Genomic DNA, 115,343 nt, shown 5'->3' on the forward strand with positions numbered 1-115,343 from the left:
CACATGACTCCATGACAACTTTACAACAAGGAGAAGTGGTGAGTATGGTCAATAGCTCTTTTCTGCTCACCGCTTTATTACTTTGTAGTTTTTGATGAAGAAACTTACCGACTTGAAAAACATTTTTTGCCAAGTCGATGCTAATTAGGTTAAATTTTGACATGTATGGATTCCTTATTGGTAAAAGTAATTGTCCAATTTCTTTATACCGTACTCACCCTATTTGGGGGAGGAGTCCATACATCTCCTACACGCATCTCCCACCAACAACACCGTTCGGCTTAAAGCTTACAGCTCAAACCTCTGCTTTACCTTTTCGATAATCTCAACATTCGCAGCTGGAAAGCTGTAATCATCAAGCTCGCTCAGTGCAACCCACTTACCTTGTTGGCCTTCTGCACCATGGGCAGTGCCTGTGAAATCATCAACAATGTGCACATCTAAGCGCACGCATTTATCGCCGTAGTCATGCTCGATAACCATTAGCTCTTCGCTGCCGTTTACGGTTAGGTTTACTTCTTCTAACAGCTCACGCTGAAGTGCTGCAAACACACTTTCGCCTTGCTCTACTTTACCGCCAGGGAATTCCCACAAGCCGCCTTGGTGTTTATCGTCTGGGCGCTTACAAATAAATAACTGCTGATCTTTATAAATAACGCCAACAGCAACATGCACTACATTTTTTGTCATTTGTTATTCCTCAATCATAAAAAAAGCGACGCAAGCGTCGCTTTTTATCAGCGTATTATGGTTACTTTAATTTACCGCAACACTGTTTAAATTTATTACCTGAACCACATGGGCAAGGTTCGTTACGGCCAACTTTTGGCTCTGCACGGTGAGTTACTGTAGCACCTTCTGGTGTTTCGCCACCAATGTGCTCAGCTTCTTCGTGTTGGTATTCACGTGGTGCATTTTCGCTACGACGATGTTGCTCTTCAACTTTCTCAACATCTTCTTCTGCGCGAACTTGCACTTTACTTAAAATACCAACAACGTCGATTTTTAAGTTCTCAAGCATTTCAGAGAATAGCTCGAATGACTCACGCTTGTACTCTTGCTTTGGATTCTTCTGTGCGTAACCACGTAAGTGGATACCTTGACGAAGGTGGTCCATCGCTGCCAAGTGATCTTTCCAGTGTTGGTCTAGGCTTTGTAGCATAATCGCTTTTTCGAATTGACGTAGTACAGACTCACCTACCATCTCTTCTTTTTGCTTGTATGCTTGCTCAACCGCTTCTTCGATACGCTCACGAAGTTTTTCTTCGTATAGTTTGCTATCGTCAGCTAACCATTGTGAAATTGGCAGCTCAATTAAGAAGTCCAGTTTTAAGCGCTCTTCAAGACCTGGAATATCCCACATTTCAGCTAAGCTTTGCGGTGCAATATATTGGTCAATCGTACTGTTAAGAACGTCGCTACGAATTGCAGTGATAGTTTCTGAAATATCGCCTTCTTCAAGTAGCTCGTTACGCTGTGAGTAAACAACACGACGTTGGTCGTTTGCTACATCATCGTACTCAAGTAGTTGCTTACGAACGTCGAAGTTGCGTGCTTCAACTTTACGTTGTGCGTTTTCGATTGCGCGGTTAACCCAAGGGTGCTCAATCGCTTCGCCACGTTGCATACCAAGTTTACGCATCATGTTAGTCATGCGCTCACCAGCGAAGATACGCATTAGCGCGTCGTCCATTGATAAATAGAAACGGCTTGAACCCGCATCACCTTGACGACCAGAACGACCACGTAACTGGTTATCGATACGACGAGACTCGTGACGCTCAGTACCAATGATGTGTAAGCCTCCCGCTTCGATTACTGCATCGTGACGTTTTTGCCACTCATCTTTAATCGCTTTGATTTGTTCATCAGTCGGGTTTTCTAGCTTTTCAACTTCGCTGTGCCAGTTACCACCTAACACGATATCGGTACCACGACCGGCCATGTTAGTTGCAATGGTTACTGTGCCAGGTAAACCTGCATCAGCAACAATGTCTGCTTCTTGCGCGTGGAACTTAGCATTAAGTACGTTGTGCTTAATTTTTTCTTTACGTAAGAACTGCGATAAGTACTCAGAGCTTTCGATAGAAATCGTACCCACAAGTACCGGTTGACCGCGTTCTTGACAATCTTTGATATCAGCAAGAATTGCTTCGTACTTCTCTTCTTGTGTTAAGTACACAAGGTCAGCACGATCGTCACGGATCATCGGTTTGTTAGTTGGCATTACTACGGTGTCTAGACCATAGATAGACTGGAACTCAAACGCTTCGGTGTCTGCTGTACCTGTCATACCCGCTAATGTGTCGTATAAACGGAAGTAGTTTTGGAATGTGATTGATGCCAATGTTTGGTTTTCGTTTTGAATGCGCACACCTTCTTTTGCTTCAACAGCTTGGTGTAAACCTTCTGACCAACGACGACCTTCCATTGTACGGCCTGTATGCTCATCAACGATGATAACTTCGTTTTCTTTAACAACGTAATCAACGTCTTTTTGATACAACTTGTGAGCTCGTAGCGCCGCATACACATGACTTAATAATGTGATGCTAGAAGCTGAGTAAAGTGAATCACCTTCTTCGATTAAGCCACGCTCAATTAATAGTTCTTCAACTTTAATTTGGCCACGCTCAGTTAAGTGAACTTGCTTAGATTTTTCGTCGATAGTGAAGTCGCCGTCACCTTCAACGCCTTCTTCATCTTCTTTTTCTTGTAGCTCAAGTTCTGGCACAATTTTGTTGATTTCGATGTAAAGCTCAGAGCTGTCTTCTGCAGGGCCTGAGATAATAAGCGGCGTACGCGCTTCATCGATTAGGATTGAATCCACCTCATCCACTACTGCGTAGTAAAGTGGGCGTTGCACACGCTCCTCAATGCTAAATGCCATGTTATCGCGAAGATAATCAAAGCCAAATTCGTTATTCGTACCGTAAGTAATGTCGGCAGCATAAGCGATTTTCTTTTGCTGTGGCATCATGCCTGGTACGTTGCAGCCTACTGTTAGGCCTAAGAATTCAAATAATGGACGGTTAGTTTCGGCGTCACGTTTTGCAAGGTAGTCATTCACTGTAATAACGTGAACACCTTTACCTGTTAAACCACGAAGGTATGCAGGTAATGTTGCAGTAAGTGTTTTACCTTCACCGGTACGCATCTCTGCGATACGACCTTGATGTAACACCATACCACCTAGTAGCTGTACGTCGAAGTGACGCATGCCATTTACACGCTTAGATGCTTCACGTACCACAGCAAATGCTTCTGGTAAGATATCATCTAGGCTTTGTCCGTTATCGTAACGCTCTCTAAATTCAGCTGTTTTTGCTTTTAAATCTTCATCAGAAAGCGCTTCTAATTGCTTTTCAAGCGCATTAATTAGAGCGACCGTCTTTCTTAGGTTTTTAATAGTGCGGTCATTGCGACTACCAAAAATCTTGGTAAATAAATTAGATATCATGATAAAACCGTTACAATATATTCTTTGTTAGCTAGTCATTAGCTAACCCACTTTCTTCAATTGATAATTAATATGCGCTTATGCTCATGATGTAGGGCATATTAATTAACAATTTATCAGTACGCTGTTCAAAACACCGCTTATTTCGTGCGCTATCATACCAGAGTCTGCGCAACATCAAACCTTCTGTGTGTGAAGATATGGAATTTCGGCAAGAAAATTTAAAAATCAGCCATAATCTTTGATCTAACCCCATAAAAAAGGTGAAAACAAGACCACTGAGTAGATATGGCGACAATTGAAATAAAATCAAGATCAGGGATGAAAAAAGGAGCTCAATTGTAGGCGCGATTTTATATCGCGAAACCAGCGAAAGTGAAAAATAATATTCACAAAGAGGTTATTGTCTCTCCTTCTCTTTCTCTGTGCTCTCTGTGTCCTCTGTGGTTAGAAAAAAGATATTTAACTCACAAAGAGGTTATGAGGCGCTACGCTTTAGAGGAAAACAAAAACATAATTATCACTTTCTCATTCACTTCTCTTTGTGCAAATTTTTTAAAACATATTGAACCACAGAGTACACAGAGGCGCTTCGCGCTACACAGAGAAACCAATATTTACAAAGAGATTATTGTCTCGCTTTCTCTTCCTCTGTGCTCTCTGTGACCTCTGTGGTTAGAAAAAAGATATTTAACTCACAAAGAGGTTATGAGGCGCTACGCTTTAGAGGAAAAAAATTAAGTAAGTTATTGGTTTACCTCATTCTCTTCTCATTCACTTCTCTTTGTGCAAATCTTGTAAAAACAATATTTGAACCACAGAGAACACCGAGGCGCTTCGCGCTACACAGAGAAACCAAATAATCACTAAGAGATTATGGGCACTCCGCGCTTCAGTGAATAACGATTTACAATCTACTATTCTCTTCCTCTGTGCTCTCTATGTCCTCTGTGGTTAGAAAAAAGATATTTAACTCACAAAGAGGTTATGAGGCGCTACGCTTTAGAGGAAAACAAATTAAGTAAGTTATTGGTTTACCTCACTCTCTTCTCATTCACTTCTCTTTGTGCAAATCATGTAAAAACAATATTTGAACCACAGAGAACATAGAGGCGCTTTGCGCTACACAGAGAAACCACTATCAACAAAGAGATTATGGTCTCGCTTTCTCTTCCTCTGTGCTCTCTGTGACCTCTGTGGTTAGAAAAAAAGATCTTTAACTCACAAAGAGGATTAGAGGCGCTACGCTTTAGAGGAAAACAAATTAAGTAAGTTATTGGTTTACCTCATTCTCTTCTCATTCACTTCTCTTTGTGCAAATCTTGTAAAAACAATATTTGAACCACAGAGAACACCGAGGCGCTTCGCGCTACACAGAGAAAATAAATATCACAAAGAGATTATGAGGCGCTGCGCTTTAGAGAAAGTAAAAAAATGAACCTGTGGTTCTCTCATTTCTTTCTCATTCACTTCTCTTTGTGAGAAAGATCTGACGCGCGAAATAAATTTCACGCCTACATAAAACGTAGGTGTCACGCTTGCTTGGCGCGCATGCCATACAACGCTAATCATGCACATCAACACATAACCAACAGGCAATACTGGACAACTCAAAACTGACGGCTGAAAGCTGATGGCTTTACTTATTTTTTCCGCCCGTGTTGGGCTAAGCGCTCTAATTTTTCTTTTAACGATGGAGGAGCGTCAGCAGCGATAGCTGTTAAATAGTCCGCCGTTTGTTCACTCATATGGCGCTTTGCTTGCGGTTTTTTTTCAGCTTCTTTTGATATAGATAAGCGCTGAGTAGCTTGTGGGTTGGCGGTAATTTTAATTTGTCCAAGCTCTACCATGCCAGCGGCACGAAAATGCGAGAGCATATCCATTTTTAAATAATTTAAACGCAGTGCAATCGGTGCAGAAACCGCTTCAATCATCAAAGTACCATCGCGGTAATTACTTACCCGGCATTTTTTGGAAAGCGTTTCACCTAAAAACTCGTCTAAAATCGTTTGTTGACTCGACAGGCCTTGGGTTTTACCAGCATAAGACGCTAAACGACCACTCAAGCCCGCCATAATATCGCCAAGAGCCTTTGGCGCATATCTATCTTTTGCCATTAAATCTTCTACCTAAAGGGGTTAATCACCACATAGGGAATATACCACCTACGTAAATATGAAGCTATTAGGTTTAAGGCACAAGGTGCGAGATGCGATTTTGTTAATGTAAGTCGTCATTTATGGCAACAAGATATTACGTACGTTTCATCAATGACGCGCTAAAGCACGACCTACAAAAAAGCGCGAAATAAATTTCACGCCTACATCAAAGACATCTAATCGCACAAAGAGGGTAAGAGGCGCTGCGCTTTAGAGGAAACAAAAACGTAATTATTACTTCCTCATTCACTTCTCTTTGTGTAAAAAATATTTGAACCACAGAGAACACCGAGGCGCTTCGCGCTACACAGAGAAGCCACTATCAACAAAGAGATTATGGTCTCGCTTTCTCTTCCTCTGTGCTCTCTATGTCCTCTGTGGTCAGAAAAAGATCTTTAGCTCACAAAGAGGATAAAAACCGCTTCGCTTTGAAGTAAAAATTAAGTAAGTTCTTGGTTTACCTCTTTCTCTTCTCATTCTTTTCTCTTTGTGCACATCGTATAAAAACATGTTTAACCACAGATCTCATTGTAAAAATATTTTCGGCACTAAAGCACCTCCTACCTGCATCACCCATTCCGCTGAAAGCTTCTTGAACTCTTTAATCGTTTAAAAATAATTCTTTGCGATTGCTAGCTCCAATAATATTTTTCCTTTGGGGTTTCTGGTACTCTTTTCCTTTATTTTTTAACTTATTCACACAATGACACAACACTCTCTTACTTTAATCGTATTAGCCGGTGGGCTTGGTAGTCGTTTTGGCGGAAACAAACAAATAGCAGAGATCCCAGGGTTGGGCTGCACCATAATGGAATTAAGCATTCGTGATGCGATAAAAGCGGGTGTAAGCCAAGCTGTTATTATCATAAATAAAAAAATCCGCGCCGAACTTGAAGCAACCATACTACCTCGCTTACCTAAATCACTTGAGGTTGTGCTTGTTGAACAAGAAATTAGTATGGTACCTGAGCAGTACAGCCATTTAGCGAAAGATCGTATTAAGCCTTGGGGAACTGGGCATGCTCTGTTATGTGCAAAGCCCTATGTAAAGAACCCCGCTATTGTCATCACCGCTGATGATTATTATGGGGCATCCTCTTTTGAAATAATGGCTAAACACTTTAAAAATAATAACGATTGGGCCATGGTTGGTTTTCCAATCAAAAACACACTTTCTGAACAAGGTGGTGTAAATCGTGGTGTTTGTGAAGTGAATGAACAGCAACAACTTACTAATGTGATTGAGTATTTAAATATAAAACTTGAAGATAAGACCTTGTATGGTGACAACCCTCAGGGTAAGCGCGAAGTAATTTCGAACGAAGCTCTAGGCTCTATGAGTTTTTGGGGAGTAACGCCAAACATATTCAACGAGTTAGAATTAGGCTTTGCGCAATTCCTAGAACATAATGACAACGGTGTCACAAAAGAGTATTATTTACCGGATCAAATCCAAACTGCTGTTAAAAACAATCAACAATCTGTCATGGTCTATCAAGCGCAATCAGCCTGGTATGGCGTCACTTACAGAGAAGAGCTAGAAAAGGTTTCGAAAAAGCTTTATGAATTACATCATGGACGAACAACCAGCAACCACAGCTGTTCAAACGCATTTTAAAAGTGAACTTTCTATGAAGTCTAACCCTGTTGCAGAACACTTATCAGAGTGTTTTGGCCTAAATAAAGTGGATATTAGCCTAAAACCGATTGGCAATGGCCATATAAATACCACCATGCTATTAAAAGCAGATGATCAAGCACTTGTGGTTCAAAAATTAAATACAACTGTTTTCCCGAATCCTGAACAACTTGTTGAAAATGCTCGCTTAATTGAACAGCATTTAACTGAAAAGCACGACAATGGTGAATATAACCTCGACATTATTCGTCATGTACCGACCATTCAAAATGACTTTTTAGTGGAATGTGATCAAGGCGTGTGGCGCGCACTCGAATTTATTGGCGGCAGCTACAGTGAAGATGTGGTAGCAACCATATCGCAAGCACAAACTGCAGCCAATGCATTTGGACAATTTGCTTTAGCCTTACAAGATTTTCAGGCTGATCAGTTGCATCATGTTATCCCTGATTTTCATAATTTAGCAATGCGTTTTGACGCGTTCAAAAACGTGTTAGCAAAAGATCCAGCAAGCAGAGTAGCGCTATGCCAAGACGATATTGACTTTTGTTTAGCACAACAAGGTTTAGTAACTGAACTTAAAGAGCTTGAGGGTAAGATCCCACTTAGACCTTGCCATAATGACACTAAAATCAACAACATGCTGTTTTGCACACAATCTGACGATGCAAAAGCAGTGATTGACCTAGACACCTGTATGCCGGGTTATTGGTTATTTGATTTTGGCGATATGGTGCGCACCTTCTGCTCACCTGAGCAAGAAGATTCTACTAATTTGAGCAATGTTCGTGTTCGTGAAGAGATATTTGCAGCGATTGTAAAAGGTTATGTTGAGCCTTTAAAAGATGTGATCACCGACACTGAAAAAGAAAGCTTTTGGTTAGGCACAAAAGTAATGACCTTTATGATCGGCCTACGCTTTTTAACAGACTTTATTGATGGCGATAATTACTTTGCTACCAAGCATGCAAACCATAACCTAGAGCGTGCCCGTAATCAGTTTGCTCTTTACCGTGATATTCTTGAAAAAGAACATACTTTAAAAGCGATTTTAGAGATAAATAAAGGTTAGAGTTGCTGGTTGCTAGTTGCTAGTTGCTAGTTGCTAGTTGCTAGTTATCGTAGGCGCGATTTTATATCGCGCATAAACCGTAGGCGTCACGCTTGCTTGGCGCGTCTTACATTAAACTCCCAAGCAACAAAACATTTTGAACCACAGAGAAACCAATATTTACAAAGAGATTTAGTCTCTTCCACTGTGTTCTCTGTGACCTCTATGGTTAGAAAAAAGATCTTTAATTCACAAAGAGGACAAGAGGCGCTGCGCTATAGAGGAAAACAAATTAAGTAAGTTATTGGTTTACCTCATTCTCTTCTCATTCACTTCTCTTTGTGTAAAACAATATTTGAACCACAGAGTACACAGAGGTGCTTCGCGCTACACAGAGAAACCAATATTTTCAAAGAGGTTATTATCTCTCCTTCTCTTCCTCTGTGCTCTCAGTGTCCTCAGTGGTTAGAAAAAAGATATTTAACTCACAAAGAGGATAAGAGACGCTGCGCTTTAGAGGAACAAAAATTAGCTAAGTTCTCGGTTTACCTCATTCTCTTCTCATTCACTTCTCTTTGTGCAAATCTTGTAAAAACAATATTTGAACCACAGAGAACACCGAGGCGCTTCGCGCTACACAGAGAAACCAATAATTACAAAGAGATTTGGTCTCTTTCTCTGTGCTCTCTGTGGTTAGAAAAAAGATATTTAACTCACAAAGAGGATAAGAGACGCTGCGCTTTAGAGGAAAACAAATAAAGTAAGTTATTGGTTTACCTCATTCTCTTCTCATTCACTTCTCTTTGTGTAAAACAATATTTGAACCACAGAGAAACCAAATAATTACAAAAAGATTATATTCACTGATGCTCTTAACGCGCGTAGTGAAAACAATAGTGCCAACAGTAGGCTTTCATGGCACAGATCATCAGAGTAAGCTCAAGATGGGCTAAAAGTTCTTAAAAAGCAGACAAAAAAAAGCCGCTTAAAGCGGCTTTTTTCATGGCAGGGCTATTAAGCCCTAGGTATTACTAACAAATCTATTAGTTAGCACTTGTAGTTACATCACAAGTGATTGCACGGTTGATAGTAACATCTGAACCGGCTTCAACTTGCTCAACAACGCCACCATTAGCATTAAGAGAAGCTAGCGCACCAGAGTACTTAACACTAACAAAATAAGTTTCACCTTCGATCATGTTAGTTAGAGTATATACACCACCACCATTAGATGTTGCTTTCTCTCTAGCTTTATTTTGATCTAAGTAGTATTTAACGTTTGAACCAGTAGCTGTAACTGGTGCTGCACTTTCGTCATTGCTACAAGTTGTAGTTAAAGTAACTACTGAATCAACAAGAGTAACTTCAGCAGGTGCAGTTACAGAAGCATTAATTGTAGTACCACAGATAGCTTCCTCACTAACTGAGTCATACCAAACATCATTAGTCTTCTTGTCTACTAACGTGATTCTAGCAGTACCATCTGCTGCAAACTTTTTACCAGAAATAGTTACTGAATCAACTTCACTAGCTTTAAGTACTTTAGTTAATGAATCAGTCTCAGATTCAAATTTTAACTGTAAGCCTTTAGCAACAGATTCACTGAAGTTAATAGTAACTTGGTCATTTGCACAAATAGCAGTTTCAGTAGTTGCAGCAAAGAAAGTTAAGTGATCAGTCATGAAGCTAGCATTGTAGAAGCTGCCATCTGCCATTAGATCTTTAACTTCAACTTGCTGAGTTTCAGTTGTCCATACACCAGTGTCTTCGTTTTGAGAAACAAGTGTTAACATATCACCAGTTGAAACACCTTTGTCAGCTGGGATAGCCATTGAAACTGTAATTGGTTGAGAGAACTTCTTAATTTTAACGCCGTTGCTGTCAACCATTTCAACACTTGCAACACCTACAGGTTGTTTAACTGTAGTTGTAGAACCAGCATTTAAACCTTCAGGAGTAATAGCAGCGCCTGCAGATGAGCTTGTATCAGCAGCTGTTACGCTAAGAGTTACAGAGTCACCTTCTACTGGGTTACCGTCTGCATCTTGTAAAACTGTACCACCAGGAACAGTTACTGCAGCTGTAGCTTTACCATTTGCAACACCACCAGTGATAGGATCTGCAGAGCTACCGCCAGAAACTGTAGAACTAGTTTCTTCAACAGCTAGACCTTCCGTTTCTTCAGATACTACTGGTAGTAATACTTCTAAGTCACCTTCGCTTAATTCTGAAAGGTCGATTACAAATGTTTTTTGTACATAAGAATCAGCCATAACAACAGCAGTTACTGAATTTACGTCTGCGCCATCTTTAAGTAAGAAAGAGAAGTTACCATCTTCAGTTGTAACAGAAGTAACTGCATTACCTTCTTCGTCAACAAGACTAGTAGAAGCAACACCGTTTTCGAAAAACATTACAGTTGAAGGAACAACATTTAATGTAGCACTGTCAACAATGTTACCGTTTACAACTGCACCAAGTTCAGCTGGCGCTTCAGGTGGAACAACTACTTCTGTAGGTGGATCAATCGGATCTGGCACGACCTCATTTTTGTCGTCATCACTCGAACAGCCTGAAAGAGCAAAAACAGATGCTACAGACATTGCTAGTAGCGTTTTTTTGTTAGTAAACATAGGGAGTCCTTTTATTCCTTTTTAAAATAAACGTATCAAATAAGGTCGAGATATAAGGGAAATCACTAGCTAAACCCATAGCTAAAAGTATTATATAGAATGATTTCCCACTGCTACCTAATAGGTTAAATAACAATCACAACATTTGCAACTATCATTTTACACAAAGAGCCTTTATTTTACTAAAAAAGGCTCAATAAAAATTATAGATAATATTTACAATCCAGCAATTAGAATTACAAAAAATAAATTGTTGTGACGAATTTAATTTTTTTGTTCCAAAAACAACACCAGCCACTATTTATATTCTAAATAAACATCTCTCAAGCGACTAAAGTTAGCGTATAAATATGCTTTAGATAACCTACCTTGGTTCAGATACTTACGATCAAGACTAACTGCGTTAGAAGGTAAGTATGCTTTATTAAATGCTAAGTTATTCAGAGATTCGCCAACTTGAGTACTAATTGAGTGTCGCCAAGCCTCTGAGCCCTTAACTTGTCCGTAACGTGTCACCGACATATCTTTACGTGGTGAAAGTGGAATACTAAAAGCAAAACCAATTTTTCTTACGTTCGTATCTTGTGCATATACAGCAAGGTAACTATCGCCAAACCAAAAACGACTTTCTACTTTAAAGCCAGAGTCATCATAAAAGTAGTTACCTGCTTCGGCATGTAACGTAATATCGCGCTCAACCCAATTATATTGATAAGACACAACTTGAGTATCTTTATTCGCATCAAAATCTTGATAATCAAAATAACCAATATTGGCACTCACTTTATGGCGGCCTTCAGGGCTTAGCCAAGCTGTTTCGTTTTGAATACCCATATAGTCTTGGTAATCTTTAAAATAACCAACCTGAGTTTGATTATAAATGCCATAAGGTAATGCAAATGTTTGGTAAAGTGTTGCTCTATCAAATTCAGACTCTTCTCGGAAATACCTAAATGGCGCATCTTCATCAAAGTCGTCACTATTTGCTACATTAATTTGACCACCAAGGTTAATACCGCCGCCTTGCCATAGAGGTATGTCTACATCAGCACGAACTGCTAATGAAAAGTCATACAACCCTAGCTCAGTAGCATAGCCATTTGTAAGTGCTGGGCTAAAGGTTACACGAGGTTTAAAATAAGGCGAGTTAGTATTCATTAAACCAACCCAAGTAAGCGCTCTTGGCAGTGGCATAGTACCTTGATAAACAACTACTTCAGGATGCTTTTGCGAAAGAATAAACTCGCGATACTCGTCTACATTACCTTTTAGGCTAAGTTGAGGAATATCTTGCTTAGACATAAAAACATTAAACTCAATGCCTTCACTGCTTACATATTGCGAAATTCGGCCAAGCACTAAACCAATTGCATCAAGGTCATTACGATTAAAAGTAGAGTTTTCAAACTTAACAACAATTTGCTTATCGTTATTAAAGCCCACTTGTACACTTTCGAAACCATCTTTAACTAAAGCATGCTTTAACGTTGCAGCTTGCCTTGTCATTTCTTTATTGCTTTCGAAATAACGGTGCGCGTTAGGATCTTTTATAGTTACAGGTTCTTTATTAGCGTTAAGTTTAAAGTAGGCTAATTCATCACTTTCAGATACCACAGGTTCTGGCGCACTCTCTATAGCCTCATACTCAGGTTTTGAGAATAATGGCATTTTAAAGTTAACACCCCATGAAGTGTCTTCTTCGCTGTGCTCTGTATTACTGTAAAAACGGCTAGTGAATGTTAACTCGCCGATATTGTATAGCCATTTTTTAGGCACTGTGACTTTTGCGGCTGCATTAAATGCATCGGCGTCATGCTCTGCTTGCAGTGCAAACCAGTCAAATGGTTGCCATTCAATACCAGCAAAAGGGCCATCCATTTGGCCTGTTAAACGGTCACTTACTGCGTAACCTGCTGAAAATCTAAAATCCCATAGCTCTTTAGAGGCAACTGCGTAGTAAGTTTCGTAGTTATTTGCTGCACCGCCGATATCTTTTGCACCAATAGCCACTGTAAACCAATCTTTAGGTATGTACGGCAATTGGTACTTAGCGTTAAAAGACAAATCTCTTAACTGTCCCTTACCCTCAGCATAAAAAAGGTTATCATCAATAGACTCAGTTGCTATTTGGCCACTAACCTCGAAGCCGTCAAATAAACCAGCAGAAAAAATAAAGTTATGGCCATCAATATACTCCCGCCCTCTTAGATCAAGCATATTGTTGTAACCAAGGTCGATATGACCAACCTCAATTACATTTGCATTAGGAGTGTTTATTAGACCAGTATAGCCAGTAAAAGATTGATAGTTATTAATTTTTTCTGAAGCTAGCACAGGAGCGCAAAGGGTTGCTAACCCGCTAATGAGTAAAGTGTTCGCCTTTAGCATAACTCGAATCCATGAAGAATTATTAGAATTTTTTGTTAACGCCAATATAGCATTAATTAACTAAATTAGTTAGTTGTTCATGTTTAAAAAGTTAATACAAAAATGAAATTTAAATGATAGAGAAAACTAAATAATCACTCAGAGATTATCAGAATAACTATTTAGAATCTGTCGCTCTCTTCCTTTGTACTCTGTGACCTCTGTGGTTAAAAAAAGATCTTTAACTCACAAAGAGAATAAGAGGCGCAACGCTTTAGAGAAAGTAAAAAATAATCTTGTGGTTTCCTCATTCACTTTTCATTGTGTTTAAACAATATTTGAACCACAGAGCGCACCGAGGCGCTGCGCGCTACACAGAGAAACCAATATTTAAAAAGTTTGGTCTCTCCTTCTCTTCCTCTATGCTCTCTGTGACCTCTGTGGTTAGAAAAAAATCTTTAACTCACAAAGGCGTTACGCTTTAGAGAAAGTAAAAATAATCTTGTGGTTTACCTTATTCTCTCCTCATTCACATTTCTTTGTGTAAATTGTTCAAAAAACATATTGAACCACAGAGAACACAGAGGCGCTTCGCGCTACACAGAGAAAACAAATGATCACAAAGAGTTTATGAGGCGCTGCGCTTAAGAGGAACACAAATTAGCTAAGTTCCTGGTTTACCTCATTCTCTTCTCATTCACTTCTCATTGTGCAAAAACAATATTTGAACCACAGAGCACACCAAGGCGCTGCGCGCTACACAGAGAAACCAATATTTAAAAAGTTTGGTCTCTCCTTCTCTTCCTCTATGCTCTCTGTGACCTCTGTGGTTAGAAAAAGATCTTTAGCTCACAAAGGCGTTACGCTTTAGAGAAAGTAAAAATAATCTTGTGGTTTACCTCATTCCCTTCTCATTCACTTCTCATTGTGTAAAAATAATATTTGAACCACAGAGCGCACCGAGGCGCTTCGCGCTGCATAGAGAAAACAAATGATCACAAAGAGTTTATGAGGCGCGGCGCTTAAGAGGAACACAAATTAGCTAAGTTCTTGGTTTACCTCATTCCCTTCTCATTCACTTCTCATTGTGCAAAAACAATATTTGAACCACAGAGCACACCGAGGCGCTGCGCTACACAGAGAAACCAATATTTAAAAAAGTTTGGTCTCTCCTTCTCTTCCTCTATGCTCTCTGTGACCTCTGTTGTTAGAAAAAAAGATCTTTAACTCACAAAGGCGTTACGCTTTAGAGAAAGTAAAAATAATCTTGTGGTTTACCTCATTCCCTTCTCATTCACTTCTCTTTGTGCAAATTGTACAAAAAAATCTCACGCGCGAAACTAAATTTCACGCCTACAGTATCGTATTCGACTTTAAAAGAGTTTGCTCATCCAACTTAAAACTCAATACCTACAGCTTATGAACATTCCAACAATACATGTAGAATTTTGCTCGTTGCCGTTATAGTCAATAACCTCTATGCTGAACATATGCTTCAAAAATAAGGATATTAATATGCAAATAAAACACCACGGAGCAGTTAACGGTGTTACAGGGTCTTGCCACCAGCTTATTATTAACGACAACAACTCAATACTCATCGATTGCGGGCTGTTTCAGGGCGAAGACAGCCACGAAGATCTCAATATCGACTTTGACATATCAACCGTAAAAGCGCTTATTGTTACCCACTGCCATATTGATCACGTAGGCCGCATACCCTACCTTTTTGTAGCAGGGTTTAAAGGACCAATATACACATCTAAAGCAACCGCAAAACTACTACCACTCGTTATTGAAGACGCCTTAAAACTGGGTGTAACGCGTGATGAAGCCATAATAAACACCTGTATAAGAAGACTAAAACAGCAAATAGTGAGTCTAGATTTTAATAAATGGTACTCCATACCTGTAGGAGTGGGCTTTAGCCACGAAAAAGCAGCCTTGAGCCCCCAAAGCCAAGAAACTTTATTTAAAATCCGCCTACAACGCGCCGGCCATATTCTTGGCTCTGCCTATGTAGAAATTGAACTTGGCAAAAAGCCAAGTAATCACAGAGTGGTATTTTCGGGAGATTTAGGAGCCCCATATACACCCTTATTGCCCTCACCTAAACCGCCATACCGTGCCGATACCTTAGTAATAGAATCTACCTATGGTGATAAAAACCATGATGGCCGAAAAACGCGTGTAAAAGGTTTAAAAAATATTATAGAACGAGCCGTTACGGATAACGGTGTGGTACTTATTCCTGCGTTTAGTATTGGCCGAACACAAGAGCTACTTTATGAGCTAGAACAAATAATTCACTCAGCTCGTAAAAATTCAATGTGGCATAAACTACAAGTAATTGTAGACTCGCCCATGGCCGCCAACTTTACTGCACAGTACCAACACTTTAAAACCCTGTGGGATAACGAAGCAAAGAAGCGAGTTAACCAAGGGCGTCACCCGTTAGATTTTGACCAACTGCATACAATTGATACACACCAAGAACACAAGGCATTAATTAACTTTTTAAGTTCTAAGCGACAGCCAGCGATTATTATAGCTGCCAGCGGTATGTGCACAGGGGGGCGAATTGTTAATTACCTTGAGCAGTTTTTACCTGACAAAACAACCGATATTATTTTTGTTGGCTACCAGGGCAAAGGCACGCTAGGCAGAGATATTCAAACCTACGGCCCAAAAGGCGGTTATGTATATATTAATAATCAAAGGGTTTATATAAACGCAGAAGTTCATACCATCAGTGGCTACAGCGCCCACGCAGATCAAAAAGGGCTAATTAGGTTTGTAACAGGTATGAAAAAGAAACCGAAGTTAATCAAAATTGTACACGGCGATGATGAAGCCAAAGCAACCTTGGCTAAAAAATACCAAGCCCTACTGGGCGATAAAACTAAGGTTGAAATAGCTTCTGGCTAGTAACTATGACTGCCATTAAAGAAAATTTATATCCACAAAGAGGATAAGAGGCGCAGCGCTCAAGAGGTAAAACAAAGTAACTCTTTGATTCATTCTTTGTCTTCTCATAAACTTCTCTTTGTGCAAAAAGATCTTAGGTAATATTCACAAAGAGGCCAAGAGGCGCTGCGCTTAAGAGGTAAAACTAAGTAATTCTTAGATTCTCTCTTTACGATATTAGTTATTATCACAAAGAGACACGGAAGAAAAAATTAATATAAAAGGTGTAAGTATGGATACTGATCTGCTGACAAAAAAAGTTATTGGGTGCGCAATTGAAGTACATAAAGAACTGGGGCCTGGGTTATTAGAGTCGAGCTATGAGGCATGCCTTGCTTATGAACTTAATAAAGAGAAGCTTTTCACTGAAAGACAAATTGACCTCCCAATTAAATATAAAGATACGTTTATTGAAACTGGATACAGGCTAGATCTAATAATAGAAAAAAGACTCATAGTTGAGTTAAAGTCCGTTGAAAAACTGCTTCCAATTCATAGCGCTCAGTTATTAACATACTTGAAACTAACAAATATAAGCGCAGGCTTACTTATTAATTTTAACTCTCAGAAATTAATCAACGGGATAAAAAGGCTCAACTTGCATCTCTAAAAATGCACATCTTAATAATACTCACAAAGAAGCTAAGAGATGCTGCACTTTAGAAAAATCAGCTTAAAAGATATATTGGTTTCCTCTTTCTCTTCTCATTCATTTCTCTTTGTGCAAAAAAATCCTAAGTAATATTCACATAGAGGTTAAGAGACGTTTCGCTAAAGAGGAAGTATCTGTTGGTTTCCTCTTTCTCTTCTCGTTCACTTCTCTTTGTGCAAAAAGATCTTAGGTAATATTCACAAAGAAGCTAAGAGATGCTGCACTTTAGAAAAAATCAAAAATAATCTTGTGGTTTCCTCTTTATCTTCTCATTCATTTCTCTTTGTGCAAAAAAAATCCTAAGTAATATTCACATAGAGGTTAAGAGACGCTTCGCTTTAGAGAAACCAACTTAAAAGACATATTGCTTTTCTCATTCACTTCTCTTTGTGTAAAAAAGTTCTTATTCCAAAGGAGTTACTAAACAAAAACGCCTACACAAGGTAGGCGTTTAGATATTTCAGAAACTAACAAAGAGATTAAACCGCTTTTAAGTGACTCACTTTAGGCGCAACAATATCGTTTAAAAACTCAGAGAACTCATCGCCTAGTTTTTCGTCACGGATACCATATTCAATGATCGCTTTTAAATAACCTAGCTTGTCGCCACAGTCGTGAGCGCGGCCACTCATGTGGAACGCCTCAACGACCTCAGTTTTCATCAGCTCGTCAATCGCATCTGTTAACTGAATTTCGCCACCCGCGCCAGCAGGTGTTTTAGCTAGTAATGGCCAAATAGCTTTTGATAACACATAACGGCCAACAACCGCTAAGTTAGATGGTGCTTCTTCAGCTTTTGGCTTTTCAACCATCGTTTTAATTGGTGCGCTTTCGCCGGCTTTAATTTTAACGCCACCGATATCAGCAATTCCGTACTTGTGAACACTTTCTTGTGGTACAGGTTCAAGCATAATCTGACTTGCTTTAACATCGTTAAAACGCTCGATCATCGCGGCAATGTTTTCAGTTTTTTGGTCTGCGGTGTAACCATCTAAAATAACATCTGGCAGTACCACTACAAAGTCGTCATCACCTACAATTGGTTTTGCGCATAATACCGCATGGCCCAAGCCTTTCGCTTCGCCTTGGCGAACATGCATAATGGTTACATCTGGTGGGCAAATTGAGCGCACTTCTTCAAGCAACGTACGTTTAACACGCTTTTCTAATGTTGCCTCAAGCTCAAAGCTGGTATCAAAGTGGTTTTCAATAGCATTTTTAGAGCTGTGCGTAACTAGCACAATTTCTTTTATACCAGCTAAAACACATTCATTAACAATGTATTGAATAAGCGGTTTATCAACTAAAGGTAACATTTCCTTTGGAATTGCTTTAGTCATTGGGAGCATACGGGTACCAAGGCCCGCAACTGGAATCACTGCTTTCATAATTAGTCCCTTATTTAATAGTTTAATCTACAATAACTCCAAATTAACAGTAACAAAGTAGATACAAGCTGAATGATTTTTAATTTTATTTTTCATGAATACTGATGTTTACAAAGAGTAAAAGAGATACGACTAACCAAAGAAAAATTTCACAAAGAGAGTATAAGGCGCTTCGCTTTAGAGAAAACAAAAAGCATTATTATCATTTCCTCATTCACTTCTCTTTATGCAAAAAGAGCTTTGGTCATATTCACAAAAAGACCAATAGACGATGCGTTTAAGAGAGACTCTATTTAAAACATCTCCCTCTATACACTCTGTAATCTCAGTGGTTTCAACCAAGCTCTTTACAGCTCCACTAGAGTTTATTGTTTGTTATAAAACTCTTTATACCAACTGATAAGTTCTGCTACACCTTGCTCAACACCTACAGCAGGTTTGTAACCTGTAGCTTCAAATAAGTCTTGGGTATCTGCATAGGTTTTATAAACGTCACCAGCTTGCATTTCACGAAAGTTCTTTTTAGCTTCTATGTCTAACTCACTTTCAATAGCACTAATAAAGTCCATTAAGTTAATTGGGCTGCCGTGGCCAATGTTATACACCTTAAATGGGGCAGAGCTTGTTGCCGGTGAACCCGTTTCGACTTTCCAGTTATCATCTCGTTCAGGCACTACCTCTGCTGCGCGCACTACACCTTCAACAATATCGTCAATGTAGGTGAAGTCACGCCACATATCGCCATTGTTATTAATATCGATAGTATCGCCATCGAGAATTTTTTTAGTAAAAATATAAGGCGCCATATCTGGGCGCCCCCATGGGCCATAAACTGTAAAAAAGCGTAAGCCTGTTGTAGGCAAGTTATACAAGTGCGAATAACTATGAGCCATAAGCTCATTGGCTTTTTTAGTCGCAGCATAAAACGAAACAGGGTGGTCAACACTGTCGGTTGTTTCAAATGGTGTTTTTTCGTTTAAGCCATATACCGAACTAGACGAAGCATAAACTAAATGCGCAACCTTATTGTGACGACACCCTTCTAGTACATTTAAATGACCAACAAGGTTTGAGTCTGCATAAGCATCTGGGTTTTCAATTGAGTAACGCACGCCTGCTTGTGCTGCTAAATGAATTACACGCTCAAACTGCTCATTTTTAAATAGTTCAGCCATTGCAGTTCGCTCTGCAATATCAAGTTTAACAAAACTAAAATTACTATTGTCTTTAATTAGCTCAAGACGGGCTCGTTTTAAATTTACATCGTAATAGTCGTTTAGGTTATCAATACCAACTACTGTATGCCCTTGCGCTAATAATTTTTGGCAAGTAGCTGCGCCAATAAAACCCGCAGCTCCGGTTACTAAATATTTCATTTTATTCCTATAAACTATCAACCTTACGGCCGCCAATTCATTTGGCTATTTTAGAATATCTACCTGATGAAGGCTTATCTATAAACCCTCATTCTCTTCTCGTCACTTCTCTGTATGCAAATATTTTCGCGCGAAATAAATTTCACGTCTACGATACCGCCTTTTCCTTAATCACTTCCGAACAAATCGCGGGTATAAACCTTGCCTGCTACATCTTGCAGCTCTTCGGCCATACGGTTCGATACAATTACATCAGATATTTTTTTAAGTTCATCAAGATTTTTAATTACACGCGAATTAAAAAATGCTTCGCCCTCAAAGGTTGGTTCGTAAACGACTACCTCAATACCTTTAGCTTTAATGCGTTTCATAATGCCTTGAATGGCAGACGCTCTAAAGTTATCAGAGCCCGACTTCATCACTAAACGGTAAATGCCAACCACCTTAGGTTTGCGATTAATAATTGAGTTGGCAATAAAATCTTTGCGGGTCGTGTTGGCATCTACAATCGCAGCAATCATATTGTTTGGTACATCTTGGTAGTTAGCTAATAGTTGCTTAGTATCTTTAGGCAAACAGTAACCGCCATAGCCAAACGATGGGTTGTTATAGTGCTTACCTATGCGTGGGTCTAACCCTACACCTTCAATAATTTGCTTTGCATCTAAGCCATGGCTTTCGGCGTAGCTGTCTAGCTCGTTAAAGTAAGCTACACGCATTGCTAAATAAGTATTCGAAAATAACTTAATCGCCTCAGCTTCGGTTGAGTCAGTAAATAAAATCTCAATATCAGTTTTTACGGCCCCCTCAGCAAGTAAATTTGCAAATGTTTTTGCACGCTCACTTTGTTCACCCACAATAATACGTGACGGATGTAAGTTATCGTGAAGTGCCTTGCCTTCACGTAAAAACTCAGGTGAGAAAATAATGTTATCTGTACCAAACTGCTCTTTAACCGACTTAGTGTAACCAACAGGCACGGTTGATTTAATCACCATGGTTGCAGTTGGGTTAGTTGCTAATACATCACTAATTACTGACTCAACCGAGCGAGTGTTAAAGTAATTAGTGTCTGGGTCGTAGTCTGTCGGAGTGGCAATTACAACAAACTCAGCATTTAAAAGGGCTGACTCTTTGTTGGTGGTAGCAGTGAAGTTAAGCGGTTTATTTACTAAAAAATCGCTAATTTCGGTATCAACAATCGGTGATTGCTTGTCTTGTAATAAAGCAACTTTTTGTTCGTCTATATCTAAGGCGACTACTTCGTTATGCTGCGCAAGCAACATTGCGTTTGATAAGCCCACATAACCAGTACCCACTACTGCTATTTTCATTTATAAATCATCCTTTCAAAAACTTTATAGCCTAGCTTAAAGCCACTAACTTGAGATAAGTAAAGCCAAGCATAAACAATAAATACTATCATTTGTTATAAATATTCAAAACTAATCCGTTACACAAGACCTAGCCTTTAAAGTTAACTACTATATTTTCTAGAGGCTCGCTTGTAGTAAGTTGTTCTTTGTTTTGTTTAGCAGTCCATACTAAATCGCAAATACCATCGGTAGGGTTAAAACCAGTAGGCGCGTCTAATAGTAGCTGGCGAATTGTTTCGTGATCAAAATTATGGCAAGCAATATCAAAGGCTTCTAAAAATACGTTAATTTCGGCAAGTGGCAGCATTACTTCGTTAGCAGTCATAATTCGCTCATGGCAAGTCTCGCCAACGTTATCGCCAATTAATAGCTCTTCGTAGAGCTTTTCACCCGGGCGTAAGCCTGTGCACTCTATTGCAATATCGCCATGTGGGTTGGCACTGCTTTTGACCTCAAAACCCGATAGGCGAATCATTTTTGTAGCAAGATCTTTAATTTTTACAGGTTCGCCCATGTCGAGCACAAATACATCGCCACCTTTACCCATAGCACCGGCTTGTATAACTAACTGTGCAGCCTCTGGGATGGTCATAAAAAAGCGTGTTATATCTGGGTGAGTTAAGGTTATTGGCCCGCCCTCTTTAATTTGCCTACGGAACAATGGTACTACAGAGCCGCTAGAGCCAAGCACGTTACCAAAACGCACCATACAAAAACGGGTATTATGTTGCTTACCTTTATTCTGCGCTAACCCTTGTAAACATAACTCAGCCATGCGCTTAGTAGCCCCCATAACATTGGTTGGGCGTACAGCTTTATCGGTAGATATAAGCACAAAGGTTTCAACTTTAGCATTCATTGCTGCTTTAGCTGCGTAATAGGTACCAAATACGTTATTACGTACACCTTCAACCACATTGTGCTCAACTAAAGGCACATGTTTATAAGCGGCAGCATGGTAAACAGTTTGCACACCAAAGGTGATCATCACAGTCTCAATACGGTTTATACGCTGCACAGAGCCCATAATTGGCACAAGCTCAATATTAAGCTCATTCGCTTGAATATATTCACACAACTCTTTTTCGATTGAGTATAAGCCAAACTCGTTTACCTCAAACAAAATAAGCTTTTTAGGTTGCTGCTTAATAATTTGCCTACATAACTCAGAGCCTATAGAACCACCAGCCCCAGTAACCATAACGACTTTATTTGTTATATTAGCAGCCATTAGATCTGGTTTAGGCTCTACCGAATCGCGGCCTAATAGGTCTTCTATTTCTACTTCTCTAAATTCAGAAAGCTTAGCTTTACCACCTACAATATCGGCCATACCTGGGATCGATAGTATTTGTATTGCTAACGGCTCTAATTGCGCAAGTACCTCTTTACGGCGTGAACGACTCTCGCTTGGCATAGCCAGCAATATTTTACCAATGTTGCGTTTATCAATTAGGGTATGTATATCGTTAAATGCATATACAGGTACACCTTGAATAATTGAACCTTGCTTTGTTACATCGTCGTCTATAAAAGCGCGTACATGGTACTCAGGGCCCGCCTCTAGCGCCGTTGCTAATTGCCTGCCTGATGACCCAGCGCCGTAAATAATAACTTGCTCTTTATGTGATGTGGACATTTTGCCGATCATGGCGCGCACTACAATACGAGAGCCACCCACTGTTAATAAACAAAGCCAAGCAAAAATAAAAGGCATAGAACGGGGCATCATCACCCCTAAAAAAAACGAGAATATAACCAGTGCTACAGTGGCAATTAAAGTGCCAATAACAATCGCCCAAAGCGCTTGGGCATTCATATAACGCAGCACTGCACGGTATAAACCAAGGTTAACAAAAGTAATTAATGAGGTAGGCAACAATAAGCCAAGTACAAACCAGTACTCAAGCACATATAAAGGAGCCATGCTGTCGAGCCGTACAACTAAGGCTAGCCAAAAGGCTGAAAAAATAAAAAAAGAATCAACAACGAGAGTTATAGCACGCTTTTTAGATCGAGGCGCGTTAAAGATAGAGTCTATTATTTTGTCCACTTGAAATCCCTTTTGTATTAAGCTTGGATTATCAGTTGTCCTAACTGAGCAAAAGCTTAATGATTGTTATACATCCCTATAATATAGCTAGTGAGAAAAAAAATCACTAAAAACTAATACATTTTCACTAATTATTGATTTTTAAAGAAAATCAAAGGTCAAAGGTCAAAGGTAGCATACTAACCTAACCCCATGACTCAATTGATTTCATTAATCCTGATAACATTTTGGAGAGCTGCTTTGTCTCTTCAATCCAAAGTTCAGATGTTTTTATGTCAATTTCGTCAATTTTAACTGCAATGTAAATTTGAGAACGTAGTTCACCGCAACTACCTTTGGAGTATGATAGAAAACGCGCATAATCTTTAGAGGTTTTCCTCTCATACCCCTCAGCTATATTTGATGAAATAGATAAAGCTGAACGTGTTATTTGATCTTTCAGTCCAAACTCTTTACTTGCTTTAAAGTGTTTATAGATATCACATGCTAAGTCAGCAGATCGCTGCCATACTGCTAAATCTTCAAATTGCATAAAATCCCTTTTACCTAGCTTAAGCCCTTTAACTTTAGAGTTTTAGTTTTGCCAATAGCTTTTCCATTGATAGCCTGAACTCGTGTCACTTTAATCTTTAATCTTTAATCTTTAATCTTTTATCTATTTAACCCTATCCCCACTACCACTACCGGTAACTGTCATGAGTATATACTTAAAGTAGTTACTCAGGTTAAGAGAATCTATCATCTCACGATCTGTTTTTGCTAATAACTCTGGGGTCGACATGTCAATCTCATTCACTTGTGCAAGGCCTGTAATACCTGGGCGCACTGCAAAAACATTTTTAGCATCGCGTGCTGCTGTTAGCTCTTCTTGGTTAAATAAACCAGGGCGCGGGCCGACCAAACTCATTTCGCCTTTTAGTACATTCCAAAGCTGTGGTAGCTCATCTAACTTAGTTTTACGTAAAAAGCTACCAAAAGGCGTGATAGATGCTGTACTTGCTAAGTGACTAGCTACCGATGCAGTATCAACCTTCATGGTTCTAAACTTAACTAAAGTAAAAGGCTTTTTATTACGGCCAACACGCTGTTGAGTAAAAATAGGTGAGCCAGTATCAAACAAGCCAATAATGTATAAAACAACCAAAAATGGTAAAGCAAATAATAAACCAAATAAGGCAAATAGAAAATCGAGTAAGCGAATCATTAAAAGTTCCATATTTTATTTTTTGGCAGCTGATTTAAAACCATGTTCAACAGAGTATGGTGGCGTCCAGTTTAAGGTATTTTTAGTGTGAGTAATATCTAGTTGTAGTGAGCCAGTTAGTCTATCAATTACGTCTTTCTTGCCAAATAATTTGCCAGCCAAGTTAAAGACCAAAACAGGTACAGGCAATGCTAAATTACGTTTATTCTGCACTTTTGACATTAGCGCTACCATTTCAGCGGTAGATAAGTCATGATCATCGCTTACCAAAAATATTTGATCAGCTGCATTTGGGTGGTCAATACACACTTTAATTAAATCAACCAAGTTATAAACAGAAACTAAACTTCGTTTATTGTTTTTAATTAGCCTAAATGGGAGCGGAAAACCTTTCCCGACCAAGTTCAGTAATGAGGCAAAGTTAGCTTTAACCCCTTCACCATATACAAGTGGAGGGCGGATTATAACTATCTCCATACCGGTTTGTTTACCAAGCTCTAACAATTGCTGCTCAGCTTCTGCTTTTGATATGCCGTAAGGATCTTCTGGTGCATACTGGTCGGTAGCTTTAAATGACAATTTATCTGTAGTGCTCTCACCATTTACTTTTATTGAGCTAACAAAAATAAATCTTTTAACTCCCGCTTTTGCAGCTTGTTTTGCTAAATTAAGAGTTCCTAATGTATTTACAGCTCTAAAGACTGCTAAGGGATCAGCTGAATAGTCATTCATTATATGAACACGTGCAGCTGTGTGTATAAGCACACCAACTGAGCTCAAACTATCTTGCAGTTCAAGATTTTCAGTATCAGCCAAATCAAAATAGCTAAAATTAGGGTATTCAGGTAAATTATTTCGGCCTAATAGTAAAACTTTATTAGGTTCAAACTTTTTCAATAAAATACTACCGACAAAACCCGTATACCCCGTCAAAGCGATCATTGTCTACTCCTTGCTAATAATGAACTATAAATTGCTAAGTGTTTATCAACAACACTGTTAACATCAAACGCTTGCTCCGCGAATTTACGAGCTTCTTGCCCCATTCTTAGTCTAAGTTGAGTTTTTTCTATTAGATGAGATAGTGCTTCAGCCAGCTTGATAGAGTCACGCACTGGTACGGTTAATCCTGTTTCACCTACGATAACAGCATCTCTGCAACCTGGATTATCGGTTGTTACAATGGCCCTACCGCAGGCTGCAGCTTCAATTAAAACTTTTGGCACACCTTCACCATAAAAAGAGGGTAAGCAAACAATATTGGAATTAGAAAAAATATCTGGAATGTCATTTCTATGACCAAGATAATTTATGATGCCTTCGTTTACCCAATTATCAATTTCAGCTTGTTTTACTGTATTTGGGTTTTCTAAATCTGGTGTGCCTACCAATAAAAACTCAGTACTTGGGTAAGTTGCTTTAACAATTCTCGCAGCCTCAATAAATTGGTAAACACCTTTCTCTTTTAACAAACGACAGGCCATTACAATCTTAGGACTTTGATCTAAATTTTCGGGTTTAAAGTCGTAAACTGATAAATCAGCCCCAGACCCCTTAATCAAAACTTTATCCGAACTATTTAACTTAGCAACATGACTCAATATTGATTCATCTGATGTATTTTGAAAAATAACTGTTTTAAGTCTTTGTGAAAGAGCAACTTTATAGAAAGCTGAAGCAATAAACTTTGTTAATTTGGCTCGTAAAGTTTTAGCAGTGAAAACATAACCTAGCCCAGAAATAGCAGCGACAAACGGAACATCAGCATTAACTGTTTTTAAAGCTAAACCGCTATACAAGACAGGTTTTATAGTAATAGCATGTAAAACATCCGGTTTAACCTTTTCAACTACCTCCTTAATTGCTCGAATTGTTTTTATCTCTGAGGTTATTCCACCACCACTACGACTAAAAGGTATATCGATAAGGTTAAATCCCAAATCTTCTAAATATTTCCGGTGTTCTGTAAACTTACAGGCAATAGTAACTTTATAACCTTCATTCAATACTTTTAGTGCTATAGGCAAACGATGTGAGATGAAGAACCAATCAACATTAACAATAAATAAAATGCTATTTTTCATAACTATCTTTAATGAAGCTCTTACTTTTTAGTAAGCAAAGTGAAGAATACAGCAATTTGTGTGCTTGCTCTAAACTGGAAGACTCTGAGTAGCACCTTAATTCTGGAGCATTACCAGACATTCTTATATGTATAATATCATCATTCTCAATTAATATTCTAACACCATCTGTTAAATCTATTTTGTGTTTATGTTCTATACACAATGTGGATAAAAAGTTACTAGCCCCCTTTTTTAGATCATTAATTATTTTAATGCTTTTTTCTTGTGCAAAATTTTCCAATCTATCACTAGCTGTAATACGCTGAGGTAACTTAGAAAGTTGCCCGAATATTGTTTCATTATCGGCTAGCACCACTAGTACAGGTAATAATGCATCTCTTGTAGGCAAAGCTGTAAGTAACTTGCCATTATATTCAATATTTGAACCTAATAAATAACCACCATTCGCTTCAAAGCCTGCAACGGATGTATAGCTCTCAGCTAAACTTGCAAACTCTGCGATTACATAGGGTGAACCAATTTTAGTACGCTTTACTTGTTTAAAACTAGCGGATTTTTCGATAGCAGTATTGCAACTTACTGGTACAGCAAGCGCTTCGATATTTAATAACTGGCTACATAACAAACCTAAAATGTCACCCCGTAACCAATTGCCATTTTCATCCGCAACTAGTGGACGATCGCCATCACCATCCGTTGAGAAAATAGCATCAAAGTTATATTCTTTTGACCAATCTCGTGCTCTTTGTTTGTCCTCATCTGATACTGCCTCAGTATCGATTGGTACAAACTCATTGCTGCGGCCTAAGCTAACAACCTCTGCCCCTAATTGCTCAAATAGAGATTTATAAATATCACGCCCTGCACTTGAATGCTCATAAATACCAATTTTCTTGCCCTTAAGCGTATCAGCACTAAAAAGTGAGGTGTAACGCTGAATGTAAGATTCACTAACAGCAGTATCCAATGTAAGCTCTGCAAGGTTTTCTGGTAAAACGGTGAATACAGCATTGCTTGCGAGAATAGTTAGCTCATCAACTTTTGTGATCTCACCATCGGGGCGGTAAAACTTTAAGCCGTTGCGATCAAATGGAATATGGCTACCTGTAACCATAATACATGGCATATTATCTTGCATTGCCTTGTAAGCAAGTGCTGGAGTCGGTACTACACCATAATAAACAACATTCAAGCCATGCTGTTTTAGTGCCTCAGCACATGCCTGTGCAATTGCATAACTACTTGGGCGGTTATCGATAGCAATTGCAACTGTGTCAAAATTAAATTCATTGTCTATCGCTGAAATAAAGGCTAAAGCAAACGCAGCATTTACATTAGGGGTAAAATCTTTAACAAGGCCTCGCGCACCACTGGTACCAAAAACAATACCACTCTTTGCAATGACTTCAGAGCAAACTAACTGGCTATCCATAAAAAACCTATCTAATTAATTCTTCAATGAGTACACAGCTAGTGCAAAGTAAATTGTACTAGCTGTAAAGCTGACGACTGACGACTAAAAACCTGATAACAGCCATCTATTATGTTTATCTACATCTAATATCTCGAGTTTGGCTTATTTCACTCGACCATAACGATCTTCAAAACGTACGATATCATCTTCGCCTAAGTACGAGCCCGATTGTACTTCGATTAATTCTAAGTCAACTTTACCTGGGTTTTCTAAAGCATGAACAGCTGTGATTGGAATATACACAGACTCGTTTTCTGTTACATATTGCTCAGTATCATCAATTTGTACTTTTGCTGTACCTGATACCACAATCCAATGCTCTGCGCGGTGGTGATGCATTTGTACCGACAACTTAGCACCAGGTTTTACGGTAATACGTTTTACTTGGAAGCGCTCACCATTATCAACTGAGTCATATTTTCCCCATGGTCGATACACTTCACGATGGAAAGTAACTTCAGAGCGCCCTTCAGCTTTTAGCTGGTTTACAATCGCTTTAACTTCTTGTGATTTGTCTTTATGGGCAACTAAAACAGCATCTTTAGTGTTTACAATAACTAAATCTTCAACACCTACCGTTGCTACAAGTTTGTCTTCACTAAATACAAGTGTATTTTTCGTATCTACCGCTCTTACATCACCTTTAAAGGCATTACGATTTTCATCTTGTGAAGACACCTCCCAAAGAGCTGCAAAACCACCAACATCACTCCAACCTGCGTCCATAGGCACAACAACAGCATCTTTAGTGTGCTCCATTACTGCATAGTCAATTGACTCATCAGGGCAGGCCTCAAAAGCAGCTGCATCTACACGAATAAAGTCCATATCAGTGTTTTGTACTGCAATAGCTTTTTCGCAAGCTGCATATATATCTGGGCGAAATGCTTTTAACTCTTCTAAATAGCGGCTTGCTTTAAACAAAAACATACCGCTATTCCAATAATACTGACCACTTTCAATATATTGCTTAGCGGTTTCTAGATTTGGCTTTTCAACAAAGCTATCAACTACATAACCATGCTCTACAGCATCGCCCCGTTTAATGTAGCCATAACCTGTTTCAGGGCTATTACCTACAATCCCAAAAGTCACTAATTTATCTTGGTTTGCTAATTCTGCAGCCTTATTTACACTTGCCTGGAATGCTGCAGAATTATCAATTACATGGTCTGCTGCCAGAACAAGTAATAGTGGATCTTGCTCATTTTCAATTGCTTTAAAAGCAGCTAAGGCTATTGCAGGTGCTGTATTACGACCTAAAGGCTCTAAGAATATACCACCATGAACTACATTTAACTGGCGAATTTGTTCTGCCGCAATAAAACGGTGCTCTTCATTACAAATTAACATCGCTGGTGAGTGCGCTAAACCCGTTAATCGAGTTAGCGTATCTTGAAGCATGGTTTGCTCGCCGTTAAGCTTTAAAAATTGTTTTGGGTAGTTGCCACGTGATAGTGGCCATAACCTTGTGCCGGAACCACCGGCCATAATAACTGGTAAAATCATTTATAAACCTATTTCCGATATGATGCACTAATAGTTCTTTTTATTCTAAAAGCTTTTGCTATAAAAAAAGTAGCGAGCCTGTAGGTGAAGAAATACAACACAAAAACCACATATTCATTTAATAAAAAAGTAAAAGCTATCAATAAAATTAAATAGTACACCACTCTTAAAAGATCTAAATTATTGAATACAAGTCTATTAAAAGGAACTGCGTACTTTGGCTTTGAAGAGTGCTCTATGGTTCTCAAAACAGGGAATAATAGAGCAAGAATAAATATATCAAGACTATTAAAGCAACCCTCAAAAAATAAAATTGCAACTGGTAATGAATAGCGTAAAAATGCCAATGAAAAATAAGTAGCTATGTTAACTCTATTTCTTACGCTGTTATGTAAATAAAAGCAGAATCTTGTTATAAAAAAATAAAAAACAAAAAAACAAAATGCAAAAAAACCTAAATCATTTATAACACAATATATTGAAACACAAAGAAAAGACACTATATAACGTGATACTTTTAGATGTAAGTAATGCCCCAAAAAAAAACTTTTCTCATCACCCAACCTATCTGTTGGTAGCTTTTCATTCTGAACTGTAATCAAATCGTTTTCAAGGTAGCCTATTTCATAAATTGAGAAAAAACCCATAAAAATCAATAAAAAATTAAAGAATGCAAGCTCTAAATTACTACTATTTAATAATGTAAAAAACAATAGAAATAGTGGGTAGATAATGAACCAAGAAAAAAGATCCGACCACCCCTTGAGCCTTGAAAACTTATAATAAGTAAATGGTATATAATATTTCACTATTTAGTCCAAATATAAGAAATTGACATTTTTACTTCTTAGATATAATGCAATAACATTATCCCACTTTTTTTTATGCTTTCGTTTTGTATAAATAAAAATATAATCAAATTTAAAGCAAAGATTAAAATCATCTAAGTTATCAGTAAATACTTTATTTAGCCTCATGCCATTATTAACAATAAAGCTCTCCTTCCGCCCTTTTGTATCAAACTCTTTATCAAGCTTTCCTGTACAAACTCCCCTTTTAAAACAAAGTTTAGTGGATACATAGCTATCAGCTTTCAACAATTTACAAAACTCCTTTACAATAGGCTCTATAGAAGCTGAAGCTATTTGTATATACTCTCCACTACTTTGTATTTGATGAAATTGCTCGATAGCATGTTTATTTGGAGACGAAAATAAGGTTTTTTTTGCATATAACTCAGCTATGATTTTTATTGAGTCTTCACTGTAACCTTTTAATAAATAAATAAAGCAATCCCTTAGAGAGAAACCAAATGGGCGGGCTATTATGTATAGAGCCTTACCAATAAAACTAGAAAGTATTTTAGCTAGAAAATATCTGAAGTAATTCCTTTTTTCTTTTGCCATAAAGGTTATGAAGTCAAATGTAGTATTTTTGTGGACTATGGTGCCACACAAATCAAAAACCGTTATTCTATTAGTGCTCATATAGTTCTGTATACTGATGTGTAATATTTTCTAGGGAATGTGCGGAGTGCACATTTGAGTGTTTAATATTAATACGAAGCTCATCTCCACCACTAAACGTCAATGCAACTTTATTAGCTAAATCAATATAATCTGCAACAGGTGAAAGATAACCGTTAACACCATTAATTATAATCTCAGAATTACCACCTGGCGAATCAGTTGCAACCACAGGCACACCAAGACACAAGCTTTCCAATATTACATTCGAATACCCTTCATAAATAGAAGTTAAAAGTAAAGCATCTGAATGTGCCAAATAATTCTGAGGGTTAGACTCAAAACCAAAGAAAGTTACAAACTCAGATACCCCCAGTTCTATTGCGAATGATTCGAGTTCAGACAACAAACTGCCCTCTCCGAAAACGCAAAGTTCAACATCATACCCATTGGTTACTAACTCTTTCACAACTTTTAAACTAGTATGGTAATCTTTTTGCTTCTCCAGCCGCCCAATTGCAACCAGACGGTAATGCCTATTCTTTTTTGGTAAAAAAGTTACCAACAACTTATTATTATTAATTGGATTTTTTATAACTTTAACTTTTTTTCTAGGTAAATAAGGTAACAAAGAGAATAAGTCATTTTTCATATATTGACTTTGACAAATAACATTATCTGAACACAAAAGTGTATGGTAATAAAGCCGATTGATGAATCGCTTTAAGACTCCCATTTGTTTTATATCGCTTGAAAGGGTGTTACCTATCCTAGCTACTGTGTAAACATTACGAAGCATAAGTCCTACTAGGGGTACTACAAATGCCATCGAAAGAGTACCACATAAATATGTAACTTTTTTTTCTTTTACCGAAAGGTATAGTGGTTATAGATTTTTAAACCCTGAATTACTTTTTGATAATTCAATAACATTGACATTCGAAGAAACTGCATATTCAAGCTTTCCTTTGGCAACCCCAACGAACAAATAAACAGTATTATTTTCCGCAATAAAGTTAGCCAAATTTATTAAAACCTGCTCTGCGCCCCCCCCCCTAAAATCAGGAATCACGAAACCATAAACCATTAGTTTTGACCTTTATTTTCGGTTAATATTTTTAACTCTTCCAATCCATTAACGATGAGTTTTCTGAATTTTTTCAAAACTATCTTATTTTCATTTAGGTAAAATTTAACCAAGCTATGAGTAATATTGTTTGAGATTAAGTCCTCAATCGTGAAGCTTTTTAATCCTAAATATTTAAAATCCCCCACCTTATCAGTCTTTATTACAGGTACAACACCATTCTCCATATACTCGACAATCTTAGTTGGGCATGCAACATTGTTAACCACATTATCATCCCTTAAAACAAACCCTAAATCAGAAGTTTTGTATGCGTTAAGTACATCCAAATTAGTTCCAGAGTTAAAAGTAATATTACTTACCGATGATAAATTTTCATCATGAACATAATGCTCTTTATCTTTATTTGGCAACCAATATTCAAAGTGAAACTCACTACATGACAAACTAAGCTCCAACATTCTAGTTACATTCTGCCAGACCTGAGTACCGCCAGCATATATAACTTTTAACTTAGCATTCACAACATCTTTATCTCCAACTTGGGAAAAATCAACTGAAGAAAATATTGGCAAAATTACACTTCTAAAATTGATACTTTTATATTTTCCCTCAAAATGCAACAGCATTGCTTTTGATACACAGATAATAATAGGCTTTCGTTTTAAAATTAAATACTCAACAATATTGAAAAGTCTAGACTTCAAAGGCCTACCAAACATCTTACATTCTTCAGGCACAACACCATGTAAATCTAAGAATACACGGTTACTCTTTATGAAGTAAGAATAAGGTAGATACTTCAAAGCATTACCTATTGTATGCATATATATTATATTAGCGCTTAATATAATTTTTAATATTAAATAAAAATGAATAAAAGCATTTAATTCATACGTTTTAAGATTATTATTAACTTCGACAACTTTTGACCTAATATTTTTTCTGTATGAAACTGAAAGGTAACACCTTTTCCTATCTAAAAACTGACTATCAATAGCTAATATCCTCTGGGATAACCCCCCTTTCTTACTATCTTCATCATGTGGATATGTGCCAAAAAATATCATTTATCTAATTCCTCTAAGCAAGACTCAATACTTTCTAGGTATTCAACATAAGTACTTTCTGTAATAGAACCAACTTTCGTCATCGCCTCAGCCAAACCATCTTCCCTTCTAAAACCAATATATTTAACATTATACTTATTTAAAAGTTGGATACAGAAAAGATTATCTGAACAAATAACAGGCTTCCTCAATGAAAATGAGTCAAAAATGGTACCGCTGGCTCTCAGTCTATATAAGTCTTCAGGAAAAGGAAGAATAAAAAAATCCATTTCTGCTATTTTAGATTTATAGTCATTCTCATCAATAAACCCTAAGTTATAAAAAGGTTCTATAACATTATCACTTTTAATACCTAGTTCATTTCGACCAATCAAATAAAAAGAAACATTTTCGCTTAAGTTTATAACATCCAACTCTTTAACCAACCAATCATAGCCTTTCTCTTTATTAGCAACACCAATAAAGCCAATTTTAATGTTATTTTTATCAAACAGTTTCGCATTAGAATTTGAATCATCATATATATAAGGGTGCTCAAGAACATACACCGCCAAGGAGCCCTTAAGCTTATAATTTTTCTTAAATTCTTGATAAATAGAATCAGATAATAAAATCAAATTACCAATTTTAAGTTTTAAATATAAATTAAGCCAAAATGGAAACCGCCTAAAGAAAAGCAGCCTATCAATTAATTTATTTTTTTGTAAGGAGTTTTCTAATATAGAATGCGGTATGACTTCTATTTCAATTCTATAAATAAACCTCAAAAACACTAAAGCAACCAAATGGAAAGTGTTTATTGAAGAGAATATAAAGCGCCCCTTTCTATTCTTAACAATTTTTTTTATTTCAATTAAAGAGTGTAAAAACTCATTTTTAGGAACATTTTTAAGTACAGTGTACTTTACAGAATCATCTTTAACGATTTCCCTAATTGCATCTGCCTGCTCTTTTGTTGAAATGTACTCAACTACATTTCCTTGTTTTAAATAATTCTTAATTAGCCCGCTATTAAATCTAGAATGCTCAGCTCGAGTACAGCAAGGCTCAATTATATGAATTTTTTCTGGATAAATTCCCAATGACTACTCCTAACATAATTGAAGGCAAAAAAGTAAAACCAAGGTTTAAACATGCAAACATAAAAAATATAGTAAGAATAAGCTTTTTATTAACATCCATTCGGTTTATTTTTTTCAATGTATACATGATAAATAACAAGTATAGAAAACCAAATTTTAGTAATGGATAGTTAAAATTGTGAGGAATATAGTATTTCCTTAAAACTATTTGCTCTTCACTAAAATCGAACTTAGTAAGTTTTGGAAAATTGATAAAATCATCACTCATATAACCTCCAAAGCCTGCTCCTATAAACTTTGAATTGAATGTGATATCATTTACTATGTTTGAAAACTCAATAATCCTAATTAGAGGTGAGTGATTGATGTGATACAAACTTGCACCATTGAAAATAGAAGAAATATTATTTATTTTCTCTTCACTTCTCAAACTGTTGGATGAAATACTTAGAGTCAAAAGGACTGAAATCAGCAATATAATAACACCAATTAGTTTTAAAGCCTTCTTCTTTGCGGCAATAACACCAATACATGAACTAACTAATACAGCCAAAATATTTTGTGAAATCACATTATCAGTAATTACCATAAGAAAAAACAAGCAAGCCAACATAGCGCCATAAAAAAAGCTAAACCTAAAAACAAATAACGCCGTAACTACTGATAACAGCAAAGTTAGTTGAGATGAGTACCCAACAAACTCTCTAGTTTCTAATTTTATCGAAGGTAAAGAAAATAAATAACCATATAAAACAAAAATTAAATATGAAAATAAGAGAACATGAATCACGTTAAGTAATTTTTTAAAATTTAAATTGGAAAAAAACACAGCTGAAAGAAAAACACTTAAATATATTTTAAAGTCAAATAAAAAATAATCTTTAGCATTTGAATCAATATAGACATTAACGAACCCAAAAAGTGTATAAACAATTGAAAAAAAACCAAAAACTAACGTTATAAAGTTTACCTTTATAAAGTCTCTTTTCCACACCCTTAGAAACAGATCCAAAGAAACCAATATCAGCAAAGCTTCAAATGCCTGATTTTGTGGTGAAACTTCTGCATCAAACTCTAGTACAGAATATAATGGTATGATTGTGTATTCTTTCCTCCCTAAAAAGGTCAAAAATGCAGCTACAAACAACATAAACACTGTTATTAGCTTTGATACCAGTATATTCTGGTGCGCAATAATTCTAATTAGAAATATTAAAACACTCAAAAGGAACATATGAAATGTACTATTACGTTCTATTGTTAAAATCATTTCATTATTTTACCTTTTTAATAATATAACCAACAAAGAAATATGCGTTTTTAATATTTAGGGATCTGAATAACACTCTAATAAAAACTCTAGTTTTACTAAAAACAACAAAAAATAGAATATTTGCCACAAGGTAAGATAAAAGAGATGTATATGTCGCAGCGATAGCACCAAATTCTCTGATAAATAAATAGTTCAATGCAACATTTAAAATTGCAGCAGCTAATGTTTTATATAATTCAACATCTACATACCCTTTAATAATTAACCACCTAGTTCCTACAGGCCCTAAAAAAGCAAGCGGCACTGTAAATATTTGAACATTGAAAATATTAGTCGATGGACCAAATCCACCACCATAAAGCATTTCAATTATTTCTTCACTATAAGAAAATAGAAGTATCGAAATGAAAAAAGCAAACCAAAACATAAAAGATGACAGTTCAATTAATTTTTCATTTAATAAGTTCTCTTTATCACTAATAGCTACTAGCAATGGAAAAAAAGCAATAACAATTGAAGTAGATACAAGAGATAAAGGAAGTATTAGCTTAGTCGCAGCACTATAATACCCAGCTTCCTCCGCCCCTAGAAAATAGGTAATCATTACGACATCGCTATTAAGAAACAATGGCACAGCAATAGATGCGAGTAATAGAGAAGAAGAACGTGACACTAAAAGTCTAGCAATTTTCTTATTATAAAACATAACTAAATGCTTAAAGCTTAACTCTAATCCTTTTAAAATCATCGCATAAAAAACAACCAGAATAAGGTTGTAAATTACCATTAATGCTGCATAATAAAAAACTTCAATAAAATTAAAAAGAAATACCACATGTATACAACTGCTTGCTAACTTTGCAATTAACCTTGCTTTTGCACCTGTTTTAGCTTTATGTATCGATTGTAAATAAAGATCAACCACGCTAAAAGGGGTTAAGAATCCTGAAAAACTTATTATCAATATTGTAATTTTAAGTGAATCATCACTTGAAAAGAATAAATTAGCTGATATTAAACACAAGGATATAGCAAATATAGACCCAACAAGCTTGATAAAAAAAGCTGAAGATAGTATGTACTTACTCTTTTTTTTATATCTTATTAGAAACTTAACTAAAATAGTATCTAAACCGAAACTAATCAAAAAGCCGAATAAAGCCCATAAGCTTTGAGCTGTATTTAATATACCAACTTTTTCAGCACCTAAAACTCTATAAGTAAATATAGATAAGATTAATGTAATAAATAAAACAAAGATCTTATCAAGTAAAAGGTAAAATAAATTACTTTTTAAATTCACTTATCAATACCCTACAAATTTTTTCTGCGGCATTACCATTTCCGTATGGGTTATGTGCGAGGCTCATATTTATATATTCATTTTGATTCTCTAATAACTCATTTAGCGCAGAAGTAATTCTGATCACTTCAGTACCAACCAACTTTACTGTCCCTGCATTAACAGCCTCGGGACGCTCAGTGGTATCTCGCATTACAAGTACAGGTTTCCCTAAACTAGGGGCTTCTTCTTGTATACCACCAGAGTCAGTCAAAATAATATGTGCTTGATTCATTAGGTATACAAAAGGTAAGTACTGTTGCGGTTCAATTAGGTGAACATTTTCAACATTACCTAAAATCCGATTGACAGGCTCTTGTACATTAGGGTTTAAATGTACAGGGTAAAGTATTTGGCAATCGGAGTGTGTTTTGGCCGTTAGTGCTAATGCCTCACAAATACGCTCAAAACCACCACCAAAGCTTTCTCGACGATGCCCAGTTACTAAAATTAATTTCTTAGTAGTATCTAACATTGGGAATTGCGCAGCTAATCTATTATTTAATTCGCTATCACTTTCTATTTGCTCTTTTACCATTAGCAGAGCATCAATAACTGTATTGCCTGTAACATGAATACATTCAGGTAAGTAATTTTCATTTAGTAAGTTTTGTTTAGAATTCTCAGTAGGTGTAAAGTGAAACTTTGTTAATGCACCTGTAAGCTTACGGTTTGCTTCTTCCGGCCATGGCGAATATATATTACCGGTGCGTAAGCCTGCTTCAACATGCCCTACTGCAATTTGCTCATAATAAGCTGCTAAGCTTGCTGCAAATGTTGTCGCTGTATCGCCATGCACAAGCACTACATCAGGCTTAAATTCTTTTAAAACCGGTGTTAGCTCTAATAAAATTCGGCTAGTTACCTCAGGTAAAGTTTGCCCTGCCTTCATTAGGTTTAAATCGTACTCGGGGATGATTTTAAACAGCTCTAAAACTTGGTCTAACATTTCCCGGTGCTGTGCAGTAACACACACTTTAGACTCAAAGCGGCCATCATTAGCTAATGCATGAACAAGTGGTGCCATTTTAATAGCTTCAGGGCGAGTACCGAATACAGTTAATACTTTCACTTTAAATCCTTTGTGAGTAAATAATTAAATTCATGCTTTTAATAGCAGCATACTTAATCAGCATTACGCCGCTATTTCAGAAAACTCTTAACCCTTTTATTTTAACTTCCTGATTTATATTCGTAGTTGTAATAGCCGTAGTAACCATAGGCATTACTGGCTTTTTTGAGTATGCCGTTAAATACTACCCCTTTTACATCAATGCCATTTTGCTCAAAGCGATTACGAGTGAGCTCTAATTCACGTATATGGTTTTGGCCAAAACGTGTTACTAACAGGGTACTACCGGCGTGAGCACTCACTATTGCAGGGTCTGTTACTGCTAAAATTGGTGGTGTATCTATAATTATTAAGTCGTAATGCTCTTTAATAGTTTCTACTAACTTAGAAAATCGCTCATGCATTAATAGCTCAGATGGGTTTGGGGGTACTTGGCCACGGGTAATTAAATGCAGGTTTGGTACTTTGGTTTGCTTAATTACATTTTTAAGCTCTAACCTGCCAGATAAAAAGTCACTTAATCCGTTTTCCCACTTTTCGTTAAACGCTTTCTGTAAGTAGCCTTTACGCATATCGGCATCAATTATTAGTACCTTTTTATCGCTTTGTGCTAATACTGTTGCTAAGTTGACCGATATAAATGACTTACCCACACCTGGGCTTGGGCCCGATATTGCAATAACGTTGTTTTTTGCCTCCATCATCGCAAAATGTAAGCTGGTACGCAGGCTACGTAGCGCCTCTATTGCTAAGTCGGCTGGGTTTTCAACCGCCAATATAGTATTGGCTTGGGTGGCTTTTCGGTTTTTAAGCTTACCAAACGATACTAACTGATCTTGGTGATCTGAATACGGCACACTGGCATAAACAGGTAGGCCCATGGCCTCAATTTCGCTAGGGTCTTCAATACCTTTATGTAGCGCTTTTTGCACTAATACAATAGCAACAGCAAGCATGCCACCTAGCATAGTAGCTATAACCACTATTAGCGCTTTTTTAGGCTTAACCGGCTTTGATGTATTTACCTCTGCATGGTCAATAATGCGTACATTACCTACAGTACCGGCACGCACAATATCGAGCTCTTGGGTTTTAGCCAGTAGCATAGTATATATTTGGTTGCTTACTTCAACATCGCGGGTTAAGCGTAATAACTCTTGCTGGGTAGATGGTAAGTTAGTTACTTCGCTGGTTAAGTCATCTTTTTGCTTTTGTACCGCTTTAATTTGTTCAAGTATACCTTGGTATGCAGGGTGGCCTTTTTTAAATTTACGGCTAAGCTCTAAGCGTTGTAATTCTAGCTCTTGTAATTTAGTTTCTAGCTGAACAATTTGGTCAAGTACGCCTTGTGTTTCTAATGTTATGTTTACTGATTGCTGTTTAATTTGGTAATCGTTAAAGCGCTTTTCAGCATACTCTAGTTGCTTTTTAACCTCGGGTAATTGTACCTCTAAAAACTCAAGTGACTTTTGCGCCTCAGCGCTGTTGCGCTCTACATTGCGGCGCACATATATACCCGCTACTTGTTCAAGTACTCTTTCAGCATAGCTTGAATCAGCATCCTCTAAAGTGAGAGTAATGATTCCTGAATCTTTACTTTTTTCATTTGCACCAATAGCCTCTTGTAAATCTAAAATGGTATTTAAACGGTCACGTTTGGTAATAATAAACTCAGTACCTGGGCGCGCATTTAAACTACGAACGATTAGCTTAACGCTATCGTTTGAAAGCTCTTGCCCAATAGGGCCTGTTAGTACTGTTTCGCCCTCTTCGTTTAACAATGCCAACTGGTTATTTTGTTGTGCAACTAAAACAAACTCAGCATCAATATTAAAGCTAGGTACATCAAACCTAAATATATCTATGCTCTCACCACCCCATGCATACGAGCTTGCGCCAAAACTCGGCTCAGCCAGCTCACCCGGTGAGCTTGGTTTAAAGCTACGGTATGCGCGGTTGCCGATTAGTGGGAATAGTTTAGGTTTAACTACCGTATCTAAGTTTAGTTTATCGACTGCTTCACCAATAACAGAGCGCGATTTTAACAGCTCAATTTCGGTCACTGCGGCCGAGGTACTTTCGAACATACCGCTCATGTCATCAAAACCAGGTACCGTTGCGCTGTTGTCTTCTACCTGTATCATAGCGGTGGCTTGGTAAACAGGTGCTGCATACAAAGCATAAATAACACCCAGCAACATAAACACGCCGGTAATGGCCATAATAAAAAATTTACGGTCGAGTAAAGCACCCAGTAATGCCATTAAATCAATTTCTTGCGACTCTTGCGGGCTAGTTTGAGTTGTTCGGTTGCTATTATTTAGCGTTGAAGGCTGAGCATTCATTAATGCAGTTTCCTTATAAATACTTTTGCCAAGCGCTGCATGCGCTGTCGATTAGCTCATAAACATGGGTAAATGCTTCTAAGCTCTGACGATATGGGTCGGGGATCTCAGTGTCGTTCAACCATTTGCCTAACAAAAACGTTTTACCTCTTGCTTGAGGGTAACGTGCGCACAAGTCAGTTAAATGACGTTGTTCCATCACTAAAATAACGCTGTTGTGCTGTACTAATGCTGAATTTATTTGTTGGCCGCGGTGCTCTGACATGTTAATACCATACTGCTCAGCAATTTGCTGAGCAGTAGCATCGGCTGGCTTACCTTCTAATGCGGTTAAACCAGCCGAAGTAACAGTAATCCCTTTGTTTTCTAACTTACTTTTAAGTACATACTCGGCAGTTGGGCTACGGCAAATATTGCCAGCACACACTACTAATACTGAGTCAAACATACTTATCCTTAGTTTGTATTGGCTACATCGTTAATTGAATCAACCGTAGAAATAGACGGTAACAATAAGCTTATTACGCGATTCCAGCGTGCAAGCGGTGCAGAAGTTACATACACAATATCGTGTGGCTTTAACTCAAACTGCTCTGCTAATACGAGGGCTGCTACATTTTTAGCGTGTAATTGGTATACATCTGCAATTACACCATCTTTGGCTAAGTCGCGCTTGCGTAATACAAAAATACCGTTTGCATCGGCAGTGGCTTCTCTAATACCACCGGTATCACTTAATGCTTGAGCTAGGTTTAAGCCGTAGCGGTCAATATCTACCGTGCCAGCTTTGATTACATCGCCCAAAACGTACACTTGGTGTTTGTCGTTACGGCTAACATGCACAATATCGCCATGTTTTAATAAACGGTTTTGCGAAATATCACCATGGCTGTAAAAGTCATCTAGGCGGATTATTTCTGTTTTGTTACCCGACGTGTAGGTTACTTCACGCCAATCAGCACGAGCAGTAATACCACCAGCATTGTTTAACACGTCTATAATTGTGAGTGGGATTTCTGTAATTGGGTAAACACCTGGGTTTTCTACTTCGCCCGTTACATAGGTTTTTTGGCTTCTAAAGCCTACTATTTTTATATCAACTTGCGGGTTTTCAATAACACGACTTAAGCGCTTTACAAGGTCTTCGCGCACTTCGGCAACAGTGCGTCCAGCTGCTGGAATTTGAGGGGCATATGCATAGGTTATTGTGCCATCTTCTGCTACACGAAAACCATCAAACTCGGCTGTACGTTGTACAGCTGCAGGAATAGTTAACTCTGGATGATCCCATACACCAATGGTTAATACATCACCCACCCCTAAACGGTATTGATAATCAGAGGTGTCAATACCTTTTCGGTTTGTTGTATTAACCTTTTTAACTTCGCGTTTTTGGATATTTATTAAAGAAGAATCAATAACTTGAATATTGACTTTTTCGAGGTCTTTTTCTAAATTTTCTACTTGAGCGCCAGAATCAATACCTTCGTAATGACTACCCGGTATGATTGTACACGCACTTACAGAGAGGAGAGATAAAGTTGCTACAAGGAGTTTAAATTTGAACGCCATTCTTCTTCCTAAAAGATTATTATATAAGTTAATACTTACTTATTTTAAAGCTGATCAATTAAAGCATGACGGCTTGTTATACGCAAGTTAACAAGGCCCTAAACCTAGACCTTTGCCAACTATTAACCTATCTAAACTAAGCTATGCTAACCCCATGTAAATTAAAGGCTATTTAAAATTAAAACAACTTAGTTTAGCTAAGCTTTTGTACATTAATGGAGTTCTTTTTAGGAGTAATTAAAGTCGAAGGCTTAACTGACTTATTTATGTGTAATTTAGCAACTTTGCATTACTATCCATTTACATAGGAACATCCTTAAGTTTGGTGCATTATACAGGCAAGTCTGCATATTTCAAGCTAGAGTTCCTTTGTAAAACTGTTTTGAATTTTATGTAGTTTGGCAGTGTTTAAAAAACGCTTGTTGGTATAAGTAGTTATACCAACAAGCGAGCATTGTCTTACAATAGGAATAGCTAAACTCTCAATCTGATATAGCTTAGTCTTAGGTGGTTACTTAGCAAATAACCCTTCAATAATGCGCTCGCATGCTTTTCCATCGCCATAAGGGTTATGTGCAAAGCTCATTTCTTTGTATGTTTCTTTATTTTCAATCAGCTCACTCACCGCGTTTATAATTTTATCGGTGTCAGTGCCTACTAACTTAACGGTACCTGCAGCTACCGCTTCTGGACGTTCTGTAGTATCACGCATTACTAACACAGGTTTGCCTAAACTTGGCGCTTCTTCTTGTACGCCACCTGAGTCTGTTAAAATTAAATACGCTTGATTCATCAAAAATACAAAAGGTAAGTAGTCTTGCGGATCGATAAGCTTTACATTGCTTTTATCTGCCAGCAAACGTTTAACCGGTTCTTGTACATTTGGGTTTAAGTGCACAGGGTATACAAAGTTATAGTCAGGATATTTTGAGGCCAGCGACGAAATTGATTGGCAAATTCGCTCAAACCCACCACCAAAGCTTTCGCGACGATGACCTGTGATGAGTACATAAGGTTTATCTAAAATTTCAGCGAACTTGTTAGTTAGCTGCTGCTGTACATCGTCTTTTGGCAATACGTTATTTTTAACTTGCAGTAATGCATCTATTACTGTGTTACCCGTTACAAAAATAGCGTTTTTTGATACGTGTTCACGTAATAAGTTATCGGCAGACGCTTGCGTAGGGGCAAAATGTTTTGCTGTTAATACGCCCGTTAATGTGCGGTTTGCTTCTTCTGGCCATGGGCTATACAAATTACCTGTACGTAAACCTGCTTCTACGTGCCCTACTTTAATTTGCTTGTAAAAAGCGGCCATTGATGCTGCAAATGTAGTAGTTGTATCACCATGCACAAGCACCCAATCTGGTTTAAACTCATCAAGCACATCACGTAGGCCGAGTAAAATTTTACTGGTGATGTCGTATAAGTCTTGGCCTGCTTTCATTATGTTTAAATCATAATCAGGCGTAATTTGAAAAAGCTCCAATACTTGGTCAAGCATTTCTCGGTGCTGTGCAGTTACACACACTTTAGCTTCAATTCTTGCATCGTTTTCAAGCGCAAGAACTAACGGCGCCATTTTAATTGCTTCGGGGCGGGTACCAAATACGGTTAAAACTTTCATCTATTATCCTAAACACAAAAGCCTGCCAAAAATGGCAGGCTTACTTTCTACTTATATGAGTTAAAAAATTCCGCGGCTATCAACAACAACTTTCCTAGCCACTTGCTCTGCAGGTATGGCCTTAAATTCCTTATGATCAACCAATACTGCTAATGTATTACTGCGCTCAAGCGCTTCTTCAATTGAAACCAACTTAACGCCTAACGCTGCTAGAGCTTCTGGTAGCTCGTTGATATTTGGCTCAACAACTAGCACTTCGGCTTCGTTGTTTTGCGCTAGCATTTTGGTAATATCGAGTGCTGGGCTCTCGCGTAAATCATCAATATCTGCTTTAAATGCAATACCTAAACACGCTATCACTGGCTTTTTAAATTGATCAGCTGCATCAGTTATTTGCTTTAAAACATAATGAGGCTTAGCGTCGTTAACTTCACGAGCCTGACGTATTAGTTTTGCAGTTTCTGGCGCTGAACTAACAATAAACCATGGATCAACAGCAATGCAGTGACCACCCACACCAGGGCCAGGGTTTAAAATGTTTACTCGTGGATGTCGGTTTGCAAGCTTTATAAGCTCCCAAACATTAATATCTAGCTTGTCGCATATCATTGATAGCTCGTTTGCAAACGCAATGTTCACATCACGAAATGAGTTTTCTGTTAGCTTTGCCATCTCTGCTGTTCTGGCGTTTGTTAATAAACATTCACCCACAACAAAGGTTTTATACAAGGCAACTGCTTTTTTCGAGCATTCTTCCGACATACCGCCTATAACGCGATCATTCTCTACAAGTTCACGCAAAACGTGACCTGGCAATACACGCTCAGGGCAATGTGCAATGTTTATATCAGCTTCGTTACCAGCGGTTTGTGGAAAAGTTAGGTCTGGGCGGGCTTCGGCTAACCAGTTTGCAAGCTCTTCTGTTGCTCCAACAGGCGAAGTTGACTCTAAAATAACTAAATTGCCTTTTTCGAGTACTGGCGCAATTGCTTTTGCTGCAGCTTCTATGTAGCTCAAATCTGCTTGGTAGTCTTCTTTAAAAGGGGTTGGAACAGCCACCATAAATGCTTCTGCTTTTTCTGGTTTTGTTACTGCCTTTAAATTACCGGCTTTAACTGCGCTGCGTACCACCATATCAAGGTCTGGTTCAACAATATGCACATTCCCTGCGTTTATTGTATCTACAGCATGTTGGCTTACATCAACCCCAATAACATTAATTCCGCGTGATGCAATAACAGCTGCAGTTGGTAAGCCTATATAGCCAAGCCCAACGACTGATACAGTTTTAAATAACATTTAAACCCCTAATTTAAATTAACTTTTGTAAAAACCCAGCCCTGGGCAACTTTAAACTTTTTTTGTAAGGTAGTAATAAAAATACTTAATTAAATTACTTTGCCTCAATATCCTTGTTGGCTGGCTTAATAATCTGTAGAGCCACTCTAAGTTTACGGCTCTAAAAGCGGCAGGTGCTCGTTTTACATTTTCGGTAAACACGTCATAGGTTCCGCCTACTCCCATAAAAAAGGTAGATGGGCACGACTTCTGACACTCAAAAATAAATAACTCTTGACGAGGCGACCCTAAAGCAACACTTACAAGCTTTGCTCCTGAGTTAGCTATTTCTTCAATAACTTGCTGCTCTTCGCTAGCAGAAAAATAACCGTTTCGATAACCAACAACATTTACGCCTTGCGCTAGCAATTTTTTATAAGCTTCATGTACCACAGACTCTTTTGCGCCTAATAGAAATACTGGCACATTATTCTCTGCAGAACGTAACATTAAACGCTCCCAAAGCTCACAACCAGGAATGCGCGCCACAGGCTGCTTTAATCGCTTTGACATTACATAAGACACACCAATACCGTCTGGGTATCTTAAGGTAGCTTGTTGCAACGTGCTCATAACCTGTTGGTCAACATTCGCTGCCATCACCTTTTCAGGGTTTATTGCAACTGCAACACCTGGCTTTACGCCCTCAGGTACTAAAATTGAAGTATCAATAAGTTCATCAATTGATTTATAGGCTAAAACGTCTATTCCACCTACATTTACACTATTCATTATCAACTCTCAATTTAGCGTATATCTTTAATATTTCCTCTGTTACAGAGGATAACTGGTATGGTGCGGCAGAGTTTATTGCACAGAGGCGCATTGTTAAATAGTCTTGTTCTGTTAAGTCCAAAACTTGCTCTATTGCAGACGTTGCGTTAACACATACGTTTTCGTCATTTGGAATTAAAAAGCCATTTTCGCCATTTAGTACTTGCGCGGTGCTGCCGTCGGTCTGTGTCGCTATTACAGGTAACCCACACGCCATTGCTTCCGCCATTACCAAACCAAATGATTCATTATATGATAAATTAATCAACATGTAACTTTCGTTATAAATTGTAACCAGCTGTTGTGCACTGCAATAATCAAAGTAACGAATGCTCACGTTCTCGTTTTTAGCGAAACGCTCTATAAACGAACTATCACCTGACCCTACTATCGCTACCGTTAACTTACGCTGAAAATTTTCTAAAATTGCTTCGAGCCTATCAATTCCTTTGTTTTTATTTAAATTACCTACAAAAACAAAATCGAACTGTTTTATTGCGGTTGTCTGTGGCTCATAAAATAGGTCATTCACCCCCGCACTTAGCACACTTGCAGAAACAGGCTTAAAAAATCGCTGCTTTAATTTTTCACTCACAAAAATAAACTTATCAACAAAACCTGAGCTATACCGATAAACTGGCCCAGGTGTTGGATACAAATAAATATCGCTACCGTGAAAAGTAACAGCGATTTTTGCTCGCCAATTACGTAATAATTTATAAGCAATAGCTAATAAAATATTTGGAAAGTAAAAATGAACATGAATGATATCGTACTTTTTAAACGAAAAAATATAACCAAGCACGAAGCGCAAAAAGAACAAAGGATAACGCAATAACTTAGCAATACCCGACTTTTCTTCTTGATTTAAATAATAAAAATCAACATGGCAATTACCCTGCTTTTTTAAGCTCTCGTACTGGTTAAAAACAAATCGTCCCGAATTTGGCTTGTTTTTACTTGGCCCCATATTCGATAGCAGTAATACACGTAAATTGCTCACTTGTTTTGTTTCTCCATACGCTTAAGTTTAACGCCATAATTGGCGCGCGAAGGTATAAAATGAAACATTAATCGGTATGCTAGCTGTATAAAAGGGATAAAAATAGCAGGTGTTTGTGGGGAGTATCCCGATTCGACAACCTGATTTTTATACTTTGAAGCAGTTTTTGACCATAATGATTTTAAATTACGATAAGATACCGCTCGTGAATAGTCTTGTTGAATAAATGAGTCAAAAACAATTCGAGAGGCAAATGGTGAAACTATTGTAAAAAATTGTGCGGCTAATACATTACTACCAAATACGGTATAGCGACCACCTCGCCCATACACAAACTCATAGTAGGTCACTTTTTGATAATCATTTAATTCTAGGTTAGCAGTTTTAACTTTGAAATCTTGCCACAGTATCTCAAATTCGCCGTTAGTCAGTTCTTTATAGCGTAAACGAAGTAACTTATGTGCGCTAAAGTTGATAAAACGATAAACAAATGGCACTAACTTTAATAGCTCTCCTCGCTTGCCCTTAAAGTTTATGTAGGTGCCGCGCTGAAATAAATCACCTAAGTAACCGTCATAAAAAGTAGAGGCTTGGTTATAGTGCTGTGCAATGTAGTGATAATTGGTATACAAGCGATTAATAGGCTTTAATGTGGCAAACGCCATTTCGTCCAAAATTGCTTGTTCTTGTTCATGAAGCGGCTGCTCATTAAAGTCAAAGGCATGGTAGTGTTCAAAGTCTTGCTGGTAATGCCCTGCTATTTTGCGTTCAGGCGAACCTTCGGGTCCGTAAGTAAAACCATATTTATAAGCACCATTGGCCAATAGATAACGAGAGTCTAGGCCGCTGCTTAATGGCAAAATTCGGGTATCGTAGGGCCAAAATTCAGTTAATGTATTTACATACTCTCCAAGGTCTTCTATTGCTTTTCCGTCATAAAATGTAAAGTAACTCTGCTCTGTTCCAGAAGTAATCGCCGCACCTGGCTGTAGGCGCTCAATTTCATTGTAAAGCGTGTAATTACCAAACAAGTGCTGCTTTTTACGAAGAATACTTTGCATATCATTATTTAATGTATGCTCTTGTGTAAGAAGAGCTTTAACGCTTGGCGCAATTCGCAGCCCATTCGCAAGTCTATCAATATAATGTGTTGATAAGCCGAGTGGATCTGTTAGCAAAGTTTGTTGTTCGTCATTTTTCCAAAAGATGACAAATACACCCGCTAAAATATCGTTTAATACGCTTGGTCCGCGCTCAACAATATCTTTGGCAAGTAAAGCAAGGGGATTTAACTTTTGCTTATATATAAACCAACCTGAAGCAATAAATACTTGCTCTTGGTAAATCGCTAGCGGCGGAGTCGACCAAGCATTGGTATCGTAAATCAAATAACCATCGGCAATATTTTCAGGAAATTGATATAGCTTGCTATTGTCGGACATTGCAGCAAAAGAAGCCGGTAATGACTTTGGATCGCAATTTAAATACATGCCACGCATTTTATTTATCCTTATGACGCTGCATTTGTATTAACAGACGTACGTTGTTGACGTCGTTGTAAGTAGGCTTCAAGAGGCTTTTTACCAAATATCGCCCCAACCAGTAATTTAACTATTACACGTGGGTTTAATAACTTTAACTTTAAAGCATGAGCGTATTTTTTTATTGCCATCATACGGTTACCGCTACGTAACTCAAAGTCAGCCAAACTTTCGAACTGCCTTGATAAGCCATTATTTAAGCCAAGGTGAAGATACTCTGCTTCGTACTTCTCTATAATTGCACGATGACCATTCGCTTTTGATACCGGATTACATGAAATACCATCATCAGCAAGTTGGTAAGTAATAAGCGCTTCGGCTAAGTGAATTGCAGGGTATTTTTTTGATAAACGTAGCAGTAAGTCATAGTCTTGCATGCTTGGTAGGCTGTTATCAAAGCCGTCAACATCGCGGATAGCATCAGTTGCAATCAATAAGACGGATGTGCAAATACCATAACCTTGATTTAGTAACGATTCGTATAAGTTATCGGCTCCAAGGCAGCCAAAGTACTTTTTCCAGCCTTGATACTCTAAATACATATCGGAGTAACAAATGGCTGCATTGCTTTTCTCTAATGCGGCTATTTGTTGTTCAAGTTTAGTTTGTAGCCACAGATCATCATCATCTAAAAATGCTACATATTCGCCTTGAGCAAAATCAACACCGGTATTACGCGCTTGGCAAGCCCCTTTGTTCGCACTATGTCGAATATACTTAATTCGCTGTTCATCAGCATATTGTGCCATTACAGCTTCGGTTTGGGCGCGCGCATCGCTACTAGGATCATTATCATCAACAATCACTATTTCCCAATTCTCATAGCTTTGAGCCTGTACACTTGCGATTGCTTTAGGTAATGCATGCGCACGTTTGTACGTTGGTATGATGACAGTAATTAATTTATTCATTTTAAAAGCCTAGGTAATATATCGCGCTTACTTGTTTCGGTAACCATCGTAATAAGTAATATCTGTTTCGCTATAGTGCTTAAAGGTCAAGAAGTAATCTAACCCTTTGTTTTCTATCGGGTGTCTATGTATTTCATCTTGATAAAAAAAGTTACTTTCATTAATCAGGAGCACATAAGAAAATGCGGCCATATGAAAAGCGATAACTAAAAATAAAAAGCTGCCTGTTATTAATTTGGGTGTTATGTACTGAAATGCTAACAACATTAAAGGGGCATACAGAAGGTACAACGGCAATAAAATGCGATGTAACTCATCACCTATAAAAAACAGCGCAATAAAGCTGAGCAATGTTAAAAAGCTCATCATATTAAATAATCGAATATACGTTGGGCTTGTTGTTTTTATATAGCCAGGTAATGCGATAATCGTGACGAAAATAAAAAATAACAAAGAAGGTAGTTTTGAAAAACTAGGTTCAAAAACTAAGCGCGTTAAAATTTTATTAATCATGTAATGATTAATAACAGAACCTACTCCTTTAATTGCTAACACCCCAAAAATTGCTGCAAAAACAAACCCTAGAATTAACAAGATTAATTGTTCAATATTCCAACGTCGGTTTAAATGCTTACTAAAAAGAAGCAAAGGAAGTAGTAAAAAGCTTGTTGAAAAGTGCATTAAACTTCCTAAGAAAAAAATAGCTATGCCATGTTTCTTATTCGTTTGTGAGTACCAAATTCCATAGAGTAAAATAGGCACAGCCATACATGCTCTGATCAAGTGCCACTGACTTTGAAAGAATTTATAAAAAAATACAATCATTAAAAAGCACAGCAGTGGACTAGGGTTATCAACTAACTTACAAAATTTCCAAATTAACAGGTAGGTAACTGCTAGCGTTATAAAGTAGTAAAGGAATGAGTGATTATTAGTTAAGCTCGCTACAACCCAGCTATATAAAGCGAATAAGAAGTCTGCATGCTTTGCATACAGTAATGAGGTGGGTAACATGCTAGAAAAGCTGCTATAACGCTCATAAGCCATTAAGTAAGAGGGCATATCATCTGCTCCCCCCCAAAGATACCCTATATGACGCGAAGCAATCAGCACAGATAACGAGAACACAACAAAAAAGACAATTGCACTATCAAGCTTGGTTTTTTGTACTGCGAAGGCGTAAATAAATACGCCCGCAACCCAAGCTAAAAATGGCAAAAATAACCAGCCTGCAAGCAACAGGCAGCCAGTGATTAATAGCTTGGTATTTACTTGCTGTTGTTGTTCAGCAAAGCCGAGAGAGTCGTCAGCGTTCAAGTTATAACCTTATCACTTTGGCTTAATCACCTTTGCGCTGACGATTATTAATACGAACAAAATGTAGTAATAAGATGCTTACACAAACAAAAAAACCTGAAAAAATAGCACCAAGAATACAAATAACCGCTCTGTTAGGAGATGACTTTCGTTCTTCAACGATAGGGCTTTCAATAATCTTGAACGCAAAGTCCTTACGAACCTCGGCAAGTAACATTGCTTTGGTTTGCTCTTCTATAATTGTGTAGAACACGTTTTGCATTTCGGCTACGTTGGTTTTTGATAGCTGTTCATTTAAGTACTTAATGCTTTCTTTTTTCTCAGCTATTTCACGTTCTCTAACCGATTTGTTGATCAATGCAACGATATTTTCTACATACCGCTTAGAGATGCGAGGGTCGATATGCTCAAATGAAATTTTAACTAAACCATTTACTTTGTCTTGTTGTACAGAAAGCTTTTTGAGTAGTCTCTCGTATGTTTCATACATTGAAGGCTCTAGACTTTCTTGTGACTCTAGGTCTATTTTCCACTTTCCATCGTTATAAAGCGCAGGATCGATTACCAGCTGCTGAGAATCTCTATTCCATTCTTTTACAGCGAATAAATTCACTTTTACGTTATTTTGCTCAATAAATTTATATAGAAAGTCTTTTGATTTGATGATCTCTAAATACACAGCAGTGTCATCACCAGCACCACCTAGATTGATACCTGCAACACTTGCTAAGCTACCCAACTGCCCTAATGATGCTAAGGCACCGCTTTCTTGCTGCTTTTGCGGCGCTAACAGCACCGTCGACTTATACATATTTGGCAAGGTTAACGAGTAGGCTAAAATTGCTGCACTAAAAACGATTGATAAAAAGATGATTAACCACTTTTTGTTCCAAAGTACTAACCAAAGCTCAATCAGATCAAAGGGCTTTTGTGAACTTACGTCCTGATTTACCGTGCCTGTCATTGCGCTTTCCCTGCTGCCAATTTTAATAAATACTGACCATAGCTTGTTTTACTTAAAGCTTGCCCTTGCTCTATTAATGACTCTTTAGTGATCCACCCCTGCTTATAAGCAATTTCTTGTAAACAGGCTATTTTGAAGCCTTGGCGCTTTTCAACAGTTTGTACAAAGAGCGACGCTTCCATCAGGCTGTCGTGCGTGCCTGTGTCTAGCCATGCAAAGCCTCGTCCTAGCACTTCAACTTTAAGACGCTTTTCGTCTAAATATGCTTGGTTTATTGCCGTGATTTCTAACTCACCACGAGCTGAAGGAGTGACCTTTTTGGCTTTTTCAATAACTGAGTTATCGTAAAAATACAATCCGGTTACTGCATAGTTAGATTTAGGCTCTAACGGTTTTTCTTCGATTGAAATACCATTAAAGTTTTCATCTACTTCAACAACTCCAAACCTTTCAGGATCGTTTACTTGATATGCAAAAATACATGCTTCTTGGTCAAGTTTTGCATGGGCTTTTAACTTTGGTGAAAAGTTAGAACCATAAAAAATGTTATCACCCAAAATCAGGCAAACGTTGTCGTCGCCAATAAACTCTTCACCAATAATGAAAGCTTGCGCTAGGCCTTCAGGTTTTGGCTGTACCTCGTAGCTCAAATTGATACCAAAACGGCTGCCATCACCTAATAGTGTTTTAAACTGCGCCTGATCTTGAGGTGTTGTAATGATGAGTATATCTTTAATTTCAGCAAGCATTAGCACCGATAATGGATAGTAAATCATCGGTTTATCGTAAATCGGTAATATTTGCTTAGAAACACCTTGAGTTATCGGGTGTAAGCGTGAACCACTACCACCGGCAAGTATGATGCCTTTTGTTTTGCGTAATGATGAATTGTCATTGTTCATTTGTGAATTACTCATTTCCATACTTCATTTAATGGTCAGTTCTGAGCGCTTAGGTATGCTTACTTTACACTCAATTTTCTTTATCGAAACGTTAAATTTAGGCTGCAGAAGCTAGCAATTATTCTCCAGCTGCACCTAGTCGCTCACGTTGATATGAGCCATCCTGAACATTTTGGCACCAATCTAGATTGTCTAAATACCATTGCACTGTTTTTCGAATACCAGACTCAAACGTTTCTTGAGGTGTCCAATTTAGTTGGTCGGCTATTTTAGCTGCATCAATTGCATAACGACGGTCATGGCCAGGACGGTCTGTAACATAGGTGATTAGCGAAGCATACCCTTCTGCTAAATCTTTACTTGGTGCTAACTCATCTAACAAACTACAAATAGTTTTTACTACTTCAAGGTTTGTTTTTTCGTTATGTCCACCAATGTTGTATGTTTCACCTACTTTACCTTCACTAGCAACGGTGTATAAAGCACGCGCATGATCTTCAACAAATAGCCAATCTCTAATTTGTGAACCATCACCGTAAATAGGTAATGCCTTGCCTTCTAACGCATTTAAAATGACTAGTGGGATCAGCTTTTCAGGAAAATGAAACGGGCCATAGTTGTTCGAGCAGTTGGTAACAACGACAGGTAAACCATAAGTGCGGTGCCACGCTCTCACTAAATGATCAGAGCTTGCTTTACTCGCTGAATAAGGGCTACTAGGTGCATACGATGTTTGCTCTGTAAATAAAGGCAAACTTGAGCTATTTTCGACATCATCAGGATGAGGTAAATCACCATAAACTTCATCTGTCGAAATATGGTGAAATCTAAAGGCTTGTTGCTTATTGGTATCTAAGCTTGCCCAATAACCTCGCGCTGCGTCAAGTAGGGTATATGTACCAACAATATTTGTTTGAATAAATTGGCCAGGCCCATCAATTGAACGATCAACATGCGATTCTGCAGCTAGGTGCATTATAATATCAGGCTGATATGATTGGAAAAGTGAGTCGACAGTTGCACGATCACAAATGTCACCTTGAATGAAGGTATAACGTTCGTTATTTTCTATGCTTTTAAGTGACTGTAAATTTCCAGCATATGTGAGCTTATCTAGGTTTATAACTTTATGCGATGTTTCGTTTATTAAAAAACGTACCACGGCACTTCCAATAAACCCTGCACCACCTGTTACTATAATCGTTTTCATCCACACCCTTTTTAACTAAATTAATTAGCTTTTCAACAGCGGCGAATTATCGCAAATATACAGCCTATTTGCTATAACCTGCCGATTTTTTGCCGTTTTCTAACTGTTCTAAATACAATTCTAATGTTAATAAACTGCCTATTTTTTCAGGGCGAATTGAGTCGTCCATGGCAAAGAACTTGGATAGAATTTTATTAACTTGGTCATTGCCAATTAATGTTGCGACTCGGCTATTTGGCATACATAACATATCTGTAAGATACTGCTTAAATTGCGTTTCTCTGAGCCAAGTGTCGTAGGCTACATAGTGTCGCTTAGGCGCAATTGAGCGATATAGCTTGCGTGCCGCTCTTTCAAACACAGAACCTTTTATTAGCTTTACTAGTTGTTGCTTAACTGGATTTACCTTTGGCTCAACTTGATTTTCGGTCAATGAAATTGGTTTTCCTGTTTGTTGCCAAGGGATCGCTGCAAAATAGTCAGGATAATAACGTAACAACATTGCGTGGTATAACTTACCATTACGTCTAAAGCTTTCTGGTAAAGAATAAAGAAACTCAACCAAATCGTTATCCATAAACGGTTTAAGGTTATGTAACTGATGACTCAATAAATCACTTCCAGCGCCAATAAAGCGTACTCCGCGATTATAAATAAACACAGGATCATCATTTTCATGTGTAAAGTAGTCATGATCAATGTTTGCATGTTGAACATGCTTAGTGTAGCGAGTTGCAATTCTTTTCTGCTTTGAGATTGTTGCTTGCGACTCAGGAAATAAATAGCTCCCGCCAAAAGTCACATCACCTAAATAACCATTGAGTAAATAATTAGACTCTTGTGCAATCAACTCTACAGAGCTGAGTGCATGCATGTGTAAAATATTCTTTAAGCCATCTGTCAACCAAACACCACGTTCTCTGCCAGAGAACCAATTGTTTTGATCAATTGCAACCAACTGGTTAGATACCCCTGCTAAATCAGCCACTTGTTTTGCAATAATTGCATCATCGCAACTAGGTTCACCAAAGGTAAATGTTTTGATTTCGCCTTTATAGTGCTGCTTGGCTCCAGCGAGCAAAACTCTAGAGTCAAGACCACCACTTAACGTAATTGCTAATTTAGGCTGTTTTACCACACTCATACATCGAGCCATACTGGCATCAAAAAGCTGATAAGATTTTTCAACAGCCTCATCAAACGAGATGTCATTTAGTGGTTTAATCTCTGACCATTGCCAGTAGAGTTGCTGCTGATAGTGTTCTGCTTGGGTATTAACAGTGACTAATGTTGCTGCTGGCACACGTCGTATATTCTTAAATAAAGTTTGCTCACCAAGCATGTGCCCTACATCAATATAGGTATCTAAAGCCGCCTGATCTATCTTTTGTGTGTAATCTGGGTGCAGTAGTATGGCTTTTGGCTCACTTGCAAACCCTTTTATCCGATCACCTTCAACCCAAAGGTAAAGTGGTTTAATACCGAAGCGATCTGTTGCCAAATGAAGTGCTTGTGTTTGTTTATCATATACCGAAAAAACAAAGTAACCATTTAAGCCATTACAAAACGCAAGTAGGTTATCAATTAGATACTGCTCGCAAAGATTCTGTAGCGCATCTTCCGTTTTACAGTCATTACCATTGATTGAAAAGATATCGCCCCAAATAGTGACGTGCAAGCGATCATCGCTATATTCGTAGCACGCTATTTGCTCAACATTTTTAAGCATTTGCTGATAGTGCTGCGAAACAAAATAACTGTTTTTATCGCCTGCTACATTCGCAAAGCAATCATGATCTTCTGCTACTTGGTCTGGGCTAATAAAACCGATCATACCGGGCATACTAAGAACCTCGAATAAAACTGTAAAACTTGAGTAGTTGCGGTGTAATTGCGATTAAGTAACCTACACAAATAAGCACAAACAAATATACTGGAGCTAATATTAATAATGGCTGTATAAGTAATAACAACAAGGCTGCTATCGCAAAAAATGCTATGCATGCTGGCCCGAGTGCGGCAGCAAACTGGAAAAAAGACAATCCACTAATAGGCTTAATAAGAAGTTTCCAGTGCAGTAAAAATAATAAAACCTGTAACGCAACCAGCGCTTGCACCATTACCGTAATACCTTCATTGATTGAAAGTACGATAACTAAGGGACGCACAACTGTGACAGCAATATTCCACCAAAAGCCACGTTTTACCTCACCACTAGCACGTAACAGCACACCAATAGGATTCATCATAGATATGATAAGCATATATAAGCCAAGCCAACGAAGAAGCTCAGCATGTTCCAGCCACTCAGCCCCATAAGCAATACCTAAAATAAATTCAGGGAATAAAGCAACTAAACAGTACAAAGGTATATTGATTAAGCTAAGTAGTCTAATCACCATGCCATATAAAATAGCTAAGCTATGCGTTTCTTTGTGCTTAACAATAAGCGGAAAGGCCACTTTGTTTACCACTGGATTAATCAATTGTAATGCAGGTCTAAATACGAGTGCTTTAACGTAAGCATAAATACCAAGTACTTCTGGCCCTAGTAATTTACCAATCAATAACTGATCAAGCTGAGCACTTATAAAGTTTACAAAGCTCTCACCGGTTTGATAAAGGCCATACTTAATTGGCGCGATTATGCTGTTTAAACGTAACTTGCTAAATCCTGGTCTTAAAAGAGGGAAGCCAACTAAAAAGCAAGTACTTAAAAGCAGAGCATTTAATAATTGCGAAAACACAACTGACTCTAGCCTCAGGTCAACTGCTAACAATATAATTAATGCTATAAAACTTGCTACGCTGGCGAATACTTCAATTTTGGCAATACTATTGAAGTGCATTTTTTGCTGTAACAACGCTAATTGTTGCTGCCCTAAGCTGCGAATAAAAAATACCGGAGACAAATAACATAACAATAAAGACAGTTGTGGCATGTTAAAAAAAGACGCAGTGGGCACAGCCATTATCAGCACAAGTAAAGAAATCACAATGCCCAACATTACATTGACCATATACAGCTGGTTTAGTTGAGATTTTTTTAACTGCTTATGGAATATTAGGGCGTTTGAAATGCCTGCATCACCAAATATTTGAGCAAAACCCACCACCAACTGTATGATTGCCAATACACCAAGTTCGGCAGGTGTTAAAAATCGGGCAAGCACAATTAATTGCGCAAGCTGCAGACCACCTTTTATAAGTGTGGTAGAGGCCGTCCAAGATACGCCAGATACAGCATCACGTGCTACACTCATGCTAATTTATCCATGTAATTGCTCTAGCATATCGCGCCATTTTGGTGCTAGCGCTTGCTCGGTGAAATGCTGATTCATAAGGTCAGGGTTACGATTATTGTCTTTATTGACTAACTCTTTTAAATCTGAAAAATTCATGCTGGCCACTTCATCCGTTTTATGGATCTCAAAGCCAAGTTCTGTCAAATAGGTATAACTAGATGTGTTAGAAAGTAGGAACATTGGTTTGCCCATTAATAACATGGCATATGCAACATATAGCCCTTGTTGGCGGTGTTGGGCAAATACAGTTAAGTGAACATCATTCAATAACTTATCGTAGTCTTGCTTGTTAAGCATAGTGGTAATTGCATTAAACTTATTACCAAACAATGCTGTAGCATGTTTTATCACTTCATCTATGTAGCTTTGCTCACCACCATAGTTTAGTGGCATGATAATTTCGACACTTTCACCAGCTAAATGAGCTAGCTTATTTAGTGCGTCAATATGGTTATTACTTGATGATGCAGAATTACCTACGAGTATTTTTAGTGGTTTTTCAGACGTTAATTGCTCGCGGTCTTGCTCAACTTTCATCCCAATTAATGGGTATGGCAGCACTTTAACATTTCGTTTGAATAATACACGTTGAGCAAGTGACGCATCTCCTTTATTTAGAGCAAACACATGTTTATAGCGATTAATAACTAACGCATGTAAAACATGGACTATACGTTCTTTTATCGTACGATTTGCTTTTGTATGACGATATAGCTCAGCCCCCCAAAGTACACAGCTGCTGCGCTTTGTGACCGAGTGAAATAACAGTTTTTTCCAAACATGCATATCAAACGAACCATGAAATACTATTTGGTCTTCTTTAGCTGTGCTCTCAAGCAAAGAAAAAAGCTCTGTATTATCTTTATAATTTAAAAAGTTTGGGATCGGCTCTGGCGTTTTAACCCAAAATTGCTGTTCTGCATCTGGGGTGCATTGCTGACTGAAAAACTGTTGCATCGGTTTATAGTGATGCGGCGTATCAGCAAAGATATGGATTATACGTTTTGTCATATCGATTATTTATTTTGGTAGGCTGCTAGGAAAGATTTTTCATGGGCTAGTAAACCATCTTCGCGCGCTTTAATATATTTTGCAGGTTGCCCAGCATACACTCCCCAAGCCGCTAATGAGCGATTTACTAAACTCAGTGCGCCAATAGCCACACCTTGCTCTAGCGTTACGCCTGGTAGAATTACACTGCCACTTCCAACAATTACATGCTTAGCGAGTGTCACAGGGGCATGTTCAACGTTAGTAAACTCACTATCAATAGTCGGGTTAGTTAAAAAAGCCCCTGAATAATCATCACTGCTTGAGTAGATAGCAACCCTTGAAGAAATATTACAAAAATCGCCTATTTGAATATGCCCAGCGCCAATAAGGCAGCTGTATACGGCAAGATGAATATGACTTCCTAGTGTTATACCACCCTCTCCTGCAGAGAGAACACAAAAATCATCTATGCGGACGTTGTCGCCTATAGAGATCCTTGATGCTCCATAGATAGATGCTTTCTTGGATATTTTTACGTTCTCACCAACGTTTGAAAAACCCAGTTCTTGTAATTCATCTCGCGTATAAATGGCCATCTAGCTTCCTATTAAATGGATATATTAACAACTGGTTTGGATCGCAGAAATTAAACTACTACATATTTGCTCAACGCCATCCAACGTTAAGTCGGTGAACATTGGTAAACATAAAATGCGTAAACTTAACTCATTGCCATGTGGAGTACTACCTTGCATTCCATATGCAGGGACTGTTGACAAGCTTGGATAAAAGTAACGCCTTGTTTGAATACCTTGCTCGAGGAGTTTAGCTTGCACTTGTAACAGTTGTTGCTCATTTTTAAGTACAACTGGCATGTACGCGCCATTGTTTTCGCCTTGAGGATGCCAAGCCTGGAAACTCAGCAAGCCTTGCTCAGCAGACGCTTTTAATAGCAATTGGTATTGCGCTGCAAGATCACGCCTTTTCTGAGTTATCTCACTCACATGTTCGAATACAGATAATCCCATAGCTGCATGCATTTCGCTCATTTTTGCATTAATGCCAACCAGTTCTGGGTAAAGCTTTGCGTCAAAACCAAAATTAATTAATTGCTTTGCTTTTAAATAATCAGATTCATGCTTAAAGATGATGGCTCCACCTTCTACACTATGAAACAACTTAGTAGCATGTAGACTCAAAGTCGCTACATCACCATGCTTAAGCACTGTTTTACCGTTGATATCGCTCGCAAAGGCGTGAGCAGCATCGTATATAACCTTTAAGTTATATTCTTTCGCTTTACACTCTATAGCCTCCACATCACATGGATTACCAAATACATGCACACCTAAAATTGCCGAAGCACTATTTAGTTGGGAATGTGTAGCTTTATTAATATCAAGGTTATAAGTATTTGGGTCTATATCAATAAATTCTGGGCTAATATCAGCAAACTTTAAAGAGCTTGCTGTTGCCGCAAACGAAAAAGGTGTGGTTAATACAGTGCCTTTAGTATCAAGTGCAGCAAATGCGACTTGCAATGCTAAGGTCCCGTTGGCGACCAATAGTAAATGTTCAACACCTAAATATTCTGCAAGTTGTTGCTCAAATTGCTGCAAACATGGGCCATTATTTGTTAACCAGCAGCGCTCAAATATACCATCAATTTGCGCTTTGTACGCGTCGATTGAGGGCAAAAACGGTTTTACTATTGGATACTTCACTCATCAGACTCACAAAACAAAAACAGTGACGAAGTGTAGCAAACAACGATTAATGGGGCTAGCAGAGAAAGAATCTTTTAAGTTAACTATGATCAGTAAAAATCGCCCATAAAAAAAGCGAGCCGAAGGCTCGCTTTTTTAAAACCATAACTGGCTATGTAAACTAATTACTTAGTTTTTACACGGTCAGCGTCAGATTTAGAGTAGTAAACACCAGTTACATCGATGTCAGCAGTTGGAGAGTTAACTACTACTTTGATGTGTGCATTACCAGTTACACCGCTTTCTGCAGCGAATGCTTTAACTTCTTGAGAGATGTTAGTAGTCGCTTTAGGAGTAGCTGTAGCTGTAAGTGTTTTAGTGTAAGTTTTGCCGTCAGCTGTGATATCTACAGTGATTGCACCAGCAACAGAACCAGTGTTAGAAACATTGATTGACTGTGCGTACTGAGTACCAAATGGCATGAATACGATGTTTTCATCGAAACCATTTAGAGTCCAAGAACCAGCTGAAGCTGAAGCCATTGCTTTAGTTGAAGCAGTACCAGCAGCAGTGTTGTACTTGATTGTTGAATCAACAGTGAACTTTTGTGTAGATAGGATAGGCGCTTTAGAGTTTGCTTTACCTAATACAGTGAAAGTAGCTGTCATAGCTTCTGCAGTGTTACCAGCAGCGTCAGCAACAGTTACAGTGATTGCGTCACCAGCTGTGTTGATTGTGCTTGTGTAAGTGTCTGCAGTACCAGTTGCTTTGAATGCAGCAGCTAGTTCAGTAGCGCTAACACCAGTAGTGCCGTCAGTGTCCATCCAAGAGAAGTCACCTTTGATCACGTGAGTAGCACCAGTGTATGCTGCGTCATGAGTACCAGCAGTAGCAACTACTGGAGTTACTTCTAGTACGTCAGTAGTGATAGTGTCGTTACCAGCAGTGAATTGCTTACGCTCGTTTTCAACGTCGATTACACCGTTAAGTAATTTAGTAACTGAAGAGCTAAGTTGAGCTTTAGAAGTTACAACAGTTGAAGTCGCTGTACCAACGTTGTCTAGGTCTAGACCAGTTGATGTTTTAGCAGCGTAAGTTAATTTAATATCACCAGCAGCGTCTGTTACTGTAGTAGTTTTAAGAAGCGCACCGTTTAATAGGAAGTTCTTACCGCTGAATACTTCAACTGGTGAAGGAACTGCAGTTACACGGAAAGTAGCTGTAGTAGCAGTTTTAGATAACAAACCAACAGTTGGGTTGTTAGTAAAACCAGAGAAAGTGATAGCAGGGTTAGATGTAGTATCGAACTCAGCACCTGTTAAAGTGATAGTGAATGTATCACCTACAGCGTATTCTGCAGCTAAATTGATTGTAAGCTCAGGTACAGCAACAGTTGTTTGACCAACAGCACCTTCTAAAGATACAACAGAAGGAGTAGCTGAAGTAGTCGCAGCGTTTGCGCCAAATGCAGCAACGCCTAAAGCAACTGCTAGTAATGATTTTTTGAACATTATATATTCTCCAAAGTTTCATGAAACAGGAACGTTCATTGTTCCTTTTTTTTTAGTATGAATGACCATGCACCATAGGCCGTCACCTAAGTGACTACTAGTCGAATTCAGATTCAGTCTAATGAATGTTAGTTTATTGTCAAGTAATTAACAGTCGTTACACTAACTTAATTATATTACCGTTTTATGTAATCTATGTACACTATTTAAAAGCCTTAATTTTCATAAGGTTAAATTCGTACTCTAATTTTAAGTAAAAAAAAAAGCCTTTCGTTACAATTGTTTACAATACCCATTTTGTATACATTTTAACCTATACATACTTTGTCAATTTATTTGCAAAACTATCTTAACAATAGCTCATAAAATTAATTCGTACCAAAGCGCCCCCTTTAAGGTTAAAACACACACAAAAGGACCAATTTATTTTAATGTGCAATTAAATTTTACTACTGTACAGCATTTTTCGTAGTTTCAGGCAATTTAAGCTCATTTAAGCCCTGCTTGAATTGCTCATACACACTTTCCCACTCAGCCGTTGAACCGATAATTCGTGGAGTAACTAGCACGACTAACTCTGTCTTCGTTTTGTTGTTGTTAGTACTGTCAAAAAGCTTTCCGAATAATGGGATGGTTGAGAAAAATGGCACTGTTTTATCACCCAAGGTGCTATTTTCACTGATCAAACCACCTAACATAATTGTTTGACCATCTGCCGCTATAACTTCTGTTTGTAAGCTTCGTTCAAAAACAATAGGGTTACCTTCGGCACCAGTACCATCTGCTTGGTTACTTATTTCTTGGGCGATTTCCATAACCACCACACCTTTTGCATTAACTGTTGGGGTAACTTTTAAATCGATACCTGTTTCAAGGTAGTCGACAGATGAGCGAGATCCAACGGTTGTATCTGTAATTATTTCTCCAACAACAGGGATGCGATCACCCACGCTAATTGTTGCCTCAACGCCGTCTCTGACTGCCAGCGTTGGTCGTGATAGGACATTGACATAATTGTTTGTTTGCAACAAATTAACGGCTAACTTTCCTGTTGTTCCACTTAGAGCGTAAGTCAGGCCACTGCTATTCGATTGCAAATTAAACCCTCCAACAGTCGTCGCTCCCATATTTGTCAATGCAAACTCAACACCTTGTTTAAACTCATCAGTTAAGCTTACCTCTGCAATCATTACTTCAAGCATAATTTGCTTTGGCATAATGTCTAGGCGCTTGATCATAGGTAATAAATTACGGTATGCATCACCCGTTGTTTTGAAGATCAATGAGTTTGAACGCTCATCAACTACCATCTTCATACCTTCAGTTTGGACAGAAATATTACTTGGGGCTTGTCGCTTATTTGATTGTTTATTGTTTTGAATTTGCTGGTTTTGGCTGCTTGCTGAAGTGCTACTTCCTAGAGGTTCAGATGAATTCCCTACTAATAAGTTTTGTAAACTTGTACCTAAATCGACTGCTCTGGCAAATTCAGGCACAAAAACAAAGTATTGCTCTTGATTACCGTCAGCTGGCTGATCAAGCTTCTTAGCCCAAAACGTAGCTCGCTTTAGAAAGTCTTTATTATTTGTAAAAAAGACCATAGTATTAATACGTTCAAGAGGCACGATTGAAATGGCTTGTTCGGTTGTGGCATTAATACTGACCGAGATCCCTTCTTGTTTCATCAAGTCTTGTAAAAGCTTGCTCAGTTGGTCTACAGGTACAAAACTAGATTTGTACATACCGATTGATCGATTACGAAATGCTGGTTGATCAACCAACTGCATAAACTCAAGCGCCTTCACTATATCGTTACGCTTACCTTTAAACATAATGGCATGTTGTTCAAACATAGGTTGCGCATTTACGTTAGTGAGCTGACGAATTGTATTAGCAAGCGGAGTTTGCATTCCTGCTTTGAAAGGCGCTAATTGTATTATTTCATTTGCGGTGTTTGGAACATCCTCAGGGTTTGCACCATATCCGTATACTAGATTATTCGCGATGCCCCCCTCAGTCTGGTGAATGTAATAAATACCGTCTTGAAAACGAATTACAATATTACGCTCTTGCAGCATTTGCTCACTAAGAGAGAACAATTTACGTTTGCTGAGCGGATCTTGCAGATTTAAGGTAACTTGAGCTTTACTGTTATTTAGCTGTTCACCCAAAATATAATTAACATTTAATAATTCACCAAAAACATAGTGTAAGTAGTCTTTAATTAAAAGGCTGTCTGCCGTTAACTTAACTTGTTCAACATCGCTAAACTTACTCGCAAGGTCTGTTTGCTCTGACTTTAGCCTACTGTCGTTTTGTAGCGCCTCAACGTACACAATACCTTGACTAGGAGGAGCTACTTGTTCAGCGCCAGTGGTGCTTTCTACTTCACCTGCTGCGATTTTATTTGTTTGTACTTTTTCTAAATACGATGGTGTAGGTGTAATTCCACCACTACTTCTAGCGCAACCCGTTAGCACACTCATCGTCACTATGCCTAAAAAAAGAACCTTGCTGTGTTTCATAAATTATCCAGACACTATAACTATTTGTTTATTAACCACGTTTATACATGATTAAAGTAATGTTTTGTTGATCTTTACTAAGCTCAACCTCGGTATTTGACAGTATTTTTAAGCTATAGCCATGCACTGTTTGCATGTCATTATATTTGACAAGCTGGCTACTACTATCATTGATATCTTTTTGTTCTATAAGCACATACGGCTTACTTGTGAATATAACGGCCTTTAACCTAAGCTCATAATTATCTGCAAATACAGTAATCAATTCGCCATTTTGTTCTGCTTGTTTAGCGGCTGATAAGCCCTTTTCTTGTACTTTACTGCTTTGCTCTGGCTGAGTGTATTTTTTATACACTTCCTCTAACCCTTGTTTTGAACTATCAGAGAGTAAAGGAAGAGGAACTTCAACTAAACTTTGCTGACTAAAGTCACTATCTTTTTCAGTTGATTTTAAGCTTAAACGACTATTGAAATCTGCTACTAAAATTAACGCAATTACAACAATCGAGATTAGTAACGCTTTATTCATTACGCTTCTCCTTGTTGCATGTAAAAACTTAATTCAATTGTGCCATCAACCTGCCCTAACTCCTGCTCACTTTGCCCTTTAATGCGCATATTAAAGTCGCTTACTTGGATAGTTGGAGTGCTTGTTTCAAGTTCAACTAATATCTTTTGAAAGTTTAATAACTTACCGCTTATATTCAGTGTTAGTTGATGGCGCATTAATGTGTTATCTGCAACCTTTAAACTTACTAACCAATTACTGTTATTTATTTGCAATTGATGTTTTGCCATTAACTGTTCAACTTGTTGCTGCATGGCCAATTTAAACTCTGTATCTTTTTGAGGTGCTACAAATAAACGATTAATTTGCTCAAGCTGCTGAGTTATTTGCTGTTGCTGAGCATCAATTGCTGTTTGATTTTCGATCACACTTTGTGATTTAGCGGCACGCTTTTGCAAGTTACTAATCAAATTAACCTGCTCTGCTTGCCAATCAACTAAAGGCACAACGATAAACTTCAAGACAAGTAATACCCCTATAATTCCTAAGGCAACTTGCTGCTTTGGTTCAAGTTTATTCATTTCCCCTCCTGATTAGAGGCAAATGAAGTTACCTGATCGTCATGTGTGTTTAACATAAAGCTGATAACAAAGCTTTCACCACCGCGCTCCTTGCGTGATGGATAATCAAATCTAGCATCTTCGACCCGCTTATCTTTCATTATGGTAGCAAGCACATCTGTTGCTCTATTTGCTTTACCTCTTAAAACAAATCGCCCCTCTTGCCAACTGATACTGCTAAGTTGTGTATTCTCAAATAAATCGCTTATAACTAAAAAAACGGGGCTAGTAATTGAAAATTGCTGTAATAATTGCTGACGCTGTTGGAGTGCCTCACTACTTGTTAAGTATGCATTCAAAGTATTTAGTGCAGTATTAACGGATGACTTGTTGGTTTCGAGTTGATTCTCTAATTGATATGTTTTGTAAAAAAGGTAAGTGCTTGTTAAAAGTGCGTATGTAACAAATAACCCAGCAAATAGACCACTGTAACGTAGCGCAATGCGTTTATTAAATACATTGTTTGGTAAGCTAAAAAATGTCTGTAGATATTGTTTTGGAAGTGCATATAAGCCTTTAATTATACGAGCTGTATACTCTTGTTCCGTGTCTACACTGATAACCTTTTTTAATGGAATACCAAACATACTTGTGAAGCGGTCTGGGGTATTTATTAGTTTACTCACCAGCAACGAACAGACATTGTTTTGATGTTTAGTAACGAAGCTAGCCGTTTTAACTTGATTAGAAATGACTTCACCATTTGTCACTGTTTGGCTCAAAAGAAGTGATTCAGGCAATGTGATCCAGGCTTTAGGAAGATACTCAGCAAAACGCCACTGCATTACTTGGCTTTGCTCTGCTTCAATTTGCGTTACTAATGTATGGGTTATGCCTTGTTGCTCTGTATTTTTTAGATCTATTGCAATTAATTGTTTTAGCTCTTTCTTATTGCCAATTGGATAAGTAGATAATTGCTCATTGTAATGTTGGCGACCAACAATAAGTAAACATTTAGTTTCTTCATTGTTTGATGCTGGCTTTAAAGCAAATTGCTGATGTTGATCTAGTACAAGCTGGTAAGGTTGATCGGTATAAAAAGCAACCACTTTGCACAGCCATTTTTTCAGCAATAACTTAATATTATTATTAATCATTATGTTCTCTACCGAGCCTTTACAGCTAGTTTATTCACCACTGGATCTTTTGTTGGTTGTAGATGATAGTAAGTTGTTTTGGTTACTACCGCTTCTCCAACCTTAGCTGTTAACGTTATTTTGAATAAATTGGATGGATATAAAATAATATCGCCACTCTCAGATATACCCGTTGCACGCACAAAATCATTAACTGTTAACCTGTTAGCCCTGCGTTGCATAATAACATATTTTGCAACATCTTCGCTCAATAAAGCGTATAGCAGGGTATCGGGTGAATTCATCGGATTGAAGGCACCTTTTTTATATTGTGTTGTATTATTTGCAAGTACTTTCAATTGTGCTGGTTGCAAACCTAAATGGCTTAGTTCTTCGATATCATGAATTGCGGCATATCGAGCTACTACATCATGATTAATATAATCAGAGCGCCCTTCTAAATTTTGCCACGCTATTATCTGTAGCATTGCAAGCTGGGCATCATAATCATTTAAACCACTGTAGGTCAACAACCGCTTTAAACGTGTCTTATCTGGGTAGTGGATGTTTAACAAACCACGTAAGTCTTGCAACTGAACTTCTACATTATTTGTTGTTTTAAAAGGCTCTCCATGAAAATTCCAATATGTGATAAGCGGATTATTAATCGGCGGAATAGCCATTGGTGTGAGTTTTTCAGTGAGTAATGAAAATAATATGCTCGCCTCAGCATTGTTAAGCTCAACTAAAGCTTGTGCTTTATCAACCATCATAGTTGCATTTTTAACTTGTTGGCGTGCTGACTGAGTAAAATACAAAGCTAAAATAGACACTACAGCAACAATTAGTAGTACTTGTACTAATGCAATACCTCGCTGTTTCATCACAGCTCTCCCGTTTGTATGTAATTACCATACCAACGATTTGGCTCTTGATCTAACTGAAAATAAAAGTCCATTGGTTGTTGATTTTTTATTAGTGTCAACCTTACTTTCTGAGGCGTTAGTTGTTGTTCTAAGCCAGAGTATGTAGCCTGCCAAGTAGGTGTTGAACCCGGCTCTTGCAACGCTTTTTGCTCTAAGCTTTCCCAACCGAAATAGCTAAATGTAACGCTATCTAAATCGCTAAGTAGCGTTTTTTGACTCGTAAATTCTATGTTCTGCTCTGAGTTAATTAGCAACATGTCAGCACTCGAAATTGCTTGGTAAACAAGGTCAAAACGTCCCTGCTTATTTTGCACAGCGGTTAATCTGACTAATTCAGGGTTTTGCGTATCTTCAAAACCACTTTTTGTCATCACTAATAAACTATCTTCACCACCAACAAAAAACATTTCTGGCCGGCCTTTGCTATTTTTTATTAGGTACGGCTCAACCCCCTCTAATAAGTTCTTTAAAATGTAAATTGCTTTTGTTTGCTCAATATCGTGCTCAAAGCTACCTAATTCTTTATCCCAACGAGAAGCAAGCTGCATATAAACATAATTACCAGTGAACATAATGAGTGATAGCAATGTCACTGAAATTAATAATTCAATTAATGTAAAGCCTTGCTGTTTACGCATCATGCCAGCTCACTTCATTTAAAATGTAGTTTTTCTCAATCCCGTTACGTTTAATAATAAGAGAAATACGCCAGAGCTTGATTTGCTTTTTATCTGCTATTTCTTCTGCAAACTCTAGCGCCATAGTTTCATTAATAATAACTTTACTTTGCACTACTGAGGCTTGCCATTGATATTCAACTCCCCAAGCATTACCTTGCTCTGATAGTTGTGATTGTTCTGAAGATGCAGTTTGGATCTGCTGTTGAATGCGCGATATTAATGCAGGTAGATTTGCGACTACATTAACATGATTACTTGCTTTCTCACTTGCAATAAATGCCCCTCGGTAAATAAGTGAAACCGCTGCAAGCGAAGAGAAAAGAATAATAGTAGCGATAAGAAGCTCAATTAATGTAAAGCCTATCTGTTTTTTTTGTTTCATCTTGGTGTTGGTTGCAGACTAATCATTAATGGTTCACCACGTACATAACCCTGAATTTCGTTAGGAGAAGTGAGTCCGTTTTTATTAAAGTTAACCCACTGAGCTTCAAATCGTAATGACTCAAGCTTTTTGGTTTTTATTATTTCTTGTTCATCAAGGCTGTACAAACTAAGCGTGTCATCTTTCAATTCAAGTCGATACGCCCTCGACTCTATAAATGATTGAAAAGCAATGCTTTTAATCCAGTTTCGCGTTTCAAGTAGCTCAGTTCTTGCTGCACTTTTGTCGACAGCTTTAACCGAGATTGGCGCTACAACTGAAAGTAATAAGGAAACAATACTTAATACAATGATTAACTCGATCAAGGTAAAGCCGTATGCAAATTTATTATTTGCGCCCGTCATTAGAAACCAACATCATTTAAAGAGATCATACTCATCAACATGATGACAACGATACCGCCGACAAATCCACCCATAAATAAAATCATTAAGGGCTCGATTAATGATGTCATATTATCCGTCCAAGTTTCAAAATCTTGTCGTGAACGGTTAGCTATTTCATCAAATACAATATCTAGGTTTCCTGACTCTTCACCCACCTCAAGCAGTGAAATATAAAATGGCGGATATAATGATGTTTGCTGCAATGTTGGAGTTAACTGACTACCACGTTTTACTTTTTTACGCGCAATATTCATTTCGTGATTTAACACATGGTTTTTTATATTACCTGCAGCAAGCTCCAACGCCTGATCAATAGGGACGCCAGCTTTCAGCATTAAACTCAAACCACTATTAAATCGAATTCGTTCAACAGTAATAGATGCATTAGCAATAACGGGTAATTTTAATGCTGTTTTATGCCACCAACGTTGAAAATCAGCTTGTTTACTTGCCCATATTAATGCTGGCACTGATAACATAACAGCCAAGGCTAAAAATACCTGATAGTTTCCCATCCACTCACTAATAGATAACATTAGCTGTGTATACCAAGGAAGAGTACTCAACTGACCAAACATATCGGCCATTTTTGGAATAATGAAATTGAATATAAAAAAGATACTCAGTATACAAACAAATAAGATAACGAAAGGATAAGTAAGTGAACCTATAATTTTTCGTTGTAGTTCACGTTTAAACTTAAGATCTTTGGCAATACCAGCAAATATTTCGCTTAAGTTTCCTGAGGCTTCACCTAATTCTATTAAGTTACAATATAAATTATCAAAGACATCGGGGTAAGCTCGGAGCGCTTGGGAAAGACTACTCCCCTTTTTGATGCTGCTGCTTATATTAGCAAGCATTTGTGCCAAAGAGGCCTTTGCTTTTGTTCGTCTTATTATATCGAGGCCGCGATCAATTCTTACCCCTGTTGCAAGTAATAAACTTAACTCAGCAGTCAAGAACTCTAGATCCGCTAACGATACTTTGCTTTGAAACAAAAGCCCTAAAGATGATTTTTTTTGTTCTTCATTAACTGAATATGGCAGTAGCTTTTGCGCTTTTAACTTACTAATTGCATCTTGCTCTGAGGTTGCTTCAATAAGCCCCTCTGATTTGGCGCCAGATGAGTCATAGGCTTTGTAATTAAACAGTGCCATTAGCCTGCTACCCGTATAACTTCATCTATTGTTGTATAACCTAATACAGCTTTATGTAGTCCATCTTCTAGTAAAGTACGACGATTAAGCGAATGATTATGCTTTTTAGCTTTTGGAATAAAATCAGCGTCTTTTGGCATCGCTTTGATTTCATTATCACAACGCAAATACTCTGTTACAGCCATGCGTCCTTTGTAGCCAGTGTGAGCACAGTGTTCACAGCCTTTTCCTCGAACTAAGTTAATCTTGTCTAGATCAAAACGTTCAGCAAACTGAACTAGGTTGTATTTTTCTATCAATGTTTGTGCGTCAGGATCTGGCTCACTACATTGACTACACACTTTACGTGCCAATCGTTGTGCAACAATTGATACAAGCGCAGCATTAAGTAAAAACTCTTCAACCCCAAGATCGAGTAATCGAGTATATGCACTCGCTGCATCATTAGTATGGACAGTACTAAACACTAAGTGACCGGTTAGTGCTGACTGTAATGCAATTTGCGCTGTTTCTTTATCACGAATTTCACCCAACATAATAACGTCTGGATCCTGACGTACAATTGAGCGAAGACCTGCAGAGAAGTCAAATCCTATATCACTATTAACTTGCACCTGATTAATACCTGGTAATTGGTATTCTACCGGGTCTTCTAAGGTAATAATTTTTACATCATCATTATTAAGGGCATTTAAAAATGTATATAAGGTGGTTGTTTTACCTGAACCGGTTGGGCCTGTTAATAATACAACCCCTGCAGTTGTTTTAATATCTTGGCGGATCAGCTCATTGATGTCATCTGATAGACCCAGAACTGACATATCATAACGCACGTTTTCTTTTCTTAGAAAACGCATAACAACCGATTCACCATCATTTAATGGTAATGACGATACACGAATATCAAGCTCTTGATTGGCAATTTTCATTTCGATTTTGCCATCTTGCGGGCGGCGCTTTTCAGCGATATCCATACCCGACAAGATTTTCAAACGCGTAATTATTGGCAATTGTTTACGAGCCGAAATAGTTTCAGCTTCATGCAACACACCGTCAATTCTAAAACGCGCCCTATAGCGTCCCTGATAAGGCTCTAAGTGCATATCTGATGCACCTTGACGTAATGCTCTACTAATTAATGAATTTAGTAGGTTTACAGTGGGCGCCTCTGTGGCTAATTCTTTTAGACGTTCTTCTTCATCTAAAGGGCTATTATCATCAATATCTGTTAAAGGTTCTTCGTATTTCGCAGCCAGTAATTGAATATCAACTTCATTCGCAATGAATAATGAATAAGATTGGTTATTTTTACTTAACCAATCATTCATCACTTGATTCAATGGATCTTTACATGCAAAAGAAATATGTTCTTGATTATCAGTTATTGGTAACCAGCTTTGCTCAACAAACATATCAAGCGTGGGCTTATCGATGACTAGTGCAGAAAAGTTAGCGTACTGTTCACTGGTAAACAGTGGGATACCTAAATATTCACTTAGTAACAAAGGAACTTGATCTTCTGGCAAGCTCCCCATGTTTACAAGTACTTGTTCTAACCTTCCGCTATATTTTGCCTGATAATTTAAGGCTCGTGTAAGATCTTGAGGGTCAACACTAAACTTTTCTATAAGTAAATCATGTAATTGCATTATTGATGTATTATATCCGCGTTGTTGTCGGTACCACCCTCTTTACCATCACTACCGTATGATTTTAGCGCGTATGGATTTCCATTTTCACCTGGGGTCTTGTATACATAAGGGTTTCCCCAAGGATCTAACGGGATATCTTTCGGTAAATAAGGACCATCCCAACGTGGATCATCACTTTTACGTAACTGAGAAAGTTCTGTTGGGTATTTACCTAAATCAAGTCGATAAGTATCAATAGCGGTTTCGAATGATGACATTTGTGCAGCTGCTATTTTACGCTCTGATGAACTTAACTTAGAAAAAAACTTAGGCGCGACCAGTGACATTAAAAGCCCTAAGATGACAATAACAACAAGTAGCTCCATCATCGTAAAACCATTATTTTTTTTCATAAAACTCTCTTTAAATTTAGTTATTTTTTGACGTCTATTTTTTTTCGTCTAAGAAACCGTGCTACTTTCCAACAGTGTTGTAGTGCTAAAGAATAAAACACAAATACAATCAAAAATAGGGCAAGCATTATCCATTCAGGAACATTTAAAACTTCCCCTAGGATACCAACACCGCTCAAAATTATGGCAAAAAACAATATTGAGCTCAACGCCCTGCGAGGACTAAAACCTACTCGCATAAAGATATGGTGTAAATGATCGCGGTCAGCACTAAACGGCGATAGCCCCTTACGTTTACGGCGAATTATAATGGCCATCATATCCATTAAAGGTACACCAATAATCCATAACGCTGTTACAGGTCTAAATGCTGATTCGGTTGTCTGAGTGCCTACCATTAAAAACCAAATAACACTTAAACCAATAAACATAGAACCCGCATCACCCATGAAAATCTTCTTATTTCTATGGCCTTTAACACCTAAGTTAAACGCTAAATAAGGTAGTACGGTCGCAACAATAATAAGCGGTAAATAAACCAAAGCATAGTTACCACTAAACAGCATTAAAATAAAAACAGATAATAAGGTGAGAATACTGAGCGAACCAGCTAAACCGTCAATGCCATCGATCATATTAAAGGCATTAATACAAGCTATGACACTAATCACTGTAAATATTATACCAAACCAACCAAGGTCAATATCACCCATTAAAAATAGATTGCCCAGATTATGAATGTATATTTCACTACTGTAGATCATCACAAGAGCAACTAGAACTTGGACGCCTAATCTAATTTTTACACCTAATTGACGGTAATCATCTATAACACCCAAAACTACAATGACCGCAGCACAAGCTAAGTAACTTACAATTTTCACTGTCAGTGGGTGAAATGCCATAATCGAAATTGCTACAGCCAAAAAGATAGACAACCCTCCAATTAAAGGAATGGTGCCGGTATGCTGTTTACGCAGACATGGTTTATCGACTAAGCCAAATTTTACAGCTAATGGCGTAATCGCCAAAATTATGATGTATGAAAAAACAAATGCAAACATCAATGTTATGAATTCAAAGGTCATTATGAAGCCTTAATTAAGAAACATACTTCATTGTTATAATGAACTGATAGCCGCTACAGCTACGCCCATTTGATACACTATTTGCGTTGCAGTGCTCCAAAGAGTCAGGTTATCAATATAATCAGAATCTAAAGGTACTACTATAGTATCACCTGGCGATAACTGAAAATTATTATTAACCGCAAACCAAGACCCTTCATTTGGCACTTCAATTAAACCACTTGCCTTAATGATATAAATACGGTCTTCATCAGCACGTTGCTTTAAACCACCGCTGCGGCTTAAATAGTCATTAAGGCTAAGCTCTTCCTGATAAAGGTGTGAACCAGAAAAGTTAACCTCACCTACAACACTTACACTTGAGCGTTTTGAAGGTACATATAGTACATCTTGATCTTCTACCTCTAAATGACGTTGACCATTCATAATTGCAGGTAGATCAATAACCAAACGACCAACAGCCCTAACATTCGCTAAGTCATTTATTAAATTATTCATATCTTGATACGATAATGACGCATCTGTAATAGAGTTATTAAAACTTTTAGAAGCAATATCTCGGCGTAAGTCTTCAGACAACTTCTTTAGTTGTTGCTGCTGCTGTTTTCGAGTTTCTTCACGCGTAAAAATAGCCCCCTCAGGATAAGAAAACTCTGTAAAACCGCCTGCGCGCTCAATTACTTCGGCTAAGGTTTCCCCTTTTGAAATACTATAAACACCAGGGAATTTTACTTCGCCAACAATATTAATTTTTCTATCTTGCTGCCAATTTGGAATCGGGTAAATATTAATTGTATCTTTGCTTTGTAACTCAAATGATGAACTAGACTCATCATTAACTAACCTAGATAAATCAATACTAATATGTTCCAAATTAGATTTTCCTGCAAAGCGAGTTACTTCAGCACTTTTCAGGTAGGCAGATTCTTTTAGGCCACCAGCAGCTAGAAGCGCTCCTTTCACTGACGCATTCACAGGTTTTGGATATACACCTTCGTAAAATACTTCACCACGGATACCTATAATTTGTAATCCGTCATCAGAGTTTGCTTGCTGATTCAGTTTAGCCAAAATAGGTTTAAGCAACCTTTTTCTACTAAAGACAGCATACTCATGCTCTTCTAATTCTTCCTTATTTGTGAGCAATTCAGTAATAGAAAGAACTTCTTGCTCTTTTTCTTTAGAGAGTGTCTCAGCTAGTTCCTTATCCAACGCTGAACCAAGATCGATAAATTCATAAAACTTTCGCTCTTCGTACTCATCCCAAAGCTTGATTTTTTCTTGTTGTTTTAACTGCTCTTTAGTTAAAGCCATGCCTGCAAGGGCATTTTCTTCACTTTCTAAAGATTGGAAACGACTAAATACAACAACAATATCGCGAGGCTTTAGCTCCAGGTCTTCTTCACCACTTACTGCATTTATGAGGGAAAATTGATGTAACTCAATATCACCACGTAAATTAGTCTCGCGAACAATTAATGAATAATCATAGTCTGCAATTGGTAGTAAATCTGCTTTTAGAGAACCAAAAAGCTGGCTGACAGTTTTTCCTTCATGCCAAGCATAGTTGCCTGGATGAGCAACAGCACCAAGCAGAGTTACGGCATTGTCTAATTCTTTACTAGAAGATGGAACGCGAATTACATCTCCATCATTTGGTTTATATGCATCTCTTTTAGATAAGTTGAGTTGCAGAACGGTTCTCGAACTATTACCTGTGTAGCGTTCTACAACTGTTTTCTGCGGATATGCAGCGGCATTAAAACCACCAGCCATGGCTATTAGATCTTGACTAGATTCATTTTTTTTAAGCTCAAAAATGGCTGGTCTACGTACTTCACCTTCAACACTCACTCGCATACCAACTGGTGGAATAAATACAACATCACCTGGCTTTAAAATGACATCATTACTACTATCACCTTTTATCAATAGGTTATATAAGTCGAGAGTTGTTACTGTTTTTCCCGCACGCTTTAATTGTATATTTCGAAGAGAACCTATTTCTGAAATACCACCACTTACAAATAAAGCATGAGTGATTGAAGCTAATGAAGGAACAGTATAAGCACCAGGCTTGTATGCTTCACCTAAAACCATAATACGGATTGAACGTGTTTTACCCATTGATACATAAGCTTCAGTACCAATAATCTCTTGTTTAACCTTTGCTTTAATTAATTCGACAACATCACTGTATTGCATACCACTAACTGTGACTGGCTTAAGCTTACTAATCGTTAGGCGACCTTCACGGTCTATTATAACCTCTTCTGCAGACGTTTCTTTACCAAACAAATTGATAGTAAAAGTATCACCAGGCCCAACAATGTAAGAATCAGGCACTAGAGCACTTTCTGACGGCGCAAACGTGGTCGGTTCACCAGAAAAAAGTTCATAGCCAAATGGTTTAAGCTTATCTTCTTCAGGTTTGAACTTCTCTTCTGCTGAAATCTGTTTGTTATCTTCATCATCGTTAAACATGCCTCTAGGCATTACAGTATCTGTGACTTCATTCTCAGATTGGTTTTCGTTTTGACCTGCCGAACCCAACATACTGAGGTCTAAGCCATACTTCTTAGCAAGTGCTTCTTGTTGAGATTTAGGGAGTTTTTTAAATTGTTCGATTTGTTGCTTAGTTGGAGTGACTGAATGAGCTTCAGTAATAAATAAAAGCGAGATAAAAAGCGCGATTACAAGTCTAAAAAACTTCACAAAGTTTCCCTTCTAAGAAAATAAAGATAACCGCGGCATACTACATCATTTTATAAGCAAAAAAAATGGGTAAACAAGTTTACCCATTTATTATTAACTTAAAAATTAGAAACTATACACAAGCGTCAATGACGTTTCTGTATCTGTGTTTTCTTTATCATCGGCAACATCTGAGTTGTGGGTGATGTTATATGCCACTTTCATTTGCAGTGAGCCGTTGATTTTAGCAAGAATTGCAGACTCTGAACGTGTTTTGGTGTTGGTATCACCGTATTCAACTGATACTAACTGAGTAAAACGTGCACTGTCTGAAATTTGCCAGTTGTAATCAACTTTACCTAGTGCGATTACTTCACCTTCGCGCTCACCAGCAAGCGAATTACCGTTGTCATCAACTTCAGTGCTGTCATCTGGGTATTGGAAGTACTTATAACCCGGACCGACTTCAGCATTAAGCCACATGTCAGAGCGGTCGATTAAACGTAAACCATAACCCGCTGAGATAACTGACTCGTTGCGGTATGCACCAAAGTAATCAGATACGTGTGAGCCGTAGATGAATAAATGTGAGTGCTTTTCGTTTAACTTATAGTTACCTTGTGCAGAGATTGAGTACTTTTCGTTAGTACGTTGTGTTTCTTTAACACCTTGGTCGTTTTCGATCTCATCTTCTTTATAAAGACCGTCTAACTTGTACTCGTTATTCCAGTTTTCTAGGTTATGTAAAACCTTGATACCACCTTTTAGTGTGGTTGTTTCAGTGTTACCGCTTGTTACAATAGCACCTAACTCACTGGTTACATCCCAAGTTTTGGTTTCATCTGCTGCGAATGCGCTAGTTGCAGCTGAGGCTGCAACTAGAATTGATAAAGCTTTTAATTTCATTAAAAAATAACCTTTACTACTTTAAGTTCGACTTATTAGTCTTCTTTATGCAAATGAACATCCATTTGCGGGAATGGGATGGTGATGTTGGCATCATCTAATGCGATCTTAATGTTTTCCATTAGATCGAAATACGTTGGCCAGTAATCAGCTGAGTTAACCCATGGGCGAACGACAAAGTTTACACTTGAATCTGCAAGTTCAGATACAGCTACTGTGTATGCTGGGTCTTTTAATAAGCGCTCTTCTTTATCTAACACTGATTTAAGAACCGCTTTTGCTTCTTTTAAGTCTGCATCGTAACCAACACCGATTACTAAATCGATACGACGAGTTGATTCACGAGAGAAATTGGTAATTGGGCTGCCCATAATTGATGAGTTAGGCATGATAATTACTTTGTTATCAGGTGTACGCAATTCTGTAGAGAAAATTTCGATTTTCTTAACTGTGCCAGCTTTACCGCCAGCTTCTACATAGTCACCTGATTTGAATGGGCGAAGTAAAATGATTAAAACACCTGATGCAAAGTTAGACAGTGAACCTTGCAATGCTAAACCTACTGCTAAACCAGCAGCACCTAAAATAGCAATGAATGAAGTAGTTTCAATACCTAATTGAGATAGTGCCATTAAGATTGTTGCAGCAAATACAATTGCATAGACAATGCTAGCAACAAATGAACCTACAGCTTTATCTACTTTCTTTTTATCAAATGCTTTTTCGGTTAAGCCTTCGCAGAATTTAGCGATGCGACCACCGATGAAGAAAATGATTAGCGCTAGAACCGCCTGAACGGCGTAATGTATGATTAAACCTGAATTCTCGTTGATCCAGTTCATTATTGTATCCATGTTCTCTCCTGAAGTTCATTTTTAGCATAACGCTGTACAAATTATATATGATCTTTGGTTAAAAAATCATTAAATTACGCGCAAAACTAAGAAATGAGTATTTGCCTAATTACAAAAAACGCAAGTCTAATCTGCAAAACTGAACGCCCGCTGACCAAGGTGGCGATTCTGAATTTTCTGAGGCAAGTAAGTTTTTTCTACTTTTTTCAATTTAGGGCTTCACAAGCTAAACTTAATTATGTAATATGCGCGCCACACCAAACGAGGTGTATCTCAGTGGCGGCTGTAGCTCAGTTGGTAGAGCCCCGGATTGTGATTCCGGTTGTCGTGGGTTCAAGCCCCATCAGTCGCCCCACTTCTCCCCCTTTTTAAATTCTCTTATTTTCTATTTTAATTTCATTATTAAGTTTTATCTTTAACGCCTATTTTCAATTCTAAAAGCCGTCAGCTTTGGCTGTTCGGGGTTGTTTGTGGTTCAATATTTCTTTTGCACAAAGAGAAGTGAATGAGAAGAAAATGAGGAAGTAATAATAATGCTTTTTTGTTTTCCTCTAAGCGAAGTGCCCTCTTATCCTCTTTGTGATCATTTGGTTTTCTCTGAGTAGCGCGCAGCGCCTCTGTGTTCTCTGTGGTTCAAATGTTTTTGCACAATATGCACAAAGAGAAGTGAACGAGAAGATAAAGAGGAAACCACAATATTACTTTCTCTTAAGCGAAGCGTCTCATAATCTCTTTGTGATCATTTGGTTTCTCTGTGAAGCGCGCAGCGCCTCTGTGTTCTCTGTGGTTCAATATTTCTTTTTCACAAAGAGAAGTGAATGAGAAAAGAATGAGGAAACCACAATATTACTTTCTCTTAAGCGAAGCGTCCATATTCTCTTTGGAACATTTGGTTTCTCTGTGTAGCGCGCAGCGCCTCTGTGTTCTCTGTGGTTCAATATTTCTTTTGCACAAAGAGAAGTGAATGAGGAAACCACAATATTACTTTCTCTTAAGCGAAGCGTCTCATAATCTCTTTGTGATAATTTGGTTTCTCTGTGTAGCGCGGCTCTTAAACTGCAGGCAAAAAAATGCCACCTTTCGGTGGCATTACACACGGGATTATTTCTATTTACTAGAAATGCTTTTCAAAGTTCAAGGCTGTGCACTTTACACCTAACCTCTAACCCATAATTACTTCCAACTTTTCATCTTGTGACCTTTAACAGCATAGAAAAGTATGAATAAATAACAAGGCAACATTACAATATAAGCCATTTGTTGTGCTTCTGCGCTTTTTACGCCGCCACTTGCCAAACCCCAAAATAACGGGCCGAATGCGCCACCAGCTATGCCCATTATAAGTAGACCTGAGCCTACACTAGTTAGCTTACCTAAACCAGATAATGCTAGCGGCCAAACTGCAGGCCATACAATGGCGTTAGCAAAGCCTAGCACAGCAATGAGCAATAGTGTATCAGGCAGTACCGATTTTAGGCCAAGCAGTGTTGATATAAATACAGTTTCATTATTACCAGTAACAATCGCTAGAGTTAACACACAACCTAATACAGCAGAAATAGTCAACGCTGCTTGCTGTGATAACACGCGTGGGATAAGTAACACCCCTAAAAAGTAACCTAGCACCATACAACCCATAGTGTATGACGTCATTACACTATATTTTTCAACACCTAATGACAACGCAAAGCTACCAATCGTATCACCGGCAATTACTTCAACGGCCACATAAACAAAAAGTGCCACAATGCCTAATGCAAGACTTGGATGGCTCAGCGCTTCTTTTACTTGCCCCGGTTTTTGTTCATCAGAATCATCGATCAACTCTGGCAATGGCATTTTAGTAACCGCAAAACCAAGTATACCAATAAAAATTGCCATCCCTAAATACGGTAATATTAAACCATTTGCCATAGCATCAATATCAGTTTGGCTAAGCTCTTTACCTACAAAGCCTTTAAAATCACTGAGTATCAGTGCGGTAAACACGATTGGTGCTACAACACCGGCACCTTTATTTAATATACCCATAATACTAACGCGAGCCGCAGCTGATTCTTCTGGGCCAATTCTTACGACGTATGGATTAACCGCTGTTTGTAGCAATGTTTGCCCTGCACCCATCACAAGCTGTGCAAATAAAAATAGTGCAAACACCTGCGTTTTTGCAGCAGGAATAAATAGTAAACCAGCCACCATCATGGTCGCCATACCTAGCGCCATACCATTTTTATAGCCTACCTTTCTGATGATCATTGCTGAAGGTAGAGCCGTAAAAGTCACGGCGATATAAAACGAGAAAATAATCAGCGATGCCTGAAACGGTGAAAGCTGCAAAACTTGCTGTAAAAACGGCATCAATGAGCCATTTAACCACGTAGCAAAACCCAGTATAAAAAACAGCGTGGCAACAATCGCCATAGGCACAATACTGCTCTGTTTATTCGTTTCTGACATAACATTTCCCACTCACAGCACACAGCGATTCTGCAATACTGTTCATTCAGATGATTATATAAAAGAGATATTAAATATTTATAACACTATCGCAACAAAAATGACAGCGCTGACATGCTTATTTAGATACCGTAGCCATGAAATTTATTTCGCTCGAAGGTTTATTCACAAAGAGAAGTGAATGAGAAAAGAATGAGAAAGCCAAAACATTACTTTCTCTTAAGCGTAGCGCTCTCTTATACTCTTTGTGATCATTTGGTTTTCTCTGTGTAGCGCGCAGCGCCTCTGTGCACTCTGTGGTTCAATAATTTTTTGCACAAAGAGAAGTGAATGAGAAGAGAATGAGTAAACCTAAACATTACTTTCTCTTAAGCGCAGCGCCCTCTCATCCTCTTTGTAATCATTTGGTTTTCTCTGTGTAGCGCGCAGCGCCTCTGTGCACTTTGTGGTTCAATAATTTTTTTGCACAAAGAGAAGTGAATGAGTAAACCTAAACATTACTTTCTCTTAAGCGTAGCGTCCTCTTATCCTCTTTATAATCATTTGGTTTTCTCTGTGTAGCGTGCAGCACCTCTGCGCACTCTGTGGTTCAATAATTTTTTGCACAGTGTAGCGCGCAGCGCCTCTGTGCACTCTGTGGTTCAATAATTTTTTACACAAAGAGAAGTAAATGAGAAGAGAATGAGTAAACCTAAACATTACTTTCTCTAAAGCGTAGCGCTCTCTTATACTCTTTGTGATCATTTGGTTTTCTCTGTGTAGCGCGCAGCGCCTCTGCGCAATCAGTGGTTCAATAATTTTTTGCACAAAGAGAAGTGAATGAGAAGAGAATGAGAGAGCCAAAACATTACTTTCTCTTAAGCGCAGCGCCCTCTTATCCTCTTTGTAATCATTTGGTTTTCTTTGTGTAGCGCGCAGCGCCTCTGTGCACTCTGTGGTTCAATAATTTTTTCCACAAAGAGAAGTGAATGAGAAAAGAATGAGGAAAACAAAAAATGACGCCTACGTTTTTCTGTAAGCGTCACATTTATTTATCGCAAAAACATTACTCACCAACAACGGTCACGCGGCTGGTTTGCTGTGCGTTCAAGCGGGTGCGTAAAGCAACTTTTGCATTATTATCAACCTTTACTGGCTCAACGTAAGTTTCCCAGCTTTGGCCGTTATCTAGGCTGTACTCAATGCTCAAATAAGCAAATGCGCTGTTGGCGTATAATTTACCATCTTCAATCACACCGCCAGGTACTGGTAAATGCAGGTTGATGCCGTCTTTAGCTAACTTATTAAGCTCTTTTAAACCGACTGCACTTGAGAACTCAGCCCAGTCTTTTGCTTGTTTTTTACTATCGACGTTTTCGCCTTCCCAATCGGCTTTATGCCATGCGCGCTCTGCTACTGATAAAATACGCGGGAAGATCATTGCTAATACTTGATCTTCAGTACGGATTGTTTCTGACCATACCTGACCTTGCATACCCAGAATATTCTCAGGCTTTTCAAGTTTAGGTAACGGGCGACCAACCAACGCTTCTAAATTAACGATTGGCTCACGAGTGCGAGTGTAATCGGCATTTGCATACACGTCATCAGGCATGTAATTAAAGGCTTTTTTAGTATCTGTGTAACGAGTTGCCCAGTAATAACCACGCTCTTGTGGGCTTGCTTCGTATGGGTGGTCAAAGTACAAATGCGTACCGTGTGATAACACCACTTGGTAACCAGCATTTGCTAGGCGGTATGCTCTATCGGCAACGCCCCATTCCCAAATGTTATCCCAAGTATTAACGGTAAAGGTTTTATTAGGAAATTCATCTCGTTTAAATGGGTTTTCACGGTCATACATGATGCCATCTTCCCAAATACCCGGAGAAATACCGCGCTTTTCAAGTAAGGTTGCAACACGTTGTGTGAAGTAAGGTTTTAAATCAGCTGGGCCAGATACACCGTTATTAGGATCGGCAAATAGCGCCTGACAGATTGGCGAGCCTATCCACGAACCAGCACCGACTTCATCACCACCAATATGCAAGTTCTTTAGCTGAACACCTGCTTCGCGATACATCTGCTGAAGTTCATAGGTCACTTTATCTAAAAATGCGTAGGTTGAGTCCATACACACATTCATTGAGTTATCTTTGTAGTTTTGTACCGTCATGTACACAGAGGTATCTTTTGGATCAGTAAGCAAGTATTGCGTTGCCGGCCCCATATCTATGTGTTGAATTTCTTTGTTTGCAGAGCGCGTTTTAATGTTGTTTTTTGTCGCTTTCTCAGCTTCTTCTAACATGTTGTGATAACGCGCTTCCATCGCTTTGATTGAGGCACGCGCATGGCCTGGGCCTTCAACTTCAGGGATGATTTGAATGTGACGGTCTTTCGCAAACTTTAATAGCTCAACAAACTCATCACGTTTCAAATAACCATTACCTGAGCCTGATTTAAATGGCCCTGTGCCAAGCTGAGTTAATAAACACTCGCGCTCCTCTAAATCAAAGCAGCGATAGCCACCAACGTCGGTAAGCTCTGGTAGACCTGGGATCTCAAGTCGCCAGCCTTCATCTTCTGAAAAGTGCCAGTGTAGCTTATTCATTTTATAGCGAGCCATTTGCTCAACCAGCTTGAACATTGCTTCTTTGCCATGATAGTTACGACCATTATCGTAATGCATACCACGCCAACCATAACGCGGTGAGTCTTCAAGTTCTAACTGCGGTAAGCTGGCACTGCCTTGGCTATTTGCAGGAATGAGGTTCAATAAGCTTTGCATCGCATAAAACACACCGGCGTTATCGCTACCTACGATAGTGATCACTTCATCATCAATCTCTAGAGTGTAGCTTTCAGCTTTTGCATTATTGAGTTTAGGGTCAACTTTTAAGCGAATAACTTTGTCTTTGCCAATATTGATGTGATCAGGCTGTGCTTTAAGGCTAATGCCGTAGTCATCCTGTAAGTCTTGCATAAACACCATAACTTCGTGTTTAAGCTGACCTTGATAACTGATTTGCCAATTATAATTAAGTGTTGCGCTACCACGATTAAACTCAACTTTGCGAGGCTTCGGAATAATACGCTTTAAGGCATCGTCTTTACTAACCGACACCTTATCAGCGTTATTTCGTTCGTAGCGTACTTTTGCCGTTGCTAAAACCGATAAATCTTTTGGCTCATTGTAACGACGTAACTGGTTTTCGCGGGTAAATGGCGTAACAAACTGTTTAAAGTCTTCAGTGTCAGTGTTGGCAAATACGGCTGGTTTATTCTTACCTGAAACAAAAAATGCCCGTGGCATAAAGTCACTGTAAGCAACAATCCAAACTTGTGCATCAAATGGCAGCTCCAAGCTTTCACCTGCGGCTAAACCTTTAAATGAGCTCGTTGGTACGATGCGATGTAAATCGCCATTAACATGTTCAATATTTAGGCCCGCGACATGCTCGGTTGAGATTTTACGAACTGAGTGAATATAAAGCTGCCAGTCACTTTCGCCCGCAGGCAACGCCACATTAGAGCCATTATTAAGGGTAATTTTTCCTAAAAAGCCCGCATCTTTATTACGAAAGTTATCTTCAACCGAAAACAGCAGTTCGGTGCCTTTCGCAAACTGATCAACTTGCGATTGAGTTAATGCTGCACTTGCCATTAAAGGTGCAGTCGCTAGCATTACCGCGAATAGTGACTTCTTAAAATCCATTACTTTCTCCTCGTTTATGCCCTGAGTGTACGATATTTCTGCGTATTATTTTTCATTTTTGTTAATAATTCGTTCCTATCATATAAAAACTAAAATGACAGCGCTATCATTTTATGAAAATAAAGGTGAGGAGTTGATAGCTTTAGGCCGTAAGCTGGCAAGTTTGAAGGGGAACTGTGTTGTTTGTAGTTTAAATGTTTTTGCACAAAGAGAAGTGAATGAGTAAAACAAAGAAATATTTATCTCTTAAGCGAAGCGCCTCTTACTCTCTTTGTGAATTAAAGATCTTTTTCTAACCACAGAGGCCATAGAGAGCACAGAGGAAAAGAAAGAGAGATGTTTCTATTAAGCGTAGCGCCTCATAATATCTATGTGATCACTGGTTTCTCTGTGTAGCGCGCAGCGCCTCTGTGTACTCTGTGGTTCAAATATGTTTTGCACAATGAGAAGTGAATGAGAAGAAAATGAGTAAACCAAATGAATATTTATCTCTTAAGCGAAGCGCCTCATAATCTCTTTGTGATAATTTGGTTTTCTCTGTGTAGCGCGCAGCGCCTCTGTGCCCTCTGTGGTTCAATTTATTTTGCACAAAGAGGAGAGAATGAGAAAAGAATGAGGAAACCAAAAGATCATTTTTTTACTTCCTCTAAAGCGTAGCGCCCTCTTATCCTCTTTGTGCGAATAGTTGTCTTTAATGTAGGCGTGAAATTTATTTCGCGCGCAAGGACTTAGCTATCAGTCTGATGGCTTAAATTTTAACACAAAGATACTTCTCTTCTAGGTACTCATCTAGACCTTGGTGACCGCCTTCCCGGCCTAAGCCAGACTGTTTAACACCGCCAAACGGCGCTACTGGGTTTGAGATGAGGCCTTCGTTAATACCTATCATGCCGTATTCAAGTGCTTCGCTTACGCGATAAACCTGCTTGATGTTTTCACTATAAAAATATGCGGCTAAACCGTAAGGAACGTCGTTAGCAAGTTGAAGTACTTCTTGCTCGTCATCAAAGGTGATTATGCTCACAACTGGGCCAAACACTTCATCATGATAAATATCCATCTCTGGAGTAACATCAGTTAAAATTAATGGTGCTTGGAAGCTACCTTCAAGCTCGCTGTTATCACCGATCAACGACGCCCCTTTATCAACTGCATCTTGCACAAGTGTTTGCACTTTTTCTTTTGCTTTAGGGTAAATTAATGGGCCGATATCTACCCCGTCATCTAGACCATTACCTACCTTTAACTCAGCTACTTTGTCTGTGAGTTTCTCAAGCACCGTTTCAAGCACTGAGCGCTGAACAAAAATTCGGTTAGCGGCAACACAGGTTTGTCCTGCGTTTCTAAATTTAGCCCCCATAAGGCCTGCAACTGCTTCATCTAAATCGGCATTATCAAAAATAATGAACGGGGCATTGCCGCCAAGTTCCATAGACGTTTGCTTAATGGTTGAAGCGCACTGCGATAGTAACTGCTTACCTACACCGGTTGAGCCTGTGAATGTGAACTTACGTACACGCTCCGACTCGGTCATGATCTCACCCACCATTTTTGCGTTTTCGGATACCACCACGTTCAGCGCACCTTTTACAAAACCAGCTTTATCTGCAAGGTAGGCTAAGGCAATAGCGCATAATGGCGTATGCTCCGAAGGTTTAATCACAAAACTACAACCCGCTGCATAGGCAGGTGCCACTTTACGAGTGATCATAGCAATCGGGAAATTCCAAGGTGTAATACCAGCCACCACACCAATGGGTTGCTTTATCGTTGTTAAACGATGCTTGCTGTCAGTGGCAGGAATTGTGTCGCCATAACTGCGCTTTGCCTCTTCACTAAACCATTTAATAAAGCCTGCACCGTATTCAACTTCACCCAAGGATTCTTTTAAAGGCTTGCCTTGCTCTTTAGTCATCAATTTAGCAAGTTGTTGCTTGTGCTCAATGACTAAGTCGTACCAACGGCGCAACGTTTCACTGCGCTCGGTTGCTGTTGTTTGCTTTAGCTTACTAAATGCCTCGTCAGCACTTTTTATAGCCAGTTCAACCCCTGCTTCATCAATATTAGAGACCTGAGTAATCGCTTCTGCGGTTGCAGGGTTATCTACACTAAAACGCTGGCTCGTAGAATAAAAGTCACCGTCGATAAACGAATCAGAAAAAACTAAATCAGACATAGAACCTCCAAAATCAGCTTTAAGTCACAAGCTTTAAGCGATAAGTAAATTGAACGTGCACCTGCTTTACAGGGAGTAAAAATAGCAACTTAAGGCATAAAACTTACAATTTAAAGCTCTAAAAAACAAAAAACCGCTGTAGAGACTAAGCAACTACAGCGGTTTTTACGAAATCAAAGCCGTTAAAAATTAATGCTCTTCATTAACGATATTGAGATTATACTTTGGAATTTCAACCACTAAATCTTCATCTTTAATGATTGCTTGGCAACCTAGGCGTGATTCAGGCTCTAGACCCCATGCTTTATCTAGCATGTCGTCTTCAAGCTCATCGCTCTCATCTAAAGAGTCAAAGCCTTCACGGATGATTAAATGGCATGTTGTACACGCACATGACTTTTCACAAGCATGTGGAATGCTAATACCGTTTTTTAGTGCAACATCTAATACTGTTTCACCTGCAGGTGCTTCAATTGCTGCGCCTTCTGGGCATAATTCTGCATGGGGAAGAAAAATAATTTGTGGCATACCTTACCTCGTTAAACTTCGTCTACTGACTGCCCTTGCAGCGCTTTTTTGATTGATGCATCCATTCTGCGAGCAGCAAATTCGCTACTTGCATTGTCTACAGCTTCAATCGCTGCTTTAATTTCTGCAGGTGTTGTTGCAGTTTCGCGTACGGCAACAAGTTTAGCAATTTCTGCTTTTAACGCACCTAATTCTTGTTCATCAAGTAATGCGCTGTCGGTTGCGAGTGATGCTTCAAGCGCTTCTACAACACGTAACGCTTCAACTTGCTGCTCTTTAAGCATCCGCGCTTGCATATCGTCTTTTGCGTTAGTCATTGATTCTTTGAGCATGTTTGCAACTTGATCATCCGATAAGCCAAATGATGGTTTCACTTGGATTTCAGCTTGTACACCGGTTGATTTTTCCATTGCCGATACACTTAATAGGCCATCAGCATCTACTTTAAAGGTTACGCGGATGTGCGCAGCACCTGCTGCCATTGCCGGAATACCTTTTAAGCTGAATTTAGCCAGCGAACGACAATCATCAACCAGCTCACGCTCACCTTGTAATACATGCAGTGACATAGCCGTTTGACCATCTTTAAAAGTGGTGAACTCTTGTGCACGTGCAACAGGGATCGTGGTGTTACGTGGAATGATTTTCTCAACCAAGCCACCCATGGTTTCAAGACCTAGCGATAGTGGTAATACGTCTAATAGCAACATGTCTGAATCTGGCTTATTGCCAACCAGTACGTCTGCTTGTAATGCCGCACCGAGTGCAACTACACGATCAGGGTCGATAGAAGTCAGTGGCTCTTTATCGAAAAATTCAGCAACTTGAGAGCGTACAATTGGCATACGAGTCGAGCCGCCAACCATTACAACTTGCAGTACTTCTTCGTTCTCGATACCCGCATCTTTAACCGCACGGCGACAAGAACGCAGTGTTTTCTTCACAAGGCTAAGAGCAAGCTCATCAAACGTTTCGCGAGTAACTTCAACTTTGTGGCTTTTACCATCAAACTCTAAGCCTACATTCACAGTTTGGTATTGGCTTAGTGCTTCTTTACACGCTTTTGCTTTATTGATGAATAAACGCAATACCGATGCAGAAAGCTCGCTCACACCTGTTTGCTTTTTGAAGTAATCAACTAATAGCGAGTCAAAATCATCACCGCCAAGGCTTGAGTCACCGCCAGTTGCCATTACTTCGAACACGCCTTGGTGTAAACGTAAAATAGAAATATCGAAGGTACCGCCACCTAAATCGTATACGGCGATAATGCCTTCTTGGCCTGAATCAAGGCCATAAGCAACAGCCGCAGCCGTTGGCTCGTTTAATAAACGTAATACCTTGATACCAGCAAGCTCGGCAGCGTCTTTGGTGCTTTGACGCTGTGCATCATCAAAATAGGCTGGCACAGTAATAACTGCACCCATAATGTCTTGGCCTGCAAAGCTATCTTCTGCACGCAGTTTTAATGCTTTTAAAATTTCACTCGATGCAGTTACAGGACTAATTGCACCTGCAACCGTGCTGATTGCTAACGAGCCATCATGCTCACAGAATTCATACGGTAGTTGACCATAGCTTTTTTCGATTTCGGCCTGAGTTTTACCTAAAAAACGCTTAACTGAAATTAGTGTGTTTGCAGGGTCTTGAGTTGCAGCTGCTGCCGCTCGTTCACCGACCACTATGCTATCAGCTTGGTATTGTACAACTGATGGTAGCATCGCATTACCTGCTAAATCAGTCAGTGTGCGTGCTTCGCCGCTTTGCACTGTTGCAACTAACGAGTTAGTTGTACCAAGGTCAATACCGACTGCTAATTTGTGCTCATGTGGTGCCGCGCTCTGCCCCGGCTCAGCAATTTGCAATAATGCCATAATGCTCTTTTTAAACTCTTAAATAGCTGCTTTAATACAACTAACGATTAATCATCAAATAAACTGTCTTCAATACGCTCTAGTTCATCGCGTAACTTATAAACAAACTTCAATTTACGAATATTGTCAGCGGCAGCTTGCCATTGTTGCTCATCATTACTTGCGAGCTGTTCGGCTAATTCGCTGCTGTATTGCTTATCGAGTTGTTTAATTTGCGCTTCAAACTGGGCAATTGCTGCATCAGGATCTGCGGCATTTTCAAGTTCTTCTAATTCTTCACGCAGTTCCATTTGCTGCATTAAGAATAGCGGGTCTTGCAATGTTTGTTGCTCGGCGCGAATATCAACACCTAACTCGCTTAGCATGTACTCAGCGCGTTTTACCGGGTGTTTTAAGGTTTGTAATGCATCATTGATTTCTGCTGCATTTTGCACAGCAAGTAATTTATCACGGCTGCTAGAGCTTGCGTGGCGATCTGGATGAACTGCGCGTTGTAGCTCAAGGTAGTGTTTATTAATAGTCGCTAAATCAATGTTGTAATCTACTGGAATTGCAAATAACTCAAAGTAACGCATTACATAATCCAACTCGGTAAACAGGAAAGAACAAAGCCCTACATAGGCAGGGCTTCAAGCAAAGAAATTTTTTAAGCTTAAACGGTAAAGCTTTCGCCGCAACCACACTCATCGGCTTGGTTCGGGTTATTAAACTTAAACCCTTCATTCAAACCTTCTTTGGTGTAATCAAGCTCAGTACCATCAATGTAGACTAAGCTTTTGGCATCAACGATCACTTTCACACCACGGCTTTCAAAAATTTCGTCGCCGTCAGCTAACTCATCAACAAATTCAAGAACATAAGCAAGACCTGAACAGCCTGTCGTTTTAATGCCAACGCGTAGGCCAATGCCTTTGCCGCGATTTGCTAAAAATGATTCTACGCGGTTTGCTGCCGCATCTGTCAATGTCACTGCCATGAATTTATCTCTTACTTCGCTTGTTTGCTTTTGTAATCAGCAATTGCTGCTTGAATCGCGTCTTCTGCTAAAATTGAACAGTGAATTTTCACTGGCGGTAACTCAAGCTCAGCACTGATATCAGTATTTTTGATTGTTGCAGCTTCGTCTAATGTTTTGCCTTTTACCCACTCAGTTACAAGTGAAGAAGAAGCGATTGCGCTACCACAACCATATGTTTTGAATTTTGCATCTTCAATTACACCTTCTGGTGATACTTTGATTTGCAATTTCATTACGTCACCACACGCTGGTGCACCCACCATACCTGTTGCAACCGACGGATCATTTTTGTCTAAAGCACCCACGTTACGTGGATTTTCAACATGATCGATTACTTTATCACTATAAGCCATAATACTATCCTCACTACCTGCTAGCGGCGGCGATCACTAATTAGTGATGCGCCCACTCAACTGAATCTAAATCAATACCTTCTTGATGCATTTCCCATAGAGGAGACATCTCACGTAAACGGCCGATCGAGTTTTTGATTAGTTCAACGGTGTAATCAATCTCTTCTTCAGTCGTAAAGCGGCCAATGCTGAAACGAATTGAGCTGTGTGCTAACTCGTCATTACGGCCTAATGCACGTAGTACATAAGAAGGCTCTAAGCTTGCTGAGGTACAGGCTGAACCTGATGAAACAGCAATGTCTTTAACAGCCATTAATAACGACTCACCTTCAACAAAGTTGAAGCTGATATTTACAATACCTGGAACTGACTGGCTTGGTTCACCATTGAAGTAAACTTCTTCCATATCAGCCATGATGCCATCAACCAAACGCTTACGAAGTGCGCTGATGTGTGCATGGTCTTTTTCGAAATCTTCTTTAGCGATTCTAAATGCCGCGCCCATACCAACTAACTGGTGAGTAGCCAATGTGCCTGAACGCATACCACGCTCATGACCACCACCGTGCATTTGTGCTTCTAAGCGAGCACGTGGCTTACGACGAACATAAAGTGCGCCTACACCTTTCGGGCCATATACTTTGTGGCCTGAGAACGACATGAAATCTACTTTTAACTGTTGCACGTCGATAAGTACTTTACCTGCGCTTTGTGCAGCATCTACGTGGAACATAATTTTGCGCTCACGGCACATTTCGCCGATTGTCGCGATATCTTGGATAACACCTAGCTCGTTATTTACGTGCATTACGCTCACAAGTACTGTGTCGTCACGCATTGCAGCTTCAAGCTTTTTAAGGTCAAGTAAACCGTTTTCTTCAACGTCCATATAGGTTACTTCGAAACCTTGACGCTCTAGTTCACGACACGTATCAAGCACTGCTTTGTGCTCTGTTTTAACAGTGATAACGTGCTTGCCTTTCTTCTTATAGAACTGCGCAGCACCTTTAATTGCTAGGTTGTTTGATTCTGTAGCACCTGAAGTGAAAACAATTTCACGCGGGTCAGCGTTGATCAGATCAGCAATATCTGTACGTGCTTGATCAACTGCTTCTTCTGCTTGCCAACCAAAACGGTGTGAGCGTGATGCAGGGTTACCAAAATTACCGTCCATAGTCAGGCATTGCATCATTTCTTTTGCCACACGTTCATCAACAGGCGTGGTTGCTGCGTAATCTAAATAAATCGGTAACTTCATTTCTCTCTCCGCTTTCGTCAAGCTACAGTTGACAGCTTACTTGAATGTTTTCCAGTTGCTTAATTGCAGTGTTGATGCTGTTATCTTGGCGCGATGCGACTTCTTTCACATCTGACTTTTCCACCAATTCAGCAAGGGTAATACTATTTAAAAACTCTTCGATACGTGCGCTTAAGTCCGACCATAAGGTATGAGTCAAACAACGCATGCCGCTTTGGCAGCCACCCGTTGCATTGTGGCAACGTGTTGCATCAACAGACTCATCAACGGCGTTAATCACATCGCCGACAGAAATTTCGTTCGCTTCTCGACCTAATAAATATCCGCCACCTGGGCCACGCACAGAGGTCACAAGGCCATTTTTACGTAAACGGGCGAATAATTGCTCAAGGTAAGATAACGAAATCTCTTGGCGTTCAGAAATATCGGCAAGAGGCACTGCACCCACATTTGTATGTAGTGCAACATCCAACATGGCGGTTACTGCGTATCTGCCTTTTGATGTTAACTTCATGGAGCCCCCGATGTTACTGCACGCTAAGGTGTGCAAATTTTAATTACCAGACCAAAATAGTCAAGTATTATCACTTGATAAAAATTGATACTTGCCATTGATAAAACCGAATACTTGACAAAAATAGTCAAGTACTGGGTATATTGTAATTACCTGAGTAATTTAGTCAAGTATTATACTTATAACCTGTGATTATTTTATAGACTTATTAATGGAGGTAAGAATACCGCGTAAGATGTTCATCTCAGCTTCTTCTGGACGCGCGCGGTTAAATAAACGACGTAATTTAGTCATTACCATGCCAGGGTGTTGTTTGATAATAAACCCCGTGTCGTTTAGCGTTTGCTCTAAGTGCTCGTAGAACAGCTCAGTTTGCTTCGCATTTGGATAGGTTGCTTCGTCTTCTTCTTGTACTTTTGGCTGTTTATTTAAATAAGCCATACGTGTTTCATAACACAATGTTTGCACCGCCATCGCTAGATTTAGCGAGCTATATTCAGGGTTGGCAGGAATACATACGTGGTAATTACATTGTTGTAGTTCTTCGTTTGTTAAACCACTATTTTCACGACCAAATACCAGTGCAACAGGACCGTGCTCAGCTTCAGCTACTAATTTTTCACCACATTCACGCGGCTCAACCATAGGCCAAGATAATGTACGTGAGCGTGCACTGGTACCAATTGTTAAACTACAATCGGCAATTGCATCTGCTAGCGTATCTACAACCACTGTTTTACCTAAAACATCAGTTGCACCGGCTGCAAGCGCACTGGCATGACTATCAATTTCACAAGCAGGATCAACAAGATATAAATTTGATAAGCCCATCGTTTTCATAGCACGTGCCGCTGAGCCAATATTACCAGAATGTGATGTGTTAACTAATACGATACGAATATCATCAAGTGTCATTGCGTTGTTACTTACTGAAAGTCAAAAATTGCGGGGATTATAACATGGCTGCAACCGCTAGGCGATATGCTTTGAACGGTAAGCGGTAAGGCGCGATTTTACATCGCGCAATAATCCTATGACTCACAAAGAGGATAAGAGACGCTACGCTTTAGAGGAAGAAAAAAATCTGTGGTTTCCTCTTTATCTTCTCGTTCACTTCTCTTTGTGCATATTTTACAAAAACATATTTGAACCACTGAGAACACAGAGGCGCTTCGCGCTACACAGAGAAATCCAAATGTTCACAAAGAGTGATAAGAGACGCTGCGCTTTAGAGGAAGAAAAAATCTGTGGTTTCCTCTTTGTTTTCTCATTCAATTCTCTTTGTGAAGGTTTTTTCGAGCGAAATAAATTTCACGCCTACATCAAAGGCACCTAATCGCACAAAGAGGATAAGAGACGCTGCGCTTTAGAGAAAACAAAAACATGATTATCGCTTCCTCTTTATCTTCTCGTTCACTTCTCTTTATGAAGATTTTACAAAAACATATTTGAACCACAGAGAACACAGAGGCGCTTCGCGCTACACAGAGAAATCCAAATGTTCACAAAGAGGATAAGAGACGCTGCGCTTTAGAGAAAACAAAAACATGATTATCGCTTCCTCTTTATCTTCTCGTTCACTTCTCTTTATGAAGATTTTACAAAAACATATTTGAACCACAGATAACACAGAGGCGCTTCGCGCTACACAGAGAAATCCAAATGTTCACAAAGAGTGATAAGAGACGCTGCGCTTTAGAGAAACAAAAAGCATGATTATCGCTTCCTCATTTTCTTCTCATTAACTTCTCTTTGTGCAAAACATATTTGAACCACAGAGAACACAGAGGCGCTTCGCGCTCCACAGAGAAAACCAAATGTTCACAAAGAGGATAAGAGACGCAGCGCTTTAGAGGAAGAAAAAATCTGTGGTTTCCTTTGTCTTCTCATTCACTTCTCTTTGTGCACATATATTTGGTATTAACGTACTTCCTACGAGGTAGGCCTTAGACAAAATGCTCAACCCGCAACACCATTCAACATCAAACTAATAGCTTACCGCTGTAGTCCAATAGGATCCCCTTGCATTTCAACCCTGTACAAAAAACAACCTAATTTATTCGAGTTTATTGTTTACTTTACGCTAGAAATCGCTAGAATACGCCGGCTTAAATATATTCGTTCTTTTACAACCCAAAGGTAATGCTATGCATCCAATGTTAAACATTGCGGTTCGCGCTGCGCGTAACGCAGGCAAAATTTTACTTCGCGCAAGTGAAGATTTATCAAAAGTTGATGTACAACAAAAAGGCACTAACGACTTAGTGACTAACATCGACAAAGAAGCTGAAGCCGCAATTCGTGACACTATTTTAAAATCTTACCCTGATCATTGTATCGTTGGTGAAGAGCTTGGTGAGCACAAAGGTAAAGATGCAGATTACCAATGGATTGTTGACCCACTTGATGGCACAACTAACTTCATCAAGGGTATCCCTCATTTCGCAGTATCTATTGCACTTAAAGTTAAAGGTCGTTTAGACCAAGCTGTTATCTATGATCCAATTCGCGGTGAATTATTCACAGCATCTCGTGGTCAAGGCGCACAGCTTAACAGCAAACGTTTACGCGTAACTAAAACTAACGAGTTAGCAGGTTCTGTACTTGCAACTGGTTTCCCATTCAAACAAAAGCACCACTTAGACGCATACTCTGAAGCGTTTAAAGCGCTTTTCGTACACACTGCTGATATCCGCCGTGCAGGTTCTGCGGCATTAGATATGGCTTATGTTGCAGCAGGTCGTGTTGATGGTTTCTTTGAAATTGGCCTTAAGCCATGGGACACAGCCGCAGGCGAGCTTTTAGTTAAAGAAGCGGGCGGTATGGTTGTTGATTTCGCAGGTGGTATTAACTATAACCAAAGCGGCAACATCATTTGTGGTGCACCTAAATTAACTCAAGCGATCATTCGTGAAATTCGCCCAGTGTTAACTGAGTCACTACTTCGCTAATAGCGGTTGTAATTATGCCAAGCCGCAATATTATTTAATTAAGCGAATTGGTATCTAAAAAGGAGCTAAGGCTCCTTTTTTTTGTGGCTGAAAATAATCGTTATCGAGTTTTAATTCTATGGCTTCACTTTCTTTAAACGGCAATTTAGCTAAGTCTTCAGCGAAGTAGCTAGCAAATAACTGTTCAAACTCGCCCGTGCTTTTCATCGTTGTCAGTCCTTTCATTAACACTTCAGCTAGTTCAGGCCTGTGATTACTAACAAAAAAGTAAAATGCTGTTGGATAACTGATATATAAGTTTGGCACTATAACCAGCTCATCACTTTTCACTTGCTCTAGTTCAGAGATCACTTCAATGAACGAACGCGGAAAATAATCAACTCGTCCTCTGATCACTAAACTAAACATCGCTTGATAATTTGCCAGCGGCCTGACTGTTAGGCCATTTTGCGCAAGAATTTTTGTATCCGGCCAATCATGCCCTTGAATTGCCGTTAAAGGCGCTAAGTCTTGTTTAGTTTTTACTGATTCGAAAAGTGGTAAAAATGCACGTTTCGTTAGTAGAGCTCGCTTACCAATATAACCCTTGAACAAAGGCACAGGTACTGCAATGGCAAGGTGTTCTCGCTCAGGGCTTGTCATGCTCCAAAATATATCTGCTTGCTTTGCATCAAGCATCAGTAAGGTACGTTGTTGATGAGGGTGTACTAATACCTCATTAATTTCTGCTTGGTAATTACCAGCACGTAAAGCCGCTGCCAGTAATTCATGAAGATAATAATCACGCTTGTAGAGCGGGCGCTGTTCAATCGCTAAATTCACCACATTTTTTGCTTCTGTGGTAAGGCTGTATCCTAGGCTAAGCAATACTAAAATTGCGCTACATAGTCGCTTCATTGTTATTTTTTGATAGTGTTTTTTTTAAGCTACACCTACTCAAATGTAGACACAAGCAAAACTTACTAAACTTAAATTTTCTTCATAGTCCGACAGATGCACTGTCATCTTTCGCACAACTAAGGCGCACAACAGCAGGTGCTGGTCGCCTTCTTTGGCAAACAAATAAATGGCTACTTTGATAACGCTTAGCCTCTTTTTTTGCATCTGTCGCCAGCGCAGCTACCTGATGACTATTAATACACAGCTCTAAATCTGGCTTAACTAACCCTATCGATAGTGTAAGTAAAGGCACAAACTGCTTTTTACCTTCTCGATTACTTGCCCAATAACCCCCTTGCTCAATATGCTCAGGCGTAAAAAATGCGCGAGATTGATGCTCAAATTTATTAATGATGTCATGGCACACTTGCTCTGCATCATTTTTATCAAACACGACCATAAAATCATCCCCGCCAATGTGCCCCACAAAGCCTTTACTCGTGCTGCACGCCTCGACAATAACCTCAGCTAGCAGCTTTATTACGCTATCACCACTGGCGTATCCGTACAGATCATTGAATTGTTTAAAGTGGTTTAAATCAACATAGGCTAGCGAGAACGGATAATTATTGCGAAGCCTTAGCTCAATTGCTTCGTTAATCGCGACATTACCCGGCAGCATTGTAAGCGGGTTGGCATGTTGTGCATGGCGGATTTTTTCTTCAGTAATGTGCTTTAAAATATTACGTAGGGGTGCCAATCCTAAGTATTCACCACTTCGGGTGATCACAATGTGACGTCGAATATCAAACTCAAATTCGGTAATTTGCTGACTCACCGTATCGAGTAACTCGTTTTCGTCTACCACTAACGGCTGTTTATCCATTAAAGAAGTAACGGGTTGCTTATCATAAAGCGCATGCCCATACGGGGCAGCAAATACTTCGGTAAGTTGATCTCGGTGTAATAAACCAACAGGAATATTATGCTCTAGTACCGCAAGGCTCGTTAAGGTTTTATCTTGCTCAAAAATTTTATGAGCATCTTTACAGCGGGTTGTTGATTCAATACTTGCATGTTCAACTGCTAACCAGCCAATCGCCATAGACTGTTCAAAATTACTTTCAGTATCTGATGATTCTAAATGCTTTAGGCAGTGAATATTAATTTCGTAACTAGGCTGTAAACTTGGCCTTTCTAACAAAAAGCCTTGTGCATGCTGTACCCCTAAACTTTCGAGTAAGCGAAGCTCCTCTACACGCTCAATGCCTTCTGCTATTACTTGCGTATTGGTTGCTTTAGCAAGCTCAATAATAGACTTTAAAAACTCTTTTTTAACCACACTCTGGTCGCAATGATCAATAAAGTAGCGGTCTATTTTTACAAATTCAGGACATAACTCAGACCATTGTTTTAAGCCCGAATAGCCGGCGCCTAAATCATCAATTGCAATCGAAAAACCTAGCTCACGATAATGTGCAATAGTCTTTAACAATAAAAAGCCATCATCGACTTTTTCTTGCTCTGTAACCTCGATAACCACACGATTAGCAGCTAAACCGAACTGCTCAACAAGGTGCAAAGTTTCACCTTTTGGATGACACGGATCGAGTAAAGTCTTAGGGCTTACATTTAAGAATAACTTACCTTGTAGGTTAAGCTTAACAAAGTTCTCAATCGCTTTACTGCGGCAAAGTAACTCTAACTCAGAGATTTTATGACAAGCAATGGCTTCGCTGAACAATGCACTGGGCATTTCTAACTCAGAATCTTTAGGCCCACGACTTAACGCCTCATAGCCCAAAATATGTTGATTAGAAATATCAAAGATAGGTTGAAACAAGGTTTCAATTGCACTGTTATCTAAGATCTGCTGTAGTTGTGCGCTCACCTTACACCTAGCATCAGTAATACAAATAGGCGACTAAATTAGCAACCTTGTATGACAATTTTATGGCAAGGCTATGACTAGCAATGACTACTCAGCAGCAATCATTTCTATCTGCTTGATGCGTGCAAAACTATCAATCATTTTTAACTTTGCGTGTTGGTAATCACTTTGTGCTAAATCTGCTTGTTGAGTTAGTGTATAGACCGCAAGTGGATTAAGTAATAGCTTTTGTGCGTGGTAGCAACTCGGCGCTGAGAATTCAGGTAGTTTGGGGAGCTCTTCTTGAGACCCGCCATTTTCTATCTCTATATGTTGCTGTTTAATCATGGCAATTTGCGCCATAACGTTTAGACTTTCTTCGCATTCAGGCAGTTGCTCTTTAAGATTTACAAACAACTGCTTTGATGAGCCGATTAAAGTTGTTACTGAGTCACTTATCTGCGTTGGCGTAGATTGGCTTTGTAATAAACTGACTACATGCCAAGCTAGGTTTTGATACATATCTAATTGCTGTCGCACATCACCACTTGTATTGCTGCTTTCAGGCTGCTGGGGTGATGGCTCTTCTGTACATGCAACAAGCAAACAAAGTGAACACGCGCTCAGCATTAGCTTTTTCATAAGTTTTCTCATAAATAACAGTATATTACCGCCTCGTCATTTAATTTATCTTTGCAAGTGAGTGAATGAGATGCCTTCAAGTAAAAGCAACGCAAACTAACTAAGCAAGGCCTCTCGCTAATAGCATTTATAAATGCAATAACGCTTCAGCAGTAGACTCATTTGTAATGAGGGAATTGATCATACCAGACTCTATTGCCCCGGCAATGGCTGGAACCTTGTTCTGCCCTGCAGCAATTCCTATTACATGTTTGTCTCGACGAGTAGACAAAGCAACGCTCGTTACACGCTGGTTTATGTCAGATTGAACGAGTTTACCATTACTATCAAATATCCAACTTATTACTTCACCTGTGGCACCCATAGCCTCAAGTGCCGCAAGCTCATGTTGTGTAATAAACCCATCTAAATGTAAAGGGGAGTTTATCCCCAAGTCACCAACCCCGACAAAATACACATCTGCTTGTAGGGCGAGCTCATGAACATTTTTTACATGCGTCAGCTGTTGCCATTGAGCTTTATCTGCTTGCGCACTAGCAATAACAGGAACAGGCATAGGAAAATGTCTTGCCCCTAAACGCTCTGCAACATGAATAGCAACATCATAACGACTAGCAGAACCATCCTGCGCTATGTTTCCAACCAACGAGACAATACGGTGCTGAGGGCACTGCATATTTGTAAGTTCATTAGTGCAAGCACGTAAGGCTCGTCCGGTCCCAAAAGCAATCGTCTTAGCTTGTCGGCTTTTTGCGTACCGTTCAATTTCAGCTGCACCGGCTTGTGAAAGACCCACTACAGAATCAGCATCACCCGGCACACTTGGAACCACCTCACACTTGAGTAAGCCGAAGCGTTGTTGAAGTAAATCAGCCAGTTCCATGCAACGTTTAATTGGGTGTTCAAGTCGGACTTTTATTAACCCTTTTGATACGGCCATTGCCACTAATCTTTGCGCAGATTGTCGAGATGTATTGAGCTGTTTAGCGATCTCGTCTTGTGTTTTTCCTGCAACATAATAAAGCCAACCAGCTCTGGCTGCTTCCTCTAATTTTTGGTTTTCAGTAATAGGGGGCAAAGCCATTATTTATACCTGTTTTGGCCATTAATGAAAAAATTAACAGTAAAATGATTCACTGCACCAATCTATTCGTTTTTGCTATTTTTGCTATTTTTGCAGATTAACATACAGAATCAGGCTTATTGGTATCAAACCCAACTATGCGCCAGCTATTATTGAGTTCTGGCTACTGATTTAAAAGATACCATAAATTTTAATAACATAGCCTGTTTTAAACTTAATAGTATTACTACTCTAAAACAAAATTCAGGGTTCAAGGAAGTATTAGACATGATTTCTACCCTATTTTTTACAGAGTAACCACCAAGCAACGATTAAATAAAGCCTGACTGAACAACAAACACAGTGCGAGTAAAACTTAAAAAACAGCACGTTCACTTATGAATCGTGCTGTTTTTTATTGGTTTTGCAAAAAACTAGCGGGATATTTCTTAACTATTTTTTACAGCCATCTATTGGCACACAATATAAAACTAGAGATTAGAAGTTAAAACTCAGCTGTAAACCCGCAATGATGGCATTCTCTTCTTCGCGATCACCATTTGGATGAATAATGAATTGAACACTTGGCATCAACTCAATCGCAGGCGTAATTGCATAATTGTAGTTAAGCTCAATCGGGTATTCATGACTACGCACATTAAAATCACTATTTATATGATTTACATTATATTTATGCTGTGCATCAGTTAACTCTTTACTGACGCTGTTTCGCCCAATAGCTAATCCAATACGGTCATTAGGGCGACTAGCATATGGCGCTGTAATAAACCCTCCTATCGCGATCACTTCACCCACTGCGCTAATACTACTATCTGCATGAATCATACTCGCAAATACCCGTAATCCACCACCTGATGGGTTGCGTGTTATTTGCTGTTCAAGGTTAAAATAAAATGCGTTATCCGTATCTTCAATCGCAACAGCATCAATAGTCGAACCGGCCGGAAAGCCTGCTTCATTTACAAGCTTGGCTTTATCTAAGCTGCTACGCACGACACCAACTCGGTAATCCCCTTGCAAGCCATGCCCATAGTTCACTTTATATTCTAACTCTCCCACCACGGTGGTGCCGTCAATACCACCTGATGTATGCAGCTTCAACCCTTGGTTCAACGACATTACTTGTGGGTTTGCATCGTAGCTACCTATTTTAAATAATAAGTTATCCGATAACTTATACGTTAATTGCGCCCCTAAAGTACTCAATGGATCACCATACCAACTACTACTCAAATAATTAGATGAACCACCACTGCAAAATGTTAAATGTTGAAAAGCGCAGCTCATAGCAAAAAAATCAGCGCTTGGATAAATTCGACCAACTTTAATACTGAGCTGATCATCGAACAGCTGTTGAGTTAATGAAAATTGTGTGAGACGAGTTACATTTCCTCGACCATAAATTTGCTGTGATTGAAGTAATGATGGAATACCTGCCTTGTTGTTTATTAGCTCACCATTTCGATTTGTAATTTCAACTTTAAACTCAGCTCCAGACCAACCAAAAAGCTTTTCAAGATCAATATATCCACCAACAAAAAATTGGTCAGCATAAGCCACCTCATTATCAAGACCGCCTTTCAAATTATGAGCAACCTGATTGAAATAGCCTAAACGAAAATCCATACCTCGCTGCGACAATTCAGATCGTGCCCCGCTCCAGTCACCTGTTATATGTTTTTGTGCATCAAACGTTTCAGCCCCATGACTTGTAAAAGAACTTAAAACCAAAATCGCTGACATTGAAGGAATTAAACGTCGCTTTTTCACTGAACAACGAAAAAACAACATTTTTGATTTCTGTGTTACTGCAATCGATTGATTGTTATCCATGTATGTGTTCTCCATTTTAATTACGCTCGAGTGCTCTAAACTCATCGCCAAATTGTTACTACCACCTTTCACGTTGAGCAAACAAACACTAATTGAGCATATTCCCAACACATATAATATTTGTCAATAAAAACAGCAAGAGCTTGCCAAACATCGAAATGACAAATAACAGTATGAAATCACTAAAAAACAACATTAAGTCAGTTAAATATCACTAGAGTTATGATGAATGATGAACCCCTCTCTTTATCTACTCATTAACTTATTATTGACAAAACAATACACCAGTAGGATTATGCCCAAAGGCAACAACAATGCCCAAACAAATTATTTACCATGGAGTAGGTAATTTATTACAGTTGAATTAGACGCGTTGATCCATAACACACCTTGTTTGAGTCGAGGTTTTCATATTTTTAGGAAGTTTTAATAAAAAAGAATCCCTTTAAAGAACATTAAAGAGCAGCACGTCATATGACTAACAGGGACAAGTACTTATGAAAAGTAATCAGGTCGATTTAAAAGGGTTAGAAGAGGAACAATTACCGATTGCACAACACAAACTCAAAGGATGGAAGCACTTTTTAGGTCTATATGCAGGTGAACACGTAGCTGCAACGGAGTTTGTATTTGGTGCAACATTTGTCGCACTTGGCGCAACCATGACAGATATCCTCCTTGGACTACTGATCGGTAATATTCTTGCTGTATTGAGTTGGACGCTCATAACAACCCCCATAGCTGTAGAAACACGTTTAAGTTTATATACCTACCTACAAAAAATTGCTGGTGACTCGATGACCCGGCTATACAACTGGGCGAATGTAATTATATTTACTGTTATTTCTGCAGCCATGATTACAGTTTCTGCGACCGCAGTCCGCTTTGCCTTAAATATTCCGGCTCAACTTAACTGGTATCCAACTAACTCTTTATTTGTCATGGTTGTACTGGCTGTAGGGATCATTGTTGTACTTGTTGCCATGTATGGTTTTAACGCCGTATCACGCTTTTCAGGTATTTGCGCTCCTTGGTTATTCGTGATGTTTATAAGTGGTCCATTAGTGCTTATGCCAGAGCTTGCAAATGCTGTTATTGGCCAAACAGTCGTCTCTAGCTGGGGAGACTTTATGCATATTGGCAGCATCTCTGTTTGGACGGGTCTTGATGCCAATGGTGAACCCGGAATTGGTTTACTCGAAGTTATAGGCTTTTCTTGGGCTGCAAATACAATTACCCATTTTGGCTTAATAGACATGGCTCTTCTGCGCTATGCAAAGAAAAAAAGTTATGGGCTATGTACCTCTGCAGGCATGTTATTTGGGCACTATATAGCTTGGATCTCTGCAGGTATTATGGGCGCGGGGACTGCAGTTTTAGTGAAGAAGTCTATTGTTGAATTGGATCCCGGCGATGTTGCATTTCACGCACTAGGCTTATCTGGGTTAGTGATCGTTATTGTCGCAGGATGGACAACTGCAAATGCCAACCTGTATCGTGCAGGCCTTGCTGCTCAAGCTATTTTTAGTAATCAATCTCGAACTAGAACCACATTTTTAGTAGGTATAGTTACAGTCATCATTGCATGTTTTCCGTTTGTATTTACCAAACTATTGCCATTATTAACCTATGCAGGTCTCTTAGTTGTACCTGTGGGCGCTATTGTATTTGCTGAGCACTTCTTATTTCCAAAACTTGGGTTAACTCGCTATTGGGTAACATACAAACAGCTTCAGCACAGCTCTGCGGCTGTTTTATCATGGGCTCTGGGACTCGTCTTTGGCTTTACGTTGAATGCGATAGACATTATGCCTTTTTACTACTTATTCATCCCAACATGGATATTTAGCATCATCGTTTATATCCAGTTAGCTAAAAGATACGGAGCTGCTGATTCATACCCAGAACAAGAAGCTGAACTTGCTGCGTTTGATACACGTGTAAAAGAATTTCATGCAGAGCAAGCAGCTAAAGAGCCTCTTTTCGCCATTGATCAGCGTGGATTTACCAAACTATTGTCAACACTTGCGTGGTTAAGCTTAGGTGTAACGATAGCACTGGCTACTAATACCATGTTCTTTTCACCTGATATCAGTTCATACGAGGCTAACCGAACTTTATTTTTTAACATTGGATTTGCCTGCACAATTATCTATTTTGCTACAGCTTACTGGGCGATGCATCGTAGAAACCATTTTCAGCCAGCAAGTTTAAGGAGCTAAGATATGGACGTAATTTCACTGCAGCAATCTACGTTGAGCTCATTACCGACCACAGTGGCAGTCCCAGAATATGACCGCCAAGCATTGCAATCAGGTATCGTTCACGTAGGGGTGGGTGGATTTCATCGCTCACACCAAGCTTTCTACACTGATAACTATATTAACCGTAGTGATGATTTACGCTGGGGTATATGTGGTGTTGGTTTACGTGAAGCAGACCGCTTAGTAAAACAACATCTAGAATCACAAGACTACCTTTACTCAATTTTGACGAAGCACCCTGATGGACATACGCAAGTGCAAGTTATTGGCTGCATGACGGATTTTCTAATGGCCCCTGACGACCCTGAAGCAGTCATTAGTAAAATGGCTGCTGACGAAACGTATATTGTATCATTAACAATTACCGAGGGAGGATATAACTACGATCCATCTAGCGGTGAATTTGACTTTACTAATCCTGATATTCAGCATGATTTAGCTAACCCAGATAAACCTAAGCTTATCTTTGGTTATTTGGCTGCTGCATTAGCACGTCGACGAAAAACCGATAGGCCGCCATTTACCATTCAGTCATGCGACAATATCCAACACAACGGCGACATTACTCGAAAAATGCTTGTTACTTATATTCGAGCATTCGACCACGGACTTGCCGATTGGGTCGAAAGCCATGTTTGTTTCCCCAATGCCATGGTAGATAGAATAACTCCAGCAACGGATCAAAGCGACTTAGCACTTGCTAAGAATTTGGGCATTATTGATAAATGGCCTGTTACTTGTGAGCCATTTCATCAATGGGTGATTGAAGACAAGTTTAGTCAACAACGCCCAGCATGGGAACTTGTTGGTGCCCAGATTGTAGATGATGTAACACCTTACGAAACGATGAAGATTCGTCTACTTAATGCTAGCCACTCAGTGCTTGGCATTTTAGGTTCTTTACGCGGCTATCAAACTATTGAACAAGCAATCTGCGATCCTTTGTTCACTAAGCTTATAACCGAGTTTATGGATAGCGAAGTCACACCTATTTTAGATGCCGTACCGGGTATTGACCTTAGTGACTATAAAAAAACACTAATTGCCCGTTTTGCAAATCCAAACATCAAAGATAGCCTTACAAGAATTTGCTCACAAAGCGCAGCCAAAGTATCTACTTTTTTGGTACCAACAATTATGGAAAACCTCAAAAACAACGGTAATACTGCTATTGCGAGTTTAGTTATTGCTGGATGGTGTTTATATAGTGATACGCATTTAACCCAACAAGGAGAGCCTTTAGAGATCATCGATGATATGGCTGAAACATTACAACAGGCAGCTCATGCATCGCGAATTTCCCCGCTCGCTTTTCTGGAGCAACCGAGCATTTTTGGCGCACTTGTTGAAAACACGTCATTTTGTAATGAATATAAATCTTACATTAGTAAGCTCTATGCAGGTGTGGCTATTGAGCACATTATAGTATCACTATTAGATCAGGCTCAGGCGAAGCAAGTTTATAATTAGGCGATAAAACGCAATTAGTGACTAGTTTTGTCACTTGAATGATTAAATATCATTGCCAGTGTATATAAAAACAAAAAACCGCCCTAAATTTAGGGCGGTTTTTCTTTTTAACACTCAGTTAAGGCATAGGATCGAGATCCGCACCTTCTTTTTCAATTACTTCTGGAATTAAGTCTTCTTTACTTACACCCATTGCAATTGCTACAGCTGAAGCAACATACACAGATGAATAAGTACCGATGAATACACCAAATAGTAATGCAGTTGCGAAACCGTGGATCGTTTGACCACCCCAGCCAAATAACGCAATCAATACTAAGATAGTTGTGATTGATGTTACTAAGGTACGGTTTAACGTTTGCGTTAATGAAATATCGATAATTTCAATGGTGTCATCAATACGCACTTTACGGAAGTTTTCACGGATACGGTCAGAAACAACGATGGTATCGTTAAGTGAGTAACCTATTACCGCCAAGATTGCCGCAAGAATCGTTAAGTCAAACTCAAGACCTAGTATTGAGAATAAGCCTAATGTAATGATAACGTCGTGTAATAGTGCCGATACCGCACCTACCGCAAAACGCCATTCAAAACGAAACGCAACGTAAATTAAGATACAGATAAGTGCAGTTAACATGGCAAGGCCACCCTGCTCTTTTAGATCTTCACCAACACTTGGGCCAACAAACTCGATACGACGCATTTCTACTGTCGGCTCAACTTTTTGTAATGCCGTAATGATTTGGTTACCAATCACTTCTGCTTTTACGCCAGCACCTTGTGGAGCAAGACGAACTAGGATCTCTTTACTTGAGCCAAACAGCTGTACCGAGAAATCTTCAAAGCCGCTTTCTGTGATCGCATCACGTACTTCTTTAAGATCAGGTGCTTGAGTAAAGCCCACTTCAACAGCAGTACCGCCTGTGAAGTCGAGGCCGAAATTTAAGCCTTTAGTAAAAAACGATACGAAAGAAGCCAAAATCAACAAAGTTGATAATGTCATGGCAAACTTTCTTAACTTCATAAACGGGAGTGTTTTACCACCGAGTTTTAAAATTTGCATGCTGACTCCTAAATCGACAACTTATCAATACGCTTACCGCCAATGAATAAGTTGATTACCGCACGGGTACCAACAATGGCTGTAAACATAGAGGTGATAATACCAATCGCAAGTGTTACTGCGAAACCAGCAATAGGACCAGTGCCCACTGCAAATAGGATCACTGCTGCGATAAGCGTTGTGATATTAGCATCGAAAATTGTGCTAAATGCGCTGTCGTAACCAAAATGAACCGCTTGTTGTGGACTACGACCATCTTCAAGCTCTTCACGGATACGTTCAAAGATAAGTACGTTAGCATCAACCGCCATACCTACAGTTAATACGATACCTGCGATACCTGGTAGCGTTAAAGCAGCACCCGGAATAAGCGACATTACACCGACAATCAATACTAAGTTGGCACCCAGAGCGATGTTCGCCACCATGCCGAAACCTTTGTAATAAAAAAGCATAAATACAAGCACAAACACGAAACCTAGCACAACCGCAGTCATACCCGCTTCAATGTTCTCTTGACCTAAGCTTGGACCTACCGTGCGTTCTTCAACAATTTGAATCGGCGCAACAAGTGCACCGGCACGAAGTAATAAGCTCAGGTTATGTGCTTCAGCTGGATTATCGATACCAGTAATACGGAATGAACGGTCAAGGCGGGCTTGAATCGTCGCCACGTTAATCACTTCTTCAACTTTAATAGGTGGAAGTGCTTTACCGTTTTCATCTGTTTTACCTGATGGCTTATATTCAATAAATACTGTGGCCATGCGTTTGCCGATAGCACGTTTAGTGAACGCATTCATTTTTGCGCCACCTTTGCTGTCTAGCGCAATACTAACCTGTGGGCGCTGATACTCATCCATACCAGATTGCGCACCAGTAATGTGGCTACCTTCAAGGATGATGCGTTGCTTAAGTACCACTGGGTATCCATCACGTGCCATGATCACTTCAGTACCTGGCGGTACACGACCTTGTAAAGCGGCACCTGCATCGGCATTTTCGTCAACTTCACGGAATTCAAGCGTTGCTGTTGCACCTAAGATTTCTTTAGCGCGTGCAGTATCTTGTACACCCGGAAGTTGCACAATAATACGCTCAGCACCTTGGCGCTGTACGTTAGGCTCTGCAACACCGATTTGGTTAATACGGTTACGAATAATCGTTTCGTTTTGTTTGATAGCATAATCGCGAATTTCTTTTAGCTTTTGCTCGCTCATGCTGGCAAAAAAAGCGTTATCACTGCTGCTATCATCAATGTATACGTTTAACGGGTAACGAGTAGATAAGAAGCGCTCTGCGGCATCTTTGTCTTCTTCGTTACGCATCTCAACACGTAGACGCTCACTACCTGCTACTCTACGAATAGTGCGATAACGTAGCTTTTCTTCACGTAAGTCACTTTTGAAATCTTGTTCCATTTGCTCAAGCTGAGTATCAACCGCCGTCGCCATGTCGATTTCCATAGTAAAGTGAACACCACCGCTTAAATCTAGGCCTAGCTTCATCGGGTTACCACCCAATGCTTTTAACCACTCAGGTTGAGCCGGAGCCATATTGATTGCAGAGATGTAATCTTCACTAAGGGAATCACGCAGTATATCTTGCGCTTTTAGTTGCTCTTCAACATTCTTAAAACGAACCAGGATTTGTCCGTCTTCAAGTTTGCTTGATTTAACAGTAACGTTATGTTCTTTGAGGGTCGCATTTACTTTATCGAGTACGCTGAGGTCAGCATCAGTACCTTTAGTGCCCGATACTTGTATGGCCGGGTCGCGGCCATACAAGTTAGGTGAGGCATACAGAATACCAACGACTAACACAACAAGAACAAGTAAATACTTCCATAATGGAAACTTGTTTAACACGTGTGAGTCCTTATTTTTATTGTTATAGCGACTTCATAGTGCCTTTTGGCAATACTGCAGAAACAGCTGATTTTTGTACTGTTACTTCTGCTTGGTCGTTTAATGAAATCACGATGAAGTCTTTGTCATCAGCGATTTTAGCGATCTTACCTACTAAACCACCTTGCGTTAGTACTTCGTCGCCTTTTGCCATTGCGCTCATCAGGGCTTTATGCTCTTTTACACGTTTGGCTTGAGGGCGGTAAATTAAGAAATAAAATACCAAACCGAAAATACCCAACATGATTAGCATTTCCATGCCACCACCTGCTGGTGCTGCACCTGCCGCACTTGCGTGGGCGTTTGAGATGAATAAACTCATTTCACTTCCTCTTTAATTTTTCTAAAAATTTAATCTGATGTATCTGCAAGCTCTGGCACTTCTTGGCCGCGGCGTGCATAAAAATCTGCAACAAATTCGTCTAGTTTGCCATTACTGATGGCATTACGTAAGCCTTCCATCACGCGTTGATAATAACGTAAGTTATGAATCGTGTTTAGACGTGCGCCTAAGATTTCATTACATTTATCAAGATGATGCAAGTATGCACGTGAATAGTTTTTACACGTATGACAATCACACTCAGGATCCAGTGGGCCCGTGTCTGTTTTATGTACTGCATTACGGATTTTAACAATGCCACCCGTTACAAATAAGTGACCATTACGGGCATTACGTGTAGGCATTACACAGTCAAACATATCGATACCACGGCGAACCGCTTCAACTAAGTCTTCTGGTTTACCAACCCCCATTAAGTAACGAGGCTTGTCTTCCGGCATTTTGTAAGCACAGTGATCAAGGATATTGATCATCTCGTTTTTCGGCTCACCCACCGATAAACCACCTAATGCATAACCATCAAAGCCAATTTCTTCTAGGCCTTTTTGTGATTGTGCACGAAGCTCAGGGTACATGCCACCTTGGATAATACCAAATAGCGCTGCAGGGTTATCGCCATGACCTTCTTTTGAGCGTTTAGCCCAACGAAGTGATAACTCCATAGAATCTTTTGCTTCTTTTTCAGTCGCTGGGTATGGCGTACATTCGTCAAAAATCATCACGATGTCAGAGCCTAAATCGCGCTGAACTTGCATCGCTTTTTCTGGTGAAAGCATGATCTTTTCACCATTAACTGGTGAGCTGAACATCACGCCTTCTTCAGTGATTTTACGCATTGCGCCTAAGCTGAATACTTGGAAACCGCCTGAGTCAGTAAGAATTGGGCGATCCCAATTCATAAAGTCGTGTAAGTCACCGTGTTGCTTAATGATTTCTGTACCAGGGCGCAGCATTAAGTGAAAAGTATTACCTAGGCAAATTTGCGCGCCAGTATCTTTCACTTCGTCCGGCGTCATACCTTTAACGGTGCCGTATGTGCCTACAGGCATAAATGCTGGCGTTTCTACAACACCACGTTCAAAAATCAAGCGGCCACGGCGCGCTTTACCGTCAGTGCGGTCTAATTCAAATTTCATATTATCCTCAGTGTCGGAAAAACAGTCCAACAAGCTATAATTTAACCGCTCGATTCTACCCTGTTTGCAGCTTTATTACTATTAATTGGGCTAAATTCGAAAATAAAAAGCCCAGTTAAAAAACTGGGCTTTTTAAAATCTAAACTGTCGTTATTTTCGTGTTAAGAACATGGCATCGCCATAACTAAAGAAACGATATTTTTGCTCTATTGCGGTATGGTAGGCACCCATGATGTTTTCTTGGCCAGCAAACGCACTGACTAACATGATCAAGGTTGATTCTGGTAAGTGGAAATTTGTCACCATAGCATCAACCACGTTGAACTGATAACCCGGGTAGATGAAGATATCGGTATCACCAAAGTAGGTATCAAGTTTGCCGCCGTGCACTTTAGCAGCAGATTCTAACGAGCGAACTGAGGTAGTCCCTACGGCTATTACGCGACCACCTTTTGCTTTCGTTTCGGCTACCGCTTTAACCACATCATCAGGTACTTCGATGTACTCTGAGTGCATGACATGCTCATCAACTGAGTCAACACGCACAGGCTGAAATGTCCCCGCACCTACATGCAAAGTCACAAACGCCATGTTTATACCTTTGTCTTTTAATGCCATCATTAACTTGTCATCAAAGTGCAGGCCTGCCGTTGGCGCTGCAACAGCACCTGGTTTTTCACCATAAACAGTTTGGTAGCGCTCGCGGTCTGCTTCGTTATCAGGACGGTCAATGTAAGGTGGCAAAGGCATGTGACCAATGTCATTTAAGATATCTAATACATTTTCGTCTTTGGCAAATTCAAGCTCAAAAAGCTCGCCATGACGTGCAACCATGATAGCTTCGGCTTTACCTTCAAGAATAATTTTTGAGCCAGGTTTTGGTGATTTACTTGCTCGAACATGGGCAAGTACCCGATGTTCGTCAAGCACACGCTCAACTAATACTTCAAGTTTGCCACCCGACTCTTTTTGCCCGAACATACGTGCAGGAATTACTTTAGTATTGTTGAAAACGAGTAAATCATTTTCATTAACAAGTGATAAAATATCACTAAACACTTTATGTTCCACTTTCCCTGATGGGCCATCAAGGGTCAGCAAACGGCTGCTAGTTCGATCTGCTTTAGGAAAACGAGCAATTAATTCATCTGGAAGGTCAAAGCTAAAATCAGCTACGCGCATGGAGCATATCTCTCATTAATAAAAACGCGCCAAGTTTACTCTGATACGCCCACTACCTCAAGCAAAGGCCAAATAACCGCTTTTAGGTAAAGTTTGCTTGTAGATTAGGCAAAATGTCATTATTCTAGCTTATTCACTAAACATGGGTTCGTTAAGAGGTAGTAGCGCCATGGCAAAGCAGTTAAAACTGCTAATTTTGAACGCTAGCGTTGCAGAACGTGAGACGGTAAAGTCTACGCTCAATAAACTAAATGTATTTCAGTTTATCGAAGCAAGCGACTCTCAGGACGCGTTAAAAATACTCAAAAGTCACCCGGTGGACATTATTATTACTGGCCTTGAGGTTGGTAAAATTGATGGCTGGCGCTTTTCACGTATGATCCGCTCTGGATTGTTAAAAACACCTAAAAACACGCCTATCTTATTAACACCTCCTATATACTGCGAACGCATTGCCGAAACCACTGCGCGAAGCTACGGTATTGATGCCGTATTGCCATTCGAACGCCAAGATATGTTACCGCAAGTACTTGCCAATGTACTTTCAACCCATTTAGAAAAAAGTAGTCGCCTAAATTTACTGCTACTCGAAACAGACAGCCGCAAAGCACAAGATATAAGCAAACAACTAAAACTTAGCTTTGCGGTAACGCATACCACCTCAACTAAAGCGACGCTTGCAACATACTTACAGCATAAGTTTGCGATTGTTTTGATTGATGCCACTGAGTCACATTCTGATACTGCAGCTGGACTCATCAGCGAAATTTTGCAACATAATCCAAAACAAGCAATCGTAACCATTATTGATAATAATGATGCTGACTACGCTGAACAGTTATTATTATCGGGTGTGACTGACTTTATCCGTGCACCTTATGATCAATCACTGTTAAGTAAGGTGTGCGATCATGCTGCCCGACGCGAAGATTTTATGGTTAGCTATGCTGAGTTTGCGCAAAAGGTCGAACAGCTAAGCCAAAGCCAAAGTCGCTACAAAGAACTGTTTTCAGCGCACCAACGAATTTTATTGCACCTTAATACGGTTGTTCTTGAATTTGATCAGCACGGAAATATTCGCTTCATTAATCCTGCTTGGGAAAGTCTTACTGGTTATGGCATAAAATCAAGCTTATCAAAGTCACTCACAGATTTCTGTCTTCCAGAGTGTCAAACCAAGTTACAAAATACAATTCAAAGTATTTTGCATGGTGGCGAGCAACAACAACAAGTTGAAATACAACTTAAACACAAAAATGGCAATGCAATTTGGGTCGAGTGCCGCTTACAACTGATTAAAAATAGTCAAAACTCGGCTACGATCACTGCAACCATTGATAATATTCATGAACGAAAACAAGCTGAACTTCAGCTTCGCCATTTAGCTTTACACGATACACTCACAGAGCTGCACAATCGTTATTACTTTGACCAACAATTACAGCGTATTTGCCAAGAGAAATACACTAATGACGATATTGAGCACGCACTTATTTATATCGATTTAGACCACTTTAAGATTATTAACGACAGTAAAGGCCATCAACAAGGCGATATTGTCTTAAAAGAGGTTGCCCAGCTATTTACCGCTAACATAAGCGAAGAGCATTTGATTTGTCGTATTGGCGGTGATGAATTTGCTGTTATCTTAAAAAATACCAACTTACTTGATGCACACTTAGTTGCTGAGAGCATTTGCGTTGCTATTGAAAAACACCAATTTCACTCTGAAGGGCAAATATACTCAATTAGCTGCTCTATTGGTTTGACACAAATTACAGCACAGAATAATGATCCCAGCGAATGCTTAAAACAAGCAGATATCGCGCTTTATGTGGCAAAAAGTTTGGGCCGAAACTTAGTTCATTGTTATTCCAAAGAAGACAGTAACCACAATAGCCTACAAGTTGGTTTAGAGTGGGGACATAGTATTCGTCAGGCTCTTCAGCAAAATGCCATCGAGCTTCATTATCAGCCAATCTGGGATTTTAAACGTAATCATGTTGCTTACTTTGAAACATTACTGCGCTTGAAATTAAATGATGAGCTAATTTACCCGAACCAGTTTATCCCTGCATTAGAGTTATTAAATGACACATTTTTGATGGACCAATGTGTTATTCGAAATGCTATTCAAAGTGTTGCAAAGCATCCAGAGCTTAATCAAATTGCTATCAATTTATCGGCGCAATCATTCTTAGATGAGCGTTTGCTTCCGCATATTGAATCAAGCTTAGAAGAGTATGAAGTGGCACCGAGCCGCATAATTTTTGAAATAACTGAGTCGGCAAGCATCAAAAACCTGACAGCAACCCGTGCGATGATAGAGCGTTTAAACGGCTTGGGCTGTCACTTTTCGATTGATGATTTTGGCACTGGATTTAGCACGTTCAATTATCTAAAACAATTACCAGCACAACATGTGAAGATCGATGGTTCATTCGTTCGCGACATGCTAAATGATCCTATCGATCTTGCTTTAGTTAAAGCCATTAACGATATTAGTCGTTCGCTTGATAAGCGTTCTGTTGCTGAGTATGTTGAAAATAAAGAAATATTTTTAGCATTAAAAGAAATTGGAATTGATTACGGACAAGGCTTCTTTATCGCCCGCCCAGTACCGGTTGAAAAAATTTCTGCTGAACTAAAAAAAATATCTGAAAATAATTTATTTAACTAACAATTAGCTAGCATTATAAAGTGAAAAAAAACGGCATTTTTGCTACTTTTTACCTATTTTTAGTACTTCCAAAGTCACGATACTCATCTATACTTAAATCCACAGCAGGAACTAATGTCGTATTTTTATAGTGATTACTTAAAAAATACATGACATTACCAATTACATTATACATACTGAAAATAACTTAATATTAATAAGTTCATGTATTAACGGTATAAAGGAGAAAAGTGATGACACAACTAATCGTTTTGTTGCTGTTCGTAAATTTAGGGATAGCGTATCAATGTTACCGTAATGCAACCTTCAAGGGGTATCCGGTAAAGATATTTACAGGCTTAGGTCTCGTGCCGTATTTTAATTTAGTCGTATGGGTTTACTTATTGTTTTTACCCGACTTGAAACCTTTTTCAATGAATGAAAAGCAGCCTCTCTAGGCTGCTTTTTAGTTGGGGAGCTAGCCAAGCTAAAAATTATAGCTTGATGCCTTTTCAAGCAGTTGTGTGGCTTTTATATCACCTTGCACACACTTTTTAATATCTGACTTTTTAAACACTTTAACCTGTTCACTTTTATCTTCGCTAATACCACGAATGACAAAACTAACATGCTCATCGTTTGGTAAGTTTCTTAAGCCACTACCATAATCACATAAGGTAAGCGATAAGCTGTTATTTACCTTTTGTACAAGCTCAGCTAATTGTTGCTGCTGCTCTTTCACCCGTGCTTGTTTTTTTTCTGCTAACTCTTTACGCATTACTTGCTGTTTTTGCGATAATTTTTGCTGCTGCTTTTCAAGTTCTTTGATTGCTGTTTGTAGCTCTTTTTTACGTTGTTCGAGCTCTTGATCTTTGGCGTCTTTGTCGTGACGACGGTCAAACTCCAAATCACGTTTTTCACGTTCAAGATCACGAATTTCACGGCTTATATCTCGCTCTTGTTCAGCAACATCACGCACTCGCTCAGCACTTTCACGCATCACTTCCATTGCTTGCTGGTAGGCTTCTTGCGTTTTCACAACCACGGCATCGCTTATTACTTGCACATGATCACCTAACACCTCAATTTCAGCCAGTTCTTCAAAGTCGATATCTGGCAATGGTGGAAGAGGCGCGTCAGGTACAGACGCAAACACCGAAGACCACCGTGAACTGCCTCGTACATCAAAGCTAAATACCACGCCTTGGTGTTGTAGATAGCTTGAAGATACATTTCTTACCTTGTTATCGGTATCTTGTTTTAAAGCTGCGGTGAGGATTTTTTCCATGATCCCGACTTCTCGCTGAATTTTATCTAGTTCATCGTTTGCTTGTGCTTGCACGCTTACGGCTGAGCAAAGCAATAAGGCAGCTGAGGTTAATGTGTATTTTGACATCTTAATACTCCAAGTTGTTGGCAACGGTTGGCATAGATCGGCCGTCCACTTGCTCTGCTAAATCATTTAACTGCATACGTAAGTACGCTTGGTCTTGAGCGCGCTGCGTTTTGATATAGGCAAGCACGCTAGCAATATCTTCTTGACGCTCTACTCGCCCAGTTTTAATCACTTCTTTAGCCAGCTGGTACATCTGCTGCTGTTGCACTTCATTTTGTGCTGTAAGAATGTTTTGCAGCTGATCAATTTGCTTTTGTTGTGACTCTAATAAGTTGGTTTGATTAGCGACTTGCTCAAGTAATTGCTGGTTTTGTTGCTGCGGATTACTAACAAAAAGCCACGCACAAAACGCAATTGATGCCGCCATTGCCCACATACCAGAGCCAAAAAATACGTTAGCTTTTTGCACTTTCGGCATACTTGATTCTCTGTCCCAGTTTGGTACTGGCACCGTTTCATAGTCTTTACTTTGTTGTTGCCACTGCATCGCATTGTTCATCATTAATGCATACTCAGCATTAGCTTGCAGCAAGGCTATTTGCTCATCAGTTAAGCTCTCACCTTCTAACCATGCGGTAAATAATGAATCTAAATTAGCCATCTACGGCCTCCAAATGCACTTTTAATTTGCCAAGCGCACTGTATAGTCTTGATTTAGCTGTATTGGTCGAAATGCCTAATTGCTCAGCTATCTCTTCAAATGTACAGTGCTGAAAAAACTTTAACTCCACCACTAAACGCTGCTCCCAGGGTAAATTATTCATCATTTCTTTTAGTTCATGATGCTGCTCGGATTGCAGTTGATTCGTTTCTAACTCGCTACGCTCACAGCTTTCTTCTGGCGCAGAATCCAAACTTTGATGCAATTTACGGCGACGATAATATTCGACACTACGCCGATGCACTATTTGATAGAGCCAAGTATTAAAGCTCGATTCACCACGAAAGCTCGGTAAGCTTTTATACACAGAAATAAACACTTCTTGCATCAAATCCATTGCATCATCGGGATGGCTTAACATCCTTAGGCAATAGTTATATACCTGTGTTTCGTGCTGCTTGACTAATTTCAACCACGCCCGTTTATTGCCCTGTTGCGCTTTGGCAATTAATGTTTCAAGTGATTGAAAAAACACGCTAGCCTCGTCATCTGATCTGCCTTTAATGGTTTTGTTATTATGTTAGTCGAGGGAAGGAAAAAAATAGTTTGTTTAAATAACAAAAAACCCCAAATTTTTTATTTGGGGTTTTTTATTATTCGTTACACTGACCATCTAAGCTACATTGCCTATTAAGAAACAGCTCTAACTGCTGACTAAACAGCCTAAAGTCTCTGATCCGGCCTGTGGTTTTACGCCATACAATACCAATATCACGGTACGCATCGCTCTGGGATGGCGTAGCAACCATTTCTTTCTTGTCTAAAATGCCGGCATTAATAGCCATTTGCGGTAAGAAAGTCACACCTAGCTGGTGCTCAACCATACTTAACAAAGTATGTAAGCTTGCCGCTTCAAATGGATTAATACAACTTGAACGGTTCAAGTGGCAGGCACTTAGCGCATGGCCAGTCATACAATGCTCACGCTCTAGTAAAAACACGCTGGCATCCGGTAGTAGATTAAAATCTTCCACCCCAGCTGCATGCGTATAGTCTTTGTGATGCACCAAACTAAAGTGATCTTTTGCAAGCACTTGAGTATGGAATTTGTCAGTATCATACGGCAATGCAAGCAATGCCATATCAATTTGGCCATGCTCTAATTTATCGAGTAGCTTATCACTGGTATCTTCAACTAAGACTAACTCTAACTCAGTAAAAGTTTGTTTGCAGAAATGATATAAAGGCGCAGCAATAAAGCTGGCAATCGTTGGGATCACGCCAAGGGTGAGCGTACCGCTTAACGGTGTCAAAAAGCTTTTTGTTAGCTCTTTTAGGCTTAAGGTATCGTCTATAATTTTACGAGCTTTCTCTACGACTTCTTCACCGATAGCAGTAAACATTAAACTGCGATTTTCACGCTCAATAAGCTGACAACCTAACGTTTCTTCTAAGTTTTGAATTGCACTACTT

Annotated in this window: 91 protein-coding genes and 1 tRNA gene (1 of these 92 running past the window's edge); 10 read left to right on the forward strand and 82 right to left on the reverse strand. The window is 39.0% G+C overall.

Annotated features, from left to right (window positions below; translation table 11 throughout):
• Positions 1-288: 288 nt before the first annotated feature.
• The 3 genes from mutT to L1264_RS05030 form a co-directional block, all read right to left on the reverse strand.
• Positions 289-690, reverse strand: a complete 402-nt coding sequence (gene mutT / locus L1264_RS05020) for an 8-oxo-dGTP diphosphatase MutT (RefSeq protein WP_235403690.1) — start codon at positions 688-690, stop codon at positions 289-291.
• A 61-nt stretch (positions 691-751) separates the two neighbouring features.
• The gene (gene secA, locus L1264_RS05025) at positions 752-3,460 is read right to left on the reverse strand and encodes a preprotein translocase subunit SecA (RefSeq protein ID WP_135923393.1); all 2,709 of its coding nucleotides are present in this window, start codon (positions 3,458-3,460) and stop codon (positions 752-754) included.
• A gap of 1,643 nt (positions 3,461-5,103) precedes the next feature.
• Positions 5,104-5,577 (reverse strand): DUF721 domain-containing protein, encoded by a 474-nt coding sequence (locus L1264_RS05030; protein ID WP_199526236.1) that lies wholly within the window; start codon positions 5,575-5,577, stop codon positions 5,104-5,106.
• 745 nt (positions 5,578-6,322) lie between these two features.
• On the opposite strand from L1264_RS05030, the gene L1264_RS05035 reads away from it, so the two are divergent.
• Both L1264_RS05035 and L1264_RS05040 read left to right on the forward strand, forming a co-directional pair.
• Positions 6,323-7,237 carry an NTP transferase domain-containing protein gene (locus L1264_RS05035; protein ID WP_199526677.1) on the forward strand — a complete coding sequence of 305 codons (915 nt, stop codon included), beginning with the start codon at positions 6,323-6,325 and terminating at the stop codon, positions 7,235-7,237.
• Between the two features lie 13 nt (positions 7,238-7,250).
• On the forward strand, positions 7,251-8,330 hold the full coding sequence (locus L1264_RS05040) for a phosphotransferase enzyme family protein (RefSeq protein ID WP_199526678.1): 1,080 nt from the start codon (positions 7,251-7,253) through the stop codon (positions 8,328-8,330).
• A gap of 1,022 nt (positions 8,331-9,352) precedes the next feature.
• Here the strand turns inward: L1264_RS05040 and L1264_RS05045 are convergent.
• Together L1264_RS05045 and L1264_RS05050 are read right to left on the reverse strand one after the other, a co-directional pair.
• Positions 9,353-10,942, reverse strand: coding sequence for a hypothetical protein (locus L1264_RS05045; RefSeq protein ID WP_235403691.1), 1,590 nt, complete (start codon positions 10,940-10,942; stop codon positions 9,353-9,355).
• A gap of 297 nt (positions 10,943-11,239) precedes the next feature.
• Positions 11,240-13,330: a YjbH domain-containing protein gene (locus L1264_RS05050; protein ID WP_235403692.1), complete on the reverse strand. Its 2,091-nt coding sequence runs from the start codon at positions 13,328-13,330 to the stop codon at positions 11,240-11,242.
• A gap of 1,494 nt (positions 13,331-14,824) precedes the next feature.
• Between L1264_RS05050 and L1264_RS05055 the strand changes: the two genes are divergently transcribed.
• Together L1264_RS05055 and L1264_RS05060 are read left to right on the forward strand one after the other, a co-directional pair.
• Positions 14,825-16,237: an MBL fold metallo-hydrolase RNA specificity domain-containing protein gene (locus tag L1264_RS05055; RefSeq protein ID WP_235403693.1), complete on the forward strand. Its 1,413-nt coding sequence runs from the start codon at positions 14,825-14,827 to the stop codon at positions 16,235-16,237.
• Positions 16,238-16,508: 271 nt separating this feature from the next.
• Positions 16,509-16,886, forward strand: a complete 378-nt coding sequence (locus L1264_RS05060; protein ID WP_138558758.1) for a GxxExxY protein — start codon at positions 16,509-16,511, stop codon at positions 16,884-16,886.
• 521 nt (positions 16,887-17,407) lie between these two features.
• On the opposite strand, the gene galU is transcribed toward L1264_RS05060, so the two are convergent.
• The 52 genes from galU to L1264_RS05320 all read right to left on the reverse strand — a co-directional run bounded on the left by galU (position 17,408) and on the right by L1264_RS05320 (position 76,715).
• Positions 17,408-18,316: a UTP--glucose-1-phosphate uridylyltransferase GalU gene (gene galU, locus L1264_RS05065; RefSeq protein WP_235384373.1), complete on the reverse strand. Its 909-nt coding sequence runs from the start codon at positions 18,314-18,316 to the stop codon at positions 17,408-17,410.
• Between the two features lie 365 nt (positions 18,317-18,681).
• Positions 18,682-19,692, reverse strand: coding sequence for an NAD-dependent epimerase (locus L1264_RS05070; RefSeq protein ID WP_235403694.1), 1,011 nt, complete (start codon positions 19,690-19,692; stop codon positions 18,682-18,684).
• Positions 19,693-19,859: 167 nt separating this feature from the next.
• Positions 19,860-21,026: a nucleotide sugar dehydrogenase gene (locus tag L1264_RS05075; protein ID WP_235403695.1), complete on the reverse strand. Its 1,167-nt coding sequence runs from the start codon at positions 21,024-21,026 to the stop codon at positions 19,860-19,862.
• Positions 21,027-21,156: 130 nt separating this feature from the next.
• Entirely contained in the window at positions 21,157-23,121 is a 1,965-nt protein-coding gene (locus L1264_RS05080) for a polysaccharide biosynthesis protein (protein WP_235403696.1), read from the reverse strand.
• 184 nt (positions 23,122-23,305) lie between these two features.
• Positions 23,306-23,653, reverse strand: a complete 348-nt coding sequence (locus L1264_RS05085; protein WP_138558989.1) for a four helix bundle protein — start codon at positions 23,651-23,653, stop codon at positions 23,306-23,308.
• 123 nt (positions 23,654-23,776) lie between these two features.
• Positions 23,777-24,325, reverse strand: a complete 549-nt coding sequence (locus L1264_RS05090; protein ID WP_235403697.1) for a sugar transferase — start codon at positions 24,323-24,325, stop codon at positions 23,777-23,779.
• Positions 24,326-24,340: 15 nt separating this feature from the next.
• On the reverse strand, positions 24,341-25,267 hold the full coding sequence (locus tag L1264_RS05095; RefSeq protein ID WP_235403698.1) for a UDP-glucose 4-epimerase family protein: 927 nt from the start codon (positions 25,265-25,267) through the stop codon (positions 24,341-24,343).
• The gene (locus tag L1264_RS05100) at positions 25,264-26,409 is read right to left on the reverse strand and encodes a glycosyltransferase family 4 protein (RefSeq protein ID WP_235403699.1); all 1,146 of its coding nucleotides are present in this window, start codon (positions 26,407-26,409) and stop codon (positions 25,264-25,266) included. Before L1264_RS05100 ends, L1264_RS05095 begins: the two co-directional genes overlap by 4 nt.
• Positions 26,399-27,844 (reverse strand): phosphomannomutase, encoded by a 1,446-nt coding sequence (locus L1264_RS05105; protein ID WP_235403700.1) that lies wholly within the window; start codon positions 27,842-27,844, stop codon positions 26,399-26,401. Before L1264_RS05105 ends, L1264_RS05100 begins: the two co-directional genes overlap by 11 nt.
• A 144-nt stretch (positions 27,845-27,988) precedes the next feature.
• Positions 27,989-29,395 (reverse strand): mannose-1-phosphate guanylyltransferase/mannose-6-phosphate isomerase, encoded by a 1,407-nt coding sequence (locus L1264_RS05110; protein ID WP_235403701.1) that lies wholly within the window; start codon positions 29,393-29,395, stop codon positions 27,989-27,991.
• A gap of 812 nt (positions 29,396-30,207) precedes the next feature.
• Positions 30,208-30,882 carry a haloacid dehalogenase-like hydrolase gene (locus tag L1264_RS05115; RefSeq protein ID WP_235403703.1) on the reverse strand — a complete coding sequence of 225 codons (675 nt, stop codon included), beginning with the start codon at positions 30,880-30,882 and terminating at the stop codon, positions 30,208-30,210.
• Positions 30,872-31,690 (reverse strand): glycosyltransferase, encoded by an 819-nt coding sequence (locus tag L1264_RS05120; protein ID WP_235403705.1) that lies wholly within the window; start codon positions 31,688-31,690, stop codon positions 30,872-30,874. The genes L1264_RS05115 and L1264_RS05120 overlap by 11 nt, the downstream gene beginning before the upstream one ends.
• 57 nt (positions 31,691-31,747) lie before the next feature.
• Positions 31,748-31,948 (reverse strand): hypothetical protein, encoded by a 201-nt coding sequence (locus tag L1264_RS05125; protein WP_235403706.1) that lies wholly within the window; start codon positions 31,946-31,948, stop codon positions 31,748-31,750.
• Positions 31,948-33,018 (reverse strand): hypothetical protein, encoded by a 1,071-nt coding sequence (locus L1264_RS05130; RefSeq protein WP_235403708.1) that lies wholly within the window; start codon positions 33,016-33,018, stop codon positions 31,948-31,950. Before L1264_RS05130 ends, L1264_RS05125 begins: the two co-directional genes overlap by 1 nt.
• Positions 33,015-34,100, reverse strand: a complete 1,086-nt coding sequence (locus tag L1264_RS05135; protein WP_235403710.1) for a glycosyltransferase — start codon at positions 34,098-34,100, stop codon at positions 33,015-33,017. The genes L1264_RS05130 and L1264_RS05135 overlap by 4 nt, the downstream gene beginning before the upstream one ends.
• Complete coding sequence (locus tag L1264_RS05140; protein ID WP_235403711.1) at positions 34,066-35,250, reverse strand: hypothetical protein; 1,185 nt, start codon at positions 35,248-35,250, stop codon at positions 34,066-34,068. The genes L1264_RS05135 and L1264_RS05140 overlap by 35 nt, the downstream gene beginning before the upstream one ends.
• A 124-nt stretch (positions 35,251-35,374) precedes the next feature.
• Positions 35,375-36,676: a flippase gene (locus tag L1264_RS05145; protein ID WP_235403712.1), complete on the reverse strand. Its 1,302-nt coding sequence runs from the start codon at positions 36,674-36,676 to the stop codon at positions 35,375-35,377.
• Complete coding sequence (gene wecB, locus L1264_RS05150; protein ID WP_328255622.1) at positions 36,660-37,787, reverse strand: non-hydrolyzing UDP-N-acetylglucosamine 2-epimerase; 1,128 nt, start codon at positions 37,785-37,787, stop codon at positions 36,660-36,662. The genes L1264_RS05145 and wecB (L1264_RS05150) overlap by 17 nt, the downstream gene beginning before the upstream one ends.
• A gap of 101 nt (positions 37,788-37,888) precedes the next feature.
• A complete protein-coding gene (locus L1264_RS05155) occupies positions 37,889-40,132 on the reverse strand; it encodes a polysaccharide biosynthesis tyrosine autokinase (protein ID WP_235403713.1) in 2,244 nt (747 codons plus the stop codon).
• Positions 40,133-40,145: 13 nt separating this feature from the next.
• Complete coding sequence (locus L1264_RS05160) at positions 40,146-40,580, reverse strand: low molecular weight protein-tyrosine-phosphatase (RefSeq protein WP_235403714.1); 435 nt, start codon at positions 40,578-40,580, stop codon at positions 40,146-40,148.
• Positions 40,581-40,588: 8 nt separating this feature from the next.
• Complete coding sequence (locus L1264_RS05165; protein WP_235403715.1) at positions 40,589-41,704, reverse strand: polysaccharide export protein; 1,116 nt, start codon at positions 41,702-41,704, stop codon at positions 40,589-40,591.
• Positions 41,705-42,215: 511 nt separating this feature from the next.
• Positions 42,216-43,331 (reverse strand): non-hydrolyzing UDP-N-acetylglucosamine 2-epimerase, encoded by a 1,116-nt coding sequence (wecB, locus tag L1264_RS05170; protein ID WP_235403716.1) that lies wholly within the window; start codon positions 43,329-43,331, stop codon positions 42,216-42,218.
• Positions 43,332-43,391: 60 nt separating this feature from the next.
• Complete coding sequence (wecC, locus tag L1264_RS05175; RefSeq protein ID WP_130050474.1) at positions 43,392-44,630, reverse strand: UDP-N-acetyl-D-mannosamine dehydrogenase; 1,239 nt, start codon at positions 44,628-44,630, stop codon at positions 43,392-43,394.
• Positions 44,631-44,681: 51 nt separating this feature from the next.
• Positions 44,682-45,401 (reverse strand): WecB/TagA/CpsF family glycosyltransferase, encoded by a 720-nt coding sequence (locus L1264_RS05180; RefSeq protein ID WP_235403717.1) that lies wholly within the window; start codon positions 45,399-45,401, stop codon positions 44,682-44,684.
• Positions 45,394-46,446 carry a glycosyltransferase family 4 protein gene (locus tag L1264_RS05185; protein ID WP_235403719.1) on the reverse strand — a complete coding sequence of 351 codons (1,053 nt, stop codon included), beginning with the start codon at positions 46,444-46,446 and terminating at the stop codon, positions 45,394-45,396. Before L1264_RS05185 ends, L1264_RS05180 begins: the two co-directional genes overlap by 8 nt.
• Entirely contained in the window at positions 46,443-47,945 is a 1,503-nt protein-coding gene (locus L1264_RS05190) for a hypothetical protein (RefSeq protein ID WP_199527053.1), read from the reverse strand. The genes L1264_RS05185 and L1264_RS05190 overlap by 4 nt, the downstream gene beginning before the upstream one ends.
• An 11-nt stretch (positions 47,946-47,956) precedes the next feature.
• Complete coding sequence (locus L1264_RS05195; RefSeq protein WP_235403720.1) at positions 47,957-48,898, reverse strand: glycosyltransferase family 2 protein; 942 nt, start codon at positions 48,896-48,898, stop codon at positions 47,957-47,959.
• Between the two features lie 27 nt (positions 48,899-48,925).
• Positions 48,926-50,215, reverse strand: a complete 1,290-nt coding sequence (locus L1264_RS05200) for an EpsG family protein (RefSeq protein WP_235403722.1) — start codon at positions 50,213-50,215, stop codon at positions 48,926-48,928.
• 22 nt (positions 50,216-50,237) lie between these two features.
• Entirely contained in the window at positions 50,238-51,179 is a 942-nt protein-coding gene (locus L1264_RS05205) for a Wzz/FepE/Etk N-terminal domain-containing protein (protein ID WP_235403723.1), read from the reverse strand.
• Complete coding sequence (gene rfbA / locus L1264_RS05210; protein ID WP_235403724.1) at positions 51,176-52,096, reverse strand: glucose-1-phosphate thymidylyltransferase RfbA; 921 nt, start codon at positions 52,094-52,096, stop codon at positions 51,176-51,178. The genes L1264_RS05205 and rfbA overlap by 4 nt, the downstream gene beginning before the upstream one ends.
• 103 nt (positions 52,097-52,199) lie before the next feature.
• Positions 52,200-53,291: a dTDP-glucose 4,6-dehydratase gene (gene rfbB / locus L1264_RS05215; protein WP_199527057.1), complete on the reverse strand. Its 1,092-nt coding sequence runs from the start codon at positions 53,289-53,291 to the stop codon at positions 52,200-52,202.
• A gap of 64 nt (positions 53,292-53,355) precedes the next feature.
• Positions 53,356-55,134, reverse strand: coding sequence for an asparagine synthetase B family protein (locus L1264_RS05220; RefSeq protein WP_235403725.1), 1,779 nt, complete (start codon positions 55,132-55,134; stop codon positions 53,356-53,358).
• A 1-nt stretch (position 55,135) separates the two neighbouring features.
• Positions 55,136-56,554 carry an MOP flippase family protein gene (locus tag L1264_RS05225; RefSeq protein ID WP_235403726.1) on the reverse strand — a complete coding sequence of 473 codons (1,419 nt, stop codon included), beginning with the start codon at positions 56,552-56,554 and terminating at the stop codon, positions 55,136-55,138.
• 6 nt (positions 56,555-56,560) lie between these two features.
• Entirely contained in the window at positions 56,561-57,607 is a 1,047-nt protein-coding gene (locus tag L1264_RS05230; RefSeq protein WP_235403727.1) for a TDP-N-acetylfucosamine:lipid II N-acetylfucosaminyltransferase, read from the reverse strand.
• A gap of 5 nt (positions 57,608-57,612) precedes the next feature.
• Complete coding sequence (locus L1264_RS05235) at positions 57,613-58,185, reverse strand: acyltransferase (protein WP_199527061.1); 573 nt, start codon at positions 58,183-58,185, stop codon at positions 57,613-57,615.
• Between the two features lie 24 nt (positions 58,186-58,209).
• Positions 58,210-59,313, reverse strand: a complete 1,104-nt coding sequence (locus L1264_RS05240; protein ID WP_235403728.1) for a DegT/DnrJ/EryC1/StrS family aminotransferase — start codon at positions 59,311-59,313, stop codon at positions 58,210-58,212.
• A 167-nt stretch (positions 59,314-59,480) separates the two neighbouring features.
• The gene (locus L1264_RS05245; RefSeq protein WP_235403730.1) at positions 59,481-60,806 is read right to left on the reverse strand and encodes a hypothetical protein; all 1,326 of its coding nucleotides are present in this window, start codon (positions 60,804-60,806) and stop codon (positions 59,481-59,483) included.
• Positions 60,807-61,255: 449 nt separating this feature from the next.
• Positions 61,256-63,331, reverse strand: a complete 2,076-nt coding sequence (locus L1264_RS05250; RefSeq protein WP_235403732.1) for a secretin N-terminal domain-containing protein — start codon at positions 63,329-63,331, stop codon at positions 61,256-61,258.
• Positions 63,332-63,362: 31 nt separating this feature from the next.
• A complete protein-coding gene (locus L1264_RS05255) occupies positions 63,363-63,860 on the reverse strand; it encodes a hypothetical protein (RefSeq protein WP_235403734.1) in 498 nt (165 codons plus the stop codon).
• Entirely contained in the window at positions 63,860-64,420 is a 561-nt protein-coding gene (locus L1264_RS05260) for a GspMb/PilO family protein (RefSeq protein WP_199527066.1), read from the reverse strand. The genes L1264_RS05255 and L1264_RS05260 overlap by 1 nt, the downstream gene beginning before the upstream one ends.
• Positions 64,417-65,556, reverse strand: coding sequence for a hypothetical protein (locus L1264_RS05265; RefSeq protein WP_235403736.1), 1,140 nt, complete (start codon positions 65,554-65,556; stop codon positions 64,417-64,419). The genes L1264_RS05260 and L1264_RS05265 overlap by 4 nt, the downstream gene beginning before the upstream one ends.
• A gap of 8 nt (positions 65,557-65,564) precedes the next feature.
• Entirely contained in the window at positions 65,565-66,422 is an 858-nt protein-coding gene (locus L1264_RS05270) for a hypothetical protein (protein ID WP_328255632.1), read from the reverse strand.
• Entirely contained in the window at positions 66,419-67,102 is a 684-nt protein-coding gene (locus L1264_RS05275; RefSeq protein WP_199527069.1) for a PulJ/GspJ family protein, read from the reverse strand. The genes L1264_RS05270 and L1264_RS05275 overlap by 4 nt, the downstream gene beginning before the upstream one ends.
• On the reverse strand, positions 67,092-67,523 hold the full coding sequence (locus tag L1264_RS05280; protein ID WP_235403737.1) for a PulJ/GspJ family protein: 432 nt from the start codon (positions 67,521-67,523) through the stop codon (positions 67,092-67,094). The genes L1264_RS05275 and L1264_RS05280 overlap by 11 nt, the downstream gene beginning before the upstream one ends.
• The gene (locus tag L1264_RS05285) at positions 67,520-67,927 is read right to left on the reverse strand and encodes a prepilin-type N-terminal cleavage/methylation domain-containing protein (RefSeq protein WP_235403738.1); all 408 of its coding nucleotides are present in this window, start codon (positions 67,925-67,927) and stop codon (positions 67,520-67,522) included. Before L1264_RS05285 ends, L1264_RS05280 begins: the two co-directional genes overlap by 4 nt.
• The gene (locus L1264_RS05290) at positions 67,927-69,129 is read right to left on the reverse strand and encodes a type II secretion system F family protein (RefSeq protein WP_235403739.1); all 1,203 of its coding nucleotides are present in this window, start codon (positions 69,127-69,129) and stop codon (positions 67,927-67,929) included. Before L1264_RS05290 ends, L1264_RS05285 begins: the two co-directional genes overlap by 1 nt.
• Positions 69,129-70,778, reverse strand: a complete 1,650-nt coding sequence (locus tag L1264_RS05295; RefSeq protein ID WP_235403740.1) for a GspE/PulE family protein — start codon at positions 70,776-70,778, stop codon at positions 69,129-69,131. Before L1264_RS05295 ends, L1264_RS05290 begins: the two co-directional genes overlap by 1 nt.
• Positions 70,778-71,173, reverse strand: coding sequence for a type II secretion system major pseudopilin GspG (gene gspG / locus L1264_RS05300; RefSeq protein ID WP_199527074.1), 396 nt, complete (start codon positions 71,171-71,173; stop codon positions 70,778-70,780). Before gspG ends, L1264_RS05295 begins: the two co-directional genes overlap by 1 nt.
• Before the next feature lie 20 nt (positions 71,174-71,193).
• Complete coding sequence (wecA, locus tag L1264_RS05305; protein WP_199527075.1) at positions 71,194-72,261, reverse strand: UDP-N-acetylglucosamine--undecaprenyl-phosphate N-acetylglucosaminephosphotransferase; 1,068 nt, start codon at positions 72,259-72,261, stop codon at positions 71,194-71,196.
• Between the two features lie 33 nt (positions 72,262-72,294).
• Positions 72,295-74,976, reverse strand: coding sequence for an SLBB domain-containing protein (locus L1264_RS05310; RefSeq protein WP_235403741.1), 2,682 nt, complete (start codon positions 74,974-74,976; stop codon positions 72,295-72,297).
• 105 nt (positions 74,977-75,081) lie between these two features.
• Entirely contained in the window at positions 75,082-75,861 is a 780-nt protein-coding gene (locus tag L1264_RS05315; protein WP_135923335.1) for a DUF481 domain-containing protein, read from the reverse strand.
• A 35-nt stretch (positions 75,862-75,896) separates the two neighbouring features.
• A complete protein-coding gene (locus tag L1264_RS05320; protein ID WP_054563554.1) occupies positions 75,897-76,715 on the reverse strand; it encodes a mechanosensitive ion channel family protein in 819 nt (272 codons plus the stop codon).
• Positions 76,716-76,994: 279 nt separating this feature from the next.
• Between L1264_RS05320 and L1264_RS05325 the strand changes: the two genes are divergently transcribed.
• A tRNA-His gene (locus tag L1264_RS05325) sits at positions 76,995-77,070 on the forward strand.
• An 818-nt stretch (positions 77,071-77,888) separates the two neighbouring features.
• Here L1264_RS05325 and nagP read toward each other — a convergent pair.
• From nagP to trmJ, 11 genes are all read right to left on the reverse strand, one after another.
• Positions 77,889-79,172: an N-acetylglucosamine MFS transporter NagP gene (gene nagP, locus L1264_RS05330; RefSeq protein WP_235403742.1), complete on the reverse strand. Its 1,284-nt coding sequence runs from the start codon at positions 79,170-79,172 to the stop codon at positions 77,889-77,891.
• A 1,045-nt stretch (positions 79,173-80,217) separates the two neighbouring features.
• Positions 80,218-82,866 (reverse strand): family 20 glycosylhydrolase, encoded by a 2,649-nt coding sequence (locus L1264_RS05335; protein WP_235403744.1) that lies wholly within the window; start codon positions 82,864-82,866, stop codon positions 80,218-80,220.
• Positions 82,867-83,614: 748 nt separating this feature from the next.
• Complete coding sequence (locus L1264_RS05340; RefSeq protein ID WP_235403746.1) at positions 83,615-85,042, reverse strand: NAD-dependent succinate-semialdehyde dehydrogenase; 1,428 nt, start codon at positions 85,040-85,042, stop codon at positions 83,615-83,617.
• Positions 85,043-85,231: 189 nt separating this feature from the next.
• The gene (fdx, locus tag L1264_RS05345) at positions 85,232-85,570 is read right to left on the reverse strand and encodes an ISC system 2Fe-2S type ferredoxin (RefSeq protein ID WP_135923331.1); all 339 of its coding nucleotides are present in this window, start codon (positions 85,568-85,570) and stop codon (positions 85,232-85,234) included.
• 11 nt (positions 85,571-85,581) lie between these two features.
• Positions 85,582-87,444: a Fe-S protein assembly chaperone HscA gene (gene hscA, locus L1264_RS05350; protein ID WP_235403748.1), complete on the reverse strand. Its 1,863-nt coding sequence runs from the start codon at positions 87,442-87,444 to the stop codon at positions 85,582-85,584.
• Between the two features lie 47 nt (positions 87,445-87,491).
• Complete coding sequence (gene hscB, locus L1264_RS05355) at positions 87,492-88,019, reverse strand: co-chaperone HscB (RefSeq protein ID WP_135923329.1); 528 nt, start codon at positions 88,017-88,019, stop codon at positions 87,492-87,494.
• 77 nt (positions 88,020-88,096) lie between these two features.
• Positions 88,097-88,420, reverse strand: a complete 324-nt coding sequence (gene iscA, locus L1264_RS05360) for an iron-sulfur cluster assembly protein IscA (protein ID WP_054552502.1) — start codon at positions 88,418-88,420, stop codon at positions 88,097-88,099.
• A gap of 11 nt (positions 88,421-88,431) precedes the next feature.
• Positions 88,432-88,815: a Fe-S cluster assembly scaffold IscU gene (iscU, locus tag L1264_RS05365; RefSeq protein ID WP_054552501.1), complete on the reverse strand. Its 384-nt coding sequence runs from the start codon at positions 88,813-88,815 to the stop codon at positions 88,432-88,434.
• Positions 88,816-88,855: 40 nt separating this feature from the next.
• On the reverse strand, positions 88,856-90,073 hold the full coding sequence (locus L1264_RS05370; RefSeq protein WP_135923328.1) for an IscS subfamily cysteine desulfurase: 1,218 nt from the start codon (positions 90,071-90,073) through the stop codon (positions 88,856-88,858).
• Positions 90,074-90,095: 22 nt separating this feature from the next.
• Complete coding sequence (iscR, locus tag L1264_RS05375) at positions 90,096-90,587, reverse strand: Fe-S cluster assembly transcriptional regulator IscR (RefSeq protein ID WP_063701779.1); 492 nt, start codon at positions 90,585-90,587, stop codon at positions 90,096-90,098.
• A gap of 192 nt (positions 90,588-90,779) precedes the next feature.
• A complete protein-coding gene (trmJ, locus tag L1264_RS05380) occupies positions 90,780-91,502 on the reverse strand; it encodes a tRNA (cytosine(32)/uridine(32)-2'-O)-methyltransferase TrmJ (protein ID WP_135923327.1) in 723 nt (240 codons plus the stop codon).
• 1,232 nt (positions 91,503-92,734) lie between these two features.
• On the opposite strand from trmJ, the gene suhB reads away from it, so the two are divergent.
• Positions 92,735-93,538, forward strand: coding sequence for an inositol-1-monophosphatase (gene suhB / locus L1264_RS05385; RefSeq protein ID WP_135923326.1), 804 nt, complete (start codon positions 92,735-92,737; stop codon positions 93,536-93,538).
• Positions 93,539-93,592: 54 nt separating this feature from the next.
• Here the strand turns inward: suhB and L1264_RS05390 are convergent, their stop codons facing one another.
• From L1264_RS05390 to L1264_RS05410, 5 genes are all read right to left on the reverse strand, one after another.
• The gene (locus tag L1264_RS05390) at positions 93,593-94,435 is read right to left on the reverse strand and encodes a substrate-binding periplasmic protein (protein WP_235403750.1); all 843 of its coding nucleotides are present in this window, start codon (positions 94,433-94,435) and stop codon (positions 93,593-93,595) included.
• Positions 94,436-94,517: 82 nt separating this feature from the next.
• A complete protein-coding gene (locus L1264_RS05395; protein ID WP_138556711.1) occupies positions 94,518-96,308 on the reverse strand; it encodes a GGDEF domain-containing protein in 1,791 nt (596 codons plus the stop codon).
• An 87-nt stretch (positions 96,309-96,395) separates the two neighbouring features.
• Positions 96,396-96,929 carry a hypothetical protein gene (locus L1264_RS05400; RefSeq protein ID WP_199527661.1) on the reverse strand — a complete coding sequence of 178 codons (534 nt, stop codon included), beginning with the start codon at positions 96,927-96,929 and terminating at the stop codon, positions 96,396-96,398.
• Between the two features lie 127 nt (positions 96,930-97,056).
• Positions 97,057-98,013, reverse strand: a complete 957-nt coding sequence (locus L1264_RS05405; protein ID WP_235403752.1) for a sugar-binding transcriptional regulator — start codon at positions 98,011-98,013, stop codon at positions 97,057-97,059.
• A 477-nt stretch (positions 98,014-98,490) separates the two neighbouring features.
• Positions 98,491-99,846, reverse strand: coding sequence for a carbohydrate porin (locus L1264_RS05410; RefSeq protein WP_235403753.1), 1,356 nt, complete (start codon positions 99,844-99,846; stop codon positions 98,491-98,493).
• Positions 99,847-100,343: 497 nt separating this feature from the next.
• Between L1264_RS05410 and L1264_RS05415 the strand changes: the two genes are divergently transcribed.
• A complete protein-coding gene (locus L1264_RS05415) occupies positions 100,344-102,068 on the forward strand; it encodes a purine-cytosine permease family protein (protein WP_135923321.1) in 1,725 nt (574 codons plus the stop codon).
• A gap of 3 nt (positions 102,069-102,071) precedes the next feature.
• A complete protein-coding gene (locus tag L1264_RS05420) occupies positions 102,072-103,580 on the forward strand; it encodes a mannitol dehydrogenase family protein (RefSeq protein WP_235403754.1) in 1,509 nt (502 codons plus the stop codon).
• A 118-nt stretch (positions 103,581-103,698) separates the two neighbouring features.
• Here L1264_RS05420 and secF read toward each other — a convergent pair whose 3' ends face one another.
• The 5 genes from secF to queA all read right to left on the reverse strand — a co-directional run bounded on the left by secF (position 103,699) and on the right by queA (position 109,214).
• Entirely contained in the window at positions 103,699-104,646 is a 948-nt protein-coding gene (gene secF, locus L1264_RS05425; protein WP_135923319.1) for a protein translocase subunit SecF, read from the reverse strand.
• Between the two features lie 8 nt (positions 104,647-104,654).
• Positions 104,655-106,514 (reverse strand): protein translocase subunit SecD, encoded by a 1,860-nt coding sequence (secD, locus tag L1264_RS05430; RefSeq protein ID WP_235403755.1) that lies wholly within the window; start codon positions 106,512-106,514, stop codon positions 104,655-104,657.
• A gap of 22 nt (positions 106,515-106,536) precedes the next feature.
• Positions 106,537-106,875, reverse strand: coding sequence for a preprotein translocase subunit YajC (gene yajC, locus L1264_RS05435; RefSeq protein ID WP_036973302.1), 339 nt, complete (start codon positions 106,873-106,875; stop codon positions 106,537-106,539).
• A 29-nt stretch (positions 106,876-106,904) separates the two neighbouring features.
• Positions 106,905-108,032, reverse strand: a complete 1,128-nt coding sequence (tgt, locus tag L1264_RS05440; RefSeq protein WP_058583935.1) for a tRNA guanosine(34) transglycosylase Tgt — start codon at positions 108,030-108,032, stop codon at positions 106,905-106,907.
• A gap of 150 nt (positions 108,033-108,182) precedes the next feature.
• On the reverse strand, positions 108,183-109,214 hold the full coding sequence (gene queA, locus L1264_RS05445; RefSeq protein ID WP_235403756.1) for a tRNA preQ1(34) S-adenosylmethionine ribosyltransferase-isomerase QueA: 1,032 nt from the start codon (positions 109,212-109,214) through the stop codon (positions 108,183-108,185).
• Positions 109,215-109,383: 169 nt separating this feature from the next.
• Here queA and L1264_RS05450 point away from each other — a divergent pair, with 169 nt between their 5' ends.
• Both L1264_RS05450 and L1264_RS05455 read left to right on the forward strand, forming a co-directional pair.
• Positions 109,384-111,894, forward strand: coding sequence for a two-component system response regulator (locus L1264_RS05450; RefSeq protein ID WP_135923316.1), 2,511 nt, complete (start codon positions 109,384-109,386; stop codon positions 111,892-111,894).
• A gap of 233 nt (positions 111,895-112,127) precedes the next feature.
• The gene (locus tag L1264_RS05455) at positions 112,128-112,331 is read left to right on the forward strand and encodes a hypothetical protein (protein ID WP_135923315.1); all 204 of its coding nucleotides are present in this window, start codon (positions 112,128-112,130) and stop codon (positions 112,329-112,331) included.
• 29 nt (positions 112,332-112,360) lie between these two features.
• Here the strand turns inward: L1264_RS05455 and L1264_RS05460 are convergent, their stop codons facing one another.
• The 4 genes from L1264_RS05460 to L1264_RS05475 all read right to left on the reverse strand — a co-directional run.
• Entirely contained in the window at positions 112,361-113,269 is a 909-nt protein-coding gene (locus tag L1264_RS05460) for a hypothetical protein (RefSeq protein ID WP_199527657.1), read from the reverse strand.
• 1 nt (position 113,270) lies between these two features.
• Positions 113,271-113,870, reverse strand: a complete 600-nt coding sequence (locus tag L1264_RS05465; protein ID WP_235403757.1) for a hypothetical protein — start codon at positions 113,868-113,870, stop codon at positions 113,271-113,273.
• Positions 113,863-114,405, reverse strand: a complete 543-nt coding sequence (locus L1264_RS05470) for an RNA polymerase sigma factor (protein WP_135923312.1) — start codon at positions 114,403-114,405, stop codon at positions 113,863-113,865. The genes L1264_RS05465 and L1264_RS05470 overlap by 8 nt, the downstream gene beginning before the upstream one ends.
• Positions 114,406-114,523: 118 nt before the next feature.
• Positions 114,524-115,343, reverse strand: partial view of a hydrogen peroxide-inducible genes activator gene (locus L1264_RS05475; RefSeq protein ID WP_235403758.1) — the 3' portion only. The gene runs 107 nt beyond the window's last position; the window shows 820 of its 927 coding nt (coding positions 108-927); its start codon lies beyond the right edge, outside the window; its stop codon occupies positions 114,524-114,526.

Source organism: Pseudoalteromonas sp. APAL1 (assembly GCF_021532475.1).
In the GTDB taxonomy this organism is placed as follows: Bacteria; Pseudomonadota; Gammaproteobacteria; order Enterobacterales; family Alteromonadaceae; genus Pseudoalteromonas; species Pseudoalteromonas lipolytica_C.

Coding starts and splice junctions, on each gene's coding strand:
- wecB (WP_235403716.1), bottom strand. CDS start 43,331: ATGAAAGTTTTAACCGTATTTGGTACCCGCCCCGAAGCAATTAAAATG.
- L1264_RS05235 (WP_199527061.1), bottom strand. CDS start 58,185: ATGGCCATTTATACGCGAGATGAATTACAAGAACTGGGTTTTTCAAAC.
- L1264_RS05190 (WP_199527053.1), bottom strand. CDS start 47,945: ATGCGTGGCATGTATTTAAATTGCGATCCAAAGTCATTACCGGCTTCT.
- L1264_RS05285 (WP_235403738.1), bottom strand. CDS start 67,927: ATGACGGGCGCAAATAATAAATTTGCATACGGCTTTACCTTGATCGAG.
- L1264_RS05410 (WP_235403753.1), bottom strand. CDS start 99,846: ATGGATAACAATCAATCGATTGCAGTAACACAGAAATCAAAAATGTTG.
- L1264_RS05465 (WP_235403757.1), bottom strand. CDS start 113,870: ATGGCTAATTTAGATTCATTATTTACCGCATGGTTAGAAGGTGAGAGC.
- L1264_RS05335 (WP_235403744.1), bottom strand. CDS start 82,866: ATGGATTTTAAGAAGTCACTATTCGCGGTAATGCTAGCGACTGCACCT.
- L1264_RS05390 (WP_235403750.1), bottom strand. CDS start 94,435: ATGAAGCGACTATGTAGCGCAATTTTAGTATTGCTTAGCCTAGGATAC.
- L1264_RS05255 (WP_235403734.1), bottom strand. CDS start 63,860: ATGAATAAAGCGTTACTAATCTCGATTGTTGTAATTGCGTTAATTTTA.
- L1264_RS05230 (WP_235403727.1), bottom strand. CDS start 57,607: ATGACAAAACGTATAATCCATATCTTTGCTGATACGCCGCATCACTAT.
- L1264_RS05140 (WP_235403711.1), bottom strand. CDS start 35,250: ATGTTGTTTGTAGCTGCATTTTTGACCTTTTTAGGGAGGAAAGAATAC.
- L1264_RS05370 (WP_135923328.1), bottom strand. CDS start 90,073: ATGAAGTTACCGATTTATTTAGATTACGCAGCAACCACGCCTGTTGAT.
- L1264_RS05030 (WP_199526236.1), bottom strand. CDS start 5,577: ATGGCAAAAGATAGATATGCGCCAAAGGCTCTTGGCGATATTATGGCG.
- L1264_RS05085 (WP_138558989.1), bottom strand. CDS start 23,653: ATGCAATTTGAAGATTTAGCAGTATGGCAGCGATCTGCTGACTTAGCA.
- wecA (WP_199527075.1), bottom strand. CDS start 72,261: ATGACCTTTGAATTCATAACATTGATGTTTGCATTTGTTTTTTCATAC.
- iscA (WP_054552502.1), bottom strand. CDS start 88,420: ATGGCAGTGACATTGACAGATGCGGCAGCAAACCGCGTAGAATCATTT.
- suhB (WP_135923326.1), top strand. CDS start 92,735: ATGCATCCAATGTTAAACATTGCGGTTCGCGCTGCGCGTAACGCAGGC.
- L1264_RS05120 (WP_235403705.1), bottom strand. CDS start 31,690: ATGGCATTTGTAGTACCCCTAGTAGGACTTATGCTTCGTAATGTTTAC.
- fdx (WP_135923331.1), bottom strand. CDS start 85,570: ATGCCACAAATTATTTTTCTTCCCCATGCAGAATTATGCCCAGAAGGC.
- L1264_RS05070 (WP_235403694.1), bottom strand. CDS start 19,692: ATGAAATATTTAGTAACCGGAGCTGCGGGTTTTATTGGCGCAGCTACT.
- L1264_RS05405 (WP_235403752.1), bottom strand. CDS start 98,013: ATGGCTTTGCCCCCTATTACTGAAAACCAAAAATTAGAGGAAGCAGCC.
- secA (WP_135923393.1), bottom strand. CDS start 3,460: ATGATATCTAATTTATTTACCAAGATTTTTGGTAGTCGCAATGACCGC.
- trmJ (WP_135923327.1), bottom strand. CDS start 91,502: ATGACACTTGATGATATTCGTATCGTATTAGTTAACACATCACATTCT.
- L1264_RS05275 (WP_199527069.1), bottom strand. CDS start 67,102: ATGATGCGTAAACAGCAAGGCTTTACATTAATTGAATTATTAATTTCA.
- L1264_RS05100 (WP_235403699.1), bottom strand. CDS start 26,409: ATGAAAAATAGCATTTTATTTATTGTTAATGTTGATTGGTTCTTCATC.
- L1264_RS05295 (WP_235403740.1), bottom strand. CDS start 70,778: ATGCAATTACATGATTTACTTATAGAAAAGTTTAGTGTTGACCCTCAA.
- L1264_RS05095 (WP_235403698.1), bottom strand. CDS start 25,267: ATGATCGCTTTGACGGGGTATACGGGTTTTGTCGGTAGTATTTTATTG.
- L1264_RS05320 (WP_054563554.1), bottom strand. CDS start 76,715: ATGGATACAATAATGAACTGGATCAACGAGAATTCAGGTTTAATCATA.
- gspG (WP_199527074.1), bottom strand. CDS start 71,173: ATGAAAAAAAATAATGGTTTTACGATGATGGAGCTACTTGTTGTTATT.
- L1264_RS05035 (WP_199526677.1), top strand. CDS start 6,323: ATGACACAACACTCTCTTACTTTAATCGTATTAGCCGGTGGGCTTGGT.
- L1264_RS05180 (WP_235403717.1), bottom strand. CDS start 45,401: ATGAATAGTGTAAATGTAGGTGGAATAGACGTTTTAGCCTATAAATCA.
- L1264_RS05205 (WP_235403723.1), bottom strand. CDS start 51,179: ATGACAGGCACGGTAAATCAGGACGTAAGTTCACAAAAGCCCTTTGAT.
- tgt (WP_058583935.1), bottom strand. CDS start 108,032: ATGAAATTTGAATTAGACCGCACTGACGGTAAAGCGCGCCGTGGCCGC.
- yajC (WP_036973302.1), bottom strand. CDS start 106,875: ATGAGTTTATTCATCTCAAACGCCCACGCAAGTGCGGCAGGTGCAGCA.
- L1264_RS05450 (WP_135923316.1), top strand. CDS start 109,384: ATGGCAAAGCAGTTAAAACTGCTAATTTTGAACGCTAGCGTTGCAGAA.
- L1264_RS05055 (WP_235403693.1), top strand. CDS start 14,825: ATGCAAATAAAACACCACGGAGCAGTTAACGGTGTTACAGGGTCTTGC.
- mutT (WP_235403690.1), bottom strand. CDS start 690: ATGACAAAAAATGTAGTGCATGTTGCTGTTGGCGTTATTTATAAAGAT.
- wecC (WP_130050474.1), bottom strand. CDS start 44,630: ATGTTATTTAAAACTGTATCAGTCGTTGGGCTTGGCTATATAGGCTTA.
- L1264_RS05340 (WP_235403746.1), bottom strand. CDS start 85,042: ATGTCTGATTTAGTTTTTTCTGATTCGTTTATCGACGGTGACTTTTAT.
- L1264_RS05290 (WP_235403739.1), bottom strand. CDS start 69,129: ATGGCACTGTTTAATTACAAAGCCTATGACTCATCTGGCGCCAAATCA.
- L1264_RS05420 (WP_235403754.1), top strand. CDS start 102,072: ATGGACGTAATTTCACTGCAGCAATCTACGTTGAGCTCATTACCGACC.
- L1264_RS05115 (WP_235403703.1), bottom strand. CDS start 30,882: ATGAGCACTAATAGAATAACGGTTTTTGATTTGTGTGGCACCATAGTC.
- L1264_RS05245 (WP_235403730.1), bottom strand. CDS start 60,806: ATGTTCAAAAAATCATTACTAGCAGTTGCTTTAGGCGTTGCTGCATTT.
- L1264_RS05155 (WP_235403713.1), bottom strand. CDS start 40,132: ATGAATGCTCAGCCTTCAACGCTAAATAATAGCAACCGAACAACTCAA.
- L1264_RS05050 (WP_235403692.1), bottom strand. CDS start 13,330: ATGCTAAAGGCGAACACTTTACTCATTAGCGGGTTAGCAACCCTTTGC.
- nagP (WP_235403742.1), bottom strand. CDS start 79,172: ATGTCAGAAACGAATAAACAGAGCAGTATTGTGCCTATGGCGATTGTT.
- L1264_RS05400 (WP_199527661.1), bottom strand. CDS start 96,929: ATGAAAAAGCTAATGCTGAGCGCGTGTTCACTTTGTTTGCTTGTTGCA.
- L1264_RS05110 (WP_235403701.1), bottom strand. CDS start 29,395: ATGATTTTACCAGTTATTATGGCCGGTGGTTCCGGCACAAGGTTATGG.
- L1264_RS05220 (WP_235403725.1), bottom strand. CDS start 55,134: ATGCCCGGTATGATCGGTTTTATTAGCCCAGACCAAGTAGCAGAAGAT.
- L1264_RS05195 (WP_235403720.1), bottom strand. CDS start 48,898: ATGAATAAATTAATTACTGTCATCATACCAACGTACAAACGTGCGCAT.
- hscB (WP_135923329.1), bottom strand. CDS start 88,019: ATGCGTTACTTTGAGTTATTTGCAATTCCAGTAGATTACAACATTGAT.
- secF (WP_135923319.1), bottom strand. CDS start 104,646: ATGCAAATTTTAAAACTCGGTGGTAAAACACTCCCGTTTATGAAGTTA.
- L1264_RS05460 (WP_199527657.1), bottom strand. CDS start 113,269: ATGTCAAAATACACATTAACCTCAGCTGCCTTATTGCTTTGCTCAGCC.
- L1264_RS05265 (WP_235403736.1), bottom strand. CDS start 65,556: ATGATTAATAATAATATTAAGTTATTGCTGAAAAAATGGCTGTGCAAA.
- L1264_RS05160 (WP_235403714.1), bottom strand. CDS start 40,580: ATGTTTGACTCAGTATTAGTAGTGTGTGCTGGCAATATTTGCCGTAGC.
- L1264_RS05130 (WP_235403708.1), bottom strand. CDS start 33,018: ATGATATTTTTTGGCACATATCCACATGATGAAGATAGTAAGAAAGGG.
- queA (WP_235403756.1), bottom strand. CDS start 109,214: ATGCGCGTAGCTGATTTTAGCTTTGACCTTCCAGATGAATTAATTGCT.
- galU (WP_235384373.1), bottom strand. CDS start 18,316: ATGAAAGCAGTGATTCCAGTTGCGGGCCTTGGTACCCGTATGCTCCCA.
- L1264_RS05125 (WP_235403706.1), bottom strand. CDS start 31,948: ATGGTTTATGGTTTCGTGATTCCTGATTTTAGGGGGGGGGGCGCAGAG.
- L1264_RS05165 (WP_235403715.1), bottom strand. CDS start 41,704: ATGGCGTTCAAATTTAAACTCCTTGTAGCAACTTTATCTCTCCTCTCT.
- rfbB (WP_199527057.1), bottom strand. CDS start 53,291: ATGAAAACGATTATAGTAACAGGTGGTGCAGGGTTTATTGGAAGTGCC.
- L1264_RS05040 (WP_199526678.1), top strand. CDS start 7,251: ATGAAGTCTAACCCTGTTGCAGAACACTTATCAGAGTGTTTTGGCCTA.
- L1264_RS05260 (WP_199527066.1), bottom strand. CDS start 64,420: ATGAATAAACTTGAACCAAAGCAGCAAGTTGCCTTAGGAATTATAGGG.
- L1264_RS05315 (WP_135923335.1), bottom strand. CDS start 75,861: ATGAAATTAAAAGCTTTATCAATTCTAGTTGCAGCCTCAGCTGCAACT.
- rfbA (WP_235403724.1), bottom strand. CDS start 52,096: ATGAGTAATTCACAAATGAACAATGACAATTCATCATTACGCAAAACA.
- L1264_RS05090 (WP_235403697.1), bottom strand. CDS start 24,325: ATGATTCGCTTACTCGATTTTCTATTTGCCTTATTTGGTTTATTATTT.
- L1264_RS05250 (WP_235403732.1), bottom strand. CDS start 63,331: ATGAAACACAGCAAGGTTCTTTTTTTAGGCATAGTGACGATGAGTGTG.
- L1264_RS05455 (WP_135923315.1), top strand. CDS start 112,128: ATGACACAACTAATCGTTTTGTTGCTGTTCGTAAATTTAGGGATAGCG.
- L1264_RS05105 (WP_235403700.1), bottom strand. CDS start 27,844: ATGGATAGCCAGTTAGTTTGCTCTGAAGTCATTGCAAAGAGTGGTATT.
- L1264_RS05415 (WP_135923321.1), top strand. CDS start 100,344: ATGAAAAGTAATCAGGTCGATTTAAAAGGGTTAGAAGAGGAACAATTA.
- hscA (WP_235403748.1), bottom strand. CDS start 87,444: ATGGCATTATTGCAAATTGCTGAGCCGGGGCAGAGCGCGGCACCACAT.
- L1264_RS05280 (WP_235403737.1), bottom strand. CDS start 67,523: ATGAAACAAAAAAAACAGATAGGCTTTACATTAATTGAGCTTCTTATC.
- L1264_RS05225 (WP_235403726.1), bottom strand. CDS start 56,554: ATGAGTGTAGCACGTGATGCTGTATCTGGCGTATCTTGGACGGCCTCT.
- L1264_RS05075 (WP_235403695.1), bottom strand. CDS start 21,026: ATGAAAATAGCAGTAGTGGGTACTGGTTATGTGGGCTTATCAAACGCA.
- iscU (WP_054552501.1), bottom strand. CDS start 88,815: ATGGCTTATAGTGATAAAGTAATCGATCATGTTGAAAATCCACGTAAC.
- L1264_RS05060 (WP_138558758.1), top strand. CDS start 16,509: ATGGATACTGATCTGCTGACAAAAAAAGTTATTGGGTGCGCAATTGAA.
- iscR (WP_063701779.1), bottom strand. CDS start 90,587: ATGAAGTTAACATCAAAAGGCAGATACGCAGTAACCGCCATGTTGGAT.
- L1264_RS05045 (WP_235403691.1), bottom strand. CDS start 10,942: ATGTTTACTAACAAAAAAACGCTACTAGCAATGTCTGTAGCATCTGTT.